The organism is Sphingomonas phyllosphaerae FA2 (genome assembly GCF_000427645.1).
GTDB lineage: Bacteria > Pseudomonadota > Alphaproteobacteria > Sphingomonadales > Sphingomonadaceae > Sphingomonas > Sphingomonas phyllosphaerae.
Map to the genome: position 1 here is coordinate 2,928,823 of NZ_KE386571.1, position 111,465 is coordinate 3,040,287.

A 111,465-nucleotide genomic window follows, 5' to 3' on the forward strand; every position below is an offset into this window, starting at 1 on the left:
GCGGCCGATCAACTTCGCGCGCAGCGAGACCTCGCAGCTTCGCTACGGCGTCAACCTGTCGTTCCGCATCAAGTCGGAGCTGCAAAAGAAGATCGAGGCGTTCCGCGCCGGCACCGGCCCCAATCCCTTCGAAGGGCTGCGCCCGCCCGGCGGTGAACGCCGCCCCGACCGCCCGCCGCAGGATCGCACCCGGCCAGATGGCAGCGCGATGAATGGCGGCCGCCCCGACGCGGGCGGCGGCGCTCCGGGCGGCCCGCCCGGCGGCGGTGGCGGTTTCCGCGGTCGTGGTGGCGGCGGTCAGGCCGGCGGGCGCGTCCAGTTCGCGCTCTATCACACCTGGCACCTTACCGAGCGCGTGACGATCGCCGACGGCGGGCGCGTGCTCGACCTGCTCAACGGCGACGCGATCGGCGCAGCCGGTGGACAGGCGCGGCATGAGCTGGAGGGGCAGGCCGGCTATACCAACAACGGGCTCGGCGCGCGGCTGTCGGTCAATTACCAGAGCGGCACGCGCGTCAACGGCGGCACCGCCGCCGTACCCGAGACGCTGGAATTCGGCGGGCTCGCCACCGCCAACCTCCGGTTGTTCGCGGATCTCGGCGGCAACATCGACTGGGTCCGCGCGCACCCGTGGATGCGTGGCGCGCGCGTCAGCGTCCAGTTCGACAACCTCTTCAACACCCGCCGCGATGTCCGCGACCAGAACGGCGCGGTGCCGATCGGCTTTCAGCCCGACTATCTTGACCCGGTCGGCCGCACGATCCGCGTCTCGTTCCGCAAGCTGTTCTTCTAAGACACCGTCGCCCCTGCGCAGGCGGGGGCCCATGTCTGTCGAGTATAACGGTCGGCCAACCCCAAACCTGACGCCGCTGTGTCGATCACAACCCGACGCGCGCCGCCAACCAGCGCGCCGCGGCCTCCGGGCTCTGCTTGTCGCGATCCCGATCGACCCGGTAATTGGCCTCGCGCATGGCAGCGACCGGGATACGCCCGATCAGCGGTCGTAACGCGTCGCGGAACCGCGCATCCTCACGACGTGACGGCGCGACCAGCACAATCGCATCATAACCGGGGATCGCATGGCGTGGGTCGCCGAGCACGGTCAGCCGGTCGGCGGCGATCCGCCCGTCCGAGGAAAAGGCGCTGATGACATCGGCGCGCCTGCTCTCCAGCGCGCGGTACATGAAGGTCGGCGCGTACGGTGTCGCATTGGCAAAGCGCAGCGGATAGCCGCGACGGATTGCCGCCCATTCGGGCCGGTCGAGGAATTCGAGATCGGCCCCGAACCGCAATTGCGGCGCGACGCGAACCAGATCGTCGAGCGTCGCAATGCCACGCCGCTGCGCATCGTCACCGCGCATCGCGAAGGCATAGGCATTCTCAAATCCAAGCGCGCCGAGCAAAGTGACGCCGCGCGACTTTTGCACCCAATCCGCGATCGCGCTTAGCTGGTCGGCGCGCGGCGGCGTATCGCTGCGGTGCATTTCGGCGGTCCAGAGCGTCCCCGCATAGTCGACATAGACGTCGACCTCGCCCCCCGCGACCGCGCCGAACGCCACCGCCGAGCCGAGCCCGTCGCGATAGGTGACCGCATAGCCGGCGCGCGACAGCCGGTCGCCGATCAGCCGCGCCAGGATATATTGCTCGGAAAAGTTCTTTGCGCCAACCACGATCCGCCGCTCGCCCCCGGAGCGCCACAGCGGCACGCTCGCCGCCGCCACCGCAAGGCCGAGCAATAGCAACGCGGCCCCCGCGCGTTTCCAACGCCGCTCCCCCGCCGCCCGCTCCGCGGCGCCGAGCAGCAGATCGACACCCAGCGCCAGCCCCGCCGCCCCGACGCAGCCCGCGATCACCAGCGTCCATGCCTGCGTCTGCAACCCGGCGAAGATCAGGTCGCCCAGACTCGGCTGTCCGACGGTGGTCGACAGCGTCGCCGCGCCGATCGTCCACACCGCCGCGGTGCGCACCCCCGCCATCGCGATCGGCAGCACCAGCGGCAACTCGACCAGCCGCAGCTTCTGCGCGCGCGTCATTCCGATTCCGTCCGCCGCCTCCAGCACCGCGGGATCGAGCCCGCGCAACCCCGTGACGATGTTCCGCACGATCGGCAGCAGCGCGTAGAGCGTCAGCGCCAGCAGCGCCGGCAGGAACCCGAGCGCAGGCACGCCATGCCCGATCCAGAGCAGCACCGGATAGAAGAGCGCGAGCAGCGCAAGGCTCGGGATCGTCTGGACGAGGCTCGCAAATCCCAGCACCGTTCCCGCCAGCCGCGGCGCGCGTGCCGCACGGATCGCGACCGGCACGCCAATCACCAGCGCCAGCGCGAGCGCTGCCATCGCGAGCAGCAGATGCTGCGCGGCGAGCGCCGGCACGCGGGCGAAGGCTTCGTTCATGTCGACAGCGCCGCCAGCCGCGCCGCCTGCCCGCGCGGCACCGCCACCAGCGCCTGCGCCGCCGAGCCACCCTCGCCGCGCAGCAAGGCGGCGGGCGGCTCGTCGGCGGCCACTTGTCCGCCCGCCATCACGATGGCGCGTTCGGCGAGCAGCAGCGCCTCGGTCATGTCGTGCGTCACCATGATCGTGGTCAGCGCCAGTTCGTCGTGGAGCCGCTTTACCGCCCCCGCGAGCGACTCGCGCGTCACCGGATCGAGCGCGCCGAACGGCTCGTCCATCAGCAAGAGCCCCGGCCGCGTCACCAGCGCACGCGCAACCCCGACACGCTGGCGCTGACCGCCCGACAGTTCGGCGGGCATCCGCGTCGCGACCGTTGGTGGCAGCCCGACGAGGTCAAGCATCGCGGCCGCGCGCGCGGCGTCGGGCGTTCCCGCCAGCCGCAGCGGCAGCGCGATATTCTCCGCGACGCTCAGATGCGGAAACAGGCCGACGTCCTGAAAGACATAGCCGATCCGCCGCCGCAGCGCGGGTGCGGGCTCCCCGGCCACATCGCACCCGTCCAGCAGCACGCGGCCATGATCGGGCGTCACCAAGCGGTTGACCGTCTTGAGCAAGGTCGACTTGCCCGATCCCGACGCCCCGACCAGCGCGACGAACGTGCCCCCGGCGATCGACAGCGACACGCCGTCGATCGCCGCGGCATCGCCGTAGCGCTTGCCGACCTGCTCGAAGACGACCGTCGGTCCGGACGAAAGTGCTGGCATCGCCGCCGGTGATGCGGGAAGCGTGCGTGGGTAACAAGCATTAACGCGGGAGAGCGGGATGAAAGCGATGCTGGTCACCGGCGGCGGCTCAGGCATCGGGCGCGCGGTGGCGCAAGTGTTCAGCGCGCGCGGTTGGCGTGTCGGGCTCGCGGATATCGACGCGCAGGGGCTGCGCGACACCGCCGCTTTGCTGCCCGGCGATCGCACCAGCACGCATGTCATGGACGTGCGCGACCCGTCGGAATGGGAGGAAGTGCTCGCCGACTTCGCGCGCGTCAGCGACGGGCGGCTCGACGTGCTGTTCAACAATGCCGGGATCGCGGCCGGCGGGCCGTTCGCCGAGATCGGGCTCGACGCGATCGATCGCGTGATCGACGTCAATTTCCGCGGGATGACGTATGGCGCGCGGATGGCCTATCCGTATCTGAAGGCGACGCCCGGCGCGTGCCTGCTCAACACCGCCTCGGCCTCGGCGATCTACGGCTCGGCGGGGCTGGCGATCTATTCGGCGACCAAGTTCGCGGTGCGCGGGTTGACCGAGGCGCTCGACGGCGAATGGGCGGCGGAGGGGATCCGCGTGCGGTCGCTGATGCCGAGCTTCATCGACACCAATCTGCTATCCGCGCCAATTCCGGGGACCAAATACACCGCACGCGACCTTGTCGTGCGGCGGAAGATGGAGTTCACGCCGGTCGAGATCGTCGCCGAGAAGGCGTGGGCCGCGGTGCATGGAGACCGCTTGCATACGGTGGTCGGCAAGACGGCGGAGCGGATGGCGTTCGCGGCGCGCTGGATGCCCGGTCGCCTGCGCGCGATGATGCGGGCGCGTTAACCCGGTTCGTCATTCCCGCGAAGGCGGGAATCCAGACGCGCAGGTTTTCGCTAGAGCCGCCGACGTCCCAGGTTCTGGATTCCCGCCTTCGCGGGAATGACGGGGGAGTTTTCAGGCTCCCCCGACAGATGCATCAAACCCGCATCGGCATCAGCACGTACAGCGCCGGGCTCTTGTCGTTCTCGCGGATCAGCGTCGGCGCAGCGGCATCGGCCAAATGAACTTCGACCAGATCGGTGCCGATCTGCCCGAGAATGTCCATCAGATAGCGGCTGTTGAAGCCAATCTCGAACGGCGTCGCCGCATATTCGCCGGGCACTTCCTCGGCGGCGGTGCCGTTCTCGGGGCTGGTGACCGACAGCGTGATCTTGTCGCGATCCAGCGCCATCTTCACCGCGCGCGTCTTCTCGGTGGCAATCGTCGAGACGCGGTCGACGCCCTGCATGAAGCTCTTCGGATCGAGCTTCAGGATCTTGTCGTTACCGGTCGGGATCACCCGGCTGTAATCGGGGAAGGTGCCGTCGATCAGCTTCGAGGTCAGGATCGCCTGCCCCAGATCGAAGCGGATCTTGGTGCCCGACAGCGACACGCCGACCGAACCATCGACCTCGTCGAGCAACTTGCGCAGCTCGGCGATGCACTTCCGCGGCACGATCACGTCGGGCATCCCCGCCGCGCCCTCGGGCTGGTCGACCGTCACGCGCGCGAGCCGGTGGCCGTCGGTCGCCGCGGCCTTCAGCACCCCCTCGGCGACGTGCAGGAAGATGCCGTTGAGGTAATAACGCGTCTCTTCGGTCGAGATCGCGAAACGCGTCTTGTCGATGATCTGCTTGAGCGTCTCGGCAGGCAGCTCGAACTGCGTCGGCAGCTCGCCCTCGGCGATCACCGGGAAATCGTCGCGCGGCAACGTCCCGAGCGAGAAACGCGCCCGCCCCGCCACGATCGTCATCCGCCCCTCGGCGGCGGTCAACGAGACCTGCGCGCCCTCGGGCAGCTTGCGTGCGATGTCGAACAAGGTGTGCGCGGAGACGGTGGTCGCGCCCGGCTGGTCGACCGCGGCGGCGACGCTTTCGTTGATCTGCAGGTCGAGGTCGGTCGCCATCAAGCGCAACTGCCCCTCGGCGGTCGCCTCCAGCAGCACGTTCGACAGGATCGGGATGGTGTTGCGCCGTTCCACCACCGACTGGACGTGGCTCAGCCCCTTCAGCAGAGTCGCGCGTTCGATCGTTGCCTTCATCGTCCACTTTCCCCCGGCCCACAGGTACGCACCAGGGGCAATTGGCCAAGTCTCCCTAGCCAAAAAGAAAGGGCCGGAGCAAGCGCTCCAGCCCTTTCCTGCTCCACAAGGGTGGAGAAATCAGAAGCGGATGCCGAGGCCCGCCATCAACTGGTGCCGATCGAGGTCGATGTCGTAGCCGTCGATGTCGCCATAATGCGAATAGCGATATTCGGCGGTGACGAACGACGTCGGGGTCAGCTTGTACTCGAGCCCGGCGCCAAGGCGGAAACCGCCGAGGTTGGTCTTGTCGATCAGCTCGTTCTCCGAGCTGGTGGTCGCCTGATAGCGATTCTCGACCCTCGCGTTGGTATAGCCGCCCTTGCCGTAGATCATCGCCTGCGGCGAAATCACATAGCCCAGCCGTCCGCCGACATAGAGGTCGCGTCCGGCCTCGACCGAAAATCGATCGCCCGCGGTCAGCGCATTGTAGCTGCGCGTCTTGGTCGTCGCGTCGGTATATTCGCCGTCGATACCATAAACGATGTTGCCGCGCTGGATGTCGTAGCCGATCCGGCCGCCGTAGCCGAAGCCCTGCTGCCCTTCCGAATCGCCGTCGCCGCCGTCCTGCACGTTGTCGTAGCCGGCCAGCACCTCGACGCGGCCGCCCGCGAACGGACCGTCCTGTGCGATCGCCGGGGTCGCCACCGCGATCGCCATCACCACTGCGGGGATCGCCATTGCAAGCTTACGCATGTCTCACTCCATCTCACTCACCCCCAAACGCGGGGCGTTCGGTGACAAATACGCTGGCGCGCCGATGTTGCATGAACCTGACATAAACAGCGTTTCGCGTTGCCTTTCGGCCACAGTGGCGCGAGAGCGATGACGATGTCGCTCGTGCTCGCCCTGCTGGCCTCCGCCGCGCTGCGCGAACCGCTGGGCGTATGGCAGCGCTGGGCGGCGCTGCGTGAGACGCCGGGGCCGCACTGCGTCGCCGTTGCGCAGCCGTTGCGTCGCGACGGCGCGACCGATCGCCGCGGCGGCTTCTCGCTTGTCGCAGCGCGCCAGGGGCCGGCGCGCGCACCGTCGATCCGCTTCCGCCTGACCCGCCCCCGCGGCGAGGGCGCGCCGCTGACGCTGATCATCGGCGAACGTCGCTTTGCGCTGATCGGCGATCGCGAAACCGCGCGCGCCGCGGATACCGAGACGGACCGCGCGATCATCGGTGCGATGCGCGGCGCGGGGGCGATGACGCTGACCACGCTCGACGCCAGCGGGCGGACGCTGAACGACACCTATCCGCTGGCGGGTGCGGCGACCGCGATCGACGCCGCGCAGCTGGGATGCACCGCCCGGTAACGCTGGAAAAATGCGGCGGCTTCGCCTATGTGCGCGCGATGCTCACAGCCTTGGCCGCCCCCATGCCCATCCCCGGGCACATCGACCCCGTGACCGTGCCGCGCGCCAGCGCGCCGCGCACCGATGGTCGCATCGACCTGATCGGGCTGCCGCGCGACGAGTTGCGCCGGGTGCTTGAGGAATCGGGACTGGAGCCACGTCAGGCCAAGCTGCGCGCCAAGCAGATCTGGCACTGGATCTACAATCGCGGCGCGACCGATTTCACGGTGATGACCGACATCGCCAAGGCGCAGCATCCGTGGCTGACCGAGCGGTTCGTGATCGGGCGTCCGCAGGTGGTCGAGGCGCAGGTCTCGACCGACGGTACGCGCAAGTGGCTGCTCCGCTCCGAGGACGGACAGGACTACGAAGCGGTATTCATCCCCGACGCGGATCGCGGGACGTTATGCGTGTCGAGTCAGGTCGGCTGCACGCTCAACTGCCGCTTCTGCCACACCGGCACGATGCGGCTGGTCCGCAACCTGACCGCGGGCGAGATCGTCGGTCAGGTGATGCTGGCGCGCGACGCGCTCGGCGAATGGCCCAGCCAGCCCGAGGGGCGGATGCTCACCAACATCGTGATGATGGGCATGGGCGAGCCGCTCTACAATTTCGACGCGGTGCGCGACGCACTAAAGCTGGTGATGGACGGCGACGGCCTCGCGCTCAGCAAGCGGCGGATCACGCTGTCGACCAGCGGCGTGGTGCCGATGATGGCGCGCGCGGGCGAGGAGATCGGGGTCAATCTCGCGGTGTCGCTCCACGCCGTGACGAAGGACGTCCGCGACGAACTGGTCCCGCTCAATCGCAAATATGGCATCGAGGAATTGCTGCAGGCGTGCGCGGATTATCCGGGCGCCAACAACGCGCGGCGCATCACGTTCGAATATGTGATGCTCAAGGACAAGAACGATTCGGACGCCGAGGCGCACGAGCTGGTCCGGCTGCTTCGCCATTACAATCTGCCCGCCAAGGTCAATCTGATCCCGTTCAACCCGTGGCCGGGCGCGGATTACGAAACCTCGACGCCGGAGCGCGTGCGGCGGTTCAGCGAGATCATCTTCGAAGGCGGCATCTCCGCCCCGGTTCGCACCCCGCGCGGGCGCGACATCGATGCGGCGTGCGGGCAGTTGAAGACCGCAGCCGAGAAGAAGAGCCGTGCCGAACTCGACCGGCTGGCGGCGGAGAAGCAGGCCGCGCTTGGTTGATGCCGCCGGCATGGCGCTCGCGGGCGGCGCGGGCGTCCTCGGCGGAATGATGAACGCACTGGCAGGCGGCGGCACCTTCGCGACGATGCCGGCGCTGCTTGGGCTGGGGACGCCCGCCAATATCGCCAATGCGACCTCCAATCTCGGGCTGATGCCGGGCGGTGCGACCAGCGCGTGGAGCTTCCGCCACGAATTGCAGCCGGTCGGCGGCGTGTCGGTGCGGGTGCTGGCGGCGATCACGTTCGTCGGCGGACTGATCGGCAGCGTCCTGCTGGTGGTGACGCCCGGCGCGGCGTTCGACCTGATCGCGCCGTGGCTGCTGCTCGTCGCGTTCATCGCGATCGTGTTCGGTGCGCGCGCGGCGGAATGGCTGGCGGCGCGCGTGACGATCAAGCCGCGTACGCTGATGGCGGTGCAGGCGGTGCTCGGCACCTATGGCGGCTATTTCGGCGGCGGGGTCGGGATCATGACCACCGCCACCTACGGCCTGCTGGCGGGCACTACACCGCGCGCGATGTTCGCGCCGCGCACATTGATGCTGGCGGTCGCCAATTTCGCCGCCGCGATCGTGTTCATCGCGTGCGGGATGATCCGCTGGGACGCGTGCCTGCCGATGCTGGCGGGCGGCGTGCTCGGCGGCTGGCTGGGCGCGATCGTCGGCAAGCGGCTGCCCGCGATCGTCGTCCGCTGGTGGACGATCCTCGTCACCGGCGCGACGACCGCGGTGTTCTTCCTGCACGCCTACGGGTGACGACTCAGCCGGGTCGCGTCATCGCGAACTTCTCGCCCAATTCGAAATAGTCGGCCGGACCGCCGCCGCGCAGGATCGGGTGCGCGCGGGCGGTCTGGTAGACGCCGTCCTCCAGCATCGCACAGTCGATGTGGATCGCCACCGCCTCGCCGAGCACCAGCCACCCCGGCACCTCCGCGCCGTTCCGATCCTGAAGCTGGACGATCTGCGTCACCTTGCACTCGAACTGCACCGGGCTCAACGCGACGCGCGGCGGTGCGACCAGCGTCGACGGAAGGGTCGCCAGCCCGGCGCGGGTGAATTCGTCCTCATCGGTCATGGCCGAGGTTTCGTTCATCGGCTCCGCCAGCTCGCGCGTGGCGAGGTTCCAGACGAACTCGCCCGTCGCGCGCGCATTCGCCAGCGAATCCTTCGCGCCGTTCGAGCAGAAGCCGAGGATCGGCGGGCGGTACGAGAACAGATTGAAGAAGCTGTACGGCGCGAGGTTGCGTCGCCCGTCAGGCGCCACCGTCGCGATCCACCCGATCGGGCGCGGCCCGACGATCGCGTTGAGGGGATCGTGCGGCAGGCCATGCCCCTGCGCCGGCTCGTAGAAATGCCATTCGGTCATGCCGCGGCTTCTGCTAGGAAGCGCGGATGGCTGCAACCGTGATCCACCGCCACCGGCTCGCTACCCGCGTGTGGCATTGGATCAACGCGCTGGCGATCTTCATCCTGATCGGATCGGGACTCGGCATCTCGAACGCGCATCCGCGGCTATACTGGGGGCGGTATGGCGCAAATTTCGACCATGCCTGGACGCAGCTCCCGCGCTTTCCTTCGTGGCTGACGATCCCGGCGAGCTACAATCTCGCGATCTCGCGGCGTTGGCATCTGTTCTTCGCGCTGGTGCTCGGTTTCTCGCTGCTCGCCTATATGATCGTCAGCCTGCTCAACCGGCACTTCCAGCGCGACCTGCGGGTGCGGCGACGCGATATCGGCGCGGCGCATCTGCTCGCCGACGTGCGCGCGCATCTCGCGCTGCGCTTCCACGACCCCGAAGCGCCCGGCGAGTATAACGCCCTGCAAAAGCTGAGCTATGTCGCGGTGATCTTCTTCGCGCTCCCGCTGGTGATCCTGACCGGGCTGGCGCTGTCGCCCGGCATGGACGCGGCCTGGCCGTGGCTGCTCGACCTGTTTGGCGGGCGGCAGTCGGCGCGCTCGCTGCATTTCATCGCGATGGCGGTGATCGCGGGCTTCACCGTCATCCACCTCGCGCTGGTGATCCTCGCCGGCTGGCGCAACGAGCTGCGGTCGATGCTAACCGGCCGCTGGCGGGTGCCGGAATGATCCGCCGGCGGACCCTGCTCAGCGGCGGCGCGGGGCTGATGCTCGCCGGCTGCGACCGCGTCATCCAGCAGCCGACGGTGCGCTCGATCGTCTTCAAGGGCGAGGACATGCACCGCGCCCTGCAACGCGCGCTGTCGAACCGCGACGCGCTCGCACCCGAGTTCACGCCGGCGCAGATGTCGCCGCGCTTCCGCACCAACGGTACACGCGATCCCGGTACGCCAGCGTACGCCGCGCTGCGCGCCGGGCGCTTCGCCGATTGGCGGCTGAGGGTGGACGGGCTGGTCGCGCGGCCATTGTCGCTATCGCTCGCCGATCTGGGCCGCTTCCCGCAGCGCGCGCAAATCACCCGCCACGATTGCGTCGAGGGCTGGAGCGCGATCGGGAAATGGCAGGGGCCGCGGCTCGGCGACGTGCTCAAGGCGGCGGGTTTGCGCGACACAGCGCGCTATATCGTGTTCCGCTGCGCCGATCTGTACGGCGGCGCGCCTTATTATGAATCGATCGACCTTGTCGACGCCTTCCACCCGCAGACGATCCTGGCCTGGGCGATGAACGACCGCTTCCTCGACGTCGGCCACGGCGCGCCGCTGCGGCTGCGCGTCGAACGCCAACTCGGCTACAAGCACGCCAAATATCTGATGCAGGTCACCGCGGTCGCCAGCCTCGCCGGGATCGGCAAGGGCCGCGGCGGCTATTGGGAAGACAATGTCGACTACGACTGGTGGGCAGGCATCTAAACGCTCACCGCCAACGCGGCGCAGCCGCCTTACCCGACCATCGCTCCCGGTTATCTCCCACGAGAGCGCCCCGATCGAACCCTCTCTGCGTCTCTGCGTCTCTGCGTCTCTGCGCGAAAACTTTTTGAGCCCCCTGCGTGGGAGGGGGCGCTCTCCGAATCATGCCGAGGCGCACGCGGCTCTCGCGATCTTGTTCGCGCAGAGACGCGGAGGCGCAGAGAGGTTCCGCCCGATCTCGCCGTACCAGCTCATCGCAACCGCCGCTTTGTCTCGCGCTACACCAGCGATTTTCCCGCGCCTTTGCATGACCCTCAAGACGTCGAACCGTCACCACGCGCGCCCACCTTGCCGCGTCGCCGCAACGCGATGACGTAGATCACCGCCGCCACGCCGGCGAACAGGAACCATTGCACCGCGTAGGCGAGGTGGTTGTTCGGGATCGACTCGATTGACGGCGGCGCGTTCGGCGACAGTCCCGCCGCCGGCGTCGACGCGACCAGCATCAGCTCGCGCGCTCCGTGCGGCTGCGTCACTTCGGCGATCAACGGGCGCGCATCCGGTGCGTGCGCGATCCAGCCGCTGACCTTGCCGCCGCCCCACGCCACCTTCCCGACCGGATCGCGCGTCGTCCCGATCTGCACCCGCAGTCCTGGCCCCTCCGCGCCCGTCCGGCACAAGGCGATCACGCGATACCCCGCCGCCCCGGCACCGGCGCGGGTGATCGACACCGGTTCCAGGCAGAAGGCGCTGCTGCGGCGGAAGAGCAACGTCTCATCGGCGATACGCGGGAAGGTAACCGCCGGAAGCGTCGGGTTGGCGGCAAGCTGCGCGAGGAACGCTTCCTTCTGCGGGCGGCGATCGAGCAATTGCCACAGCCCCAACGCGATCATCGCTGCGATCGCGACCCCGACGATGATCGTCGGGAGAACCGGAACGCGCTTCACGGTGCCACCCGCCCCTCACCCGCCGCATGGCGATATTCGGCCGCGAGCAGCCAGCCCTTGGCGACGCGCAACGACCAGACGATCGCCGCGGTGCTGAGCGGCACCCACAACAGGACGTGTAGCCACCACGGTGGCGCGAACGACAGTTCGACGACGATCGCCAGCGCCACGACGATCGCGCCCCACGCCAGCACCAGCAGCGCCGCCGGACCGTCGCCGACGTTGAACCCGGCGATCGACAACCCGCACGCCGGACAACGGTCAGCGAAACGAAGGACGCCCGCAAACAAGGTGCGGGCGCCACATTGGGGGCATAACCCCTTCAAGCCACAGTCGATCGGTCGCGGCCTCGCCCCAACCGCCGACCGCTCGTCGTCGCTCATCCGCCGTGAACCGGTGCGCCCCAGCCGCCCCATACGTAGACGGTGACGAACAGGAACAGCCACACGACGTCGACGAAGTGCCAATACCACGCCGCCGCTTCGAAGCCGAAATGCTGCTTCGGCGTGAAGTCGCCCTTATAGGCGCGGATCAGGCAGACGATCAGGAAGATCGTACCGATGATGACATGGAAGCCGTGGAAGCCGGTCGCCATGAAGAACGCCGCGCCATAGTTGATCCCCTTGAACGGGAACGGCGCGTGCATGTACTCATAGGCCTGGATGCTGCTGAACAGCAGGCCCAGCACGACGGTGATCCACAGCCCCTTGAGCACGCCGTCCCGGTCGCCGACGCCCAGCGCGCCCCAGAGGCCACGCTTCTCGCCGCCACGCTGGTTGTGGATCAGCGCATGGTGCGCCCACGTCACCGTGGTACCCGAGCAGAGCAGGATCAGCGTATTGAGCAGCGGCAGCTCGAAGGCGTTGATGACCTCCAGCCCCTTGGGCGGCCATTGCGCGGCAATCGCGGCCGCGCCTTCCGCGGCGCGCTCGACCTGCCCGTCGACGACCTGCATCGCGGTCGGGAACAGCGAAAAGTCGAAGAACGCCCAGAACCAGCCGACGAAGAACATCACCTCGGAGGCGATGAACAGGATCATCCCGTAGCGGAAATGGAGCTGCACCACCGGCGTATGATCGCCGGCATGCGCCTCACGAATCACCTGATGCCACCAGCCGTACATGCAGAACAGCACCGAGGCGAAGCCGATCAGGAAGACCCAGCCGCCGCCCGTGCCCTGATGCATGTACATGATGCCGCCTGCCGCCATGATGAGCGCGGCGAACGCGCTGAGCAACGGCCACGGGCTGGGAGGCAGGATGTGATATTCGTGGTTCTTGGCACCCGCCATGCGCGGCTCTCCCCAATTCGCTTATTGCGGTGGTCTTAGCTGTTCGTTTTCGCGGAATCCACCGGGTAAAAAGTGTAGCTGAGCGTGATCGTCTGCACGTCGCGCGTGTCGGGATCGCTCAGGATCTTGGGGTCGACGTAGAAGATCACCGGCATCCGTTGCGTCTCGCCGGGCTTCAGCGTCTGCTGCGTGAAGCAGAAGCACTGGATCTTCGTGAAATATTTGCCAGCGATCGCGGGGGTGACGTTATAGGTCGCGGTGCCCGTCACCGCCTGCGCGCCGCGGTTGGTGGCGGTGAAGAACGCCATGTCGCGCGCGCCGATCTCGACCGTTTCCTGCTCCTGCTCGGGCACGAAGCGCCACGGCAGCTTGGGGCTGGTGTTGGCGTCGAAGGCGATCTCGATCTTCCGGTGCACCCCGCCTGGCGCCGCGACGCCGCGCCCGGTGGTGCCGTTCAGCCCGGTCGCCTGACAGAACATCCGGTAGAGCGGCACGCTGGCGAAGGCGAGCCCGGTCATGAAGCAGATCCCCGCCACCGCGAGCAACGCGGTGCGCAGCGTCCGCGGGCGGGCAGGCGCGCTCAATGCGCCATGCCCTGCTTGATGCGCGCGATGGTGATGAAGAACACCAGCACCACGAACGCGCCCAGCAACAGCGCCACGACGATCGCGCGCGCCTTCTGCCGGCGGCGGATCAGATTTTGTTCGTCTTCGGTCATGCCACCCACCGGTCGACGACCAGCGCGCCGAACATCACGAAAAGATACAGGATCGAGTAAGCGAACAGTCGCTTCTCGTAGAACATCGGCGTCGCCGCTCGCTTCGCTCCGGCGGCGACCAGCGCCGCCAGCACCGCGAACGCCGCGGTCATCGCGACCGCCACCACGCCATAGATGCTGCCGGTAAGCCCGAGCGGCCACGGCGCGATCGCCACGGCTGCCATCGGGATCGTATACAAACCGATCTGCCGCCGCGTCGCCGCCTCCCCCGCCACGACGGGGAGCATCGGCACGCCGGCATTGGCGTAATCGGTCTTCACGAACAGCGCGAGCGCCCAGAAGTGCGGCGGCGTCCATAAGAAGACGAGCGCGAACAACAGGAACGGCAGCAGCGCGATCTGCCCGGTCGCCGCCGCCCAGCCGATCAGCGGCGGAAATGCGCCCGCCGCACCGCCGATCACGATGTTCTGTGACGTGCGGCGCTTCAGCCAGACGGTGTAGATGAGGACATAGAACAGGATCGACACGGTCAGGATCGCCGCGGCGGCGAGATTCACTGCCAGCCCCATCAGGATCACCGAAAACGCGCCGAGCCCGACGCCGAAATGCAACGCCGACTGGCGTTCCATCCGCCCCGCCGGCAACGGCCGCTGCGCGGTGCGCTTCATCGCCGCGTCCAGATCGGCCTCATACCATTGGTTCAGCGCCCCCGCCGCCCCCGCGCCAAGCGCGATGCACAGGATCGCAGTGAAACCGAGCACCGGATCGATCAGATGACCGTTCACCGGCGGCGCGGCCAGCATCCCGCACAGCCCGGTGAAGACGACGAGCGTCATCACGCGCGGCTTGGTGAGCGCAAGGAAGTCGCGCCAGTCGGCGGGGGGCAGAAGGGGTGTGGCGGAGGTCATGAAGGCAAGGACTCTAGCCCCGGAGCACGGTCGAGGGAAGCCGCACGTCGCCGGTAGTGATAGCCATAAAGGTCTGTCGCAAAGCCCATCCCCGCATACAGCGCGCGGGCTCCGACATTCGCCTCCTCAACCTGCAAGGCGGCGTAACGCGCGCCCTGCGCCGCCGCCCAGTCGAGCAGCGCCTCGACCACCGCGCGCGCGAACCCTCGCCGGCGAGCGACCGGATCGGTCGCGATCGCCTCCAGCACAGCGATGCGGTCATAGATCGCGACACAGCCGATCGCCGTGGCCATTCCTTTGTCGTCGCAGCGCGCATAAGCGGCGGGGATCGAAAGCCGCGCCGCCACCGCTGCCGGATCTTCGACATGGCCTCCGAATCGCCGCCGGGCCGCGAACCATTTGGCGTCTGGCGTGGTCGCCACGATGACCGGTGTGTCGGGCATGTCGCCCGGTTCGAGCCGCCGAAGCAACGTGCGCGTATGCCCCTCCGGCGCGGAGAAGCCGGCGTCGTCGAGCGCAGCCGAGACGGAGGGGATCAGGTCCGTGACGCGGACGATCGTCGGCTGGCCGTCGTGGTCGTACCGCGCCGCGATTGCCCCCAATGTCCCGGCGTCCAGCGAGGCCCTGGCGTGGACCGCACTCGCGGCGTTGCTCCGGCGACTGCCCCCGCCCGAGCGCGCCACCTGCCAGTCTCCAACGCGTTCCACCACGCGGGGCGGGTAAGCGGCGGCACAGGCGCGTTCGACACGCCACGCGTTCGCGTCGTCGGTCACGTCAACGGCCTCCCGAAAACGGCAGCGGCGGGGAAGCTTTCGCCGCCCCGCCGCCGGCCATTCGCTCACGATCGTCAGTCGATCTTGGGCAGCGTCTCGAACTGGTGGAACGGCGGCGGGCTGGACAGCGTCCATTCCAGCGTCGTCGCCCCCTCGCCCCACGGATTGTCGGGCGCCTTCTTGCCCGCGATCAAGGACCAGATCAGGTTGACGAAGAAGATCGCCATGCCCGCGGCCATGATCATGTAGCCGATCGTCGCGACGTTGTTCCAGTGCGCGAAGCCGTCCGGATAATCCGGGTAACGACGCGGCATACCCTGCAGCCCAAGGAAGTGCATCGGGAAGAACAGCAGGTTCACGCCGACGAAGAACACCCAGAAGTGCAGCTGGCCGAGTAGCTCCGAGTACATCCGCCCCGACATCTTCGGGAACCAGTAATAGAAGCCGGCGAACAGCGAGAACACCGCGCCGAGGCTGAGCACATAGTGGAAGTGCGCGACGACGTAATAGGTGTCCTGCATATAATCGTCGACGCCGCCGTTGGCGAGCACGACGCCCGTGACGCCACCGACCGTGAACATGAAGATGAAGCCGATCGCCCAGACCATCGGGGTCGGGAAGCGCAACGAACCGCCCCACATCGTCGCGATCCACGAGAAGATCTTGATGCCGGTCGGCACCGCGATCACCATCGTCGCCGCGGTGAAGTACATCTTCACGTTCACGCTCATCCCGGTCGTGAACATGTGGTGCGCCCAGACGACGAACCCGACCACGCCGATCGCGACCATGGCATAGGCCATGCCGAGATAGCCGAACACCGGCTTGCGGCTGAACGTCGCGACGATGTGGCTGATGATGCCGAAGCCCGGCAGGATCATGATGTACACTTCGGGGTGGCCGAAGAACCAGAACAGATGCTGGTACAGCACCGGATCGCCGCCGCCGGCAGGATCGTAGAAGGTCGTGCCGAAGTTACGATCGGTCAGCAGCATCGTGATCGCCGCCGCGAGCACCGGCAGCGCGAGCAGCAGCAGGAAGGCGGTGACCAGCACCGACCAGGCGAACAGCGGCATCTTGTGCAGCGTCATGCCCGGCGCGCGCATGTTGAAGATCGTGGTGATGAAGTTGATCGCACCCAGGATCGAGCTGGCGCCCGCGAGGTGGAGCGACAGGATCGCCATGTCGACCGACGGCCCCGGCTCGCCATAGGTGGAGAGCGGCGCGTACACGGTCCAGCCGGTGCCGGCGCCGCCGAAGAACGGCGAGGCGAGCAGCAGCAGGAAGGCGGGCACCAGCAGCCAGAAGCTGATGTTGTTCATGCGCGGGAACGCCATGTCGGGCGCACCGATCATCAGCGGCACGAACCAGTTGCCGAACCCGCCGACCATCGCCGGCATCACCATGAAGAACACCATGATCAGGCCGTGCGCGGTGACGAGCACGTTCCACAGGTGCAGCGCCTGGTCGAACGACTGTTCCTCACCGCCGTGCAGCATCGACGCCCAGTGCGGCAGATACTGGATGCCCGGATGCATCAGCTCGGCGCGCATCAGCCCGGAGATCGCGCCACCGATGATCCCCGCGACGATCGCGAAGATCAGGTAGAGCGTGCCGATGTCCTTGTGGTTGGTGGACATGAACCAGCGCGCGAAGAACGCCGGCTTGTGATCGGCGTCCGCGTGATGGTGGTGATCGTCGTGCGTGACGAAGGCGGACGGGTGGAGCGCGGTGTCGGTCATGATCTTAGCGTCCGGCTTCGCCGACGCCGCCCGGATTGCCGGTGGCGCCCTGCGGGGAGGTGGTGGGAGTGTCGGTCCCGTTCTCGGTCGGGCCGGTGATCGCATTGGCGACCGCCGCCTCGTCCGCCGCGGCGGCGGAATTGTCTGCGCCCGGCTGTGGGATCACGGCGTCGGACGCCTTGCCCGGCGCCGGCATCGAGCCGCCCTTGGCGCGCACCCAGGCGGCGAACTGCGCCGGAGTGACCGCCTCGACCGCGATCGGCATGAACGCGTGGCGCGCGCCGCACAATTCGCTGCACTGGCCGAAATAGAGGCCGGGCTTGTCGATCGTGAAGCTGGTCTCGTTCAGCCGACCCGGGATCGCGTCGAGCTTGATCCAGAACGCCGGCACCGCCCAGCTGTGGATGACGTCATTAGCGGTGGTGATCAGGCGGATCGGCACGCCGACCGGCAACACGACGCGATTGTCGGCCGCCAGCAGGCGCGGGCCGTCGGCGTCGGTGCGCGCGCGCTCGCCCGGGGCGACCTGATTGCCTTCCTTCAGCATGTTGGCGGTGATCTCGATCCCGCCGTGATCCGGATATTGGTAGCTCCAGAACCACTGATTGCCGATCGCCTTCAGCGTCACCGCGCCGGCCGGGGCGGGCTTGAACTGCGCCTGCAACAGCCCGATCGACGGCACCGCGATCGCGACGAGGATCAGCACCGGCACCAGCGTCCATACCACCTCGATAAAGGTGTTGTGGCTGGTGCGCGACGGCACCGGGTTCGCGCTGGCGCGGAACTTCACCATCACCACCACCAGCAGCACCAGCACCAGCAGCGAGATGATCGTGATCAGCGGGAAGAGGATGCGATCGTGAAACCAGTGCGCGCGCAGACCATTCTTGGTGACCTGCGGCTGGATGTGGATCACGCCGTCGAGCGGCTGCCCGACGCCGGGCGCCGACGTGGTGGCGTTGAAGGCCGGTGCGCCGTCCATCGCCAGCGCGGGCGATTGCGGCGCGGCATCGGCCTTTTGCACGGTGCCGCCGGCCTGACCCTGATTCGAATCGGCGGGGCGCAGCCCGCTCGGCGCCGCGGTGGCCGCAGTGGCGGGCGAGGTCGCGGCCGGAGCCGGCGTCTGCGCACCTGCGCTACCCGCGCCTGTCAGGGCGGTCAGCGCGAAGCCCGCTGCCAATACCCAACCCTTGATCCCGGTTCTCAGCATCTTTTTATCGTCACCCCTGTGGTGGTGCGCGCATTCGCGTACCGGGCGTATCGAAGCGCCCCTCCTGCACCTGCCTATAGCATGGCATCCCCTCGCCTCAAGGGGGCGTGCGTCCGCGCTTTTCTCCGCCGAGGCGCGTTGCGCGCGCGCGGGCGGGCTTCTATGGCGCGCGCAGGAGACCAAGCACACGATGACCGACGACGACGTGCTCGCCGAATTCCGCGCTGCCGATGCGCTGCTGGAAGGGCATTTCATCCTTTCCTCGGGGTTGCGCAGCCCGCGCTACCTGCAATGCGCGCGCGTGCTGATGAACCCGCGTCGCGCCGCGCGGCTGGCCGAGGCGCTGGCGACGCGCCTCCCCGCCGAACTGCGCGCACGGATCACCGCGGTCGTCGCCCCGGCGATGGGCGGGGTGATCGCCGGGCAGGAGATGGCGCGCGCGCTCGACGTCGACGCGATGTTCGTCGAACGCCCGACCGGCACCTTCGAGCTGCGCCGCGGCTTTCGGCTGGAGCCCGGGCAGGAAGTGCTGATGATGGAGGACGTCGTCACCACTGGCCTGTCGAGCCGCGAGGCGATCAAGGCGATCGAGGCGGCCGGCGGGCGGGTGATCGCCGGCGCGGCGCTGGTCGATCGCTCGAACGGCACCGCCGACATCGGCGTGCCGTTCTTCCGGCTGATCTGGCTGGAGGTCCCGACCTATCAGCCCGACGATCTACCCCCTGAACTGCAAGCGATCCCGGCGATCAAGCCGGGCAGCCGGGCGGCGGCGTGACGATGGCCGGCCCCTTGCGCCTCGGGGTCAATATCGACCATGTCGCGACGGTGCGGAACGCGCGCGGCGGCGGGTTGCCCGATCCGGTGCGCGCCGCACTGCTCGCGGCACAGGCCGGCGCGGACGGGATCACCGCGCATCTGCGCGAGGATCGCCGCCACATCACCGACGCGGACATCGCACGGCTCTCCGCCGAACTGGCGATCCCGCTCAATCTGGAGATGGCCGCGACCGACGAGATGCTCGCGATCGCGCTGCGCCATCGCCCGCACGCTGCCTGCATCGTCCCCGAGAAGCGCGAGGAGCGCACCACCGAGGGCGGGATCGACGCCGCCGGGCAGCATGACCGGCTTGCGCCGATGGTCCGCGAACTCGGCGCGGCGAACATCCGCGTTTCGCTGTTCATCGAGCCCGACCCGCGCCAAATCGCCGCGGCGGTCGCGCTCGGTGCGCCGGTCGTCGAGCTGCACACCGGCCGCTACGCCGAGCTGGACGGGGAGGCGCGCACCGCCGAGCTGCGCCGGCTCGCCGATGCCGCGGCGCTCGCGGCGAAGAACGGGATCGAGGTTCACGCCGGGCATGGCCTCACCTTCGACAATGTCATGCCCGTGGCGGCGATCCCGCAGGTGCGGGAGCTGAACATCGGCCATTTTCTGATCGGCGAGGCGATCTTCACCGGGCTGGAGGACAGCGTGCGCCGCATGAAGGCGTCGATGGACGAAGCCCGTTGATCGTCGGGCTCGGCTCCGACCTGTGCAATATCGAGCGGATCGCGCACTCGCTCGAGCGCTTCGGCAAACGCTTCGAGGCGCGTGTCTTCACCGATGTAGAGCGGGCAAAGGCCGATCGCCGCCCGTTCACCAAGGCCGGAACGCTCGCCAAGCGCTTCGCCGCGAAGGAAGCCTTCTCCAAGGCGGTCGGCACCGGGTTCAAGGCCGGGGTGTTCATGAAGGACATCGGCGTCGTCAACGCCCCCTCCGGCGCGCCGACGCTGGCGCTGACCGGCGGCGCGAAGGCGCGGCTCGAGGGGATGATCCCCGCCGGGCACAGCGTACGCATCCATCTGACATTGACCGACGACCATCCCTGGGCGCAGGCATTCGTCATCATCGAGGCCATCGCCGACCGACATGCAGGAGCCGAGTGACCGCGTGGCAGAGGATATCGCATTGACCGGCGACCACACGCCCCCGCCCGCCACGGCCGAGACGCCCGCGCCGCGCACCGGCTTTGACTGGTGGGGCGAGATCAAGGGACTGTTCTGGCTGTTGCTGGCGGTGCTCGGCTTCCACAGCTTCATCGCCAAGCCCTTCTATATCCCCAGCGAATCGATGCTGCCCGGATTGCTGGTCGGCGATCGGCTGGTGGTGTCCAAATTCGCTTATGGCTGGTCGTTCGTCTCGCCGACGATCCCCGATCCGGTCGCGATTGTTCGCGGCACCTTGCTCCACCAGCCGGTCGACAGCTGGTCGGTGCAAGTGCCCTTCATCCACGGCCGCATCTGGGGCAGCCTGCCCGAGCGCGGCGACGTGGTGATCGTCACCCCGCCCGGCCAGTCGAGCGATTATATCAAGCGCGTGATCGGCCTGCCGGGCGACACGCTGGCGGTGCGCGGCGGCGTCGTGATCCTCAACGGCAAGCCGGTGGCGCGCGGCCCGCTTCATTATCGCGACTTGCCGGTCGATGCGAACGCGACCTGCGATCCCGCGCAATATCCGGGCGCCCTACGGGAGCGTGCAGACGGCACTGCGGTCTGCCATTTGCCGATCATCACCGAAACGCTGCCCAACGGTCGCCGCTATGACACGGTCGATCTGGAACCCGACAGTGCCGGCGACAATTACGGCCCGGTGACGATTCCGGCCAACCACGTCTTCCTGATGGGCGACAATCGCGACCGCTCCGCCGACAGCCGCTTCGCGCTCGGCGGGTTCGAGCGCGGACTAGGCGGCCCGGTACCTTATGAAAATATCGGTGGCCGCGCCGAATTCATCACCTTCTCGGTCGACGGCAGCGCCGGCTGGAACCCCCTGAGCTGGCCGCGCGCGCTGCGCGGCGGCCGCGCTGGCACCTCGCTCCACCCGACGCGCGTCCCATGAGCGACACGCCCGAGGTGCGGATCGATGCCGGTGGCGAGCGGGTCCGCGTCCGCGCCGGCGCGAGCCCCACCGAAGTGCGCGACGAATCAACCCGCGACGAAATCCGCCGCGCTGCGGTCTGGCTGGGTATGGCCAGCGCGATCGCGCTGGTCGTGTTGCTCGTCCAGCCGTTGCTCATCATCTTCGCCGCGCTCGTCTTCGCGGCATTGCTCGATGGCGGGGTACGGCTGCTCGGGCGGGTGCTGCCGATCGGGCGCAGCTGGCGGTTGCTGATCGTCTGTTTGCTGACGATCGCTTTCCTGCTCGGCACCTTCTATCTCGCCGGCGTCCAGATCACCGCGCAGGCGCAACAGCTCCGCTCGACCGTCGAGGTGCAGGTGCTGCGCGTCAGCGGCTGGCTGAGCGCGCAGGGGCTGATGCCGGGCGCCAGCGACCTGAGCGGCGTCGCGAAACAGGCGATGTCGTCGTTGGGGCGTGTCACGAGCTGGCTGGGCACCGCTGCCGGCGCACTGACCAGCGGGTTCATGATCGTCGTGCTCGGGCTGTTCGTCGCGATCGATCCGCATGGCTATGAGCGCGGGCTGCAATGGATGGTGCCCGAACGCAACCGCGTCGAATTTGCAGTGACGCTGAAGCGCATGGCGCAGACGCTGCGCCGGCTGCTCGCCGGACGCCTGCTCGGCATGGCGTTCGAGGGCGTGCTGACCGCGATCGCCTTGTGGATCGTCGGGGTACCGATGGCGATGATCCTCGGCATCCTCACCGGTCTGCTGGCCTTCATCCCCAATATCGGCGCGTTCATTTCCGGGGCGCTGATGGTCGCGGTAGGCTTTTCGGCGGGTGTCCACACCGGCGTGCTGGCGATCGTCGTCTATATCGTCGTGCAGACCTTCGACGGCTATGTCGTGATCCCGATGGTCGCCAAGCGCACCGTCGATCTGCCCCCGGCGCTGACGCTCGGCGCGCAGATCCTCGCCAGCGCCCTGTTCGGGATCATGGGGCTGGCGCTCGCCGATCCGATGACCGCGATCCTGAAGACCGCGATGGAGCGCCGTTCCGAGAACGCCGAGGACAGCCGGGCGCGGGACTGAGGCCGCACGCGGCACGGCTGGCGCGCCCCGCCCGACGCTGCTACAGCGCGCCACCCGTCTGCAACGGGCGCAGGAACAACCGATTGCGCGTCGACGAGCACTCCTCAACCCCCTCGACCAAGCCCGTCGCCGACGCCGCTCCGTTGGTCGCGTTGAAGCCGGTCCTGACGCTCCGGCGTCGCTGGCCCGCGTTGCTGGCGACGATCCTCACCGTCGCGACGCTGATCGGCGTCGGTCACGAGCTGTTCGATCACGGATTGGCCGGGATCAAGCGGGCGGTGCCGGAATCCTGGGGCTTCTACCTCTTCTTCCTCGCCTCCTATTTCGCGCTGCCGATCTGCGACTTCGTGATCTTCCGCCGGTTGTGGGACGTGCCGCCCGCCGCCTTCCCGGCGCTCAACCGGAAGCGGATCGCGAACGACATCCTGATCGGCTATTCGGGCGATGCCTATTTCTACGCCTGGGCGCGCGCGCGGCTGGATATGGTGACCGCGCCGTTCGGGGCGGTGAAGGACGTCAGCATCGTCTCCGGCATCACCGGGAACGTCACCGCCTTGCTGCTCGGCACGGTCGCGTTGCCACTCGGCTACCAGCTGATCTCGCCCGAGGTGATCGAGGGCATGATCTGGTCGCTGGTGTTCGCCACCGCGATCTCGCTCGGGCTGATCCTGTTTTCCAAGCGCGTCTTCTCGCTGCCGCGTCGCGACCTGTGGTTCATCTTCTGGATCGATCTGCTGCGGATCGGCGCCACCTGCGTCTTCATCGCGCTGGCCTGGGCCTGGGCGATGCCCAGCGTGTCGATCGGCATGTGGCTGTTTCTGGTCGCCGGGCGGCAATTGGTGTCGCGTTTGCCGTTCCTGCCCAACAAAGACCTGCTTTTCGCCAACTTCGCGATCCTGGTCATCGGGCATGATCGTGCGTTGTCGGACCTGATGGCGTTCACCGCAGCGTCAACCCTGGTGATGCACGGGCTGCTGCTACTGCTGTTCGGTGCGGTATATGTGACGGAAAGGATGCGCGCATGGCGCGACGGACGCTGACGATTGCCCTGGCCGGGCTGCTCCCGCTTGTCGCGCCCGCGGCGGGCGCGCAGGTGCTGGGCAGCGATGCCGCGGCCTGCACCGCGCAGCAGGGGCCGGCGATCCTTGCCACCGTCACCGGGCTGAAGGACCGCACCGGCACGCTGAAGCTGGAACTCTACCCGCCCAACGAGAAGGACTTTCTGGCCGGCGACGACGATCTGGCGCGTGAGGGCAAGTTCTTCCGCCGCGTGACGATCGCGCCGCCCGCTACCGGCGACGCCGCGATTTGCATCCGCGTGCCGCGCCCGGGCCGCTATGCCTTGTTCCTGGGCCATGACCGCGACGGCAAGCGCAAGTTCAACTTCTGGAGCGACGGCGCCGGCTTCCCCAGCAACCACAAGATCGGGCGCGCGCGCCCCAAATTGGCCGATGCGCTGATCGACGTCGGCCCCGGCATCACCCGCACCACGATCCGCGCGCAATATCTGCGCGGGTTGGGCGGCTTCGGCTTCATGCGCTGATTGGGAGACGGGACCATGCGGATCGTCGACGTCAACGAATTCTACTCGCCAACCGGCGGCGGGGTACGTTCGTACCTCGATCGCAAGATGGCGCTGATGTCCGAGATGGGGCACCAGCAGATCGTGATCGCCCCCGGGCGCGAGGATCGCGTCGAGGAACGGCCCGGCGGCGCGCGCATTCATTATGTGAAATCGCCAGGCATTCCGTTCGACTCGAATTACGGGTTGTTCTGGGAGGCGGCGCCGATCCACGAACTACTCGACCATTACCGCCCCGATGTGGTCGAGAATTGTGCGCCGTGGCGCTCGGCGGCGATCGTCGCCGACTGGCAGGGCGATGCGGTGCGCTCGTGGTTCATGCACAACGACAATCTGGAAACCTACCCCAAGCGGTGGTTCTCGCGCGTCGCCTCCGAATCGACGATCGAGCGCGCGTTCAGCTGGTACGATCGCTACATGAACCGCTGGCTCGACCGGTTCGACACCGTCGTCACCAACGGCCCGGTGCTGACCGAGCGGCTGCGCGCGCGCGGCGTGCGGATCGACGCCACCATGCCGCTGGGGATCGAGCGCGAGCATTTTTCGCCGGCGCTGCGCAGCGCGTCGCTACGCGCCGCAATGCTCGAGCAATGCGGGCTTCCCGAGGATGCGTTCCTGCTGATCGGGGTCGGGCGGCATCATCCCGAAAAGCGCTGGCCGATGGTGATCGACGCGGTGCGGCGCGCAGGGGCGAAGCTGCCGGTCGGGCTGGTCTTGCTGGGACTGGGGCCGGACACGCGGACGCTGGAGCGCCATATCGCCGAAAGCCCGCATGTGCGGATGTTCCAGCCGATCTACCATCGCGGGCAGCTTGCCTCGATCATGGCGAGCGCCGACGCCTTCATCCACGGATGCGATACTGAGACGTTCGGGCTGGTCGCGTCGGAGGCGCTCGCCTCAGGCCTGCCGTTGATCGTTCCGGATCGCGGCGGCGCATCGGCGGTGGCGAAGCCCGAGTTCGGCGAATGGTATCGCAGCGGCAACGCCTATGACTGCGCGCGCGCGATCGTCGCGCTCGCTTCTCGCGACCAGCCGCTGCTCCGCCGCGCCGCCGCGATCGCCGCGCCGAAGGTGTGGAGCGACCGCGAGCATACGCAGGCGCTGATCGCGCACTATCAGTCGTTGATTGAGGCGCGCGGGCTGGTCAGCAAATCGGCATAGGCTGCGGGCCGACGTCCGCGGGAGGTGAAGGCCGCGAAGGTCCGGTCGATGCTGCGCAACAACGCCGGGCGGGTCACGTCGCCCGGATGAACCGCCACGCGGACCGTCGGGACGGGCCGTAGCGCGTGCCGCAGCACCGACGCAGCGGCGAGCGAGCTGAGCGCGCGAGCGTGGCTACGGCTCGCCCAGGTGACGACCGGCCCGCGCGCGACGACGGCCCCGCCCGGCACCCACACGCGGGCGTGATCCTCGGCCAACGCAAAGCCGGCGTCCGATAATGCCGCGCGCGCACCCTCAGAATAAAGCCACGCCGGCGCGATGAACCCCGCCGCCGGGCGCCCGATCGTCTGTTCCAGCAATGTCTTGCCGCGCCGCATCCGCGCCAGCGCCTCGGCATGGTCGAGCCCCAGAAACTCGCCCTCGCCGGCCGTCATCCGCCGCGCCTTCACCGCCGCCACGCCGCGGTGCGCGCTGTCGTCGCGGTGGAACCACCCGTGCACGAACATCTCGATCCCGGCGTCGGCCCAGTGCCGCAGCCGTGCGCCGAACGCAGGGGTCAGCGGCGCGCTGCCCCAGTGATCCGCGACGACCAGCATCGCCAGACGCTGTCCGACATACGGCGTCAGACGGTCGAGCAGCAGATCGACCTCGCGCTCGAACCGCGGCGAGACATCGTGAATGGAGGCGAGCAGACGCTTCATCGCGTCAGCACTTGCGCACCCGGCCGGGCCGGCGCAAGTCTCAGTCGTCGGCCAGTGCCTTGGCGAGCAGGTCGCGGATCGCCACCAGCGACGGCGTCGCGACGACGGGCGCCGGATCGGGCATCGCGACAGGCTCGCGCGCCAGCAATTGCTGGACGCCCTTGATCGTATAGCCCTCGCGATTGAGCAGCCGGTCGATCCGCGCGACCAGCGCCACATCCTCCGGCCGATAATAGCGGCGGTTGCCCGCGCGCGTCACCGGCCGGAGCTGCGGGAAGCGACTTTCCCAATAACGCAGGATATGCGGGGCGAGGCCGGTCGCCTGAGCGACCTCGCCGATAGTGCGAAACGCGGCGGCGGATTTGGCGTCCGACGCCAAGGCGCTCAGCCCGCGACGATGCGGTCGCGCATCATCTGACTGGCGCGGAACGTCAGCACGCGGCGCGGCGCGATCGGCACCTCGACGCCGGTCTTGGGGTTGCGGCCGATCCGCTCGCCCTTGTCGCGCAGCACGAACGTGCCGAACCCCGAAATCTTGACGTTCTCACCATTCTGGAGCGCGCCGCACATGCGGTCGAGAATCTGCTCCACGAGGCGCGACGAGTCCGCACGGGACAGTCCCACCTGCTTGTGCAGCGATTCGGCCAGATCAGCGCGCGTCAACGTACCAGCTTCAGTCATCGGCTCTACCTCTACCCCCCGGAAAGGTTATACAATTCGGGCGGCTTATAACGCCGCATGCGACTTGTCGATGCAGCCGGCGATTGCGGGTCACATGCGAATAATTGCCGCGCCCCACGTAAAACCGCCGCCCATTGCCTCCAGCACGACGAGGTGTCCGGGAAGGATGCGGCCATCGCGCACCGCTTGATCGAGCGCGAGCGGAACCGAGGCAGCAGAGGTGTTCGCATGCTGGTCGACGGTGACCACAACCTTTTCAGAAGGAAGGGAAAGTTTGCGCGCCGTTGCGTCGAGAATCCGCGCATTCGCCTGATGCGGAACCACCCAGTCGACCGCATCGGTGGGCAGCCCGGTGGCCTGCAATGCCTCTTCCATCACCGCCGCCAGATTGACCACCGCGTGGCGGAACACCTCGCGACCCTTCATCCGGAGCTTGCCGACTGTCCCGGTCGTGGACGGTCCGCCGTCGACATAAAGCAACCCATTATGGCGACCATCGGCATGCAGCCGCGTGGCGAGGATGCCGCGCGCGCCGGCATCGGCGACGTCGTCGACCGAATCACGCGCTTCCAGCACGATCGCCCCAGCGCCGTCGCCGAACAGCACGCAGGTGGTGCGATCCTCCCAGTCGAGGATACGGCTGAACGTCTCGGCCCCGATCACCAGCGCACGCCGGTGCGCCCCGGCGCGGATCATGCTGTCGGCGACCTGCACCGCATAAAGGAAGCCCGAGCACACCGCCGCGACGTCGAAGGCGACGCAGTCGTCGATCCCCAGCATCGCCTGCACCTTGGTGGCGGTTGCGGGAAAGGTGTTGTCGGGGGTGGCAGTCGCGAGCACGATCAAGTCGATGTCGCCCGCCGTCAGCCCCGCCGCGGCGATCGCGGCGGTTGCCGCGTCGCGCGCCAGCGTCGCGGTCGTCTCGTCCTCGCCCGCGATATGGCGGAAGCGGATGCCGGTGCGCTCGACGATCCATTCATCGGACGTATCGACCTGCTCGGCCAGCTCGGCATTGGAGACGCGGCGGGCGGGCAGCGCGCTGCCCGTGCCCGTCAGCACGGCACGGATCATGCCGCCGCCTTCGCTTCGAAGTGGCGCAGGTCTTCGATGATCCGGCGCGTCAGGTCGGCGCGCACCATCTTCGCCGCGTTGCCGATCGCGGTCGCCACCCCGCGCTCGTTCGCGCTGCCGTGGCTCTTCACCACCAGCCCGTTGAGCCCGAGGAAGACCGCACCATTGTGATTGTTGGGATCGAGGTGATCGCGCAGCAGCTCGGTCGCCGGACGCGAGATCAGGAAGCCGACCTTCGATCGAACCGAGCTGCGGAACGCGCGCTTGAGCAGATCGGCGACAAAGCGCGCGGTACCCTCGGCGGTCTTGAGCGCGATATTGCCCGAGAAACCGTCGCAGACGATCACGTCATGCTCGCCGCGCGACAACCGGTCGCCCTCGACGAAGCCGGTGAACTTCATCGGCAGGTGCGGAGCGGCGCGCAGCATCTGCGCAGCGTCGCGGATCTCGCCGGTGCCCTTCTGGTCCTCGCTGCCGATGTTGAGCAGCGCGACCCGCGGCGCGTCCAGCTCCAACGTGGTGCGCGCATAGGCCGCCCCCATCACCGCGAACTGCACGAGGTTGCGCGCATCGCATTCGGTATTCGCACCGAGGTCGAGCATCACGCAGTCATTGTCGCCGAGCGTCGGCAGCAGCGCCGCCAGCGCCGGGCGGTCGATGCCGCGCATCGTCCGCAACGACAGCTTCGCCATCGCCATCAACGCGCCGGTGTTGCCGGCAGACACCGCCGCGGCGGCGCGCCCCTGCTTCACGCAGTCGATCGCGACGCCCATCGACGTCGTCTTGGCGCGACGGATCGCCTGGCTCGGCTTCTCGTCGCCCGCAATCACGTCGGGAGCGTGCACGATTTCGGAATGCTGGGCGAGATTGGGATGCTGGGACAGCCCCTCGCGAATCGCCGCTTCGTCGCCGACCAACAGATAGTTGACGTCGTCGTAGCGGCGGCACGCACGCGCCACCCCGGCCAGCATCACCGCCAGCCCCTCGTCACCGCCCATCGCATCGACGGCGATCCGGGACCTGTCGGATATCACTGAACCTCGCTCCCGAAGCTGTGCCTGCACCCGGTCAGGCTCAGGCGTCGACCGCGATGACCTCGCGACCATTGTAGTGACCGCACGCGGTGCACAGGTTGTGCGGGCGCTTCAGCTCGCCGCAGTTCGGGCATTCCTGGAACGCCTCGACCGACAGAGCGTCGTGCGCGCGGCGCATGCCACGGCGGGAGGGAGAAGTCTTTCGCTTGGGGACGGCCATCGTGGCACCTTGATCTGTCTAGTATTTCATAAGAGCGACGAGCCGGTGCACGGCGCCGCGCGGACGGTGCGAGCACCGACCGCGGCAGACAGCCGGGCATCGGCTCGCATCGCGAAGCCCCGCGCCTATAGCGAATTCCCCGGCGGTTGCAAGTAAAGCCCGTCACATGACCTCCATCCCGCCAACGCCCGGAGCGGGCGGTCGTGTCCCTCTCAGGCGGAAAGCGCGCTGTCGCTGACGAACATGTTGTGTGCGCGCTCGTGCGCGAAGGTGCTCGGCTTGCCGTGACCGGGGATGAACGTCGTCGCGTCGCCGAGCGGCCACAGCTTGGTCACGATCGATTCGATCAATTGCTTGTGATTGCCTTGCGGCAGGTCGGTGCGCCCGACCGAGCCCTGGAACAGCACGTCGCCTACCTGCGCGAATCGCGACGGCGCGTGGTGGAAAATCACATGCCCCGCGGTGTGCCCCGGCGTGTGATAGACGTCCAGCGTCAGGTCGCCGACCGTCACCGTGTCGCCATCCACCAGCCAGCGATCCGGCTCGAACACCACGCCGCGGATCCCCCAGTTGCGCCCGTCCTCGTCCAGCCGTGCCAGCCAGAACCGGTCGTCCTCGTGCGGCCCCTCGATCGGCACGCCCAATTGCTCGGCCAGCGGCTTCGCCTCCCCGGCATGGTCGATATGGCCGTGGGTCAGCAGGATTTTCTCGACCGTCACTCCCGCCTGCTCGACCGCCGACAGGATGCGCGGCAGGTCGCCGCCGGGATCGACCACCGCCGCCTTCATCGTCGCGGTGCACCAGATCAGCGTGCAATTCTGCTCGATCGCGGTGACGGGAACGATCGCGGCGCGCAGCGGGGTGTCGGTCATCGGGAAACTCCTGCCGGGATGCGGGATCGCCGGTGCCGCGGGGCTTAACTTCGACCTTGGTCGGACGCAACGCGGCTTGCAGGCGTAACGACCTGCGGGCATCAAGGGAGGCGATGCGTCTCGCCGCTCCCTTCGTGCTGCTCCATGATGCCCGGTCGGGGCTTGACCGCGCGAGGCTGTATCAGGCGCCGCAGCGCGTGCTCACCGCCTGGACGCCAGCCGAGGTGCACGATCTGCTTGCGGCGGTCCGTGCGTGGCCGGGCGCCGCGGCGGGTTTCCTGTCTTATGGCGCAGGTGCGGCGTTCGAGCCGGCGGTGGGTAGCGAGCCCGCCTCCACGACCCCGCTGGCGTGGTTCGGGCTGTTCGACGGGCATCAGGAGATCGCGGATGTCGCCGCGCTGCTTCCCGATCCGGCCGGCGCATGGACCGGCGTGCCGGAGCCCGAGCCATCGCGCGTCGATTATCGCGCGATGTTCGACGCGGCGCAGGCGCTGATCCGCGCGGGCGATCTGTACCAACTCAACCTCACGTTCCGCGCACGCGTGCCGTTCATCGGCGATCCGCTCGCGCTCTACGCGGGGTTGCGGCAGGCGGCGGGCGCGGGATGGAGCGCGCTGGTTGCGACCGGCACGCAGACGATCCTGTCGCTGTCGCCCGAGCTATTCTTCACCCGTGACGGCGATGCGCTGGTCAGCCGCCCGATGAAGGGCACCGCGCGCCGCCACCCCGATCCCGCGATCGACCTCGCGGTCGCCCGCTCGCTCGCCGCCGATGCCAAGCAGCGCGCGGAAAATCTGATGATCGTCGACCTGATGCGCAACGACCTGTCGCGCGTCGCGGTGGCGGGCAGCGTGGCGGTGCCCGATCTGTTCGCGGTCGAACGCTACCCGACCGTGCATCAACTGACCTCGAAGGTCACCGCGGCGCTCGCCCCCGGGCACGATTCGGTCGACGTCCTCTCCGCGCTCTTCCCGTGCGGCTCGATCACTGGCGCGCCGAAGGTCCGGGCGATGCAGGCGATCGCGGCGGTCGAGCGTGGCACCCCGCGCGGGGCCTACACCGGCGCGATCGGCCGCATCGATGCGGACGGCAGCGCGGCATTCAACGTCGCGATCCGCACGCTGACGATCGACGACGGCGCGGATCATGCCGTGATCGGCATCGGTGGCGGGATCGTCGCCGATTCGCGCGTCGAGGACGAATGGGACGAGGCGATGGCGAAGGCGGCGTTCCTCGCCGGCGCGCGCCGCCGCGTCGACCTGCTGGAGACGATGGCCTTCGACCCCGACGAAGGCGTGCTGCGTATCGAGCGTCATCTCGAACGATTGCGCACCAGCGCGGCGGCGCTGGGGTTCACCTTCGACCGTCACGACGCCCGCAACGAGTTGCAGGCCGCGACCTTCCGGCTGCGCGCCGCCGCGCGCGTCCGGTTGATGGTGTCGCAGACCGGCGCGATCGCGATTGAGGTCGCTGCCGCCCCGCCCGCCCCCGATCGACCGCTGCGAGTCGCGCTCGCCCCCCTACCGGTCGGCGAGCGCGACTGGCGGCTGCGTCACAAGACCAGCGACCGGCGCTTCTACGACGCCGCGCGCGCCGCAAGCGGGGCGGACGAGGTGCTGTTCTTCACGCCCGACGGGCGGCTGACGGAGGGCAGCTTCACCAACCTGTTCGTGCCGCGCGGCGATACATTGGTCACGCCGCCCGCCGGTCCGCTGTTGCCGGGCGTCCTGCGCGGCGAGTTGCTCGACACCGCGCAGGCGGTCGAGGGCGATCTGACCGTTGACGACCTGCGTGACGGGCTGTTCGTCGGGAATGCGTTGCGCGGACTAATGCGAGCGACGCTCGCGGTTGCACAATGAGGCCGGCCGTCGCATAGGCGCAGCGCTTCCTAGTCAAAGGCGCCCATCATGCACACCTCCGCCGCGCTCGACCGCATCAATCCCTCCCCGACGCTGGCGATCACCAGCCGCGTGCTGGAGCTGAAGCGGGCCGGCGTCGACGTGATCGGATTGGGCGCGGGCGAACCCGATTTCGATACGCCCGACTTCGTGAAAGAGGCCGCGATCGAGGCGATTCGCGCCGGCAAGACGAAATACACCAATGTCGACGGCACTGCGGAGCTGAAGGACGCGATCGTCGCGAAGTTCAAGCGCGACAATGGCCTGGATTATACCCCGGCGCAGATCACCGTGAACGTCGGCGGCAAGCACACGCTGTTCAACGCGCTGGTCGCGACGCTCGATGCGGGCGACGAGGTGATCGTTCCCGCGCCTTACTGGGTCAGCTACCCGGACGTGGTGCAGTTCGCGGGCGCGACCCCGGTGATCGTCGCGGCGGGCGCGGACGTCGGCTACAAGCTGACCCCGGCGATGCTCGAGGCGGCGATCACGCCGAAGACCAAGTGGCTGATCCTCAACTCGCCGTCGAACCCGACCGGCGCGGCCTACACGGTCGACGAGCTGAAGGCGCTGGGCGCGGTTCTGGAGCGGCATCCGCACGTCTGGATCTTCGCCGACGATATGTACGAGCATATCGTCTATGACGACTTTCGCTTCGCCACGATCGCCGAGGTCTGCCCGTCGCTGTACGAGCGGACGCTGACCGTCAACGGCTGTTCCAAGGCCTATGCGATGACCGGATGGCGGATCGGCTTCGCGGCCGGCGCGACGTGGCTCATCAAGGCGATGGCCAAGCTCCAGTCGCAATCGACCAGCAACCCGTGCTCGATCGCGCAGGCCGCGGCAACCGCCGCGCTGACCGGCGACCAGTCGTTCCTGAAGGAGCGTGCGCAGGCGTTCCAGATCCGTCGCGATCTGGTTGTGAATATGCTCAACGCCGCCGAGGGCATAACCTGCCCGAAGCCCGAGGGCGCCTTCTACGTCTATCCCAGCGTCGCGGGCGTGATCGGCAAGTCGACCCCGGCGGGCAAGCGCATCGAGACCGACAGCGATTTCGTCGGCTATCTGCTCGACGACGCCAAGGTCGCGGCGGTGCAGGGCGTGGCGTTCGGCGTCTCGCCGGCGATGCGGATCAGTTACGCGACCTCCGAAGCGCTGCTGACCGAGGCGTGCCAGCGCATCCAGACGGCGTGCGCCGCGCTGAAATAAGCCCACTTTTCCGAAACGATCGCTTTCGCACTCTGCGATGGAGGGGCAGCGTCGCTGTCCCTATATCGACGCCAGATGAACGGCCGGCCAAGCCGCCGTTCAGGCGTCGGGCGTAATGTTGCGGTGGTCGTCACCCACCCCGTGTAGCGCGACGATGATCGAGCGACATGCCGCACATGCGGCCAAGGAAAAGAGAGCAACTGATGATCCGCTTCATCAAGTCCAGCTTCGCATGGCAGTTCGCGGGTGGCTTCCTGATCGGCGCCGCCGGGATGCTGGCGATCCACGCCACCCAGCCCGAGATGCCCGGCAACGCCTATGCGGCGACGGCGACCCACACCACGCGCTGAGCCGCTGCGAGCCTCTCTGGCGGAGCGACCCGCGCCGACCCATATCAGGCGGATGACGCGCTTTCTCGCCTTTGCTGCGGCCTTGCCGCTCCTGCTCGCCGGCTGCGGCACCGCCCAGGCCGAACGCGCCGTCCCGATTCCCGCCGCCGCGCGCGATGTGCCCGCAACCGCCGGCATGCAGACCGCCGTTCTGGCGGGTGGCTGCTTCTGGGGCATGGAGGCCGTGTTCCAGCAGGTGAAGGGCGTCCGCGACGTGATCGCGGGCTATGCCGGCGGCACCCCGCAAACCGCCAATTACGGCGCGGTCAGCAGCGAAACGACGCGCCATGCCGAGGCGATCCGCATCACCTACGATCCGCGCGTCGTCAGCTATGGGACGTTGCTGCGTGTCTATTTCTCGATCGCGCACGATCCGACGCAGCTGAACCGGCAGGGTCCGGACAGCGGCACCAGCTACCGCTCGGCGATCTTCCCGCAGACGCCGGAACAGCGCGCGGTCGCCGCCGCCTATATCGCACAGCTCGGTCAGGCCCATGCCTTCGCGCAGCCGATCGTCACGCGGCTGGAGGCGGGGCGCTTCTACCCGGCCGAATCCTATCATCAGGATTTCTTCCGCCGGAACCCGACGCACCCCTACATCGTCCGCTGGGACAAGCCGAAGGTCGCCGGCTTCCGCACCGCCTTCCCGCAACTGGCGATGCGGTAGCTTCGTCGCCCCGGATCAGGTCCGCGCTGGCAAAACGTCCAGCGGTCGCGCTTCCTCGACCAGCAGCACCGGCACCCCGTCCCGCACCGGATAGGCCACGCCGCCCGCCTCCGATACCAGCTCCTGCCGCTCCGCATCATAGCGCAGCGGCGTCCGCGTCGCCGGGCACACCAGCCGTTCGAGCAACCACGCGTCGATCGTCATTGCAGCGTCACCCGGTCCTCGCCGTCGTGACGGCCGAAGAATTGCATCAACTGCACCAGCATTTCGGCGCGCGTCGCCAGATCGGGCGCCTCGAGCAGCGCTTGCTTCGCCGCGACATCGAACGGCGCGATCTGCGCGACCCCGTTCACGAGGCTCACATCATCCAGCCGCCCCACCGACGTCCAGTCGACGCTATACCCATGCGCCTCCGCAAACCGACGCGATTCCATCTCCAGCGACGCGCGCGCGCCCAGTGACAGCGTGTCGTCCTCCGAGACCGGCAGCAGTTCGGCCTCGACCTGCCGGAACGGCGTCGTCACCACCAGTTCGCGCCGCACGCGGAACAGCGACAGCCCTTGCAGGATCAGATTGTAGCGCCCGTCGTCCAGCGCCTCGACCTCGGCGATCCGCCCGACGCAGCCGACGTCGAACAGATCGGGCGTGTCGGCATCCTCGCTGTCGGGACGCGGCTGGATCATCGCGATCCGCCGGTCCCGCGCCATCGCGTCCGACACCATCGCGCGGTAACGCGGCTCGAAGATGTGCAGCGGCAGATGCAGCTGGGGGAACAGCAGCGCGCCCGGCAACGGGAAGATCGAGAGCCGCGTCGTATCGGTCATCCGAACAGGATCGCCGACAGCTTGCGCCGCTGCGCCGACACCCACGGATCTTCCAGCCCGACGACCTCGAACAGCTTGAGCAACTGTTGCCGCGCCGCATCGTCGTTCCATGCGCGGTCCGCCGCAACGATCGACAGGAAGCCGTTCGCCGCCGCCTCGCGATCGCCCGCCGCCATCCGCGCATTGGCGAGATCGAAGCGCGCCTGAAGGTCGTCGGGGTTCGCCGCCACCGCCGCCTCGAGCGGGGCGAGATCGTCGACCGCAGGGGCCGATTTGGCGAGCGCCAGCGCCGCCGCCGCGCGCTGCACGTCGGGCAGCTTCGCGACATCCTCGGGCAATGCCGCGATCGCCGCCTCGGCGTCCTCGACCTGCCCCGCGGCGACCAGCGCACGGATGCGTCCCGACAGCACCGCATGATGTTCCGGCGCCATCTCGGCGAGCTGATCGAAGATCGACAGCGCGCGCTCGGCATCGCCCTCGGCCAGCACCTGCTCGCCCATCGCGATCAGCGGCTCCAGCTCGGCGTCCTGCGACTGCGCCTCACCGCTGATCGGCAATTGGCGCAGCAACTGGTCGAGCATCGCCTTCAACTGCGATTCGGTGCGGGCGCTGGTCAGGTCGGCGACCAGCTGCCCCTGGAACATCGCATAGACGGTCGGGATCGAGCGGATCTGGAACTGCGCCGCAATGAACTGGTCCTTGTCGGTATCGACCTTGGCCAGCACCACGCCCTTGTCGGCATATTCCGCCGCGACCTTTTCCAGCACCGGCGTCAGCGCCTTGCACGGCCCGCACCATTCCGCCCAGAAATCGACGATCACCAGCTGCGTCATCGACGGTTCGACGACGTCGGCGCGGAACCGCTGGACGGCTTCCTTCTCGGCGGGGGACATGCCTAACGTGGCCAAAGGGGCGCTCCTGAAATTGCTTGCCCCCTTATGTGGGATGGCGGCGGGGGATACAAACCCCCCGCCCCACCCGCTTTGGCCGGAACGTATTCAGACTGACAGCCACCCATCATCCGTCATCCCGGACTTGATCCGGGATCCCGCTTCTTCTTCCCCGGCCGGCAAGAAGAAGCGGGGCCCCGGATCAAGTCCGGGGCGACGAACGGGGGAGATGATCGACGCCGGCATGCGGGGCGTCGGAAAAAGGGTTGGATCGCGCGGAGGCGCAGAGGTGTACCGCGAGAAGCACCATCACTCTCCTTCCAGATCGTGACAGGAAGAGCGCCCAATGCGGCAAACGCATCAACTCTGCGCGCTCCGCGCCTCCGCGTGAAAATCCCTTTCTCCTTTGCTTGCCCACGAACCTGATCGTCGCCCCTAGAACGCTGCCGTGAGCGCGAACACCACCTTGGCCCCCGCGATCGAGCCGACCCCATCCTGCCCGCGGCTGAAGCTCGGCTGCAGATACGCAGCCTTACGGTCGGTGATGTTGGTGTCGACATAGGCGACGCCGACGGTCAGCGGCGTGCTGGGGATCACATAATCGACGCCCAGCAGCCAGTCGGCATAGGCGCCGGTCGGCGTCACACTGGTCGCAAACGGCCCCAGGCCCTTGTTGCCGCTCGACGCGCCGATATGCGCCTTGGCGGTCAGCCCGGTATTCGGGATCGCCGCGGCGGCATCCCCCCAGACGTACAGGTTGTCCCCCTTCGCACCCGGCCGGCTGTAGCCGGTCCCGTTGTCATAATCGACGTTCGCGGCGACCGTCCCGTTCGCCGACCACGCGCCCAGCGCTTCCTGCTTCGGCGCATAGGCGACGCCCGCGGTCAGGCTGACCGGGCCGGCGGTGCCGGAGAGCTTGGCGTAAGGCTCGATGAAGTCGGTGTTATCGAAGCCGCCCGGATACATGTACCAGGTCGCGCCGATATCGAGCGTGCCGCCGTTGCCGATCGGGGTCTTGAACCCGGCGATCAGGTCCAGCTCCATATTGGCGCCGCCGAACGTCCCCCAGCCGGAGAGGTTCGATCCCCAGGTGCCGATATAGACGCCGCTCTCATGCGCGATCGTGAAGCCGCCCTGCACGGCGAGGTTCTCGTCGGACTGCGACACGCCGCGGAAGCGATAGTCGCTGACCAGCCCGACCGACCCGGAAACGGTGACTGCTTTCGGCGGGGCCTCTTCCTGCGCAGCGGCGGGAACGGCGGCCAGCGCCAGCATGGCGGTGGGGATAAGGAATGCGTACTTCATGGAACCTCCTGATGGTAAGAGGCTCCTCCTGCTTGCGGTCCGCTACGCTCTCCCCCGCCTTGGCCAGCGGGAGGGCGATGGCTGGCCCACCATCAAAACCTATTTGCGCCGCATTGCAGCAATGTTTCTGATGTGCATCAAAAGATTGCTGCGCTGCTACGTCAGTGCTGATCGTCGTTCAGTGTGGCGATCCGGCCACGCGCGCCGGTGACCTGCACCGATTGACCCGAGGCGCGTCGACGCTGGAACCAGTCGCGCAGCATCTCCGCGCTGGTATGATCGACCGCGTTGAGCCGCGTCGCGTCGATCCGCACCGGCGTGTCGGTCGGCACCCGGTCGAGCGTCTCGGACAGCTTGGGCAGCGTCACGAAGGTCGCGGTGCCATCCAGCGTGATCGCATGGGTGTCCGCCTCCTGCCCCTCATAGACCCGCAGCCGCAGCCGGTGGAGATTCGGGATCAGTTCGAGCATCGTCAGCCCGATCCCGACCAGCACCCCGGTCAGCAGGTCGGTCGACACCACCGTCACCAGCGTCGCCGCCCAGATCAGCACCGGCAACACGCCATAATCGCGGAACAGGTGCGTGGCGTGCTTGACGCTGACCAGCCGGAAGCCGGTGACGACGAGGATCGCGCCCAGCGCCGCCATTGGGATCAGCTTGAGCACGAACGGCAGCGCCGCGACGAAGCCGAGGATCCAGACGCCGTGCAGCATCGCCGACAGTCGCGTCGCCGCGCCCGCCTGTACGTTCGCCGAACTGCGCACGATCACTCCGGTCATCGGCAGCGCGCCGGCAAAGCCGCACAGCAGGTTGCCGATGCCCTGCGCGCGCAGCTCCTTGTTGTAATCGGTGCGGACGCCATTGTGCATCTTGTCGACCGCCGCCGCCGACAGCAACGTCTCGGCCGAGGCGATGAACGCGATCGCGACCGCCGCGCCGATCACCGACAGGTCGAGCAATCGCGCAAAACCCTCGCCGCTCGGCGGGGTGATCGCGGCGACGATCGAATCGGGCACCTGCACCCGCGCGACCTCCAGCCCGAACAGCAAGGAGACGATCGTGCCGGCCAGCACCCCGACCAGCGCCCCCGGCAACAGCCGCAGCGACGCAGGGCGCACCTTTTCCCAGCCGATCATCGCCGCGATCGTCACCACGCCGATCGCGAACGCGAATTCGGTCGCCTGCAGATTGCTCGGCGACAGGCCGAACAGCCGCCCCGGCATCGCCGCGAGGTTCTGGAGCCCGCTCGGCAACGGCCGATGATCGAACAGGACGTGGAACTGCCCGACGACGATCAACACGCCGATCCCCGCCAGCATCCCGTGCACCACCGCCGGAGAGATCGCCTTGAACCAGCCGCCCAGCCGGAACACGCCGGCTACGACCTGCACCGCGCCGGCCACCACGAGGATCGGCCCGAGCGCGGCGAGCCCCTGGTCGCGCACCAGTTCGTAGACGATCACCGCCAGCCCGGCGGCGGGACCGCTCACCTGCAACGGCGAGCCGGCGAGCGCGCCGACGATGATCCCGCCGATGATCCCGGTGATCAGCCCCTTCTCGGCGGGCGCGCCCGAGGCGATCGCGATCCCCATGCACAGCGGCATCGCGACCAGGAAGACGACGATCGACGCGGTCAGATCGCGCCCTAGCAGCGAGAACGAGGGGACCGAGATGCCCGGCCGGGTCAGCGCCGGATCGGCCGCGGGAACCACGCTGGCCATTATGCGTCCAACCGGAACGATCGCGTGGCGATCACATGGGGGCGTTCGCCTGCGACGGTCACGTCGAGTCTCCTGATGCTAACCGATCAGGTCGTACGGCGCGCTCCTTGCTGCCGTACGGCGCATCCGTGTCATTTCGTTTCCTGCGGCGGAAGAACGATCTCAGCGCACAATCCGCCGCCGTCACGGTTGGCGAGGGTCAACCGCCCGCCTTCCTCCGCGACCGCAAGCTGCACGATCGACAACCCCAGCCCGAATCCGACCGTGTCGCGCGATCGCGCGGGGTCGAGCCGCACGAACGGTTCGAGCACATGCTCCAGCTCATCGTCCGGGATTCCCGGCCCGTCGTCTTCGATGCGAATTACGGCACCGGGGCGGTCGGTGATGAGCCTGATCGTGACCGTGTCGCCATAATGCAGGGCATTTTCGACCAGATTGACCAACGCACGCTTGAATCCAACGCGCCGGAGCCGCCACTCGCAATGATCCGGCCCGTCATAAGTGGCCACCCGCCCGCGGTCCTCGGCGTCGTCGGCCAGCGTCGCGCACAGCACCGCCAGATCGACGACGCTGGTCGGCTCCGGGTCCGCCGACCCGCCGAGAAAGGCGAGCAGCGACGTGATCATCGCCTCCATCTCACTGACATCGCGGACGATTGCATCGCGCGTCTCGACGTCGGGCAGCGCCTCGGTTCGAAGGTGCAGCCGCGCCAGCGGGGTGCGCAGGTCGTGCCCGACCGCCGCCAGCGCCTGCGTCCGCCCCGCGATCAGCGCCTGGATCCGGTCCTGCATCCGGTTGAACGCCGTGATGACGCGCCGCACCTCGCCCGGCCCATCCTCCTGAACATGCTCGACAATTCCATGCCCGACGCGATCCGCCGCTGTCGCAAGCCGCCGCAACGGCAGCAGCACGCGCCGCAGCAGCAGCGCCCCCAGCAACATCAACGCGATCGCCGGCACCATGGCCAGCGCGATCCGCTCGAACGACAGGTTGAGGTTCGCGATCGGCTGTCGTGTGCGGAAAAACAGCCAACTTCCGTCGTCTAGCCGCAACCCGCCGGTCACCACCGATCGCCGCCCCGGCGATTGCAGCCGCAGCCACAGGTCGGTCGAGGCGAGTGACGGCTCCCATTCGAGCACCTGCCGGTGCATCTCATCGAGCGCCGGCGCGATCGCCGGCACCGCGGGCAAGGTCGCGCTCCATTGCAGCGCATAGCGATCGGTCGTCAGCTCCGCCGCCATCGACGACCGTTCGACCTGCGGGCGCTCGGCGATCAGCCGGCGGCTGATGACCAGATGCTCGGCCAGCCTATTGGCCTCGTCGTCGCGCACCGCGAACCCGCTCGCACGCTCGTAAAGCAAGGTACTGGCACCGAATTCGATCACCAGCGTCAGGAGCAAAATGCCCAGCACCTGCCCCAGCAGGCCGACTGCCGGGCGGCGCAGGAAGGTCATGCGCTCAGCTGCGCTCGACGGGTGCGTTGAGCATATAGCCGACCCCGCGCACCGTCACGATCGGTGCCGGCGCGCCCGCGCTGCCCAGCTTGCGGCGCAACCGGCTGACCAGCACGTCGATCGACCGATCCGAACTGTCGCCCAGTCGCGTGCGGCTCAGCTCGATCAGCCGCTCGCGCGCGATCACACGTTGCGCATGGTCGGCGAGGACCACCAGCAGATCGAATTCCGCCCCGGTCAGGTCGACGATCGCACCGCTCGGCGAGGCGAGTTCGCGGCGCGGCAGGTTCACCGTCCAGCCGTCGAACGTCAGCATCCCCTGATCGCCCGCCCCTGCGCGCCGATCGAGCGCCGGGCGCCGCAGCACCGCGCGCACCCGCGCCACCAGCTCGCGCGTCCCGAACGGCTTGGCGATATAATCGTCCGCGCCCAGCTCCAGCCCGACCACGCGATCGGTCTCGCTGGCGCGCGCCGACATGAAGATGATCGGCACGTCGCTCTTCTGGCGCAGCGAGCGGCACAGATCGATCCCGCTCGTCCCCGGCAGCATGATGTCGAGCAGGACGAGGTCCACCGGGCCCGAATCGAGCGCCAGCCACATTTCCGGGGCGGCGGAGGCAGGACGGACGGCAAAGCCATTCTCCTGAAGCGCGCGAGCGGTGAGCATTCGGAGCGACGGATCGTCCTCGACAAGCAGGATCGTAGGGGCGGTCATGCCCGCAGGACGTAGGGGCCGGACCGGACCCGGTCAATTCGGCGCGGGAAAAACGCGTTGCTTCGCAAAAAAAGCTGTTGCGGGTCACGGAGACCGCCGCTAATGGCACCACCTCACCCGACGGGAGCATCCAAATGCTTCCGATCACGGCGCCAGAGCGGGCGTAGCTCAGGGGTAGAGCACAACCTTGCCAAGGTTGGGGTCGAGGGTTCGAATCCCTTCGCCCGCTCCAGTTTCTCGACAGACAGTTGCGCGTTCCCTTCGGGGACCTTCTGCATTTCTGTGCGCGCCTCCTTCTCCATCGACGATGACGAGGCGGCGGTGCTGCGCTACGAGCGCGCGCATGACGCCGTTCTTCTCGCTCCTGCTCGCCGGTGCGCATTGGCCGGCCCGGTTGCTCGCCTGTCTCGGCGCGGCGCTGTGCCTCGCGCTGACCTTCCTTGTCTGCGCACGGCTGCCGCTCAGTCATACCGATCTGCCGATCATCGTCGCGCCGCTGGGCGCTTCGGCGGTGCTGGTGTTCGCGGTGCCCGCCAGTCCGCTGGCGCAGCCGTGGTCGGTGATCGGGGGCAACGTCATCTCGGCGCTGGTCGGGGTCGCCGCCTATCACTTGATCCCGCAGACCGCGCTGGCGGCGGGCGTGGCGGTCGGCGGCGCGATCCTCGCGATGTCGCTGCTGCGCTGTCTGCATCCGCCCGGGGGCGCGGCGGCGCTGACCGCGGTGATCGGCAGCCCCGGCATCCATGCCGCAGGCTGGACCTTCGCGTTCGCGCCGGTCGGGATCAACTCGGTCGCGCTGGTTGCGCTCGGCATCCTCTATCATCGCATGACCCGACACAGCTATCCGCACCGCACCGCAGCACCGGTCGCGGCGCCTGCACCGGGGCTACACGCCGCCGACATCGACGCCGCGCTCGCCGACCTGCACGAGACGTTCGACATCGCCCCGGAGGATCTCGACGCGCTGCTGACCCGCGCCGAGGCGCATGCCGCCGCGCGCCGCGCCGGGTCGACAAAAACGCAGCAACCCGGCACGCCAGTGCGATGACGGCTTCTTCGATTCGCGTTGGCATCGGCGGCTGGACCTATGAGCCGTGGCGCGGGACCTTCTATCCCGAGAAATGGCCGCAGAAGCGCGAGCTGGAATACGCCAGCCGCCACGTCACCGCGATCGAGGTCAACGGCACCTTCTATTCCTCGTTCAAGCCCGCGACCTTCGCCGGCTGGCGCGCCACCGCGCCGGAGGGGTTCGTCTTCGCGCTCAAGGCGTCGCGCTATTGCGTGACGCGCAAGGTGCTCGCGGAGGCGGGCGAGTCGATTGCGCGCTTCGTCGGACAGGGGATCGTCGAGCTGGGCGACATGCTCGGTCCGATCCTGTGGCAGATGCCGGCGACGCGGAAGTTCGATGCCGACGACATCGCCGCCTTCCTGAAGCTGTTGCCCGCCAGCGAGGCCGGCGTGCCGCTGCGTCACGCCATCCAGGTGCGGCATGAAAGCTTCGCCACGCCTGAGTTCGTCGCCTTGTGCCGCGCCGCCGACGTCGCGATCGTCCACGCTGATTCGGCAGATTATCCGGCACTGGCCGATGTGTCGGGCGACTTCGTTTATGCGCGGCTCGAGGATGCACGCGAGGAGGAGCCGGCCGGCTATCCCGCCGAAGCGCTCGACCGCTGGCGTGACGTCGCACGGCTTTGGGCGGCGGGCGGAAGCCCCGACGGCCTGCCCTATGTCGCCGAACCGGCGCCGAAACAGCCGCGCAACACCTTCATCTTCATGATAAATGGCGCGAAGGTGCGAGCGCCGCATGCCGCCATGGCGTTGATGGAGCGGCTCGGCTGAAATCGCGAATGTTGCGAATGTTGAGACACTGGCGGCTTTTCTCAACATTGGTGGAGCGCCGATCATGCGCCTCCCATGCCGCGCGTTGGCGCATGTAGGACAGCGTCAATCCGCGTCGTCGAGCGTTGCCACGATCGCGGCGATCGCCGGGTCGGTATAGGTCGCGACCGGATCGTCGGAGCCATCGGCGCGCGCGTGATAGGCCCCAGCCTCGAACGCGTCATGAACCTGCTGGAACAGCGCGGGCCAGCGGTGCGCGACGCCGTCGAGCCACAAACCCTGTAACAGCGCCCACAGGTCGCCCGCGATGCTGTCGCATACCGCATAGGACAGCTCACCGTGGTGATAAGCGCGCGCGAGCCGCGCCGCGAAGCGGTCGAGGAACGCGGCGATGTCCTCGCCCTCCCCGATCGCACCGTCGCGGAAGAGCCGCTCCGCCGCGGCCAGCGCGGTCGTGGCCGGCGACGAATCATCCATTGGCGCATCCTCGCGACAGGCTGCCGCCGCAGCGGGGCAGACGCATCAGGTGGATGGTTCTAGGCTGTTTCCGGCGGCGAAGCGACCGCAGGAGGGCGAGATGAGAGACATGATCCGTACGGCCGGCGCCGTGACGCTGGCGCTGGCAGGTGCCGGGGTGGCGCAGGCCGGGCCGGGCGACACCGGCATGATGGTGCGGATCGCGGAAGTGTCGGTCGATCCGGCGCAGCTCGATGCGTACAAGACGATCCTCGCCACCGAGCAGGAAGCGTCGGTGCGCAGCGAGCCGGGCGTGTTGATGCTCCACTCGGTGCAGATCGCGGAGGACCCGACGCAGATCCGGCTGCTGGAGGTCTATGCCAGCCGCGCCGCCTATGAAGCGCACATCCGCGCGCCGCATTTCCTGACCTACAAGACCGCCACGGAGAAGATGGTGCGCGCCCTGCGGCTGGTCGACACGCATCCGATCCTGCTGTGCGCCAAGTCGCGAGGGACGAAGGGCGGCCCAGTGACGTGTATGTGACGCAGTCCGCATCGCCATTGCCGGTCGGCGCAGCACTGCCGCGCCGACCATTGAGGCCGTAAGGACGGCCAACGTCATGCCACGGTCGGAGCGACGATGACCGACAACGAAGCACGCTATCTGCGCGAGGTGCAGTATCGCTTTCCCGACCGGCTGGAAGCGCGCGCGGTGCTCCATCGCCGGTATGGCCGTGGCGACTGGTTCGCGTGGCTGGCCAGAGAGATCGCGTTCGTGCCGGGCAGCGTGGTGGCGGATGTCGGCTGTGGTGCGGGCGCCTTGTGGCGCGATGCACCGCACGATGTTCCCGACGACCTGACGCTGCGGCTGGTCGACAGTTCGCCGGGCATGGTGGCGGCGGCGGACGCGACGGTACGAGCCGACGGGCGGTGGCGCGACGTCGCCGTCATCGTCGGCGATGCGACTGCGTTGCCGTTCGCGGATGGCAGCATCGACACGGCGCTGGCGATCCACATGCTCTATCATCTCGCCGACCCCGCCGCGGGCCTCGCCGAACTGGCGCGCGTGACGCGACCGGGCGGAACGGTGGCGGTGGTGCTCAACCGCGCCGGGACGATGGCGGAGTTGAGCGGGCTCGTGGAGCAGGCGCTCGGCCAGACATCGTCCCGGCCCGCCCCGTTGTCATCCGAAGAGGGGCTGGCGCTGATGCAGGCGCACTTCGGCACGGTCGAGGTGCGGCGCTACGACGACACGCTGCGCGTCGCCGATCCGGTCGACCTGCTCGGCTACCTGACCAGCCTCCCCGAAGCGGACGCGCCCGGTGCCGCGACGAAGCTGGCGGAAGCGGTCGAGGCGGCGTTCCGGCGGTCCGAGGTGTTTACGATCGCGAAGATCTCGGAATTGTTGATCGCACGACGCTGAAGCGAAGCCGGGACAACCGCTTGTCAGCCGAGCCGTTCCTTGAGGTCGAGCATCGCCAGCGCTGCCTTGGCCGCCGCGCCGCCCTTGTCGAGTTGTGCGGGGTCGGCTCGGACGATCGCCTGCGCCTCGTTCTCGGTGGTGAGGATGCCGTTGCCGATCGGGATACCATCCATCGTCAGCGCCATGATCCCGCGTGCGCTTTCGTTGGCGACGATCTCGAAATGATAGGTCTCGCCGCGGATCACCACGCCCAGCGCGACGAAGGCGTCATAGCGCCCGCTCTCCGCCGCCAGCGCGATCGCGCCGGGGACTTCGAGCGCGCCCGGGACCGTCAGCACCTCGGCGCGATGCCCCGCCGCCTCGACTGCCGCGGTCGCGCCGGCGACCAGCATGTCGTTGAGATGATCGTAGAACCGCGCTTCGACGATAAGGACGTTGGCCATCAATCCACCTTCCGTTCGCCGACGATCGACAGCCCATAGCCGTCGAGCCCGACCAATGTGTGATGCGTGTTGGTGAGCAGCACCATGTCGTGCACGCCCAGCTCGGCGAGGATCATCGCGCCGACGCCATAGTCGCGCAATTCCTCCATATCGACCGTCGCCTGCTCGCCCGCCTTCAGCCGCACCGCGGTGGTGAAAGAATCGGCGCGCTGGCGGTTGATGACGACGATCACGCCTGCGCCTTCCGCGGCGATCAGCTCCATCGAGCGCGACAGCATCCGGCTGCGCTCGCCCTCCTCGCCGAACAGATCGGCGAACGGCGACAGCGCGTGCATCCGGACCAATGTCGGGCGCGACGGGTCGACGCGGCCCTTGACCAGCGCGATCTGCTCGGTGCCGGTCGCCTTGTTGCGATAGGCGCGGACGGTCCAGTCGCCGCCCCAGCGGCTGGTGAACGGCGCTTCGCTGACCAGCTCGACCAGATGATCGTGGCGGCGGCGATAGGCGATCAGGTCGCGGATCGTGCCGATCTTCAGATTGTGGAGCTGCGCGAACGACACGAGATCATCGAGGCGCGCCATCGTGCCGTCCTCGTTCATGATCTCGCAGATCACGCCCGAGGGATTGAGCCCCGCGAGGCGCGAGACGTCGACCGCCGCCTCGGTATGCCCGGCGCGCACCAGCACGCCGCCGTCGCGCGCGACCAGCGGGAAGACGTGCCCCGGGGTGACGATGTCGGTGCGATCCTTGGTCGAATCGATCGCCACCGCGATCGTGCAGGCGCGATCGGCGGCGGAGATGCCGGTGGTCACGCCCTCGCGCGCCTCGATCGAGACGGTGAAGGCGGTTTCGTGGCGGGTGCCGTTGTTGCGGCTCATCAGATCGAGCCCGAGTTCCTCGACGCGGGACTTGGTCATCGCCAAACAGATCAGCCCGCGGCCGTGGCGCGCCATGAAGTTGATCTTCTCGGGCGTCGCCATCTGCGCGGGGATGACGAGATCGCCCTCGTTCTCGCGATCCTCGTCGTCGACCAGGATGAACATCCGGCCGTTGCGCGCCTCGTCGATGATCTCTTCTGGGGAGGACAGATAGCCGTGGCGCAGGCGCGCGAGTTCGGCGGACTTAGCGGCCACGATAATGCTCCATGCGTTGCAGATAGCGGGCGAGGACGTCGATCTCGACGTTGACGGCCTGACCGACTTCCAATGCCCCAAGCGTCGTCACCGCCTGCGTGTGCGGGATCAGGTTGATCGCGAAATGCGTGCCGTCGGTTTCGTCGCGCACCTCGTTGACGGTCAGCGACACACCGTCGATCGTCACCGACCCCTTGGTGGCGAGGAACGGCGCGAGCGCGGGGTCGACGCGGAAGCCGATCCGTTTCGAATCGCCGTCCGCGCACACGCCGATCACTTCGGCGATGCCGTCGACATGCCCGGTAACGATATGCCCGCCGAGTTCGTCGCCCAGCTTCATCGCGCGTTCGAGATTGAGGCGGCGACCGGCGCGCCACTGGTCGCGGGCAGTGCGCGCGACCGTCTCGCCCGACACGTCGACGACGAACTGGCCCGGGCGGGTGTCGACCACCGTCAGGCACACGCCCGAACAGGCAATCGACGCGCCCAGGTCGATCGCGGCGGTGTCATAGGCGGTGGCGATCGTGACGCGCCGGTCGCCGCGTTCCTCCACGCTGTCGATGGTGCCGATGTCGGTGACGATGCCGGTGAACATGGGAATTGGCCTTTCAGGCGCGCTCGTAGACTTCGAGCCGGTCGCTGCCAAGCTGGCGCTGATCGGCAAGCGTCCAGCGGCCGTGCGCATCGGTGAGGTCGGCGAGGCCGAGGCCGGGCAGCGTGCGACCGCCGCCGATCAGGATCGGGGCGCGGTACAGGAGCAAGCGATCGACGAGGCCGGCGCGGAGAAACGCGGCGGCGGTCTGCGCGCCGCCCTCGACGAAGAGGTGGTCGGCGGGGAGCGTCGCGATCTCTTCTGGGGCGGTGATGTGGATCACGTCCGTCATCGCGAGCGTAGCGACGCGATCCAGAGCGTCCGGGGTGGGGCTCTGGATTGCTTCGCTACGCTCGCAATGACGCGCGCTTCGGGAGAGCACCACCTTCAACGGGCTTAGATCCTCCAGCCCCGGCAACCGCACGTCGAGCCGGGGCCGATCGGCTTCCCATGTCCCGCGCCCGACGAGGATCGCGTCGTGGCGGCTGCGTTCGAGCTGCGTATGCGCGCGCGCTTCGGGGCCGGTGATCCACTGGCTGCGCCCATCCGCCATCGCCGCTGCGCCGTCGAGCGACAGCGCGAGCTTGAGCGTGACATAGGGGCGGCCGAGCGCACGGCGGGTGAGAAAGCCCGCCATCGACTTACGCGCTGCGTCGGCGAGAAGATCGGTTTCGACCACGATCCCACGGGCACGGAGCCGCGCGAACCCGCCACCGCCGGTACGCGGATCGGGGTCGCCGATCCCGGCGACCACCCGCGCGACCGCCGCAGCCACGAGCAGATCGGCACAGGCGGGGCCTCGCGTGCTGACATGCGCGCAAGGTTCGAGCGTGACATAGGCGGTCGCGCCCTGTGCGGCGTCGCCGGCTTCGGCGAGCGCCATCGCCTCGGCGTGCGGACGTCCACCCGGCTGCGTCCAGCCACGTCCGACGACGCGGCCGTCACGGACGATCACGCACCCGACATTGGGATTGGGCGTCGTCCGCCCGCGCGTCCGCCCCGCCAGCGCGAGCGCGGCGGCCATCCAGCGCGCGTCGTCGTTCAACGAATCAGATACCCATGTCGTTCAGCTTGTCGTCGAGCCGCTTGAAGCCGGCGCGCAGCTTCTCCTCGCGCGCCTTCTGTGCGGCGATCTCCGCATCGCGGATCGGCTTGTCGATCTTCTGCTGCGCGACGATCTCGGCATCGGTGCGGTCGAGCTTCCACTGCTGGAAGTAGACGATATTGGGGCGATATTCCTTCTCGGCGTAGGAATCGTAGAAGAACGCCCAGATCACCACCGATGTCACCGCGATCGACAGCGCGAAGAAGCTCCACTCGTACCGCTCGCGCGTCTGGAGGAAGTAGCGCAGGTCGCGCGTGGCGCGCACCGGCGAAATACGGGCGAGGAACTGTCGCATGGGCAGGGATATAGGACGTCAGCCGCGGCTGTTCGAGTCCAGTCGCGCGATCGCGCGTTCGCGGCCGATCAGCGGGAGCAGCGCCGCCATGTCGGGGCCGTGATCGCGTCCGGTCAGCGCGCGGCGCAGCGGCAGGAACAACGGCTTGCCCTTCCGCCCGGTCTTCTCCTTCAACGCCGCAGTGAGCGCATGCCACGGGTCGCCGGTCCATTCGATCGTGCGCGCGACCTCGGCGGCCTGCGCGACATAAGTGGCATCCTCGCCCGCCGCGGGGGCGTCGACCGGCCCCTCGATCACCTGCCACCAGTCGGCGGCACCCGCGATTGTCTCGAGATTGGGGCGGATCGCCTCCCACACCGCCGCATCCATCCCGGCGGGCAGGCGGTCGGCGACCGCGTCGAACGGCAATTGGTGGATGATGCGGGCATTGACCTGCGCCAGCTCGCGCTCGTCGAACCGGGCGGGCGCGCGGCCGAAATGCGCGAAGTCGAACGCGTCGAGCAACGGGCCGGGATCGAGATGCGGCTCGACCGGCTGACTGGTGCCGAGCCGTGCCAGCAGCGAGACGATCGCGGCGGGCTCGATCCCCGCGTCGCGTAGCGCGTCGACGCCAAGGCTGCCGAGCCGCTTCGACAATTTGCCCTCCGCGCCGGTCAGCAACGCTTCGTGCACGAAGGCCGGCGGGGTCGCGCCCATCGCGGCGAACATCTGCAATTGCAGCGCGGTGTTGGTGACGTGATCCTCGCCGCGCACGACATGCGTCACGCCCATGTCGCGGTCGTCGATCGCGGAGGGCAGCATATAGAGCCACGAGCCGTCGGCGCGGCGGATCACCGGATCGCTCATCGTCGCCGCGTCGAACTGCTGCGGGCCGCGGATCAGGTCGGTCCATTCGATCGGCGTCGCATGGTCGAGCCGGAAGCGCCAGTGCGGGCGGACGCCCTGTGCCTCCAGCGCCGCGCGCTCGGCGTCGCTCAACGCCAGTGCGGCGCGATCATAGACCGGCGGCAGCCCGCGCCCGCGCAGGATCTTGCGCTTGAGGTCCAGCTCCTGCGCGGTCTCGTAAGCCGGGTAGATATGGCCGGCCGCGCGCAGTTCCTCGAACACCTCCTCGTAGCGGGCGGTGCGCGCCGACTGGCGCTCCTCGGCGTCGGGGTGAAGCCCCAGCCACGCGAGGTCGGCGCGGATCGCGTCGACGAACCGTTCCTCGCTGCGCTCGGCATCGGTATCGTCGATCCGCAGCAGGAACCGTCCGCCATGCGCGCGCGCCCACATCCAGTTGTGGAGCGCGGTGCGGATGTTGCCGACGTGCAGCGTGCCGGTCGGCGAGGGTGCGAAGCGGGTGATGACGTTCATGGGTCAGCCGCTTACGCGCGCCCCCTTCCCCTCGCCAGCCCCCGCGCCTAAACGAGCCCGCACGAAAGGGTGTTCGTCCATGAAATTGATGACCGGCAACTCAAACCTGCCGCTGGCGCGTGCGATCTCCGACTATCTGGAGGTGCCGCTGACCGAGGCGCTGGTGCGCCGCTTCGCCGACGAGGAAATCTTCGTCGAGATCATGGAGAACGTCCGCGGCGAGGACGTGTTCGTCGTTCAGTCGACCAGCTATCCCGTCAACGACAACCTGATGGAATTACTCATCATGATCGACGCGCTCAAGCGCGCGTCGGCCAAGCGCATCACTGCGGTCCTCCCCTATTTCGGCTATGCGCGGCAGGACCGGAAGCCAGGGCCGCGCACGCCGATCTCCGCCAAGCTGGTCGCCAATCTGGTGACGACCGCCGGTGCGGACCGCGTGCTGTCGGTCGACCTGCACGCCGGGCAGATCCAGGGCTTCTTCGACATTCCGACCGACAATCTGTTCGCCGCGCCGGTGATGTCGCAGGACATTCGCGCGCGCTTCGGCGAGAAGAATTTGATGGTCGTCTCACCCGACGTCGGCGGCGTGGTGCGCGCGCGCGCGCTGTCGAAGCGGCTCGACAACGCCCCGCTCGCGATCGTCGACAAGCGCCGTGAGCGCGCGGGCGAGTCGGAGGTGATGAACATCATCGGCGATGTCGAGGGGCGGTTCTGCATCCTGATCGACGATATCGTCGATTCGGCGGGGACGTTGTGCAACGCCGCCGCCGCGCTGAAGGAAGCGGGGGCGGAGGACGTCGTCGCTTATGTGACGCACGGCGTGCTGTCGGGCGGCGCGGTGGCGCGGGTCGAGGGCTCGGCGCTGCACGAACTGGTCATCACTGATTCGATCGGCAACCACGACACGATCAAGGATGCCGGCAAGATCCGCCACCTGACGATCGCGCCGCTGCTCGCCGAAGCGATGCGGCGGATTTCGGACGAGGCGAGCGTCTCGTCGCTGTTCGACTGAGGCGGGACGCAGGCGCGGCCACGCCCGCGCCGCTGCGTCAGCAGCGCCCCGCCCGGCCGGCGGGCCACGCCCGACCGACGACGCGGCTTTGCCGTGGCGCCCCCCCCCCCCCGCTTCCGTCATCCCGGACTTGATCCGGGATCCCGCTTCTTCTTCTGCGACGCGGGCTAAAAGCGGGATTCCGGGTCAAGCCCGGGATGACGAACGAGGTGAGGCTACACCTCTTCCTTCAACGGTCGCGACAGCAGGTCGTCTATCACCCCGCGCACCGCCTCGCCCGCGAGCAACCGGCACACCGCAGCGGTGATCGGCATCTCGACCCCCGCCGCCTGCGCCGCCTCCAGCAGCACCGGCGCGGTGTAGGCGCCCTCGGCGACCGTGCGGCGGTTTGTCAGCAGGTCCGCCGCCGCCTCGCCGCGCCCGATCCCAACCCCCAGCGAGAAATTGCGCGACGCGGTCGACGAACAGGTCAGCACCAGATCGCCTAGCCCCGACAGCCCCGCGAGCGTCTCAGCCCGCGCGCCCTTTGCGGCACCGAAGCGGGTCATTTCCGCAAAGCCGCGCGCGATCAGCGCCGCGCGCGCATTCTGGCCCAGTCCCGCGCCGTCGACGACCCCGCACGCGATCGCCAGCACGTTCTTCACCGCGCCACCGATCTCCGCACCGATCACGTCGCTCGACGCATAGGGCCGGAAATGCGGCGCGGCGATCGCGGTGGCGAGCAACGCGCGCGTCGCCGGATCGTGCCCGGCCAGCGTCACCGCGGTCGGCAATCCGCGCGCCACCTCATGCGCGAAGGTCGGCCCCGACAGCACCAGCACCGGCGAGGCGGAATGCTGTTCCTGCGCCACCTCGCTCATCAGCAGATGCGTCCCGGCCTCGATCCCCTTCGAGCAGACGACCAAAGCCTGCGCGTTGGCGGGAAGCTGCGCCAGCACGGTGCGCATCGCCTGCGCGGGCGTGACGATCAGATTGGCCGCGGCCTCCGCCACCCATGCCAGATCGCCGGTCGCACGGATCAGCGGCGAAAGCGGGATGCCGGGCAGATAGGCGGCGTTCTCGTGATCGGCGTTGATCGCATCGACCAGCGCCGGGTCGCGCGCCCACAGCCGCACCTCATGCCCGTTGGTGGCGGCGACCTGGGCGAGCGCGGTGCCCCACGCCCCCGCGCCGATGACGCCGATCGGCCCGCTCATGCCTTAACCCCCGCGCCGCGTACCTTCTCCGCATCGGGGTCGAGCGGCCAGCGCGCGCGCGCCGCGGTGTCGAGCGGGTCGGTCAGCCCGGCGGCGAAGCGCTCCGCGCCCGCCCAGGCGATCATCGCGGCATTGTCGGTGCACAGCCAGCCCGGCGGCGCGACGAAGCGCAGGCCATGCTCGGCCGCCAGCGCCTGCAACGCCGCGCGGACGGCGCCGTTCGCCGCCACGCCACCGGCGACGACCAGAGCGGTCGCGCCGTCCGCCTTGTGAAGCGCGCGGCGGGTGCGGTCGATCAGACAGTCGACCACCGCCTGCTGGAAGCTGGCCGCGACATCGGCGGCGGCATGGTCGGGCGCCATCCGGGCAACGGCCGCCTTGAGCCCGGCGAACGAGAAATGCGGCTCGGGCGAGCCCCTGAGCGGGCGTGGCAGCGGGACGGCGCGCGCATCACCCTCGGCGGCGGCACGCTCGACCGCCGGACCGCCGGGAAAGCCCAGCCCGAGGATCTTGGCGGTCTTGTCGAACGCTTCGCCCGCAGCGTCGTCGATCGTGGTCGCGAGCCGGCGATAGCGCGCGACGCCCTCGACCAGCAGCAACTGGCAATGCCCGCCCGAGACGAGCAGCAGCAGATAGGGAAAGTCGAGATCGGGGTCGGCGAGCCGCGGACTGAGGGCATGGCCTTCGAGATGGTTGACCGCGATCAACGGCTTGCCCGCGGCGTGCGCCAGCGCCTTGCCTGTCACCAGCCCGACCAGCACCCCGCCGATCAGCCCCGGCCCGGCGGTGGCGGCGATCGCGTCGACATCGGCGAGCGTCTTGCCGGCATCAGAGAGCGCCGCCTCGACGAGCGGTTGCAGCACCTCGACATGCGCGCGCGCGGCGATTTCGGGCACGACGCCGCCATAGGGCCGATGCGCCGCCTCCTGCCCGGCGAGCCGGTGCGCGAGCACCTGCCGGTCGCCGGTGACGAGAGCGGCGGCGGTTTCGTCGCAGGAGGATTCGAGCCCGAGGATCAGCATGCGGGTCATTTAGGGGAAGCGTCGCGGCATATCGACCCCGGCGTTCGCACCGTCGCCCCTGCGCAGGCAGGGGCCTATGACTGCATCGTCACGCGATCGGCCTGACACATGCCCGATCGTGTTTGTGTCAGACGACAAGCCAGAACGATACAGACATGGGCCCCTGCCTTCGCAGGGGCGACGGGGGACGCGATGCCGCAACGCTTGCAGCCCACGCGCCGAGCCGCCAAGAGGTGCGCCATGTTCCGGCTCGGTACCCGTGGTTCGCCGCTTGCGCTCACCCAGGCAGGCATGGTGCGCGACGCGCTGATGGCCGCGCACGGCTGGGGGGATGTCCAGATCGTGACGATCCGCACCACCGGCGACCGCGTGCAGGATCGCGCGCTGGCCGAGATCGGCGGCAAGGCGCTGTGGACCAAGGAGCTGGACCGCGCGCTGCTGGCCGGCGAGGTCGATGCCTGCGTCCATTCGATGAAGGATGTCGAAACGCTGCGCCCCGACGCGATTGCGATCGCCGCGACGCTGCCGCGTGCCGATGTCCGCGACCGGTTGATCGGCGCGGCGTCGATTGCGGCGTTGCCCGACAAAGCGGTGATCGGCACCAGCAGCCCGCGACGCGCCGCGCAGCTCCGGCGGCTGCGCCCCGACGTGTCGGCGGTGCTGTTCCGCGGCAATGTCGATACGCGGCTCGGCAAGCTCGCGGCAGGCGAGGTCGATGCGACCCTGCTCGCAGCGGCAGGGCTCGAGCGACTCGGGCGGCACGATACTGGTGTCGCGATCCCGCTCGACGTGATGCTCCCGGCACCGGCGCAAGGCGCGGTGGGCGTCGAGACGCTGGCGGAGGGGCCGGCGCGCGCGTTGGTCGCGGCGATCGACGACACCAAGACCCATCGCGCCGTCGCCGCCGAACGCGCGTTGCTCGCCGGGTTGCGCGCCGATTGCCATTCGCCGGTCGCGGCGCTGGCGGTGGTCGGGGGTGAGACGCTAGTGCTCCGCGCGCAATTGCTGACCCCCGATGGCGCGGAGGGGGTCGAGGGCACGGCCGAGGGCGCCGACCCGGTGCTGTTGGGTGCACGGCTCGCCGAAGAGCTGCTGGAGCGTGCACCGCCAGCGATCCGCGTGCTGTTCGGATGATGCGGGCGCTGGTGCTGCGGCCCGAACCGGGCAATGCACGCACCTGCGCAGCACTGGCCGCAGCGGGAATCGCGCCGGTCGCACTACCGCTCTTCGCCGCCGTGCCGCTCGCCTGGTCGCCACCCGATCCGGAAGCGTATGACGCGTTGCTGCTCACCAGCGCCCAGGCGGTGCGGCTGGCGGGCGTCGGGCTGGCGCGGGTCGCGGGGCTGCCGGTGGTCGCCGTCGGCGCGGCTACCGCCGCCGCGGCGCGCGCGGCCGGGCTGGAGGTCGCGGTCGTCGGGGACGGCGATGCGGCGGCGGCGGTTGCGCGCGCCGGTGCCTTTCCACGCCTTCTCCATCTTGCCGGACGCGATCATGTCGCGCAGCCGGGCGCTGACATCCTCACCGTTTATGCCAGCGAGCCGTTGCCGGTTGCAACGGACGTGCTGGCGGCGGCAATCGACGGCGTGGCGCTGCTGCACTCCGCGCGCGCCGCGGCACGATTCGCGCTGATCGCCGACGACCTTCCGCGCGGTCGCGTCCGGATCGCCGCGCTTAGCCCGGCGATCGCCGCTTCGGCGGGCGGAGGCTGGGCACGCGTGATCGTTGCGGGACAGCCGAACGATCGCGCGCTGATCGAAGCGCTTGTCGCGCCTGATTGACCGGCGCGCCGGGCGCGGGGATAAGCGGCGGATGAGCGATCCCCTTGGCACGACGCGCCCCCCCATGCGATCGCGGATCGGCCCGGCGCTGGCGATCGCGATCCTCGCCTTTCTGGTCGGGCTGGGCTTGATGGCCTATGCGGTGCGCAACACGCCCGGTTTCTTCGCGCGCGGCGGATCGAGTACCCCCGCCGCCAAGCCGACCGCGGCGCCCGCCGCTGCCGCGCCCGCTGCAGATACCGCGACATTGGCGTTGCGCGAGGCGACCCTGGCGGCGCAACTCGCCAATCTGGAGGCGCGCGCGGCGCGCACCGATTCCGACACTGCCGAGGCGGCGGTCAATGCCGGCAAGGCCGAGGCGATCTTCGTGACCTTCGCGGCGCGGCGCGCGCTCGATCGCGGCGCGGGGCTCGGCTATCTGGAGAATGAATTGCGCCGCCGGTTCGGCGCGACGCTGCCCGCGCAGGTCGGAACGGTGATCCGTGCCGCGCGTCAGCCGGTGACGCTGGAGGATCTGCGCGAAAGCCTGAACGTCGCCACGCCGATGCTGCTCGCACGGCCAAGCGACTGGTGGAGCGGGATCGGCAGCGAGTTGCGCAACCTGGTCGTCATCCACCGTGCCGACACGCCCTCGCCGCTACCGTCCGACCGGCTGGCACGCGCGCGGCGGCAACTCGACAACGGCAATGTCGAGACCGCGTTGGCAGAGGTCGAGCGGCTGCCGGGCGCGGCTGATGCAGCGAATTGGACCGCGGCGGCGCGTCGCTGGATCGACGCACGCGCGGCGCTCGATACGCTGGAGACGGCGGCGATCACCGGCGCCTTCGCGCCACCGCCCGCGCGGCCCGCAGAGCCGCAGCCGGCGCCATCGCCGTCCGCGTCGGCGGATGGGAGCTTGTTTTAGGCCAGCTTGGTCGCCCCGGACTTGATCCGGGGCCCCGCTTTTAGCTCGCAGGTTGGTAGAAGAAGAAGCGGGGCCCCGGATCAAGTCCGGGGCGACGGGCGGGCTTACTTCTTTCCCAACGCCTCGGCGATCAGCGTGCGCGTGTTCACGATGCCGTAGAGGCGGATGAAGCTGCCCATCCGCGGCCCCTGGCTCGAGCCCAGCAGCGTCTCGTAGAGCGCCTTGAACCAGTCGCGAAGCTCCGTGAAGCCGCCGGTCTTGCCGATCTCGTAGACGATGTTCTGGATGTCCTCGGCGCTCGCCTCCTCGGACAGCGCGGCGAGTTCGGCGTCGAGCCGCTCCAGCGCCGCCACCTCGACGCCCTCGGGCGCGCGGCGCTTCAGCGTCGGGGCGACATGGTCGCGGTGGTACGCCAATGCGTGGCCGATCAGCCGGTCGAGTTCGGGATAGGCCGCCGGCGTCGCATCGGCGACGTAATTGGCGAGATACGCCCACACCTGCTCGCGCGTCGCGCCCTCGCCCATCACCCCGACAAGGTTGAGCAACAACCCGAACGTCACCGGCAATGTGCCGTTGGGCAGCTTGCCGTCATGGACGTGGTGGACGGGGTTGCCGAGCCGCTCCTTGATCGCCTGCCCGGCATAATTGCTGCGGAACTGCCAGTAATCGTCCATCGCGCGCGGGATCACGCCCATGTGGAGCTGCTTGGCCTTCTTGGGCTCGCGATAGATGTAGAACGCGAGGCTTTCCTCGGGGCCGTAGGTCAGCCATTGCTCGATCGACAGGCCGTTGCCCTTCGACTTGGAGATCTTCTCGCCCTTGTCGTCGAGGAACATCTCGTAGTTGAAGCCCTCGGGCGGGCGACCGCCGAGCACGCGCGCGATCTTCGAGGATTGCACGACCGAGTCGATCAGGTCCTTGCCCGCCATCTCGTAATCGACCCCGAGCGCGACCCAGCGCATCGCCCAGTCGACCTTCCATTGCAGCTTCGACAGACCGCCCAGCGCGGATTGCTCGATACGCTCCCCCTCGTCCTCGAACGCGATCAGCCCGCGCTCGGCGTCGATCACCTCGACCGGAACCTGCAACACGATGCCGCTCTTCGGGCTGACCGGCAGCACCGGCGAATAGGTCGCGCGGCGCTCGGCGCGCAGCGTCGGCAGCATCACGTCCATCACGCCCTGCCAGTGGCGCAGCACACCCTTGATCGCGTCGTCGAAGCGGCCCGAGGTGTAATAATCGGTCGAGGACGCGAATTCGTAGTCGAAGCCGTAGCGATCGAGGAAGTCGCGCAGCGTCGCATTGTTATGTGCGGCGAAACTGTCGAACTTGCCGAACGGATCGGGGATGCGGGTCAGTGGCTTGCCGAGGTGCTCGCGCAGCATGTCGCCGTTGGGGACATTGTCGGGCACCTTGCGCAGCCCGTCCATGTCGTCGCTGAAGGCGATCAGCCGCGTCGGGGTGTCGCTGAGCGCGTGGAAGGCGTTGCGGACCATCGTGGTGCGCAGCACCTCGTTGAAGGTGCCGATGTGCGGCAGCCCCGACGGGCCGTAGCCGGTTTCGAACAGCACCGGCTTACCGTCCGGTTTTCCGTCCGGGTAGCGCTTGAGGAGCTTGCGCGCCTCCTCATACGGCCAGGCCTTGGAGTCGAGAGCGGCGGAGCGGAGATCGTCGGTCATGATGCGCGCCGACGTAGCGAGACGAGGGGCGAATGGCTATATGCACGCGCGATGTCGTTCTGGCCCGCTTTGCTGCTGTTCCTCGCCACCGTCGCGCTGATGGAGGGGTTCGCCTATGTCATGCACCGTTGGGTGATGCACGGCTGGGGCTGGTTTCTCCACGAAAGCCACCATCGCGCGCGGCACGGCAAGTGGGAGCTGAACGACCTGTATGCCGCGATCTTCGCGGTGCCGTCGTTCGTGATGATCCTCGGCGGGGTGCAGCTCGGCTGGTGGCCGGGGTTCACGTGGATCGGCGCGGGGATCGCCGCCTATGGCGCGATCTATTTCGGGTTCCACGACGTGATCGTCCACAAGCGGCTGCCGACGCGGTATCTGCCGAAGTCAGCGTATATGAAGCGGATCATTCAGGCCCATCGACTGCACCATGTGGTCGAGACACGCGAGGGCAACGTCAGCTTCGGCTTCCTGATCGCGCCCAAACCCGAAGAGCTGAAGGCGGAATTGAAGCGCCGCGGGCGCGCCGGTGTGCGTTCGGCTGTCGGGACGGAGCGCGAGCAGGCCTGATTATTCCGTCATCCCGGACTTGATCCGGGATCCCGCTTCTTCTTGCACGGTTGGAGAAAAAGAGCGGGGCCCCGGATCAAGTCCGGGGCGACGACTTGAGAGTCCCGCCGACTTCCGAGAGGACCGGCGTATCTTCAACCGTTCGCCCTGAGCTTGTCGAAGGGCGTGTTTCGGGCACGCGGTCGACAGGCTCAGCACGAACGGTGGAGACACACGCAAGCGCTCAAAAGTCGACCGCGATGCCCTTCAGTTCCCAGTCGCCGAAGCGCACCGGATCGCGCCCCAGCGGGTCTTCCTGCGGACGCTCCAGCGGCCCGGGCGCGGGGACCGGCGTGTTGGGGCTGAGATAGGCGGGCGGCTTCACATGGTCGGGGCGCTTGCCCATCGCTTCGGTCCTTCCGATTGATCCGGCGTGCGCCCCGGCACATATGCAGCGCCATGATCGCCTTCAAGCCGAGCCTCTTGCGGCAGACCGCCCGTGGCTGACGCCCGCCCGCCCCGCTCCCCCGCCCGCCCGCGTTCCGCGCGTCCCGATCGCACCCCCGGCGGCCCCGAACCGCTCGGCACAGCGCCGCGGCGCGCGGCGTTGCGGCTGCTCGATGCGGTGCTGCGGCGCGGCGAACCGCTCGAATCGGCGCTCGCCCATGCTACGCGCGCGCTGGCGGGCGGCCCCGACCGCGGGCTGGCGCACGCGATTGCCGCCGAGACGCTGCGCTGGCTCCCCGATCTCGATGCGCTGATCGACTCGGCGACGCGCCAGCGCCTGCCCGACGATGCCAAGGCGCGCAGCGCGTTGCGCATCGCGCTCGCGCAGGCGCTCGGGCTCGGCACCCCGCCGCACGCCGCGATCGCCACCGTCCTGCCGCTGGTCGACGGCGGTCCGCGCAAGCTGGTCCACGGCGTCTTCGGCACGTTGATGCGCGGCGACGCCAAACTCCCCGAGGTGCCGACGCTGCCTGCGGCCGTCGCGGAGCGCTGGCGCACGAATTGGGGCGATGACGTCGCCGCCGCCGCGGCGCGTGCGATCGCCGCGCCGCCGCCGATCGACCTCAGCTATGCCGATGCGGCCAGGGTGCTGCCCGACGCGACCTCGCTCGCCCCCGCCCACGCGCGCGTTGCGGCGGGCAGCGACGTCGCCGCGCTTCCCGGTTTCGATGCGGGCGAGTGGTGGGTGCAGGACCTTGCCGCCTCGATCCCCGCCCGCCTGATCGGGCGCGGCACCGGCTCCGCGCTCGACCTGTGCGCCGCGCCGGGCGGCAAGACGCTGCAACTCGCCGCCGCCGGATGGCAGGTGACCGCGGTGGAAATGTCCGAAAGTCGCGCCGCGCGACTTCGCGAGAACCGGGAGCGCATCGGGCTCTCCTTCGAGATCGCGATCGCCGACGTGCTCAAATGGTCGCCGGACGCTCCTGCGCAGGCGGTGCTGGTCGACGCGCCGTGCAGCGCCACCGGCATCTTCCGCCGCCACCCCGACGTGCTCCACCGCGCGCATGGCGGGATCGTCGCGGAGATGGCGCTGTTGCAGGCGCGCATCCTCGATCGCGCGGCGGGCTGGGTCGCGCCCGGCGGGACATTGGTCTACGCCACCTGCTCGCTCGAACCCGAGGAGGGCGAGGCGCAGATCGAGCGTTTCCTGCGCGACCATCCCGACTTCGCGATCCGCTCGCCGATCGACGGCGAGCTGCCCGCCGGGATCGCGCCGGAGCCCGAAGGCTGGGTGCGAACGCTGCCGGGCATGCTCGAAATGGCCGGTGGATGCGACGGGTTCTTCGTTGCGCGGGTTGAGCGCGCTTCCGCCTAGGCGCTGCGTCCGCTAACGGGGCGGGATCATGACCAAGCCCGTTCGCATCGCCCCTTCGATCCTGTCCGCCGATTTCGCCAGACTGGGAGAGGAGGTGCGCGCGATCGATGCCGCAGGCGCCGACTGGATCCACATCGACGTGATGGACGGGCATTTCGTTCCCAACATCACGATCGGCCCGGCGGTGGTGAAAGCGCTGCGCCCGCACACGACCAAGCCGTTCGACGTGCATCTGATGATTTCGCCGGTCGACATCTATCTCGACGCCTTTGCCGAGGCGGGCGCGGACACGATCACCGTCCATCCTGAGGCGGGGCCGCACATCCATCGCACGATCCAGCATATCAAGGGGCTGGGCAAGCGTGCCGGCGTGGTGCTCAACCCCGGCACCCCCGCCAAGATGCTCGACTATCTGATCGACATGGTCGATCTGGTGCTGGTGATGAGCGTCAACCCCGGCTTCGGCGGGCAGCATTTCATCGACAGCCAGCTGAAGAAGATCGCCGCGATTCGCAAAATGATCGAGCAGTCGGGCCGTGATATCGATCTGGAGGTCGATGGCGGAATCGACGCCGGGACCGCGCGCCGCGCGATCGAGGCCGGCGCCGACGCGCTGGTCGCCGGCACCGCTACCTTCCGCGGCGGGCCGGAGCGTTACGCCGAGAACATCCGTGGTCTGCGCGGCGGATGACCGACGACCGCACCGGCATCGATTCCGAAAAGCACGTTATCTCCGCCGGACAAGGCGAGTCGCTCGGTGACCGTATGGCGGCGTGGGTCGAGCGGCTGACGTGGCGTACCCCGCTCCACGATCGCCGACTCGACGGCCAGCATCCCGCCAAGCTGGTCGCGGTGCCGGTCGATCCGATCCCCGGCGAGAGCGATCTGGGCGAGGCGATGCTCGAAGGCTGGATGTTCGCGGGCGGCGAGCATCATGCGATTGAGACGATCGACGTCGCCGCGCCGGCTGCCGGGCCGGCGTTCGTCGAATATCTGCATTCCTTCGCGTGGCTGCGCGACGTCGCCGCGCTGGGCGATCGCACGCGCGCGGTACCGCTGGCCGAGGCGCTGGCGGGCGGGTGGCTGGCGGTGCATGGCGACCGCGTGTCGGACCCGGCGTGGCGTCCGTCGACGACCGCGCGGCGGCTGGCGATGTGGGCCTTTCATTCGCCGCTGCTGCTCGCCTCGTCCGATCTCGTCTTCCGCTCGCGCGTGCTCAACGGAATCGCGCGCGCTGCGCGGCATCTCGATCGCACCGCCGACAAGGCCCCGCCGGGCGCCGAGCGTATCGCGGCCTGGGCGGGCGTGGTGATCGCCGGGCTGCTACTGCCCGCGGGCGAGACACGACTGGCGATCGGCGAGACCGGGCTGGCGCGCGCTCTGGGCACGGGGCTGAGCGCGGATGGCGGGGTGGTCAGCCGCTCACCCGCCGCGCTACTCGATGTGCTCGCGACAATCGGGCTGCTGCGCGCGGCCTATGATGCGCGAGGCCTGCCGCTCCCGGAACCGGTGACGACCGCACTGTCGCTCGCGACCCCGGCCCTGCTGGGGACGACGATGGGCGACGGCGGGCTGTCAAGCTGGCAGGGCGGGCTGCCGGTCGACGCCGAGGCGGTGAACGACGTGCTGATCGCGAGCGGCGCGCACGGGCGTCCGCTGCGCCAGTCTCGCGACTGGGGGTATCAGCGGCTCGCCAATGGCGCGGCGGTGCTTATCGTCGACGCCGCCCCGCCGCCGATGGCGCGCGTCGCGGAGGGTGGCTGCGCCTCGACGCTGGCGTTCGAGTTCAGCGACGGCGCCGAGCGGCTGATCGTCAATTGCGGCGGCGCGGGCGTCACCGGCGCGCGGTTGTCGCCGGCAATGATGACCGGGCTGCGCAGCACCGCGGCGCATTCGACGCTGACGATCGGCGACACCAATTCGACCGCGATCCTCCCCGACGGCACGCTCGGCAAGGGCGTGCGCGAGGTCGAGCTGACGCGGCAGGAATCGGAACTGGGCAGCCGGATCGAGGCGCGCCACGACGGCTATGTCCGTCGCCACGGCTTCCACCACCAGCGCACCTTGCTGCTGCTCAGCGACGGGCGCGAGCTGCGCGGCGAGGATGCGTTGCTGGCGGCGTCGGCTGCTCGCCCGCGCCGCGCCGATGCGATGACGCCGTTCCTGTTGCGCTTCCACCTTGCGGCCGGGGTTGAGGCGGTGGCGACCGCGGACAATCAGGCGGCGATGCTGCGCACGTCTGCTGGCAATTTCTGGCACTTCCGCAGTCGTGGCGAGCGGCTGACGATCGAGGACAGCGTGTGGGTCGACGGCTGGGGCCGGCTGTTCACGACGCAGCAGATCGTGATCCACGGTCTCGCCCCGCCGACCGGGGTGAACGTCAACTGGGTATTGAAGCGCGCGCGGTAGGCGGCCGGCATCATACCTCCGTTTGCCTCGAGTAGGGATCGAGGCGAACGGACGAGTGCGACGTGACGAACCGGCTTGAGCCCCGCCCTTCCCCCGCGTAAGCGCGCGCGCATGACCAGCATCCCGATCCGCCGCGCGCTCCTCTCCGTCTCCGACAAGACCGGGATCGTCGACCTCGCCACCGCGCTTGGCAACAAGGGCGTCGAACTCGTCTCGACCGGCGGAACCGCCAAGGCGCTGCGCGACGCCGGGCTGACCGTGCGCGACATCAGCGAGCTGACCGGCTTCCCCGAGATGATGGACGGCCGCGTCAAGACGCTCCACCCCAAGGTCCACGGCGGGCTGCTCGCGGTGCGCGACGACGCCGCGCACGCCGCGTCGATGGAAGAGCATCAGATCGGGGCGATCGATCTGGTCGTCGTCAATCTCTATCCGTTCGAGGCGACCGTCGCCAAGGGCGCGGACCGCGACGAAGTGGTCGAGAATATCGATATCGGCGGACCGTCGATGGTCCGCTCGGCCGCCAAGAACCACGCGTATGTCGCGATCGTCACCGATCCCGCCGATTACGCGCTGGTCGCAGAGGGCACGACCACGCTGGAGGATCGCAAGCGGCTCGCCGCCAAGGCGTTCGCCACCACCGCCGCCTATGACGGCGCGATCGCGCGCTGGTTCGGCAATGTCGACCAGGGCGAGCGCTTCCCCGCAGTCCTGCCGCTGACACTGCGCCGCGCGGGCGAGGAGCTGCGGTACGGCGAGAACCCTCACCAGCACGCCGCCTTCTACGCCGCGACCGGCGACGCCACGCCCGGGATCGGGCAGGCGCGGCAGCTGCAGGGCAAGGCGCTGAGCTACAACAATTACAACGACGCCGATGCCGCGCTGGAACTGATCGCCGAATTTCGCGACGCCGCGCCGACCTGCGTGATCGTCAAGCACGCCAATCCGTGCGGGGTCGCGACCGCCGCGACGCTGGCCGAGGCGTATGAGGCGGCGTTCGCGTGCGACACGGTCAGCGCGTTCGGCGGGATCATCGCGGTCAACCGCCCGCTCGACGGCGTGACGGCCAAGGCGATCACCGGCATCTTCACCGAGGTCGTCGTCGCCCCCGACGCCGACGAGGAGGCGCTGGCGCTGTTCGCGGCGAAGAAGAACCTGCGGCTGCTGCTGACCGGCACGCTCCCCGATCCGGCGCGCGACGGGCTGTTCGCCAAGTCGATCGCGGGCGGCTGGCTGGTCCAGTCGCGCGACGCCGGGCGCGTGCTGCCCGCCGACCTGAAGGTCGTGACCAAGCGCCAGCCGACCGAGCAGGAACTGGCCGACTGCCTGTTTGCCTGGACGGTCGCCAAGCACGTCAAGTCGAACGCGATCGTCTATGCCAAGGGGGGCAGCACCGCGGGCGTCGGCGCGGGGCAGATGAACCGGCTGGAATCGGCGCGGATTGCCGCGTGGAAGGCAAAGGACGCTGCCGACAAGGCCGGCTGGGGCGAGGCGCGCACGATCGGCTCGGCGGTGGCATCGGATGCGTTCTTCCCGTTCGCCGACGGGTTGCTCGCGGCGGTCGAGGCGGGCGCGACCGCGGTGATCCAGCCGGGCGGCTCGATCCGCGACGACGAGGTGATCGCCGCCGCCGATGCGGCCGGGCTGGCGATGGTGTTCACCGGCATGCGCCACTTCCGGCATTGATCGGCGCCGTTTGATCGAAGCGCCGTCGCCCCTGCGAAGGCAGGGGCCTATTGCTGTATCGTGTGCCAGCACGCTGACACATAAGCCGACGTGGCCGAGGAAGCGACAGCCACAAACTTTACAGACATGGGCCCCTGCCTGCGCAGGGGCGACGGCGCTATTCGGCTATTACCGGATGAACCCGCCCTCGTTCGGCAGCGTCGCCTCTTCCGCGCTCGGCATCTTGCTGAACAGCGCGCGGTCTTCGGGGCCGAAGGCGTAGCGCCAGATCACGAACAGATACGCCGCCAGCGTCGCGGCGACGCCTATCGAGACCTGCGCCCAGCGCCACGCCGGCGGCAGCAGCGCGAACGCCCCGCCAACCGCCGCGCCCGCGCACGCCGCCCAAACAAGCGGCCAGCGCATCGGCGAGACGCTCGCCCCGAGCAACCGTCCCAGCACCCCCGCCTTGATGAACGAGGTGAGCAGCACCACCAGCATCAACGCGATCGGCGCACCCGCCGCCTGTGTCGTGACGCCATAGCCCGCCGCCCGCAACGCGAGGATCAGCGCGAACGACAGCGCGATCTGCAACGCGATCATCGTCATCGAGATCAGCAGGTTGCGATGCCGCGCCATGTAGACCAGCGCCGATTCGGAGACCGCGCCGGTCGAGGCGAACACCTCGGCGAACAGCAGGAACACCATCGGCGCCGCACCGCCGACGAACTGCGGCCCGATCGTCGCCATCACCCCCTCGCGCGGGATCGAGGCGGTGATCGCCAGCGCGAGCTGCGCGGCGATGATCCAGAACGCCACCTGCCGCACCTGCCGCGCGATCGCCGCCAGATCGCCGCGCGCGAGGCTCTGCGTCACCACGGGCCCCAGGATTGGGTCGAAGCTGGTCTTGAGCTTCTGCGGCAGGCTCGCGACCTGCTGCGCCATATAATAGATGCCGACCACGCTCGGCGCGAACAGCGTGCCCAGGATCAGCCGGTCGACGTTGCGACTGCCCCATTCGAGCGCGTCGGCCCCCGCGAGCGGGGTGTTGGCGCGGGTCATCTGCCACAATTGCCCGACATGCGGTGACCAGCCGTGCGGGACGCCATAACTGCGGATCAGCGGGACGATGCTCGCGGTCAGCGCCGCGACCATGCTCGCGACATAGGCGAGCACCAGCCCGTCCTTGTGCGTGAAGAACGAAAACAGGAACGCGAAGATCGACAGCGTCCACGGCTCGATCACCGCACGCGCAGTGACGCTGGCCTTGACGTTGTGGCGATAGGCGAGCGCGGCGAGGCTGACGTCGGACAGCGCGGGCGCGAGGATGATCAGCGGGAAGAGCCGGTCGAGCCCGCCGATCGCCGAGTTCGGGTACATCGCCTGCGGGAAGGTGAAGAGCAGGGCGCTGGCGATCAGGCTGGCGATCAGCGCGAGCGCGAGCGCGTCGAAGACGACGTGATTGTGCGGGCGCTCGGTCGAGGACAGTGCCTGCGCCAGCCCGCGCTTGAGCCCCAGCGTGGCGATCAGCGCGGCGAACTCGACAACTACGACCGCGATCGCGAAGCGGCCGACGAGCGCCGCACCGTACATATGGCCGGCGATGAACAGGAACGGGATGCGCGCGCCGAGCCGCAGGACGAAGCCGGCGACATTGGTGCGGCCGCCCTTGGCGAGAGCGGCGATGTCTTCGGGTTGGTCGGTGGCGGTCATGCGGAGGCCAGATCCACTACCGTTCGCTTCGAGCAGGGTTCGAGCGCAGCCGAGAACCCGCCTGTCGATAAGACACCGCGGGCGGCAACCTCTCGACACGCCGTCTCGGCTGCGCTCGACGGCTGCTCGAGGCGAACGGAAGGGTTGAAGAGGCGCGACATGGCAAAGCCATGTCGTCGGACGGGCTGTGCCCGCCGGCCGCGCTTGCTTGAGTCAGCCGGGCGTGGCCGGCTGCCAAGCGGCGCGGTCAATGCGCCTCCCCCCAGCTACGCCCCACACCGATCTCCACCCCCAGCGGCACGTCGAGCATCACCGACGGTTCCGCCGCCCCTGCCATCACGCGCTCGATCACGGGGCGTGCGCGCTCGACGTCACCCTCGGGCAGCTCGAACACCAGTTCGTCGTGGACCTGCAACAGCATCCTCACATCGGGCAGCCCCGCCTCGATCAGCGCCGGCTCCATCCGCGCCATCGCGCGCTTGATGATATCGGCGCTCGTCCCCTGGATCGGCGCGTTGATCGCGGCGCGCTCGGCCCCCTGCCGCTCGTGCTGCACCTTGCTGCGGATGCGCGGGAAGTGCGTCTTGCGGCCGAACAAGGTTTCGGTGAAGCCGTGCTCGCGCACCTGCGTCAGTGTCTCGGCGATATAGCGGTTGATGCCGGGGAAACGCTCGAAGTAGCGGTCGATCATCGACTGCGCCTCGTCGGCGGAGATGTCGAGCCGCCCCGCCAGCCCCCAGCGCGAGATGCCGTAGAGGATCGCGAAGTTGATCGTCTTCGCGCTGGCACGTGTGTCGCGCGTCACCTCGCCGAACAATTCCTGCGCGGTCAGGCTGTGGATGTCGTCGCCGCGCGCAAACGCCTCCTTGAGCTGCGGCACGTCCGCCATATGCGCCGCCAGCCGCAGTTCGATCTGCGAATAATCGGCGGCGAGGATGACGTTGCCCGGCTCCGCGACGAATGCGTCGCGGATCTGCCGCCCGGTCTCTGTGCGGATCGGGATGTTCTGGAGGTTGGGATCGGTCGACGACAGTCGCCCGGTCTGCGCGCCGGTCAGCGAATAGCTGGTGTGGACGCGCCCGGTCTGCGGGTGGATCTGCTCCTGAAGGCTATCGGTATAGGTGTTCTTCAGCTTGGTGAGCTGACGCCATTCCAGCACCTTCGTCGCGATCTCCGCCCCCGCCGATCCCTTGTCGGCCGCCAGCCGTTCCAGCTCGGTGACATCGGTCGAATAGACGCCGCTCTTGCCCTTGCGCCCGCCCTTGAGACCCAGCCGCTCGAACAGCACGTCGCCGAGCTGCTTGGGGCTGCCGATCGTGAACGGCCCGCCGGCCAGCTCGTGGACGACGCCTTCGAGGTGCGCGATCTGCGTCGAGAACTCGCCGGACAGCTGCGCCAGCTTCTCGCGATCGACCTTGATCCCGCGCCGCTCCATCCGCGCGATCACCGCCACCAGCGGGCGGTCGACCATCTGGTAGACGCGCGTCCCGCCCTCGCGCGGCAGCCGCGCGGTGAAGCGCCGCCACAGCCGCAGCGTCACGTCGGCATCCTCGGCGGCGTAGCGCGTCGCGGCCTTCAGATCGATTTCGTGGAAGCCGAGCGCCTTCTTGCCGGTCCCGACCACGTCCTTGTACGCGATGCAGGTGTGCGAGAGGTGCGTCGCGGCCAGCTCGTCCATGCCGTGCCCGTGCAGCCCGGCGTCGAGTGCGAAGCTCATGACGATCGTGTCGTCATAAGGCGCGACGTCGATCCCGAGCCGGGACAGCACGACCAAATCGTATTTGAGGTTGTGCCCGATCTTGAGGACGCCGGGGTCCTCCAACAGCGGCTTGAGCTTGGCCAGCGCGGCATCGCGGTCAAGCTGCGCCGGGCGCTCAGCGAACATGTCATTCCCGCCATGCGCCAGCGGCACGTAGCAGGCGAGATTCGGGTGCAGCGCCATCGACACGCCGACCAGCTCGGCGAGCATCGGGTCCTTGGCGGTCGTTTCGGTATCGATCGCCACCCAGCCCTGATGCCGCGCGACTGTGATCCAGCGGTCGAGCGCGTCGTCGTCGGTGACCGTCTCATAGCCGTCGTGGTTGCACGCCGGCTCCTCGTCGGCGTCGAACGCCGCGTCGGTGGGCGCCCCGGCGACGGGAGCATCGGCGACCTCGCAGAGCCGCGTCAGCAGCGAGCGGAAGCCGTGATGGTCGAGAAACGCGCGTAGCGGCGCGTCGGGGATGCCGTCCGCCAGCGACAATTCCTCGAGCGGCTGCGGCAACGGCACGTCGCACGCCAGCTCGACCAGCTTGCGGCTCATCCGCGCCGCTTCGGCATGCTCGATCAGATTGTCGCGCAGCTTGCCCTTCTTCATCGCGTCGGCCGCGGCGAGCACGCCCTCGACATCGCCATGTTCGAGGATCAACTTGGCGGCAGTCTTCGGCCCGACGCCCGGGACGCCGGGAACGTTGTCGACGCTGTCGCCCATCAAGGCGAGCACCTCGCCGAGCTTCTCCGGCCCGACCCCGAACTTCGCCTCGACATCGGCGGGACCGAGCGTGCGATTGTTCATCGTGTCGAGCATGTCGACCGACGGGTCGGTCATCAGCTGCATCAGGTCCTTGTCGGAACTGACGATCGTCACCTGCCACCCCTGCGCCAGCGCCGCCTTGGTATAACTGGCGATCAGGTCGTCCGCTTCCCAGCCCTGTTCCTCGATACACGGCAGCGAGAAGGCGCGCGTCGCGTCGCGAATCATCGGAAACTGCGGGACGAGATCCTCGGGCGGCGGCGGGCGATGCGCCTTATACTGGTCGTACAGCTCGTTGCGGAACGTCTGGCTCGACTTGTCGAGGACCACCGCCATATGCGTCGGCCCGTCGGCGGCGTGGAGCTGGTCGGCCAGTTTCCACAGCATCGTCGTATAGCCATAGACCGCGCCGACCGGCTCGCCATGCTTGTTGGTGAGCGGCGGGAGACGGTGATAGGCCCGGAAAATATAGCCCGATCCGTCGACGAGATAGAGGTGCGGCATGGCGGCTGCCCTATAACGGATTGGGGTCAGGGGGAACGGTGTTCGTCCGTTCGTCATTCCCGCGCAGGCGAAAATCCAGAACCTCTGACGTCTCGGCTCTCACGAAAACCTGCGCGTCTGGATTCCCGCCTTCGCGGGAATGACGACGTCACATCTACTCCGACTCGTCCGCCCCGCCCGCGCGCGGCTGTGCACCGGTCAGCGCGGCGGCGACCTGCTGGATCAGCACCTGGCGCACGCGCATCGGCGCGGTCGTGTCGCCGATCTGCACCGCGATCGCATAGCGCCGCCCGTCGGGCGCGGTCAGGATACCGATGTCGTTGAAGCCGGCGTTGCGGCTGCCCAGTTCCTGCCCGGTCCCGGTCTTATGCGCGAGCGTCCAGCCCGCCGGGGTCGCCGCCTTCAGCCGCGCGCGACCGGTGTGCGAATTCGCCATCGTGTCGAGCAGCACGCGCGTCGAGGTCTCGCTCAGCAACTCGCCACGCGCCAGCCGCGCCAGCGCCTCGACGATCGCCGCCGGCTGCGCGCCGTCGGGCGGATTGTCGATATAGCGTTGCAGCGCGGCGCGGCGCACCTCGGGATCGAGCCGCGCGCGCGCCGCCTCGAACCCGCGCCCCATCGCCATCGACTGGTTCCACGTCACCCCCGCCGTACCGCTCTGGAGCAGGCGTTCGCCCGGGCCGAAGCGGATGCCGGAGATATGCTTCTCCGCGAGAAAGCGCCGCACCGCCGCCGGGCCGCCGACATAGGTCAGCAGCCGGTCGTTGGCGGTATTGTCGCTCTGCGTCAGCGCACGGGTCAGCAATCCGGTGACGGTGGTGCGGTAACCCTCGCCCGTCACCAGCCCAGCGATCGGCTGATGGAACAGCGTCAGATCGTCGCGCGTGACCAGCACCGGATCGTCGAGCTTCAACCGCCCGGCGTCGCGTTGCCCCAGCACGGTCATCGCGACCCACAATTTGCTGACGCTCTGCTGCGGCAGATAGAGCGCACCGCCCTCCGACACGATCCAGTCCTCGTCGACCGCCTGGATCGCCGCGCCGGCCTTGCCGGGGAAGCTGCGGATCAGCTGCGTCACCCGTTGCTGCAACGCGCGCGGCGCCGACTTGGGCCGCGGCGGTGCAGGCGGCGGGACCGCGACCGAGACGATCGGCGGCGGTGGCGCGGCCGGGATCAGCGTCGACCCCGCCCCCGCGCCGCAGCCGGCGATCAGCAGCGACCAGCCGATCACCGTCGCCCGGTGCGCGAATGTCGTCTTTCCCATGTCCGCCGCCGTCACCCCTGCCTGATCCGCCGGTGTGCCGGTCGAGCCCTCGGGCGCAAACCCCTGCGACTCGCGCTTGCGACGACCGCCAGCCAGCGCACGACGAGTCGAGTCGGGGTTGCTCAACCGCCTGATTCCCGATGACCAATCAGTGCTCGACGATGACCTTGTTCCTCCGTCATGCCGGACTTGATCCGGGGCGACGTACAAGAGGGTGTTCGGGTTGATCAGACCTGAGGCTCACGGCACCAGCACTGTATCGACCGGGGGATCGCTCAGTTCGGGATAGTCGAGCGTGTAATGCAGCCCGCGGCTCTCATGCCGGTGCAGCGCCGAGCGGACGATCAGGTCGGCGGTCTGGAGCAGGTTGCGCAGCTCGATCAGATCGGGGGTGACGCGGAAATGCCCGTAATAATCCTCGATCTCGGAGCGGAGCAGGTCGATGCGGTGACGGGCGCGCTCCAGCCGCTTGGTGGTGCGGACGATCCCGACATAATTCCACATGAAGCGGCGGATCTCGGTCCAGTTCTGCTTGATGACCACTTCCTCGTCGGAATCGGTCACGCGGCTTTCGTCCCATGCACGGATGGCGGGGACCGCGGGCAAGTTGTCCCAGCGTTCCGCGATGTCGCGCGCCGCCGCCTCGCCGAAGACGAAACATTCGAGCAGCGAGTTCGACGCCAGCCGGTTCGCGCCGTGCAGCCCCGATTGCGTGCACTCCCCCGCCGCATAGAGGCCGGGCAAATCGGTGCGCCCGTCGCGATCGACCATGATCCCGCCGCAGGTATAATGCTGCGCCGGCACCACCGGGATCGGCGCGACGGTCATGTCGATCCCCAGCCCCTTCAGCTTCTCGTAGATGTTCGGGAAATGCCCGCGCACGAAGTCGGCGGGCATATGGCTGATGTCGAGATGGACGAAATCGAGCCCGTAGCGCTTGATCTCGGCGTCGATCGCGCGCGCCACCACGTCGCGCGGCGCCAGCTCCAGCCGCTCCGCATCATAATAGGGCATGAAGCGCTTGCCGGTGGTCGGGTTGATGAGCCGCCCGCCCTCGCCGCGCACCGCCTCGGTGATCAGGAAATTCTTGACCTCCAGATGATAGAGGCAGGTCGGGTGGAATTGCATGAATTCCATGTTCGCGACCCGCGCCCCGGCTCGCCACGCCATCGCGATGCCGTCGCCTGTCGCGCCGCGCGGGGCGGTGGAGAACAGATAGGTGCGCCCAGCCCCGCCGGTGGCGAGGATCGTCGCGCGCGCGGTGTGAAGCGCGACGCGCCCGCTGCGCCGGTCGATCGCATAGACGCCCCAGACGTTGCCCGCGCCCGAATAGCGCTCCTCATGCCGGCTGGTCGCGAGGTCGATCGCGACCTGATCGGGGACGAGCGTGATGTTGGGATGCGCCTCGGCGGCGCGTTGCAGCGCCTCCTGCACTGCCCAGCCGGTCGCGTCGGCGACATGGACGATCCGGCGGTGCGAATGCCCGCCCTCGCGCGTCAGGTGCAGCGCGCCCTTTTCCTCCGCGAACGGCACGCCGAGCGCGCGCAGCCGTTCGATCGCGGCGGGGGCGCGTTCGACGACGAATTCGACGATCGCGCGGTCGTTGAGCCCGGCGCCGGCGACCATCGTGTCCTCGACATGATGCTCGAACGTGTCGCCGGGTTCGAGCACCGCGGCGATCCCGCCCTGCGCCCAGGCGGTGGAGCCTTCGTTGAGGGCGCCCTTGGCGAGCACGGTGACCTTGAAGCGATCGGCGAGGTTGAGCGCGGCGGTGAGCCCGGCCGCGCCGGAGCCAACGATCAGCACGTCGCTGTTCGTCATGCCGCGCGCCCGCGAATGTTGCGAATGTTGAGACGCTGGCGGGTTGTTGCGGCGGGCACGGGGTACATGCCGATCATGTGGCATAGATCGGGGCGTGAGGAACAGGATTTTGCGTGTTCGACTATGCCGATCGCCTGCCTCCCCCGTCGCCCCGGACTTGATCCGGGGCCCCCCTGCCTTTCTGCGAGCGAGGCAGAAGCGGGATCCCGGATCAAGTCCGGGATGACAGGATGGGGTAGGAGAGCCGAAAACGTCGATCGGCTTCAGGAGGTCTACCGCGCCACCACCGTCGGCAGCCGGTCGATCGGCTCGACCGTCACGCTGCGGAACCACGTCTCCGCGCCTTCGGACTGCAACTGGATGTGCCCGTGCGTCAGCGGGCTGCGCACACCGCCGGCTCCGACCGTCGCCAGCCCCTCGACCACCATCACCGGCACGCCGTTGACGACATGCACCGCACGGTCGCCGAGCACGTACAGGTCGAGCACGTTCCACTGCCCTTCCGGCCGTTCGGCATCGCGCGCGTTCTCGACGTTCCAGATCAGCGAGCCGTTGACGATCTCGACCGGCGTGCCGCCCATCCGGTAGCGGACCGGCGGCGAGATCAGCGACGGGTCGAGCGCGGCGGCGGTGCGGATGCGCACGTCGCGCCCGACCGCGACCGCCATGCCGGTCGAGCCCTTCATAATCTCGAACTCGACCGAGGGCTGCCACGTCCCAAACACCGTCCCGGGCGTGCCATGCGTATGATAGAGCAGGCCGTTGTTGGGCGGCTGGTCGGCGCGCGGCGCCCAGCGCTTCTCGCCCCAGCGATATTCGAGCCGCAGGTGATAGTCGCGCAGGTCGGCATCATGGACCAGCGCGCCCCATGTCTCGCCCTTGACCCACATCGCCGGCTTGCCGTCGATCGCCATGACCGCGAAATCGCCCTTGGTCGAGCGCGATCGGCCGATCGGGGTCGCGCCGGGCTTGTCGCGGTAGGTGACCGACGGGTCGGGGTACCCGAGCCACGGCTGCCAACCGGACAGGTCGCGGCCGTTGAACAAGGCGCGTGACGGGCCGGTCGGCTTGGGGACGTCCGTGAGCACGAGGGTCTGCGTGGTCGTGGGCGCGTCGCCGACGATCGCGCGCGCCTGCTCGACCGGCGACGGGGCGGGCGCCGCGGCCTGCGCGATCGCTGCCGCCAACAGGATGATGTTCACCGGTGCCCTCCGCTACTTTTGCCGAGGGCTATCGCAGGATCGCGAAGCCGCAACAACGGCTTACGACCAAGGTCGGGCTCTGGATTGCTTCGCTACGCTCGCAATGACGTGGCGAGAGTGGCGGTCGGCTGCGAAGAAGAAAGAAGCGAGGTCCCGGATCAAGTCCGGGGCGACGGAAGATCAGCCGGCGTTCGCCGCGCGAGTCAGGTTGAGGAACACGTCCTCCAGATCGGCTTCCTTGGTGCTGACGTCGACGATTCCGTAGCCGTCGCGCTGGATCGCGCCCAGCACCTCGCCCGCGTTGACGCGGTCCTTGGCGTAGGTGATCTCCAGCGTCCGCGCGCCCTTCAGCGCGACCTTCCCGAAACAATCGTTGTCGGGCAGCGCCGCGACGTCGCGGTCGACCGTCACCGCGACGATCTTCTCCTGCGCCTTCCCCAGCAATTCGGCGGTCGGCGAGTTGGCGATCACGCGGCCGTGGTTGATGATCGCGATCCGGTCGCACAATTCCTCGGCCTCTTCGAGGTAGTGCGTGGTCAGCACCACCGTCACCCCGGCGTCGTTGAGGCTGCGGACATAGGTCCACAATTGCTGGCGCAGCTCGATGTCCACCCCGGCGGTCGGCTCGTCGAGCACCAGCACCGGCGGCGTGTGGACCATCGCCTTGGCGACCATCAGCCGCCGCTTCATGCCCCCCGACAGCGTGCGCGCATAGGCGTTGGCCTTATCCTCCAGATGCACCGCGCGGAGCAGCTCCATGCTGCGGCGCTCCTTCTTCGGCACACCGTACAGCCCGGCCTGGATCTCCAGCGTCTCGACCGGCGTGAAGAACGGATCGAACAGGATCTCCTGATTGACGATCCCGATCGACGCCTTGGCGTTGCGCGGGTGTTCGTCAATGTCGAAGCCCCAGATCGACGCCGCACCGCTGGTCTTGTTGACCAGCCCGGCGAGGATGTTGATCAGCGTCGACTTGCCTGCGCCGTTCGGGCCGAGCAGCCCGAAGATGCTGCCGCGCGGCACGTCGAACGACACGCCGTCCAGCGCGCGCTTCGGCGCACCGCCCTTCACCCCGGCGTAGGTCTTGCACAGGTCGCGGATCGTGATCGCTGCTTCGGTCATATCCGGCGCGATAGGCGCGTGGACGGCGGAAGCCAATAACGGAGGATTGTTTCGCCGCCCCCGCCTTGCTAATCGCCTGCCCATGCGCCCGCCGTCCGAACTCGTCCGCACCTCTTCCGCCCGCGTCGCCTGCGATGGCGCGACCGACATTCCGGGCGGCGCGGCGCTCGGTCATCCGCGCGTCTGGTTGCAGATCGACGAGCATGGCTATGTCGATTGCGGCTATTGCGACCGCCGCTTCGTGCTGATCGGCGGGCCGGCGGATGGTGTCGACCACAGCAAGCTGCCGGATATTTCCGAGGGTGCCAGCCCGCAGTAACGTCGCTCTCCGTTTTGGAGAGCAGAGTGATGGCACGCGGATGCGTGGAGCGGTCGCGCCCCTGCGTCATCTTTCAGCGCCCAACGAAGAGTTCGCTAGACCCGGGATCCCGCTTCTTTCTTCTGCCGGTGAGAAGAAGCGGGGCCCCGGATCAAGGCTCTCCTGAGCTTGTCGAAGGGTCCGGGGCGACGAAGAAAGGATGACACGGAGCTTCCGCAACGTCCTCCGCGCGCTCCGCGCCTCCGCATGAACCTCAACCGCTGGCATCCACACCCGCCCGCGCCTATCTTGGCGCGATGACCGATCCCCGCTCCTTCCTGTACCGCGACACGCTCGACCCCGCGACCGCGCAGCGTGTCACCGCCGATGTGCTGGCGCGCGCCGATGACGGCGAGCTGTTCCTGCAATATCGCAAGGCGGAGGCCTTCGGGTTCGACGACGGGCGGCTGAAGACCGCCAGCTACGACACCACCGCCGGCTTCGGACTGCGCGCGATGTCGGGCGAGATGACCGCCTTCGCGCACGCCAACGAGCTGAGCGAAGCCGCAATCCGCCGCGCCGGCGAGACGATGGCGCTGATCGATCCCTCGGCCGCGACGAAGGCCGCCGCGCCGACCCGCACCAACAGCCGGCTCTACACCGACGCCGATCCGCTCGATCTGGTGCCGTTCGCCGACAAGGTGAACCTGTGCCAGACGATCGACGCCGCCGCCCGCGCGCGCGATCCGCGCGTGGCGCAGGTGTCGGTCGGGCTGTCGGGGACGTGGAGCGTGGTCGAGATCGTCCGCGCCGACGGCTTTGTCGCCACCGACGTCCGCCCGCTGGTGCGGCTCAACGTCTCGATCGTCGCGGAGTCGAACGGGCGGCGCGAGACCGGGTCGTTCGGAGTCGGCGGGCGCTATCTCTACGACCGCGTGATGACGCCCGACATGTGGAACCGCGCGATCGACGAGGCGCTGGCGCAGGCGTTGGTCAATCTCGAGGCGGTCGATGCACCGGCCGGCGAGATGACGGTGCTGCTCGGCAACGGCTGGCCCGGCGTCCTGCTCCACGAGGCGATCGGGCACGGGCTGGAGGGTGATTTCAACCGCAAGGGCACCTCGGCCTTTTCGGGGCGGATCGGCGAGCGCGTTGCGGCGCCCGGCGTGACGATCGTCGACGACGGCAGCATTGCCGACCGACGCGGCTCGCTGACGATCGACGACGAGGGCACGCCGACCTCCGAGACGATCCTGATCGAGGACGGCATCCTCAAGGGCTATATGCAGGACCGGCTCAACGCGCGGCTGATGGGGGTCGCGCCGACCGGCAACGGGCGGCGCGAGAGTTTCGCGCACGCGCCGATGCCGCGCATGACCAACACCTTCATGAAGGCCGGTCGCGACGATCCCGCGGAGCTGCTGAGCCGCGTGAAGAAGGGCATCTTCGCCAAGTCGTTCGGCGGCGGGCAGGTCGACATCGTCTCGGGCAAGTTCACCTTTTCTTGCACCGAGGCGTACCGGATCGAGGACGGCAAGCTCGGTGCCCCGATCAAGGGCGCGACGCTGATCGGCGACGGGCCGAGCGTGCTGACCAAGGTGCTGGGCGTCGGCCACGATTTCGCGCTCGACGAGGGGATCGGCGTGTGCGGCAAGGGCGGGCAGAGCGTGCCGGCCGGGGTCGGGCAGCCGTCGCTGCTGATCGACGGGCTGACGGTGGGCGGTACGGCCTGAGCGTGTTGCCGTCGCCCCGGATCGCATCCGGGGCGACGGACAAACGTTATTCCGCGGGCACCGAGGCGTCCGTTCGCGCCCTGCCCCGCCCGTAGCGCTGCGCCAGCCGGTGCGTCGGTGCTTCGACCACCAGCCAGAACACGATCGCGCCGCCGGTGCACAGGACGAGATACGCCAGCACCTTACCGCTGTCCGCGATCACGCCGTCGCCGAACACGCGCCGCACGATGCTGCCGCTCAGCACCAGAAGCGGGAAGTGGACGAGGTACAGCGAGTAGGAGATCGCGCCCAGCCCGATCAGCCACCGCTGCCGACCGCCCGCCCCGAGCCAGCCGGCGCGTGACGCCCCGAACAGGCCGATCGCGGTCAGCATAGCGGGGGTGTTGAACACCTCGTCGGTCCCTGGCGCCCGCCACAGCGCGATGACGGCGATCACCGCCAGCGCGATTGTCGGCACCGCCCCCGCCCGTCGCCACCCCGCGGCATAGGCCAGCGCCCCGGCAGCGAAGGCGAACCAGAAGTTCAGGAAGACGCCGCGCGGCACCCAATGCTGATCGCCGAGGCTGGAGGCGACCGCGGCGAAAATGAAGGCAGCGGGCAGCAGCCAGGCCGCACGTCGGACGGTCGGCGCGCCCGCCCGCGCGCGGCACCACGCCCAAGCGCCCAGCAGCGTGACGATGTAGAATTGCACCTCATAGGTCAGCGTCCAGTAGACGATCTGGATGTCGGGCAGGCCGAGCAGTTCCTGCAGGTAGAACAGGTGCCCGATGACCGTGGCCGGGGTTGGCCACGGAAGCGGCTCGCCGTGCGCCATCGCCACCGCCGCGGCCGCAGCCAGCCCGATCGGGATCGACGCCCAATAGGCCGGATCGAGGCGCAGGCTGCGCCGGATCGCGAACGTGCCGGCGTAGCGGCCATCGACCTGCTTTCCCCACAGGCTGTGCGCGATCACGAACCCGCTGAGAACGAAGAACACCGCCACGCCGCCGCGCCCGTCATCGAACACGATCTCGCGGAGCGGCGACGGCATCGCCTCATAAAGGGTGCGAATGCTTTGCAGCGTCCAGACATGGAACAGCACAACCCACAGGGCGGCGAGCCCGCGCAGGACTTGCAGCAACTCGAAGCGCGTCGCCGGACCGGCGGCAGCGGTCCCGGCACCCTCCGGCGCGTGCGGAGCAGAGGGCGGCACTGTTCCTGCTTTCTTGCCCAAGGACCGTCCACGTTGCAGCTTGATTCTTAACCCGCCCGCTATACCGACGATTCCTTGACGCGGTAATAAATCGACGGCGGCCAGGGCGGTGACGTGCACCCTCCTGCCCGGGTCGCGGAGACACACGCCTTGAAATGGGTTTTGCTCGCCCTTCTGCTGGGTCTTTGTCCGCTGTTCATCCAATATGCGCGACAGCCACGCTACCGGCCGATCTTCGGCTTCGCCTTTGGGGCGTTGCCGTTTCTGCTGTCGTTCCTGCACCTTTATATCGCGCCGATATCCTTCGCCTATTGGCCGGGGCACACCAAGGGCATCGAGGTATCGCTGATCGATTCGCTGGCGGTAGCGGTGCTGATTGCAACGCCGCGGCGGCGCAAGAGCGCCCCGTTCCTCTGGGCGTTCCTCATCTACATCTTTCTGACGACGATCACCGTCACCTGGGCGATCGATAAGCTCGCCGCGCTAGGCTATGCGGTGCAGTTGATGCGGATGCTGCTGGTGTATCTGGCGGCGCTGCGGCTCTCGACGACGCCGCGCATCGTGCCGGCGGTCGTCGCCGGCGGCGTATTCGCGCTGCTCTTCCAGCTCTTCTTTGCGGTGCAGCAGCATTTCCAGGGGGTGCTGCAGGCGGTGGGCACGTTCGGTGCGCAGAACCTGCTGGGTCTGATGACCAACCTGGTGGCCTTGCCGGCGCTGGCGATCCTGCTGTCAGGCGGGCGGAGCTGGTACGCCAAGGCCGGGCCGTTGGTGGCGTTATTGATCGACCTGTTCACCGCCTCGCGCGCCACGATCGGTTTCGGGGCGATCGGCATGGGCGGGTTGCTGGTGGTGGCGAGCGTGTGGCGGTGGACCCCGCGCAAGCGGACGATGACCGCGCTGGCGGCGGTTGCGATCCTGTGCGTCACGCCGTTCGCCATCCGGATGATCGGGGAACGATCGAACCACAACAATGTCGAGAGCAGCGACTCCGAACGACAGGCGTTCAAGCGCGCCGCCTGGGCGATGATCCACGATCATCCGACCGGCGTTGGCGCGAACAGCTATGTCATCGTCAGCAACGTCGACGGCTATTCGGCGCGCGCGGGCGTGGTCGCGTCACAGGGTAGCCGATCGACCAATGTCCACAACAGCTATCTGCTGGTCATGGCCGAAACCGGGATCGCCAGCCTCTTCTTCGTCGTCGTGATGATCGGCGGCGGGCTGCTGATGATGCTGCGCACCGCCTTCCGCCACCGGAGCGATCGGCGCGGCGACGTCCTGATCGGCTTCGGCATGACCTTGCTCACCGCGGGATTGCACCTGAACTACGAATGGGCCTTCGTGATCTTCCCGGTGCAATATGTGATGTTCTTCTATCTGGGGCTTGGCATCGGCATTGCCGAGCAGGTCAAGGCCGATGCCGCGCGTACGCGACGCGAAGCGCGGGCGGCGCGTCGCCAGCCCAACGACGATGGCAGCGACGATCCCGCCGCCGGGCCGCTGCCCGCCAACGCCTGACGACCAGCTCCTACTGCCGCCGGGTGGGCTACGCCTCCCTGCGCGACGGGTTGCCGGGGCAATGCTTGTCGGACTCGGCCGGATCGTGCTTCATGGCGCCCACGGCGATGTGCAACGTCCCTGCGCCTCTATGCGGAGTCGATCGATGGCCAAGTTCTTCCCTGCCCTGACACCCGAACATCGCGCGTTCGTCGCGAAGCAGCCGGTGTTCTTCGTCGCCACCGCCGCGGCCGATGCGCGCGTCAATCTCAGCCCCAAGGGGATGGACAGCTTTCGCATCCTCGACGACACGACGGTAGCCTATCTCGACGTCGCGGGATCGGGGAACGAGACCAACGCGCATCTGCTTGCCGACGGACGGATCACGATCATGTTCTGCGCCTTCGACAATCCCGCGCTGATCTTCCGCATCTATGGCCGCGGCCGCCCGGTGCTGCCGCAGGATGACGAGTGGGCGGACCTCGCTGCCCACTTCACGCTGTTGCCCGGTACGCGGCAGATCTTCGTGATCGCGGTCGACGAGGCGCAGACGTCCTGCGGCTGGGGCGTGCCGTATATGGCGTTTGAGCGCGAGCGCGACACGCTCAACAAATATCACGCGAGCACCGACGACGCGACGCGCTTCGGCAAATATGCGGTCCGCACCCATAGCATCGACGGGCTGCCGGTCCGCAGCCCGACGCGCGTGCCCGCCTGATGGCGCTCGTCGAACTCGGCCGCTACGACCGCAACCTCGCCAACATCCTCGTCGCGCGGCTGGAGTCCGACGGCATCCCCGCGCTCGCCTTCGACGGGGGCGCCAGCATCGCCGATGGCAGCTGGCTGCTGATCCCCGTACGCGTCATGGTCGACGAGGATGATCTGTCCGCCGCACAGGCGATCGCGGGCGCTGCCTGAAAAATAGGCACGCCTGACGCGCTGCACAATTATTAACGCAGCTTAACGCCTCCGCGCTGCCCGCCTCCCTCTGCGTGCAACTGGCACGCTGCTTGCGAAGCTCTGTCACGGGACAAACGCAAAGGGGGCGTGATGAAGCTGGTCATAGCCATCATCAAACCGTTCAAGCTCGACGAGGTGCGCGAAGCGCTCACCACCGTCGGGGTGGCCGGGATGACGGTGTCGGAGGTGAAGGGGTTCGGTCGCCAGAAAGGCCAGACCGAAATCTACCGCGGCGCCGAATACAGCACCAACATGGTGCCCAAGATCAAGATCGAGGTCGTGTGCGCCAGCGACATCGCCGACCGCGTGGTCGAGGCGATCCAGGCCGCCGCCAACACCGGCGCGATCGGCGACGGCAAGATCTTCGTGCTCGATGTCGGACAGGCGGTGCGGATCCGTACCGGCGAAACCGACGACACGGCATTGTGATGGGGGGACCGATGACGCTTTCCAGAAAGATTGCGGGCGGCGCGGGGGCGCTGGCCGCCACGTTGCTCACCGCCGCGCCGGCGCTGGCGCAGGGCGCCGCCGGCCCGGTGCGCGCACCCGGCCCCGAAGCCGCCGTGGCGATGATCAACAAGGGCGATACCTCGTGGCTGCTGATCTCGGCGGCGCTGGTGCTGATGATGTCGATTCCCGGCCTCGCGCTGTTCTATGGCGGGCTGGTGCGCACCAAGAACATGCTCAGCGTGCTGATGCAGGTGTTCATGATCGTCTCGGTCGCCAGCCTCGTCTGGGTGTGCTGGGGCTACAGCATGGCCTTCACCAGCGGTAACGCGTTCGTCGGCGGGCTGTCGAAGGCGTTCCTCGCAGGCGTCGGGCCGACCTCGGTCGCGGCGACCTTCTCGAACAACGTCTACGTGCCCGAATATGCATTCATCGCCTTCCAGATGACCTTCGCGTGCATCACGCCCGCGCTGATCGTCGGCGCGTTCGCCGAGCGGGTGAAGTTCACCCCGCTGCTGGTGTTCGTCGTGCTGTGGCTGACGATCGTCTATTTCCCGATGGCGCACATGGTCTGGTATTGGGCCGGCCCGGACTTCCTCGCCGACGCGCCGACCGACGCCGGGCTGCTGTACGGCTGGGGCGCGCTCGACTTCGCGGGCGGCACGGTGGTGCACATCAACGCGGGCATCGCAGGGCTGGTCGGCTGCCTCATCATCGGCAAGCGCCACGGCTACAAGTCGGAGCCGATGCCGCCGCATTCGCTGACGATGACGATGATCGGCGCCTCCTTGCTGTGGGTCGGCTGGTTCGGGTTCAACGCCGGCTCCAACCTCGAAGCCAATGGCGGCGCGGCGCTCGCCTTCGTCAACACCTTCGTCGCCACCGCCGCCGCGGCGGTCGCCTGGGCGGTGATCGAGCAGATCGTCCACAAGAAGCCGTCGCTGCTGGGCGGCGTGTCGGGGGCGGTCGCCGGCCTCGTCGCGATCACCCCGGCCGCGGGCTTCGCCGCGCCGATGACCTCGATCATCCTCGGCTTCGTCGCCAGCGCGGTGTGCTTCTTCTTCGTCACCACCGTGAAGAACAAGCTCGGCTATGACGACACGCTCGACGTGTTCGGCGTCCACTGCGTCGGCGGGATCATCGGCGCAATCGCGACCGGGATCGTCGCCGACCCGTCGCTCGGCGGTCAGGGCTTCATCGACTACACCAGCTTCCCGTCGATCGCCGGCAAGTATGACATGGCCGCGCAGGTCATCACGCAGATGAAGGCAGTGGTGCTGACGCTGGTGCTCTCGGGCGGCGTGTCGGCGGTGCTGTTCTACGGCATCAAGGCGACCATGGGGCTGCGTCCCTCGCTCGAGGTCGAGGTCGAGGGCCTCGACATCAACGAGCATGGCGAACGCGCCTACAATTACTGACGATTTCGCGGGGCGGCGACGGTCGCCGCCCCGCCACCGATGTTCCTCCTGCGGACGACACCTGAAGGCCCGGCGCGGAAACGCGACCGGGCCTTTTTTTTGCGTGCTGCGCTGCAAGATGACGCGGGCCTCGCGATGCACTATATAAGTAGCCGGCGCCGGGTGATCCCGTACGAACGAGACCCCGACTCCGAGAAGGAGAGGATGGGTCATGTTGAGGATCAGGAATGCCGGCCATCACGGCATGGTCGCCGCCGGGCTTGCAGCGATGTTCACCGCGGCGGTACTTGGCGCACAGCTTGCCGCTGATGCGGTCGTCTATGTCGGCGAGCTGCTGATACGGTGAAGATCGATATGTCGTCGTCCCGGACTTGATCCCGGACCCCGCTTCTTCCTCGACCGTTCCCAAAAAAAGCGGGGCCCCGGATCAGGTCCGGGGCGACGAAGGGACCGCTACTTCGGCAGCCGAATCTCGAACATCGTCGGCCAGCGCTTGCCCGTGACGAACAGCCGCCGCGTCTTCGCGTCCCACGCGATACCGTTCGCCACCGCCTCGGGATCGCGCGCCCCGACCTCGGCAACGATCGCGCGCAGGTCAATCACGCGCGTCACCACGCCGCTGCGCGGATCGATCGCGACGATGAACGGCTGGTGCCAGACGTTGGCGAGAACTTGCCCGTCGACCATCTCCAGCTCGTTGAGCTGGTCGAGCGCGCGCCCCGCGAACGTGACCGTGACGGTGCGCCGCACCTTCATCGTCGCCGGATCGTGGAAGGTCAGCGTCGCGCTACCGTCCGAGCGGATCAGCGACGTCGCATCCGACGTCAGCCCCCAGCCCTCACCGGTGTACCGCATCGTCCCCAGTGGCTTGAGCGTCGCGGCGGTCCAGCGATGCGCAACGCCGTCGTGCCAGGTCAGGCTGATCGCCTCGCCCTTCCACAGCGCCAGCCCCTCGCCGAACTGCGCCGCCGGGATCGTGCGTCGCAGCGTCACCTTGCCGCTGACCGGGTCGACACGCCGCACATCGGATCGCCCCTCCAACCCGACGCTCTCGATCAACGCTCCGCCATGCCACACCAACCCCTCGGTGAAGGCGGCACGATCGTGCGGCAACCGCCGAACGACAATCGGCACGACCAGCGCAGGCTGGCGCGCCATGACGGCCGATGCGGCCTGAGGCGGGGTCGCCCCGGCCGAACCGGCGAGGGCGAGAAGCGGAAGAAACAGCCAGCGCGACATGCGCTTTCGGTACGATGCCGCGCGCCGCGGAGCAATCACGTTGCGGCGCTGGACGCGCTCATCCGGTCTTTGCCGGGGTGCCCGCGACCGCGTTGACGGTCGCGATGCCCTTGTCGTTGATCGACACCACCCACGGCGTGCCGTCGTCACATGTGGCGACCCAGCTCGGATTGCCCTGGATCGCCGGCCCGGCGATCGAGCGCGTTACGCCCTGGCACGCGCGGCCCGCGTCGCTGATGGCGCGGAACAGCACGCCGTTGCGCTCCTTCTCGTTCAGCTGCCCGATCTGGGCCAGATAATTGCCGCTGCTGTTGTTCGTGGCCGCGGCGGCATTCTCCGCCTCCGGCGAGGAACCGCAGGCGGCGAGCGAGAGCGGCAGGATGGCAGCGATCATGGCGTGGCGAATCATGGATGGCCCCTCGACGGCGAACGATGCGCCGGTTTAACATTCTTCACAGCTTCGGGTTGCACCTTCCTTGCGATGGTCGTGGGGAGCGAATCGTGGGGGTCTTTGTGATGCGTGGACGGCGGTCGATCGGACTGGTGGCGGGATTGGCGATGCTCGCATCGTGCGGCGGCGGAGACGGCGGCGGCACCAGCGCGGGATCCAGCAGCGGCAGTGCCGGCGGCGGCTCGACAGGGGGCGTCACCACCGCGACCGGCTGTGCGCTGCGTGCGCGGCAGAACTGGGTGCAGGCCGAGATGAACGAATGGTATCTCTTTCCGGAGACGCTGCCGACCAGCATCGATCCGGGCAATTATACCGATGTCGACAGCTTCCTCGACGCGCTCACCGCCAATGCGCGGGCGCAGCGCAAGGATCGCTATTTCACCTATCTGACCTCGCTGACGCAGGAAAACGCCTATTATTCGTCGGGCGCGACCGCCGGCCTCGGCGTGCGGCTGGCGTTCGATGCGACCAACCGGCTGTTCGTGACCGAAGCCTATGAGAATGCGCCGGCCCTGAACGCCGGGATCGATCGCGGCGCGCAGATCGTCGGCATCGGCAACACCGCGACGACGATCCGCTCGGTCGCCGAGATCCTCGCGAGCGGCAACGACGCGCTCGACAGCGCGCTCGACACGTCCAAACCCGGCACTGTCCGCTTCCTGCGCATTACCGACGCCAACGGCACGCGCGACATCTCGGTGGCGAGCGCCGATTACGCGATCTCGCCGGTATCGACGCGTTATGGCAGCAAGGTGCTCGACGATAACGGGCGCAAGGTCGGCTACGTCAACCTGCGCACCTTCATCGACACCGCCGACGACCAGTTGCGCAGCGCCTTCGGCACCTTCCGCCGGCAAGGCGTGACGCAGGTGATCGTCGACCTGCGCTACAACGGCGGCGGGTTGCTCGATACTGCGGAGACGTTCACCGACCTGCTCGGCGGCGCGCGCTCGACCAGCGACGTGCAGGCGTACACCACCTTCCGCTCGTCGAAGTCGAGCCAGAACCAGATCCGCCGCTTCGCCAGCGAGATGAACGCGATCGCCCCGACGCGGATCGCGTTTATCGGCACCGGGCAGACCGCGTCGGCCAGCGAATATGTCATCAACGCGCTGATCCCGTATCTGCACGGCGATCTCGCGCTGGTCGGCAGCAACACCTACGGCAAGCCGGTCGGGCAGATCGCGCGCGACAATCCGTCGTGCAGTGACGATCGGTTGCGTGTGATCGCGTTCGCGCTCCAGAATTCGGCGCGGCAGGGCGATTATTACGACGGCCTCGCCACCAAGGTGGAATCGAGCTGCCAGGCCAGCGACGATTACACGCGCCAGTTGGGCGATGCGAACGAGACCTCGGTGCGCACCGCGCTCGACTGGATCGCGGGCCGCGGTTGCACCCGGATCGGCGCGAGTGCGTCGGCGGCGCGGACGACAGGGCTGTTCGCGGGCTCGCAGCGCCCGGTGCTGGCGACCACCCCGACCGCCGCGCAACGCGAGACGCCGGGACTGTATTGAGCGGCATCCTTCCGTCGCCCCGGATCACGTCCGGGGCGATCGTGGATCGCTAGTCCTTCCAGCCCCAATAGAGCTGCGCCGGGGGCACGTTCCACCATTCCATATCGTGATCGATGCGGTGGAAGTGCGGTGCGATGAAGTCGCGGACCTTGGGGCTGAACTGATAGACGAGGAAAGCGCCGCCGACGCGCAGCACGCGCTGCGTCGCGGCGGCAATCGCCGGGCCGACGCCGTCGGGCAGCGTTGAGAAGGGCAGTCCCGACAGCACGTAATCGGCACCCTCATGCCCGTGTTCGGCGACGATCCGCTCGACGTCGGCGGCCGACCCGTGGACCGCGACGAAGCGTGAATCGGTAATCGTGTGGTCGAGATAGCGGATGAAGTCCGCATTGGTGTCGATCGCGATCAGCATCGCGTCCGGCGCCATCCGCTCGAGGATCGGACGGCAGAAAGTGCCGACACCCGGACCATATTCGACGAACAGCTTGCAATTGGCCCAGTCGACCGGGCCCAGCATCTTCGCGATCAGCCGGTCCGACGACGGGATGATCGAACCGACCATCACCGGATGCTTCAGGAAGCCGGTGAAGAACATCTGCCACGGTCCGGGCACGCCGGCGGCTTTGCTGCGGTCGCGCCGCACGGCGTCGGTGGAACTGGTCATGTGGAAAAAACGGCTCCCGAACCTGGTGAGATGACGATTTCACGTCATCCGCATGACGAACGCCTTGCAGGCGAAGCGGTTGCCATAGCCGGGTTGCGCGCGGCCCCCAAGGCCCTAATCGACATTGGCCCGGGCGGGGGCACGGGACGGGTCGGGAGCGGTGGCAGTGAAGCAGGCGCGGGACACGACATTCGCCTTGATGTTCATGGTGATGCTGACGATCGCCGCCGGCAATACCGCGCTGCAATCGGTGCTGCCCGCGCTCGGCCGCTCGCTTGGCGTGCGCGATGCCGAGGTGGCGCTCGCCTTCTCGATCTCGGCGCTGTTCTGGGTGCTGGCCGCCCCGTTCTGGGCGCATCGCTCGCACCGTCACGGCCGGCGCGCGATGATCCTGCTCGGGCTCGGTGGCTATGCGACCAGCCTCGTGCTGTGCGGCGTGTTCCTGCTCGCGGGGATCAACGGCTGGATCGGCGGCACCGCGGCGTTCGTGCTCTTCATCCTCGGGCGCGTGATCTACGGCGCGACCGGCGCGGCCGCGCCGCCGGCGGTGCAGGCACTGGTCGCGGGCAGCACGACGCGCGAGGAGCGGACGCGCGCCCTCACCTTGCTCGCCTCCGCGTTCGGGCTGGGGACGATCCTCGGTCCCGCGCTCGCGCCGTATCTGATCCTCGGCCATATCGGCCCGGTCGCGATCGGGCTCGCGGCGCCGGCGTTCGTCTTTGCGCTGTTCGGCGTGGCGATGCTGGTCGCGGTGTGGCGACGGCTGCCCGACGACCGATCGGACGATTCGAGTCATGGCGCTGCCACCGCCTATCCATCGATCGGCGGACAATCGTCTGGCGCGAGCGTCACCGCGGCGACCGCGCCGGAGGGCGGAGGGCGGATCGCTGCGCTGGACCCACGTATCCGCTGGTGGCTGTTCGTCGGGCTGGTGATGGGTCACGCGCAGGCGATGACCGGCCAGGTGATCGGCTTCCTCGTCATCGACCGGCTCGGCGTGTCGCCGGTCGACGCGCTGGGCGCGACCGGGCTGGTGCTGATGACCGGGGCGGGCGCGTCGCTGCTCGCGCAATGGGGGATGATCCCCCTGCTCGACCTGCGCCCACGCGCGCTGGTGCTGGTCGGGCTCGCGCTCGCCGCCGCAGGCTGCTGGGCGACGGGCCATGCCACGACCCTGCCCGCGATCGCGAGCGGCTATGCGCTCGCCAGCCTCGGGTTCGGGTTCGTCCGGCCGGGGTTCACCGCCGGGTCGAGCCTGGCGGTCGACGCATCACTGCAGGCGTCGGTCGCGGGCAAGGTGACGAGCATCAGCGGCGCCAGCTTCGTGCTGGGACCGTCGATCGGGGTCGCGCTGTACGGCATCGGCCACGCGCTGCCCTATGATGCCGCGGCGATCGCCTGCGCGCTGATGCTGCCGCTCGGGTGGCGCGTGTTGCGGGAATAGATCGACGCGCTCGTCTCCCACGGCGTCATCCCGGACTTGATCCGGGATCCCGCTTCATACTTCTGTCGCGAAGAAGCGGCGCCCCGGATCAAGTCCGGGGCGACGATGTACGGGGCCTAAACCTCCTTGCCGCCCGGCCGCGCGGTCAACTGCCCCGGCGAGATGAAGCCGATCGGCTGGATCGCATTCGCCTCCTGCTTCAGCCGCGCCGCCATCTGCTCATACTCGCGCTCCACCTCGGGGGTGACGCTCGCGCGGCTTTCCTCCAGCGCGCGCTCGAAATGCGCACGGCGCACCTCGCGCGTGTCGAGCGACTCACGCAACGCGATCAGGCCGGCGCGCCGCACCACGTCCTCCAGATCGGCACCGGTGAAGCGCTCGGTCCGCGCCGCCACCGCGTCGAGATCGACATCGGGCGCCAGCGGCATCTTCTGCGTCTGGATGTCGAGGATCCGCCGCCGACCCGCGGCATTCGGCACCCCGACATAGACCAGCTCGTCAAACCGCCCCGGTCGCAACAGCGCCGGGTCGATCAGGTTCGGCCGGTTGGTCGCCCCGATCACCACCACCGACTGAAGTTCCTCCAGCCCGTCCATCTCGGCAAGGATCGTGTTGACCACGCGCTCGGTCACCTGCGGCTCGCCCAGTCCGCCGCCGCGCGCCGGCACCAGCGAGTCGAGTTCGTCGATGAAGATCACCGTCGGCGCGACCTGGCGCGCGCGCTGGAACAACCGCGCGATCTGCTGCTCGCTCTCGCCATACCATTTGCTGAGCAGGTCGCTCGATTTGGTGGCGATGAAATTCGCCTGCGCCTCGCGCGCCACTGCCTTGGCGAGCAAGGTCTTGCCCGTCCCCGGCGGCCCATAGAGCAGGAAGCCCTTGGCCGGACGAATACCCAGCCGGCGAAACGCATCCGGGTCCTTCAGCGGCAGCTCGACGCCTTCCTTCAGCCGCATCTGCGCATCGTCGAGCCCGCCGACGTCCGACCATTTTACGGTCGGCGCCTGCACCATCACCTCGCGCATCGCGCTCGGTTGGACGCGCTTGAGCGCCTCGGTGAAATCCTCGCGCGTCACCGCGAGCATATCGAGCACCTCGGCGGGGATCGTGCGGTCCTCGAGGTTGAGCCGCGGCATGATCCGCCGCACCGCTTCGATCGCCGCCTCGCGGGTCAACGCCGCCAGATCGGCGCCGACGAAGCCGAAGGTTTGGCGCGCCAGATCGTTCAGCTCGACGCCTTCGCCCAGCGGCATGCCGCGGGTGTGGATACCGAGGATCTCGCGCCGCCCGCGCTCGTCGGGGACGCCGACGATGATCTCGCGGTCGAAGCGGCCCGGCCGGCGCAGCGCCTCGTCGATCGCCTCGGGGCGGTTGGTCGCCGCGATCACGACCAGATTGGCGCGCGCCTCCAGCCCGTCCATCAGCGTCAGCAATTGCGCGACGACGCGCTTTTCCGCCTCGCCCGACACCTGGCCGCGTTTTGGCGCAATCGAATCGATCTCGTCGATGAACACGATCGACGGCGCGGCCTTGCTGGCCTCCTCGAACACCTGCCGCAGCCGCTGCTCGGACTCGCCATAGGCCGAGCCCATGATCTCGGGCCCATTGATGAGGAAGAATTGCGCGTCCGACTCGTTCGCCACCGCGCGCGCCAACCGCGTCTTGCCGGTGCCGGGCGGCCCATGCAGCAGCACGCCCTTGGGCGGATCGACGCCGAGCCGCTGGAACAGTTCGGGGTAACGCAACGGCAGCTCGACCATCTCGCGGAGCTGGTCGATCGTCTGCCCCATGCCGCCGATATCGTCATAGGTGACGTCGGCGCGCCGCGCGGCCTGCGGCTCCTCATATTCGGGGCGCAGCTCGATCTCGGTGCTCTCGTCGATATGGACGACACCTTTCGGGCTCGCCGAGACCACGAGCAGCCGGATCTCCTGCAAGGCGTAGGCCGGCGCGTTGACGTAGCGCTCCATTCCCGGCGGCATGTTCTGGACGCGCTGGTGCCCGGCGGTCGCGACGATGTCGCCCGCGCACAGCGGCCGGCCGAAGAAGGTCCGCTTCAGCGCGTTGGTCGAGCCTTGCAAGCGCAGGTTCTGTTGCGCCGGGGCGAACACGACGCGCGTCGCGGCCTTCGACTCAGCGCGGCGCACCTCGACGAAATCGCCCGAGCCGACCCCGGCATTGGCGCGCTGCAACCCGTCGATACGGACAAGCTCCAGTCCTTCGTCCTCGGCATAGGGGCCGATCGCGCGCGCCGGGGTGGTCTTCTTGCCGACGATCTCCACGACGTCGCCGTCGGTGATCCCCAGCGCCGCGAACACCGCGCGCGGCAGATGCGCGACGCCGCGCCCGCTATCCTCCGGCCGCGCGTTCGCGACCTGCAACTTCACCACTGTCTCGTCGGCATCCGCCATGTCGTTCCTTTCGCGCGGCCAGTGGCCGAGCGCAGAAGATAGGGCGGTGGTTCCGCATTGCGAGACGGCACCCCGCCGCGCGAAGACGAAAAAAAGGCCAGCCCCAAAGGGCCGGCCGTTTGAAGTTTTTAGGAGAGGATGCCTGAAAGGCCCGTCCTATGTGCGCCGCGGCATGCGCCTTCGCAAGTGCGAAATGGTAGCGGTATGCTTGCATTTTGTGCAACTGTTGCGGCGATTGTTGTTGCGTGCGTGGCCGGATGTTGCATGATGCACCGCAACAGCCATTCTGGACCATCCTGCGATCCTGCCATGCGCCGGCTTCCGCCCCTCACTGCGATCGAGGCCTTCGTGGCCGTCGCGCGACTCGGCTCGATCAAGGCCGCGGCGCAGGAGCTTGCGCTGTCGCCTCCGGCACTTAGCCGACGTATCCAGACGCTGGAACGCTTCATCTCGCGCCCGCTGTTCGATCGCCGCCATCAGGCAATGGTCCCCAATGCCGATGGCGAGCGACTGCTCGCGGCGATCGCCCCTGCGCTCGACGGCATGTCCGACGCGATCGAGGGGATGACCAGCGGCAACGAGGTGCTGCGGCTGCGGCTCGGCGTGTTGCCCTTGTACGCGTCGCAACGGCTGTTCCCGCGGCTGGGCGAGTTGCGCGCCGCGCATCCCGAACTGCACCTCGACATCGACACCGGCGGCAATGCGCTGGCGCGACTCGGCGAGGGGCTCGATGCGGTGATCGTCGTCGCACGCGATATTGACCCGATGCTGTATTCGGAGCGGCTCGACCGCAACATGGTGTATCCGATCGGTGCGCGCGGCTTGCTCGACGGGCCGAAGCCGCTGCGTTCGCCCGAACAGATGCGCCAACATAGCGTGCTGCTACATCGCGACATGCCCGATACGTTTGCGGCATGGAGCCAGGCGGCGGGCTATCCGGGGATGGAGCCGGTCGCGATCGACTATTTCGATACCGGCGTGCTGATTCTGGAGGCGGCGGCGCAGGGGCTCGGCGTCGCCTTCATGCACGAGAACCACTTTCAGGACGCGAACGACCCGCGACTGGTGCGGTTGTTCGATATCGATGTCACCAGCCCGTACAGCTACTGGTTCGCGTGCCGCCCGCGCGCGCTCCAGACCAAGCCGGTCAAAATCTTCCGCGACTGGCTGATTCGGACTTTGCGGGAAGGGTGACCTCGATCGTCATTCCCGCGAAGGCGGGAATCCAGACGCGCAGGTTCTCGCAAGAGTCGCTTACGTCAGAGGTTCTGGATTCCCGCCTTCGCGGGAATGACGGAGAGAGGCCGCGACTCGTCCCGGCCCGCGGGACGAGTCGCAACAGGATCAGGCCGCCTTCATCGATACGATCTTGCCCGGGTTCGCGGGCGGCTCGCCCTTGGGCAGCGCGTCGATCAGCTCCATGCCGTCGGTCACCTGACCCCAGACGGTATATTGGCCGTCGAGGAAGCGCGCGTCATCGAAGCAGATGAAGAACTGCGAATTTGCCGAATTTGGGTCCATCGTCCGCGCCATCGAGCAGGTCCCGCGCACGTGAGGCTCCTTCGAGAATTCCTGCTTGAGGTTCGGCTTGTCCGATCCGTGCATCCCGGTGCCGGTCGGATCGCCGCCCTGCGCCATGAAGCCCGGAATCACGCGGTGGAACACCACGCCGTCGTAAAAGCCTTCATTGGCCAGTTCGGCGATGCGTGCGACATGCTCGGGCGCCAGATCGGGGCGCAGCTTGATCGTCACGTCACCACTGTCCAGCGTCAGGGTCAGCGTGGAATAGGTCTCGGTCACAGGCAGTTCCTTTCTTGCCGTATGTGCGCGCCCCTATCGGTCCCGCGCCCGGCTGGCAAATACATGACGCCCGCGCTAGGTGCCGGGGCGTCGACGCGCAATCAGGGAGCCGGCACATGAGCGAGACCGAGCTGCGCGATGCGTACGAGGACCAGGACGACCGCGAAGAGCGTCTCGACGAGGACGATCGGCTGAAGCCCGAGTTCGTCCGCGCGGTGCTCGACGCGGTCGAGGCCGGCGACGTCGCCGAGGCGCATGCGCTGGTCGAGCCGCTCCACCCCGCCGACATCGCCGACCTGTTCGAGCTGACCCCCGAGGATTGCCGTCGCGATCTCGCCGCGGCGGTCAGCGACCTGCTCGACGCAGACGTGTTCGCGGAAATGAACGACTATGTCCGCGAGGCGCTGATCGACGCGCTCGACGCGCGGCAAGTCGCGGACATCGCCAGCGAACTCGATACTGACGACGCGGTCGCGATCATCGAGGACATGGAGCCGGAGGACCAGCGCGAGGTCCTGCGCGCCATGGAGCCAGACGATCGCGCCGCGATCGAGGAGGCGCTGTCCTATCCCGAGGAATCGGCCGGGCGCCTCATGCAGCGCGATCTGGTCGCGGTGCCCGAGCATTGGACGGTCGGCGACGTGCTCGACTATCTGCGCGCCGACGAGACGCTGACCACCGACTTCTGGGAAATCTTCGTCGTCGACCCGACGCACGAGCCGGTCGGCACCTGTTCGCTGAGCTGGATCCTGCGCACCCCGCGCAGCATCGCGATCGCCGACGTCATGCAGCGCGAGCAGACACTGATTCCGGTCGATATGGACCAGGAAGAGGTCGCGCTACGCTTCCAGAAATATGCGCTGATCTCCGCTGCGGTCGTCGACGGTTCCGGCCGGCTGGTCGGGATGATCACGGTCGACGACGTAGTCCACATCATCCAGCAGGAAGCGGGCGAGGACGCGCTGCGGCTGTCGGGCGCGGGCGAAGGCGACATCAACGAGCCGATCCGGTTTACGGTGCGCACCCGGCTGACGTGGTTGCTGATCAACCTGCCGACCGCGATGCTGGCCGCCACCGTTGTCGGCCTGTTCGACGAGCGGATCGCGCGCTTCGCGGTGCTCGCGCAATTGATGGGGATCGTCAGCGGGATGGGCGGCAATGCCGGGACGCAGACGCTCGCGGTCGTCGTGCGCGCGCTCGCAACGAATCAGCTGACTGGGTCGAACACGATGCGGATGATCGTCCGCGAACTGCGGATCGCGGGGAGCAACGGCGTCGGGCTCGGGCTGCTGGTCGGTGCAGGCTCGTATCTGTGGTTCGGCAATCCGGCGCTGGCGATGGTGTTCGGGCTGGCGTTGTTCATCAACAACATCGTCGCCGGGCTGGCGGGTGTGCTGGTGCCCGTGACGCTCGACCGCTTCGACGTCGATCCGGCGGTCGCGTCGTCGGTGTTCGTCACGACCTGCACCGATTCGCTGGGGTTCTTCACCTTCCTCGGTCTGGCGGCGCTGTGGGGGCTGGGCGGTTAGCGCCCTCCCCCGTCATTCCCGCGTAGGCGGGAATCCAGAACCTCTGACTCGTCGGCTCTATCGACAAACCTGCGCGTCTGGATCCCCGCCTCCGCGGGGATGACGGTCAAAGGCTGGCTTACCGCTCCCGCGTGGCGGCGAACTTCACCTTCGAATAGCGGTCCTGCACATAGCCGACCTCCCACGCGCTCTTGGCGAGGAACACCGGGTTACCGTCGCGATCCTTCGCCATGGCGGCGCGATTCAGGTCGGTGAAGTTCTTCAACTCCGCCGGATCGTCCGCCGAAATCCAGCGCGCGGTGTCGAACGGCGCCGGTTCCAGGCCGGCGGCGACCTTATATTCCGCATCGAGCCGGCTGAGCAGCACGTCGAGCTGCAGTTGTCCGACGACACCGATGATCCAGTTGCTGCCGATCTCGGGATAGAAGACCTGCGTCACCCCCTCCTCGGCCATGTCGTCGAGCGCCTTGCGCAACTGCTTGGTCTTGGTCGGGTCCTTCAGCGCGACGCGGCGCAGGATTTCGGGTGCGAAATTGGGCAGCCCGGTGAAGCGCACATCGGCCTTCTCGCTCAGCGTATCGCCGACGCGCAGCGTACCGTGGTTGGGGATGCCGATGATATCGCCAGGATAGGCCTCGTCGGCCACCTCGCGGTTCTGTGCGAAGAACAGGATCGGCGAGTGGACCGCGATCGGCTTGCCGTGCCCGGTCGGGGTCAGCTTCATGCCGCGCTTGAAGGTGCCCGAACACAGCCGCATGAACGCGATGCGGTCGCGGTGCTGCGGGTCCATATTGGCCTGCACTTTGAAGACGAAACCGGTGACTTCCTTCTCTTCCGGCGCGACCGGCGCGGGCTCGGCGGGTTGCGGACGCGGAGGCGGCGCGTAGGCGCTCAGCGCCGCGATCAGGTCGGCGGGGCCGAAATCCTTGAGGGCGGAGCCGAAATAGACCGGGGTCAGATCGCCGTTGCGATATGCTTCGGCATCGAACGACGCGTAGCCGGCCTGCGCCAGTTCGACCTCCTCCGCCACTGCCTCGGGCAGGATCGGCGCGTCTTCGGTCTTGCCCTGGAACAGCCGGCTGTCGCCCTCGGGACGCGCGATGCGGTTGGTGGACAGGTCGAGGATACCCTCGAACGTGCCGCCCATCCCGACCGGCCACGTCATCGGGCAGACGTCGAGCGCCAGCATGTCGGCGATCTCGTCGAGCAGTTCGAACGTCGGCCGCCCCTCGCGGTCGACCTTGTTGACGAAGGTGATGATCGGCACCGAGCGCAAGCGGCAGACCTCGAACAGCTTGCGGGTCTGCGCCTCGATACCGCGCGCGGCATCGATGACCATGATCGCCGAGTCGACCGCGGTCAGCGTGCGGTAGGTATCCTCGCTGAAATCCTCGTGCCCCGGCGTGTCGAGCAGGTTGAAGGTGATGCCGCCGCTTTCGAAGGTCATCACGCTGGACGTCACCGAAATGCCGCGCTGCTGCTCGATCTTCATCCAGTCGGAGCGGGCGCGCCGGTTCTGCCCGCGCGCCTTGACCTCGCCGGCGAGATGGATCGCGCCGCCGAAATAGAGCAGCTTTTCGGTCAGCGTCGTCTTGCCCGCGTCGGGGTGGGAGATGATCGCAAAGGTACGGCGGGGTGACGTCATTCGGATTCCAGCGATTCAGGCAAGCGCCGCGATCTCGCGGCGATGTGGAGCGCGCGAATAGCAGGATGGCGCGCGCAGGGACAGTGGAAGTCCTCACCGTCGTCCCGGGTGTGACCCGGGGGGGCGCGTCTTCCCAAAACGAAAGCGGCGGGCCCTATCGGATTGAGGTCGGGGCCACGAAGTCGCGCCGGCGGACTAGGGACGATCGACATTCAATGGTCGCCTGCCTCCCCTCGTCATCCCGGACTTGATCCGGGATCCCGCTTCTTCTGACCTCGGTTGAGCAAGAAGCTGGGCCCCGGATCAAGTCCGGGGCGACGCAAAGGGAGCGGGTCAAAAACGACAACGGCCCACCCGACGTGTGTCGAGCGGGCCGCCGGTCGTTCACGAGGAACCGGGCTGCTTAGCTGCCCGACTCCAGGTTGACGGCTGCATACTTGCCGCGACGGTCGACCTCGATCTCGAAGCTGAGGCGGTCGCCTTCGTTGAGCGTCGGCATGCCCGCGCGCTCGACGGCCGAGATGTGCACGAACGCATCCGGCTGTCCGTCGTCGCGCTGAATGAAGCCGAAGCCCTTCATCGCGTTGAAGAACTTGACGGTGCCCGTCGCCTTCTCGCCCGTCAGCTGACGCTGCGCGCCACCCGCTGCACCACCGGCGCGCGGACCGCGATCGCCACGGTCGCCGAAGCCACCTTCACGCGGCGGCGCACGATCGGTGACGGCCATCGGCTCGCCGTCGATCTTCAGATCGGTCGCCGACACGCGGCCACCGCGATCGACCAGGGTGAAGCCGAGCGGCTGACCCTCGGCCAGACCCGACAGCCCCGCCTGCTCAACCGCCGAGATGTGCACGAACACGTCCTCGCCGCCGTCATCACGGACGATGAAGCCGAAGCCCTTCTGTCCGTTGAAGAACTTGACCACGCCGGTGCCTTCGCCAACGACCTGCGGGGGCATGCCGCCACCGCCGCCGAAGCCGCGGCCACCGCCGCCACCACCGAAGCCGCCGCCACCGCCGCCGCGGAAACCACCGCCGCCGCCGCCGCCGAAGCCACCGCCGCCACCACCGAAGCCACGACCGCCGCCAAAGCCGCCGCCGCCACGATCTTCAAAGCCGCCGCCGAAGCCGCCGCCACCAAAACCGCCGCCGCCGCCGAAATCGTCACCGCCGCCGAAGCCGTCGCGCTTGTCGCGCCCACGCCCGCCGCGCTGCCCGCGGCCGCCCTTGTCGTAACCCATAACCCTGTTCGTCTTCCCGGTCCGCCCGATAACTCTCATCAGGGCCACGCGCAGGACGGCGAACGCGGCTCCCCTCGACGCAGGACCTACTGCGCCTCATCACCTCCATAGACCATCTTGCGCCGCCCTGCGAATCGTTTTCCGCATCTTTTCAAGCAATGACTGCCAAGTGCCGCGGATCGGTCGTATTGTTGCCACGTTCCGTCGTCCCGGGGCACGCGAGTCACGAAGCGATTGAGCCCGGCGACCCGCGCCGTTACAGGCCACATATGGCTGTATATCTGCATGAAGAAGACCTGCCCGGCGACGTGTTCGCCGCCGGCGCCGCAATCGCCGTCGATACCGAGACGATGGGGCTCATCACCCCACGCGATCGTCTGTGCTTGGTGCAATTGTCGGATGGCGGCGGGGACGAGCATCTCGTGCGCTTCTCGCCGGGCAGCGATTATGCCGCGCCGGTGCTGCGGCAGGTGCTGGCCGATCCGGCCCGGCTGAAGCTCTATCATTTCGGGCGCTTCGACATTGCGGCGATCCGTCACTATCTCGGCGTCGTGGCCGCGCCGGTCTATTGCACGAAGACCGCGTCGCGGCTGGTGCGGACCTATACCGACCGGCACGGATTGAAGGAGCTGGTGCGCGAATTGCTGGGGCAGGACATCTCGAAGCAGCAGCAATCGTCGGACTGGGGCGGCCCGGTGCTGAGCGATGCGCAGCGCGACTACGCGGCGTCGGACGTGCGCTATCTGCACCGTCTGAAGGAAGAGCTCGACCGTCGGCTGGCGCGTGAGGGCCGCACCGAACTGGCGCAGGCGTGTTTCGACTTCCTGCCGGCGCGTGCCGAGCTGGATCTGGCGGGCTGGCCGGAGGTGGACATCTTCGCGCATGTCTGACGTCGCGCTTCGCGTCCGATCGGAACGGCAACGCTGGGCGCAGCCCGGCGGACGGCACGATCGCGTCATCGCGATTGCCAACCGTGCGTTGCCGGTGTCGATCGGCGTGTTGTTCGCGTTTCTGGTCATGGCGCCGCTGACGATGGGCGGCGACGCGTCGTTCGTTCTCGACAAGAACCGCGTCGAGGTCGCCAAGGAACGCATGAAGCTGCGCGAGGCGCGCTATCGCGGCACCGATGCCAAGGGGCAGCCGTTCGAACTCGACGCCGGCTCGGCGGTACAGAAAAGCTCCGCGGAGCCGATCGTGCGCATCGCCGAAATGGCCGCCGCGATCCAGCTGTCGGACGGCCCCGCGACGCTCACCGCGCCGACCGGCCGCTACGACATGGACAGCGAGCAGGTGAACGTCGACGGCCCGATCAAGGTGCGCGGGCCCAACAACTACACGCTCGACACCGACAATGCGGTCGTCGACCTGAAATCGCGACGTCTCCGCTCGACCGGCGCGGCGACCGGCACCGTGCGCCAGGGCACATTCCGCGGCGACACGATGCGCGCCGACCTGGAGGCGCGCACCGTCACGCTCGACGGCAATGCCCGCTTGCGGTTCACCCCCAAAAAATAGAGAAGCCCCCGCATGTTGCGCCTTGCCGTCGCCCCTGCCCTGCTGACGATGCTCGCCGTTCCCGCGGCGTCGCAGACTCGGCACGACACCGCCGCACCGATCGATTTCGGCGCGGATCACATCGAATTGCAGGATCGCGCCAATCGTGCGGTGCTGTCGGGCAACGTCAAGGTGCGCCAGTCCGAGATGACGCTGACCGCGCAGCGGATGACCGTCGCCTATACCGGTCAGGTGATCGACGGCAGCCCGCAGGTGTCACGCCTCGACGCCAGCGGCGGGGTGACGGTGGTGCGCCCCGACCAGACCGCGCGCAGCCAGTTCGGCGTCTACGATCTCAACCGCCGCGTCATCACGATGCTGGGCGGGGTGAAGCTGACGCAGGGCGGCAATACCGTCAACGGCGGGCGGCTGACGATCAACCTCGATAACGGTCGCGCGGTGATTGACGGGTCGTCGGTCGCCGGCGGTGCGGCCGCGGGTACCGGCGCAGTCACGCAGGCGCCGGGCGGGCGCGTCACCGGCACCTTCTCGGTGCCGAAGCGCAACTGATCGCGCTGCGGCACGTCGGGGGTTCCCGTCGGCTTCGGCTTCCTGCATGAATCCTGCCAGGCGCGGCGTTGACGAAGCGGTAACCCTGTTCTGAGAGAGCGACAGACGATGGACGGCACCACGACGACGCTGAACCGCGAAGGGCTCGACCGGGTGGAGCCGATCCACGAGGCCGAGCTTGGCAGCGGCCTGCAGGTCGTCTCGATCGCGAAGAGCTATGACAAGCGGGTCGTGCTGACCGACGTGTCGGTAACGGTCGGTCGTGGCGAGGTGATCGGGCTGCTCGGGCCGAACGGCGCGGGCAAGACGACCTGCTTCTATTCGGTGATGGGGCTGGTGAAGCCCGATTCGGGCCGCATCATGCTCGACGGCGACGATATCACCGGGCTGCCGATGTACCGCCGCGCGATCCTCGGGCTCGGCTATCTGCCGCAGGAAACGTCGATCTTCCGCGGGCTGACGATCGAGAAGAACATTTCGACCGTGCTCGAGCTTTCCGAGCCGGATGCCGCGGCGCGCGCCGACAAGCTGGAGCAATTGCTCGGCGAATTCGGGCTGACGCGGCTGCGCGATGCCCCCGCGATGGCGCTGTCGGGCGGCGAGCGCCGGCGGGCGGAGATCGCACGCGCGCTGGCGGCCGATCCGTCGATCATGCTGCTCGACGAGCCGTTCGCGGGGATCGACCCGATCTCGATCGCCGACATCCGCAATCTGGTCTGCCAGTTGAAGGATCGCGGCATCGGGGTGCTGATCACCGACCACAATGTGCGCGAGACGCTCGACATCGTCGATCGTGCCTACATCATCTACGACGGCAAGGTGCTCTTCACCGGCAGCCCGGACGAACTGGTGCGCGACGAAAACGTCCGCCGGCTCTATCTGGGCGAGGATTTCGCGCTGTAGGCGATGCGGGTCGGGATGCATGCCCTCTCCGACCCGTCGCCCCTGCGCAGGCAGGGGCCCATGCCTGCCGATTGCGAGTACAACCTCGACACACAGTTGGTGGCCTATGTGTCCCGCCGCCCGTCGAAACTCGACGGTCATAGGCCCCTGCCTGCGCAGGGGCGACGGGTCGTAGCGAAATGAGTCTCGCCCCGCGCCTCGACCTGCGCCAATCGCAATCGCTGGTGATGACGCCGCAGCTTCAGCAGGCGATCAAGCTGCTGGCGCTGAGCAATCTTGAGATCGAGGGCGTGATCGCCGAGGAACTCGAACGCAATCCGTTGCTGGAGGCGACGCCCGGTGGCGACGACGCACCGGAAGCGGTTCCGGTCGAGACGCCGACCCGAGACGAACCGGCCGGAGCCGACGAACTCGTCGTGTCGGGCGAGGCGACCGGCGAGACACTCGACGTCGATATCGCCGCCGAACGCTTCGACGACTCGCAGGCCGACCATGCCGGGCTGTCGTCGAGCGCGGCGCCCGCAAGCGGCTCGGGCGAGGCGCCCGACCTCGACGCATTCGCCGATACCAGCGAAAGCCTCGCCGATGTGCTACTCGCGCAGGCGGGGGCGGCGTTCGACGAGGCGGAGCTGTTCATCGCGCGCGCGCTGATCGACCAGATCGACGAGGCCGGCTATCTACGCGCCGATATCGCGGAGCTGGCGCAGCGGCTGGGCGTCCCCGTCGCCCGGGTCGAGCGGGTGCTGACTATCATCCAGCGGTTCGAGCCGACGGGGGTCGGCGCGCGCGACCTTGCCGAATGTCTCGCGATCCAGGCGCGCGAGGTTGACCGCTACGATCCGTGCATGGCGCGGCTGCTCGATCATCTCGACCTGCTCGCACGCGGCGATCTGACGCGGCTGAAGCGGCTGTGTCAGGTCGATGACGAGGACATGGCGGACATGATCCGCGAGCTGCGCGCGTACGATCCCAAGCCGGGCTGCCGCTATGGCGGCGAACCGCCCGCGCCGGTGATCCCCGATCTGTCGGTGACGCGCACCAAGGCTGGCTGGGCGATCGAGCTGAACGCCGCGACGCTGCCGCGCGTGCTGGTCAACAAGGGCTATTATACCGAGCTGGCGGGCGGCAAGCAGGACAAGGCGGGCAAGGCGTGGCTCGCCGACAAGCTTGCGAGCGCCAACTGGCTGGTCAACGCGCTCGACCAGCGGCAGCGGACGATCATCCGCGTCGCGACCGAGATCGTGAAGCAGCAGGAGGCGTTCTTCCTGCGCGGCGTCGCGCATCTCCGCCCGCTGACGCTGCGGCAGATTGCCGAGGCGATCGACCTGCACGAATCGACCGTCAGCCGTGTGACCAGCAACAAATATCTCAGCTGCGCGCGCGGCGTGTTCGAGCTGAAATATTTCTTCACCTCGGCGATCGCTGCGGCCGATGGCGGCGATGCGGTGTCGGCGGAGGCGGTGAAAAGCGCGATCCGCGCGCTGATCGCGGGCGAAGGCGACACGATCCTGTCCGACGATACGTTGGTCGAACAGCTCAACGCCAAAGGCTTCGACATCGCGCGCCGCACCGTCGCCAAATATCGCGAGGCGATGGGGATCGGCAGCTCGGTCCAGCGCCGCCGCGCCCGCGCGCTGCAACGCGCCTGAGATTCAGCCGACCGGCCCCAGCGTCAGCCGACCGGCATCGTCTTCGCGGCCGGCTGACAGTCGGCCATCGCCTGTTCCTCGCCCTCATGCGGCGCGGCAGGCAGCTTGCTGCGCCGCCAGCCGCCGTGGCGATAGAAAGCGATCATCATCAGCATCGAGCCGACCGATCCGGCCGGAAAGCTCCACCAGATCGCATCCGCCCCCCAGGACTGCTCCAGCCCGGCGGCCATCCCGAGCCGCAGCGGGAACATCGCCAGCGCCAGGATCACCAGCGGCCCGACCACCGCACCGTTCGCGCGCACCGTCGCCGACAGCACCATCGACACGCCGAAAAGCACGAAGCTCCACGCCGCGATCAGGTTGATCCGCACCGCGATATCCACAGCGCCGCTGTCCTGCCCAAGAAACAGCCACAGCACATGGCGGTCGAGCAGCGCCAGCACCAACACCAGTCCGCCGGTCAGTGCCAGGTTGGTGACGATCCCGACGCGCGTGATCCGGTCGACCCGCGACCACGCCCCCGCGCCGATATTCTGCGCCGCCATCGCGCTGACCGCCGCGCCAACCGCCATCGCGGGCATCTGGATATAGGTCCAAAGCTGGTTCGCCGCGCCATAGGCTGCGGTGGTGGCAGTGCCGTGGCGGTTGACGAGCCCGATCATCGCCAGCGCCGAGGTCGAGACGACCAGCATCTGCAACCCCATCGGCACGCCCTTCGCGACGATCGTCCGCAGCAGCGTGGGATCGGGGAGGACATAGCGCCACTCCGCACCCCGCAGCCGGATCGGCAGGTCGCGACGGTAGATGTAGACGAGCAGCGCAAGCAGAGAGACCGCATTGGCGATCAGCGTCGCGGTCGCCGATCCCTCGATCCCCAGCGCCGGGATCGGCCCCAAGCCGCGGATCAGCAGCGGGTTGAGCGCGACGTCGATCGCCGACCCCAGCGCCATAAATTTTAGCGGCGTGATCGAGTCCCCGGTACCGCGCAGCGCCATCGTCAGCAGCACGGCGACAAAGCCCGGCACCATCGCGACGAAGATGACGCGCAGATAGGCGAGCGCGAGCGGGTAGACCTCCGCCGGGGTCGCCAGCACGCGCAGGATCGCGGGCGCGGCGAGCAGCCCGACGACTACCGTAACGATCGACAACAACGTGAACAGCCCGACCGACGTGCCGAGCACGCGGCGCACCGCGTCGAGATCGCGGCGGCCCATATTCTGGCCGATCAGGATCGTCGCGGCCATGCCGAAGCCGAACACCGCCGCGATCAGCAGGAACATGATGATATTGGCGTTGGTGGTCGCCGCCAGCGCCCGCTCGCCGAGGAATTGCCCGATCCAGATCGCGTTGATCGAGCCGTTGAGCGATTGCAGGATGCTGGAGCCGAGCGTCGGCAGCGCGAACACCAGCAACGTCCGCCCGATCGGACCGGTCGTCAAATCCTGTTGCGGTCCGCGCGCCATGTTTTTCCCCTCGAACCGCCGCTGTAGCGCGCGCGCCACCGCGGCGACAGGGGGACCGGATCAGTTGCGGTCGGTGTCGGCGGCGTTGCGGTCGCGCAGCTCGGCACCCGCGTTTTCGAGCGCTGCGCCCGCCCGGTCGCGCGTCCGGTCGCCGTGGCGGCGGACTTCGTCTTCCAGCCGGTCGGACGCTTCCGAGATGCGATCCGCGGCGCGATCGATCTGGTCGGCGGCAAGGCCATCGACGCGGTTGGTGACGTGATCGGCCAGACGATCGGTCAGCGAGTCGACGCTCTGCACGACATTGTCGGAGGCGCGCTCGATATCCGAGGCCATCGCATTGCCGGTCCGTTCGGCGTGATCCTCGGCGCGTTCCGAACAGGCTCCCAGCGCCAGTGCGGCGAGCGGAACGAGCAGGGCAAGCGGCTTCATCGTCTTTCTCCGTGACATGGCACGGTCAATCGCCGGAGCCGCGGCTTTGTTGCGTCACGCCGCGCGCAGCGACCGGCCGATCTGCTCGAAAAAGGCGTGGCTGCTCGCGCTGCTCTCAACGTCCCACTCTGGATGCCATTGCACCGCCAGCACATCCGCGCCGTTCGGGCGCGCGGCGATCGCCTCGATCACGCCATCGTCGCTCGACCACGCCTCGACCGTCAGCCCGTCGCCGAGCCGCTCGACCGCCTGTTCGTGGACCGAATGGACCGACAGCCGCTGCTCCCCGGTCAGTGCCGCCAACGCGCCATCGGCGGCGAGCTGCACCTCATGCCGATGGTCGAAAAGCGTCGCATAATCCGCGTGATCCCAGCCGCCGCGCAAATGCCGACCGCAGCAACGCTCGGTGGAGAGGGTGCCGCCGAACAGCACGTTGATCTCCTGCATTCCCCGACAGATCCCGAACACCGGCTTGCCCGCCGAAATCATCGCATCGGCCATCGTCAGCGCCACGTCGTCGCGCTCTCGATCGAGCACGCCGCCCTCTTCGTCGCTGGCCGCGCCATAGCGGGTCGGCGCGACGTTCGAGCGCGATCCCGTCAACAATATGCCGTCGAGATAATGGGTTAGCGAGGCGACGTCGCATAGCTCCGCGATCGCGGGCACCAACACGACGCACGCCTGCGACACGCGCGCGAGCGGCGCGACGAAGCGGCTCGCCACCACCTGCACCGGGCGCTGCACCGTTTCGTTGCAGCACAGCACCCCGATGACCGGCTTACGGGTCTCACCCATCGTTGGCGCGCCAATCGGTCGCATTGTCATGCGCTTGCGCCTCGGGCTGCACCACGAGCTGCCCGGCGGGCACGTCCTCCAGCAACCACACGTTGCCGCCGATCATCGCGCCTGCGCCGATCGTCACGCGGCCCAGGATCGTCGTTCCGGCATAGATCACCACATCGTCCTCCACGATCGGGTGCCGTGCGTAACGCGTACGGGGCCGATCGGGATCATCACCACGCGGCGTTCGTGCCCCTAACGTGACGTGCTGGTACAGCCTGACACGCGAACCGATGATCGCCGTCTCGCCAATCACGACGCCGGTGCCGTGATCGATGAAGAACGACGGGCCGATCGTCGCGCCGGGATGGATGTCGATCCCGGTCCGCTCATTGGCCAATTCGGAGATCAGTCGCGCGACGATCGGCGCGCCGAGTTCGTAGAGCAAATGCGCCAGCCGGTGATGCAGGCTGGCGATCGCGCCGGGATAGCAGACGAGGATCTCGTCGGCGCTGCGCGCGGCGGGGTCGCCGAGGAACGCCGCCTCGACATCGCTGTCGATCAGCCGCCGGATGTCGCCCAACCCGGCGACGAACAGCCGCACGATCGTCGCCGGCTGATCGCGGTCGAACGTGCCGCTGCTCGCCTCCGCCTGCCAATAGCCCAGCTCGGCGGCGATCTCGCGTTCCAGTTCGGTCGCGGCGGCGAGCAGCTTGGCGGCGACGAACCGGTCTTCCTCGGCCGGCGCACCGCGAAACTGCCCGAGCCGACGTGGATAGAGCGCGGCGGACAACAGCTCGATCACCCGCTCCAGTGCACCGCGCGACGGAAAGCTGGTGGTGTCGCGCCCGTCGTCATGCCGGGCGCGCCACGCCCCGCGCGCAGCACGCAACTCGGCCACCGCCTCCGCCACCGGGACTGAATTGCGTTGATCGGTCATGCGCGCTCCTCGTTGGACGCGCATCATATCCCATCATCATCATGGGTGTTGAAAGAAGCAGCGCGGGTGCCCCCAAGCTGGACTGCTCAGGGTTCGTCGAATGGGCCGATCACCGTCCCGACGAACCCGCCCGCGCGAGCGGTGCTGAGGAAGCGCGCGTCGACGCCGTCGCGCAACGTCCGGCGCTGTCCGCCGACCGCATAGTCGAACCCCATCGTCCCACCATCGGCGCGCAGCGTCAGCGTCACCGGCTTCGCGGCGTCGATCGGCGCGCTGGCGACCAGTGTGTCGGTGTCCGCATCGGCGCGGGTCCACAGCGCGACCATCGGCTTGCCCTGCACCCGCGTCACGCCGAACAGCAACAGCGAGCGGTCGTTCTGCACCGCCGCCAGCCCCGCGCGCGCGCCGTCCTTGCCCGGCCGGTAGCGCATCGTCACCGAGACGGTCGCGACATGATGCTGCTGCCGCCGCCCGACGAACGACGGCACGCCGTTCAGGTCCCCGAAGCGCGCACCGGGTTGCAGCGCGAGCGTACCGTTCATGACCCGGTGGAAGGGCTGCCTCGGCGTGCGGATACCGATCCACTGCATCGACAGCCGGCTGCCACGGAAATCGTCCGCATAGCCGAAGTCGCCGCTGGTCGGCAGCATCGGCTTCGCGCCCGCGGGCAGCTTCGGGCGCGGCGCGGTAAACGGGATTGGCACGCCGCGCTCAAGGATGTGTGGCCAACCGTCCTTCCACATCACCGGCAGCAGGAACGTCTCGCGCCCGACATTGTAGAGCCCGTCGGCATAGGGGCGGGTCGCGAGAAAGGTCGCCCACCAGTCGCCGTTCTGCGTCTGGACGAATTTGGCGTGGCCCGCCGAGGTGACCGGATGCGGACGACCGGGCGGCAGATCGCGCTGCGTCAGGATCGGATTGCCGGCATAGGGCACGAACGGCCCGCGCAGGCTGCGCGACCGCAACACGACCTGTGAATGGTTGTCGCTCGTCCCGCCCTCGGCCGCGCTGAGATAATACCAGCCGTCCTTCCTGAGCAGGTGCGGCCCCTCGATCCACACCGGCTTCTTCGACAGATCGACCCCGCCGTTGACGAGCATCGTGCTCTCGCCGACCATCCTGCCGGCGCGCCAGTCATATTCCTGCACCCAGATCGCGCGGTGCCCGTCGTAGCGGGGCGGCTCGGCGGGGGCGCGATTGTTGACGATATAGGCGCGATCGCCCTCCCAATAGATCGAGGGATCGATCCCCTCGAACGGCAGCCAGATCGGCTGCGACCATGGCCCCGCGGGGTTCTTGGCGGTAATGACGAAATTGCCGCCGCATTCGACACAGGTATTGGCGATGTAGAAGGTGCCGTCGTGGAAGGAGATGTCGGGCGCGAACACCGCCTGCGACAGGCGCCGCCCGGTGAAGTCGAGCTGCTCGGCGCGATCGATCGCATTGCCGATCTGCGTCCAGTTCACCAGATCCTTCGACCGGAACACCGGTAGCCCGGGAAAATGCGCGAACGACGAATTCACGAGATAATAATCGTCACCGACCCGCGTCACCGACGGATCGGGATAATAGCCGGCGAGAATCGGGTTCTGATAATCGTCAGCCTTGGCGGCCACCCGCTCCTGCGCCTTGCCGTCGTACCGAAAGCGCTCGAATCGCGCGACCTGCCCCGCCGCAGTGCCGGCCCATGCCGCAAGACCGATCGCGACGCCGCCCAGCAGCGCGCCATTCCGAAGCTTCTGACCCACGATCCTCTCCCGATCCTTTCGGGACAGAGTAACCGTTAGCGCTATCATCGCAAGCGCGATCAGCGGCTTGTGCGTTCAGGACCAGTGATTTGAAGAGGAAGCTGGATGCCCGACAAGGACTCGAACCTTGATTGACGGAGTCAGAGTCCGCTCTCTTACCATTAGAGGATCGGGCAACAGCGGGGGTGCGTTTATAAGCGCGAGATCGCGGTGTCAACGCCTGCCTTGCCCCACGTAGCGCGACTGTGTAGCCTTGAGATCAAGCACCGGGGGATCGCAGGGGCGGTCCCGGTCCGGCAGATGTAAGAAAGTTGACGGCAATGGTGGATTTTCCCGCCCAATTGCCGCGCCGGCAGGCCCCGAGCCCTGCCCGTTCGGCACGACCCCAGCCGCGCCATACGCGCGGCGCGCCGCGGCATTATGCCGCGCTCGACCTTGGCACCAACAATTGCCGCCTGCTGATCGCGCGGCCGCAGGGTGATGGCTTTGCGGTGGTCGACGCCTTTTCGCGGATCGTCCGGCTCGGCGAGGGGCTCGCGCATAGCGGCGCGCTGTCCGATGCCGCGATCGAGCGCACGATCGCGGCGCTGCGCGTCTGCGCCGACAAGTTGAAGCGGCGCAACGTCACGCTGGCGCGCTCGGTCGCGACCGAGGCGTGCCGCCGCGCGAGCAACGGCGCGGCGTTCATCGCGCGCGTGCTGGAGGAAACCGGCATCCACCTCGACATCATCTCCGCCGAGGAAGAGGCGCGGCTGGCGGTGCTCGGCTGCCATGCACTGCTCGAACCCGGCACCGGGCCGGCGCTGGTGTTCGATATCGGCGGTGGCTCGACCGAGCTGGTGCTGGTCGATGCCGACACCACCGTGCCGCGCGTCCGCGACTGGCATAGCGCGCCGTGGGGCGTGGTTTCGCTGACCGAGAGCGCCGGCGGCGGCAACACCGCCGAGGAACGCGCGCGCGCCTATAAGCGGATGCGGACGCTGGTGGCGGAGAGCTTCGCACCGTTCGCGGCACGATTGCCGCGGCCCGGCGGTGTGCCGCGGCTGCTTGGAACGTCGGGGACCGTGACGACGCTCGCCAGCGTCCACCTCGGGCTCGAACGCTATGACCGTTCGCAGGTCGACGGGCTGATCGCCCCCGCCGTGGCGATGCGCACGATCAGTCAGGAGTTGGCCGGCATGTCGCTCGCCGAGCGGGCCAAGCTGCCGTGCATCGGCCGCGAGCGCGCCGATCTGGTTGTTGCGGGTTGTGCGATCCTTGAAGGCATATTGGACCTCTGGCCCGCCGAGCGGTTGGGGGTCGCGGATCGCGGGATTCGCGAAGGCATCCTACGCCGGCTGATGGAGACGGGTGCATGAGGGGTGCTGGAGTCGGGCGGCAGCGGGTCAAGACCGCCAAGCGCCGCACCGCGCAATCGACGCGCTGGCTGGAGCGACAGCTCAACGATCCCTATGTCCGCCGCGCCAAGGCCGAGGGCTATCGCAGCCGCGCGGCGTACAAACTGATCGAACTCGACGAGCGGTTCGGGTTGCTCAAGGGCGTGAAGCGCGTCGTCGATCTCGGCATCGCGCCGGGCGGGTGGAGTCAGGTGGTGCGGCGCGTCTCGCCGGGCGCGGCGATCGTCGGGATCGACCTGTTGCCGGTCGACCCGATCGACGGCGTGACGATCTTCGAAATGGACTTCATGGACGATGCCGCGCCGGGCAAGCTGATGGAAGCACTCGGCGGCGCGCCGGATCTGGTGATGTCGGACATGGCGGCGAACACCGTCGGGCATCCGCAGACCGACGCGTTGCGAACGATGGCGCTGGTCGAAACCGCGCTGGCGTTCGCGATCGACGTGCTGCGGCCGGGGGGGACGTTCGTGTCGAAGGTGTTTGCGGGCGGAGCGGATTCGTCGCTGGTCGCTGAGATGAAGCGCAATTTCACAACCGTGAAGCACGCCAAGCCGCCGTCGAGCCGCAAGGGCTCGGTCGAGTGGTTCGTGGTGGCGCAGGGGTTCAAGGGGCGCGCGGCGGTTTCCGAGGAATAGCGCCGGTCGCCTCCTTGTACCGTCACCCCCCCTTCTTTCCGTCACCCCGGCGGAAGCCGGGGTCCAGTGACGGGCGCTGCGTTGGAATGCGGTGGCGTCTCCCAACTGGACCCCGGCCTCCGCCGGGGTGACGGCTGTGGTTGGCGAAACCTGCTGTCCTAAGTCGTCATTGCGAGCGAAGCGAAGCAATCCAGGGCGTCACGCGTCGGACTCTGGATTGCTTCGCTTCGCTCGCAATGACGGGACATCAGGCCTTCTTCGCCGCAATATACGCGTCGACCTGCTCCTCGAGCACGTCGAGCGGCAGCGCTCCCTGTCCCAGCACCGCTTCGTGGAAGCCGCGGATGTCGAACTTTGGCCCCAGCTCGCGTTCGGCCTTCGCGCGCAGCTCGGCGATCTTCAGCTGGCCGACCATGTAGCTGGTCGCCTGACCCGGCCAGTTGAAGTAGCGGTCGACCTCGCGCGCGATGTCGGTGTCGCTGACCGAGCTGTTGGCGCGAAAATACGCCACCGCCTGTTCGCGGGTCCAGCGCTTCGCATGCACGCCGGTGTCGACCACCAGCCGGATCGCGCGCCACACTTGGTTCGAGAGCATCCCGAACTCGGCATAGGGATCCTTGTATGCCCCCATCTCCTTGGCGAGCCGCTCGCTGTAGAGCCCCCAGCCCTCGACATAGGCGCCATAGCCGCCGAACGCGCGGAACTTGGGCAGACCTTCCAGCTCCATCGCGCGCGCGATCTGGAAATGGTGCCCCGGCGCGGCCTCGTGTGCGGCGATCGCGTCGAGCTGGATCTTCTGCGTCTGGTTCATGTCGACCAGGTTGACGTAGAAGATCCCCGGCCGCGATCCGTCGGGCGCAGGCCGGTTGTAGAAGGCGGTCGAGGCGGTGCCCTCGCGCCATTTCTCGACCGCGCGCACCTCCAGCTTCGCTTTGGGCAGCCGCTCGAACCATTGCGGCGCGGCCGCCATCATCTGCGCGACGAAGCTGCGCGCATCGCCCAGATACGCCTCGCGCCCCGCCTCGGTGTTGGGATATTTGAAGCGTGGATCGGTGCGGACCACCTCGAAGAATTGCTCGAGCGTGCCGTTGAAGCCGACGCGCGTCTTCACCGCCTCCATCTCCTTGCGGATCGCGGCGACCTGCCGCAGCCCGAGGTCGTGGATCTGGTCGGCGGTCAGATTGGTGGTCGTCGAATCGCGCAGCCGGACGGCGTAATAGGCCGCGCCCTGCGGCAGCTTCCACGCGCCCCAATTGCCGGTCGATTGCGGCTCGATCGCATCGAGCGTCGTGAACATCAGATCGTAGCCGCGCTTCATCGGCCCGGTCATCGCCGCCGCCGCCGTCGTCAACAGCCGCTGCTTCTCCGCATCCGACACCTTGAGCGCGGTCACCTTCTTGCGGAAATCGGCCATCAGCGCCGAGTCCGCGCCGGGGGTGAACGGCGCGCCGGTCAGCACCTTGCGCGCATCGGCCCGCACCGGGGCATAGGTCATCTTCAGGGGCACGATCCCCATCTTCGCCTGCTCGCGCATCAGCGCGGCGGTCTCCCGCATCACCCGCTCCGAATCGCGGATCCGCGCGACATAGGCGTCGGCATCGGCGACGCTGTCGATGCGATGGTTGTTGATGAGGAACGCCGGCACCTCGCCCATCGGGCTGCCGTTGGTCGACACCGGATAGCGCCACTTGCGGAAGCGGAAGCTGTCGCGCGCGCGCTCGACCTGATCCTCGAACAAGCGGTAGCTCAGCCTGCCGCTCGGCCCCAGCTTGGCGGGCGAGAAGCTGGCGCGCATCTCGCGCAATTGGCGTTCGGACAGGTCGCGTTCGCGGATCGCGGCGGCGTCGGTGTTGTCGTCGAGCTTGTCGTAATTGGTCTTGAGCCCGAGGCTGGTCTGCGCCTCCGGGCTGAGCGCGACGCGCGCGTCGAACGCGCGGTCGAGGAACGCGGTCAGCCGCGCATCCTCCGCCGCGGTCGAGGCGGCGGGGGCTTGAGCGGCGATCGCGGCGGGGGCGGCGAGCGCGAGGAGCAGCACGCGCATCAGTTCGGCCCCTGCCCGGTCGCGGCGGCGGTCGTGGGCGGGACCGGCGGCGCATCGGAACGCGCCACCGCCAGCGCGCGGTCGTACCACGCCGACAGGTCGCGCTTCATCGCCACGAGGGCGTCGGGATTGAGATAGGTCATGTGCCCCGCCGGATAGTAAGTGAAGGAAAGATTCCGCTGCTGCGCGGGTTCGAGCATCATATGCCCGAGGTCGTTTTCGGTCCCGAAGAACGGCGTCGCCATGTCATACCAGCCGTTCATCGACAGCACCTGCAGATACGGATTGCCGCGCATCGCCGCCGCCAGATCGACCGCGGTGTTGGGGTTGTTCTGCTGCCCGCCCCCGCGCAGCGGCGAGTCGTGCTTCCAGTTCCACGTCCAGCCCTTCGCATCGCGCGCCGACAGCCGGTACGGCATGTCGGTCTTGTAGCCGAGCGTGTGGGTCGCATAATCGTTGAAGGTCGCGATGAACGCGCCCGAGATCGCGTCCGAGGACACGTCGCTCTCGGGTCGCTCGCCCGCCGCGTCGCTGTCGACCCCGACATAGCGCGAGTCGAACCGGCCGACGGTCTGGCGGGTGCCGCGCATCAATTCCTTCTGGAAGCGTGGCAGGTCGACGCGCAAATTGCTGCGGATCAGGAAGTCCGGCGACAGGCCGGTCAGCTCGCTCATCCGCCGTGCGACGCTGTCGCGCTCTTCCGGCGTGATGTTCTGCCCCTTGGCGAGCGCCGACATATACGGCCCGACCGCAAACTCGCGCGCCTGCTGCACCACCGTTGCGACGTCCGCAGGACGGTTGGCGAGTCGGGTGTGGTACCAGGCGGTCGCGGCATAGCTCGGCAGGTAGTTGAGATAGACCTGATCGAGCCCCGGCTGGCGATAACCGTAGTTCATGATCGAACTGAGCAGCACCACGCCGTTCAGCGCCATGCCACGGTCCTGAAGCTGGTAGGCGAGTGCGCCCGAGCGCAGCGTCCCGTAGCTTTCACCGAAGATGAACTTGGGCGAATTCCACCGCCCGAACTTGGTCGAATAACGCAGGATCGCCTTGGCGAAGGCATCGGCATCCTCGTCGGTGCCGTAGAAGTCGGATGGTTTGGCGTCGCCGAGCGGGCGCGAATAGCCGGCGCCGATCGCGTCGAGGAAGACCATGTCGGTCTTGTCGAGCAAGGTATAGGGATTGGGGCCGAAATCGTAGGGCGCGGGGCGGATGAACTCGGGGCTGCCGGTCTGGAGCCGCACCGGCGCGAACGAGCCCATATGCAGCCAGAAGGTCGGGCTGCCCGGCCCGCCGTTGTAGAAATAGGTGATCGGCCGCTTCGTGCCCGGCTTGGTGCCGTCGAGCGTATAGGCGGTGTAGAACATCGATGCGGTCGGCTTGCCCTCGATGTCGCGGATCGTCAGCGTGCCGGCGGTGGCGGTATAGCCGAGCCGCTTGCCGGCGACCGTCACCGCGCCCTTCGAGCGTTCCTCGCGTTCCTCGACCGGGGCGTTGGCGGTGGCGGCGTCCGCCTCCTCCTTCTGCATCTCGGCGTTGCTCTTGGCCGGCCGCTTGTCCTTGTCCTGCGCCAGCGCCGGCATCGTCGCGGCGGCGAGCAGGAGGGCGGCATATCCGAAGCGCATCAGGCGATCCCCTTATAGGTCAGGGATGCTGGTGTAATCGTCGCAATGGAAACGATGCAAGCCGTTGTCGAGGCTTGCCTACCCGTCATTCCCGCGGAGGCGGGAATCCAGACGCGCAGGTCTTCGCAAGAGTCGCGACGTCAGAGGTTCTGGATTCCCGCCTGCGCGGGAATGACGTGAGCCTCAATCATCCTCATCCTCGAACCCGACCAGCGCCAGCGCGCGCGCCTTGATCTGGCGGGTCATGCACCAATGCACCAGCGCCTCCTCGCGCCCATGCGTCACCCACACCTCGCGCGGCGAGATTTCGCTCAACGTCTCCGTGAGTTCGTCCCAATCGGCATGGTCGGACAGGATCAGCGGCAGCTCGACGTTCTTCTGCCGCGCGCGCTGCCGCACGCGCATCCAGCCGCTCGCCATCGCGGTGATCGGATCGGGGAGCCGCCGCGACCAGCGGTCGTTGAGCGCCGAGGGCGGACACATCACGATATGCCCCGCCATCTCCGCCTTCGGCACCCCGGTCGCGGGGCGCAGCTCGCCGAGCGGGACGCCATGCGCCGCATACAGGTCGCACAGCCGCTGGAGCGCGCCGTGAATATAGATCGGCGCGGTGTGTCCGCGGACGCGCAGCTCGGCGATCACGCGCTGCGCCTTGCCGAGCGCATAGGCGCCGACGACGATGCAGCGCTCGGGATTGGCGTGGAGCCGCGCGATCAGTTTGTCGATCTCGTCGCCGGTGTCGGGGTGGCGGAACACCGGCAGCCCGAACGTCGCCTCGGTGATGAAAACGTCGCATTTGACCGGCTCGAACGGCGCGCAGGTCGGGTCGGCGCGGCGCTTGTAGTCGCCCGAGGCGACCACCCGCTCGCCGCGATGATCGAGCACGATCTGCGCCGAGCCGAGCACATGCCCGG

At 68.2% G+C, this 111,465-nt stretch carries 112 protein-coding genes and 2 tRNA genes (2 of these 114 cut by a window edge); 52 read left to right on the forward strand and 62 right to left on the reverse strand.

The features are described from left to right. Positions 1-793, forward strand: partial view of a TonB-dependent receptor gene (locus tag SPHPH_RS0114185; RefSeq protein WP_028967283.1) — the final stretch only. The gene continues 1,955 nt to the left of window position 1, outside the view; 793 of the gene's 2,748 nt are visible here — the last part of the coding sequence; its start codon lies beyond the left edge, outside the window; the stop codon is at positions 791-793. 85 nt (positions 794-878) lie between these two features. Here the strand turns inward: SPHPH_RS0114185 and SPHPH_RS0114190 are convergent, their stop codons facing one another. Continuing rightward, the gene (locus SPHPH_RS0114190; protein ID WP_028967284.1) at positions 879-2,393 is read right to left on the reverse strand and encodes an ABC transporter permease/substrate-binding protein; all 1,515 of its coding nucleotides are present in this window, start codon (positions 2,391-2,393) and stop codon (positions 879-881) included. Then, positions 2,390-3,157 carry an ATP-binding cassette domain-containing protein gene (locus tag SPHPH_RS0114195; protein ID WP_028967285.1) on the reverse strand — a complete coding sequence of 256 codons (768 nt, stop codon included), beginning with the start codon at positions 3,155-3,157 and terminating at the stop codon, positions 2,390-2,392. The genes SPHPH_RS0114190 and SPHPH_RS0114195 overlap by 4 nt, the downstream gene beginning before the upstream one ends. A gap of 58 nt (positions 3,158-3,215) precedes the next feature. On the opposite strand from SPHPH_RS0114195, the gene SPHPH_RS0114200 reads away from it, so the two are divergent. After that, positions 3,216-3,989: an SDR family oxidoreductase gene (locus SPHPH_RS0114200; protein WP_028967286.1), complete on the forward strand. Its 774-nt coding sequence runs from the start codon at positions 3,216-3,218 to the stop codon at positions 3,987-3,989. 133 nt (positions 3,990-4,122) lie between these two features. On the opposite strand, the gene dnaN is transcribed toward SPHPH_RS0114200, so the two are convergent. Both dnaN and SPHPH_RS0114210 read right to left on the reverse strand, forming a co-directional pair. Further along, positions 4,123-5,226: a DNA polymerase III subunit beta gene (gene dnaN, locus SPHPH_RS0114205; RefSeq protein ID WP_028967287.1), complete on the reverse strand. Its 1,104-nt coding sequence runs from the start codon at positions 5,224-5,226 to the stop codon at positions 4,123-4,125. A gap of 120 nt (positions 5,227-5,346) precedes the next feature. Further along, a complete protein-coding gene (locus SPHPH_RS0114210) occupies positions 5,347-5,961 on the reverse strand; it encodes an outer membrane protein (RefSeq protein ID WP_028967288.1) in 615 nt (204 codons plus the stop codon). Between the two features lie 129 nt (positions 5,962-6,090). Here SPHPH_RS0114210 and SPHPH_RS0114215 point away from each other — a divergent pair, with 129 nt between their 5' ends. The 3 genes from SPHPH_RS0114215 to SPHPH_RS0114225 all read left to right on the forward strand — a co-directional run bounded on the left by SPHPH_RS0114215 (position 6,091) and on the right by SPHPH_RS0114225 (position 8,565). Then, positions 6,091-6,567 carry a hypothetical protein gene (locus SPHPH_RS0114215; protein WP_037488629.1) on the forward strand — a complete coding sequence of 159 codons (477 nt, stop codon included), beginning with the start codon at positions 6,091-6,093 and terminating at the stop codon, positions 6,565-6,567. Positions 6,568-6,629: 62 nt separating this feature from the next. Then, positions 6,630-7,814 carry a dual-specificity RNA methyltransferase RlmN gene (gene rlmN, locus SPHPH_RS0114220; protein WP_238303354.1) on the forward strand — a complete coding sequence of 395 codons (1,185 nt, stop codon included), beginning with the start codon at positions 6,630-6,632 and terminating at the stop codon, positions 7,812-7,814. Beyond that, on the forward strand, positions 7,807-8,565 hold the full coding sequence (locus tag SPHPH_RS0114225) for a sulfite exporter TauE/SafE family protein (protein WP_028967291.1): 759 nt from the start codon (positions 7,807-7,809) through the stop codon (positions 8,563-8,565). The genes rlmN and SPHPH_RS0114225 overlap by 8 nt, the downstream gene beginning before the upstream one ends. 4 nt (positions 8,566-8,569) lie before the next feature. On the opposite strand, the gene SPHPH_RS0114230 is transcribed toward SPHPH_RS0114225, so the two are convergent. Further along, positions 8,570-9,175, reverse strand: a complete 606-nt coding sequence (locus SPHPH_RS0114230) for a flavin reductase family protein (protein WP_028967292.1) — start codon at positions 9,173-9,175, stop codon at positions 8,570-8,572. Between the two features lie 26 nt (positions 9,176-9,201). On the opposite strand from SPHPH_RS0114230, the gene SPHPH_RS0114235 reads away from it, so the two are divergent. Further along, a complete protein-coding gene (locus SPHPH_RS0114235) occupies positions 9,202-9,894 on the forward strand; it encodes a cytochrome b/b6 domain-containing protein (RefSeq protein WP_028967293.1) in 693 nt (230 codons plus the stop codon). Continuing rightward, on the forward strand, positions 9,891-10,634 hold the full coding sequence (locus SPHPH_RS0114240) for a molybdopterin-dependent oxidoreductase (protein WP_028967294.1): 744 nt from the start codon (positions 9,891-9,893) through the stop codon (positions 10,632-10,634). Before SPHPH_RS0114235 ends, SPHPH_RS0114240 begins: the two co-directional genes overlap by 4 nt. Before the next feature lie 311 nt (positions 10,635-10,945). On the opposite strand, the gene SPHPH_RS0114245 is transcribed toward SPHPH_RS0114240, so the two are convergent. From SPHPH_RS0114245 to coxB, 9 genes are all read right to left on the reverse strand, one after another. Further along, positions 10,946-11,578 carry an SURF1 family protein gene (locus SPHPH_RS0114245; protein ID WP_028967295.1) on the reverse strand — a complete coding sequence of 211 codons (633 nt, stop codon included), beginning with the start codon at positions 11,576-11,578 and terminating at the stop codon, positions 10,946-10,948. Next, complete coding sequence (locus SPHPH_RS0114250; protein WP_420329293.1) at positions 11,575-11,994, reverse strand: DUF983 domain-containing protein; 420 nt, start codon at positions 11,992-11,994, stop codon at positions 11,575-11,577. The genes SPHPH_RS0114245 and SPHPH_RS0114250 overlap by 4 nt, the downstream gene beginning before the upstream one ends. After that, positions 11,958-12,869 (reverse strand): cytochrome c oxidase subunit 3, encoded by a 912-nt coding sequence (locus tag SPHPH_RS0114255; RefSeq protein ID WP_028967297.1) that lies wholly within the window; start codon positions 12,867-12,869, stop codon positions 11,958-11,960. The genes SPHPH_RS0114250 and SPHPH_RS0114255 overlap by 37 nt, the downstream gene beginning before the upstream one ends. Before the next feature lie 35 nt (positions 12,870-12,904). Beyond that, positions 12,905-13,453 carry a cytochrome c oxidase assembly protein gene (locus tag SPHPH_RS0114260; protein ID WP_028967298.1) on the reverse strand — a complete coding sequence of 183 codons (549 nt, stop codon included), beginning with the start codon at positions 13,451-13,453 and terminating at the stop codon, positions 12,905-12,907. Continuing rightward, entirely contained in the window at positions 13,450-13,587 is a 138-nt protein-coding gene (locus SPHPH_RS21440) for a hypothetical protein (RefSeq protein WP_184036396.1), read from the reverse strand. The genes SPHPH_RS0114260 and SPHPH_RS21440 overlap by 4 nt, the downstream gene beginning before the upstream one ends. Further along, positions 13,584-14,495 (reverse strand): heme o synthase, encoded by a 912-nt coding sequence (locus SPHPH_RS0114270; RefSeq protein ID WP_028967299.1) that lies wholly within the window; start codon positions 14,493-14,495, stop codon positions 13,584-13,586. Before SPHPH_RS0114270 ends, SPHPH_RS21440 begins: the two co-directional genes overlap by 4 nt. Beyond that, positions 14,492-15,268, reverse strand: coding sequence for a GNAT family N-acetyltransferase (locus tag SPHPH_RS0114275; protein WP_028967300.1), 777 nt, complete (start codon positions 15,266-15,268; stop codon positions 14,492-14,494). Before SPHPH_RS0114275 ends, SPHPH_RS0114270 begins: the two co-directional genes overlap by 4 nt. A gap of 74 nt (positions 15,269-15,342) precedes the next feature. Further along, on the reverse strand, positions 15,343-17,010 hold the full coding sequence (gene ctaD / locus SPHPH_RS0114280; RefSeq protein WP_028967301.1) for a cytochrome c oxidase subunit I: 1,668 nt from the start codon (positions 17,008-17,010) through the stop codon (positions 15,343-15,345). A gap of 4 nt (positions 17,011-17,014) precedes the next feature. Further along, positions 17,015-18,220: a cytochrome c oxidase subunit II gene (gene coxB / locus SPHPH_RS0114285; protein ID WP_037488634.1), complete on the reverse strand. Its 1,206-nt coding sequence runs from the start codon at positions 18,218-18,220 to the stop codon at positions 17,015-17,017. A gap of 190 nt (positions 18,221-18,410) precedes the next feature. Between coxB and pyrE the strand changes: the two genes are divergently transcribed. The 8 genes from pyrE (at position 18,411) to SPHPH_RS0114325 (ending at position 24,928) form a co-directional block, all read left to right on the forward strand. After that, a complete protein-coding gene (pyrE, locus tag SPHPH_RS0114290; RefSeq protein WP_028967303.1) occupies positions 18,411-18,995 on the forward strand; it encodes an orotate phosphoribosyltransferase in 585 nt (194 codons plus the stop codon). Between the two features lie 2 nt (positions 18,996-18,997). Continuing rightward, a complete protein-coding gene (locus SPHPH_RS0114295; RefSeq protein WP_028967304.1) occupies positions 18,998-19,726 on the forward strand; it encodes a pyridoxine 5'-phosphate synthase in 729 nt (242 codons plus the stop codon). Further along, positions 19,723-20,142, forward strand: a complete 420-nt coding sequence (acpS, locus tag SPHPH_RS0114300) for a holo-ACP synthase (RefSeq protein ID WP_028967305.1) — start codon at positions 19,723-19,725, stop codon at positions 20,140-20,142. The genes SPHPH_RS0114295 and acpS overlap by 4 nt, the downstream gene beginning before the upstream one ends. A 4-nt stretch (positions 20,143-20,146) precedes the next feature. Next, positions 20,147-21,094, forward strand: a complete 948-nt coding sequence (gene lepB, locus SPHPH_RS0114305) for a signal peptidase I (protein ID WP_028967306.1) — start codon at positions 20,147-20,149, stop codon at positions 21,092-21,094. Then, a complete protein-coding gene (locus tag SPHPH_RS0114310) occupies positions 21,091-22,185 on the forward strand; it encodes an AI-2E family transporter (protein WP_051273034.1) in 1,095 nt (364 codons plus the stop codon). The genes lepB and SPHPH_RS0114310 overlap by 4 nt, the downstream gene beginning before the upstream one ends. An 83-nt stretch (positions 22,186-22,268) precedes the next feature. Then, positions 22,269-23,225, forward strand: coding sequence for a hypothetical protein (locus SPHPH_RS0114315; protein WP_028967308.1), 957 nt, complete (start codon positions 22,269-22,271; stop codon positions 23,223-23,225). Continuing rightward, positions 23,207-23,728, forward strand: a complete 522-nt coding sequence (locus SPHPH_RS0114320; RefSeq protein WP_028967309.1) for a DUF2141 domain-containing protein — start codon at positions 23,207-23,209, stop codon at positions 23,726-23,728. The genes SPHPH_RS0114315 and SPHPH_RS0114320 overlap by 19 nt, the downstream gene beginning before the upstream one ends. A gap of 15 nt (positions 23,729-23,743) precedes the next feature. After that, positions 23,744-24,928, forward strand: a complete 1,185-nt coding sequence (locus tag SPHPH_RS0114325) for a glycosyltransferase (protein ID WP_028967310.1) — start codon at positions 23,744-23,746, stop codon at positions 24,926-24,928. On the opposite strand, the gene SPHPH_RS0114330 is transcribed toward SPHPH_RS0114325, so the two are convergent. From SPHPH_RS0114330 to SPHPH_RS0114360, 7 genes are all read right to left on the reverse strand, one after another. Further along, the gene (locus SPHPH_RS0114330; protein WP_028967311.1) at positions 24,883-25,629 is read right to left on the reverse strand and encodes a polysaccharide deacetylase family protein; all 747 of its coding nucleotides are present in this window, start codon (positions 25,627-25,629) and stop codon (positions 24,883-24,885) included. The two genes, SPHPH_RS0114325 and SPHPH_RS0114330, sit on opposite strands and share 46 nt — an antisense overlap. 40 nt (positions 25,630-25,669) lie before the next feature. Continuing rightward, the gene (locus tag SPHPH_RS0114335; RefSeq protein ID WP_156026037.1) at positions 25,670-26,008 is read right to left on the reverse strand and encodes a MerR family transcriptional regulator; all 339 of its coding nucleotides are present in this window, start codon (positions 26,006-26,008) and stop codon (positions 25,670-25,672) included. 5 nt (positions 26,009-26,013) lie between these two features. Continuing rightward, entirely contained in the window at positions 26,014-26,310 is a 297-nt protein-coding gene (locus tag SPHPH_RS0114340; RefSeq protein WP_028967313.1) for an integration host factor subunit alpha, read from the reverse strand. A 90-nt stretch (positions 26,311-26,400) separates the two neighbouring features. Continuing rightward, positions 26,401-27,381: a beta-ketoacyl-ACP synthase III gene (locus SPHPH_RS0114345; RefSeq protein WP_028967314.1), complete on the reverse strand. Its 981-nt coding sequence runs from the start codon at positions 27,379-27,381 to the stop codon at positions 26,401-26,403. After that, on the reverse strand, positions 27,378-28,412 hold the full coding sequence (gene plsX / locus SPHPH_RS0114350) for a phosphate acyltransferase PlsX (RefSeq protein ID WP_028967315.1): 1,035 nt from the start codon (positions 28,410-28,412) through the stop codon (positions 27,378-27,380). The genes SPHPH_RS0114345 and plsX overlap by 4 nt, the downstream gene beginning before the upstream one ends. A gap of 43 nt (positions 28,413-28,455) precedes the next feature. Further along, positions 28,456-28,635, reverse strand: coding sequence for a 50S ribosomal protein L32 (gene rpmF, locus SPHPH_RS0114355; protein ID WP_028967316.1), 180 nt, complete (start codon positions 28,633-28,635; stop codon positions 28,456-28,458). 212 nt (positions 28,636-28,847) lie between these two features. Next, positions 28,848-29,507: an MBL fold metallo-hydrolase gene (locus SPHPH_RS0114360; protein WP_028967317.1), complete on the reverse strand. Its 660-nt coding sequence runs from the start codon at positions 29,505-29,507 to the stop codon at positions 28,848-28,850. A gap of 113 nt (positions 29,508-29,620) precedes the next feature. On the opposite strand from SPHPH_RS0114360, the gene pabB reads away from it, so the two are divergent. From pabB to msrA, 4 genes are all read left to right on the forward strand, one after another. Next, positions 29,621-31,366 carry an aminodeoxychorismate synthase component I gene (gene pabB / locus SPHPH_RS0114365; protein WP_028967318.1) on the forward strand — a complete coding sequence of 582 codons (1,746 nt, stop codon included), beginning with the start codon at positions 29,621-29,623 and terminating at the stop codon, positions 31,364-31,366. A 48-nt stretch (positions 31,367-31,414) separates the two neighbouring features. After that, complete coding sequence (locus SPHPH_RS0114370; protein WP_028967319.1) at positions 31,415-32,614, forward strand: pyridoxal phosphate-dependent aminotransferase; 1,200 nt, start codon at positions 31,415-31,417, stop codon at positions 32,612-32,614. Between the two features lie 203 nt (positions 32,615-32,817). Continuing rightward, complete coding sequence (locus tag SPHPH_RS21235) at positions 32,818-32,964, forward strand: hypothetical protein (protein WP_156026039.1); 147 nt, start codon at positions 32,818-32,820, stop codon at positions 32,962-32,964. Positions 32,965-33,016: 52 nt separating this feature from the next. Beyond that, entirely contained in the window at positions 33,017-33,670 is a 654-nt protein-coding gene (gene msrA, locus SPHPH_RS0114380; protein ID WP_028967320.1) for a peptide-methionine (S)-S-oxide reductase MsrA, read from the forward strand. Between the two features lie 15 nt (positions 33,671-33,685). Here the strand turns inward: msrA and SPHPH_RS0114385 are convergent, their stop codons facing one another. The 7 genes from SPHPH_RS0114385 to SPHPH_RS0114415 all read right to left on the reverse strand — a co-directional run bounded on the left by SPHPH_RS0114385 (position 33,686) and on the right by SPHPH_RS0114415 (position 40,579). Continuing rightward, positions 33,686-33,874 (reverse strand): Trm112 family protein, encoded by a 189-nt coding sequence (locus SPHPH_RS0114385; RefSeq protein WP_028967321.1) that lies wholly within the window; start codon positions 33,872-33,874, stop codon positions 33,686-33,688. Continuing rightward, positions 33,871-34,494: an LON peptidase substrate-binding domain-containing protein gene (locus SPHPH_RS0114390; RefSeq protein ID WP_028967322.1), complete on the reverse strand. Its 624-nt coding sequence runs from the start codon at positions 34,492-34,494 to the stop codon at positions 33,871-33,873. Before SPHPH_RS0114390 ends, SPHPH_RS0114385 begins: the two co-directional genes overlap by 4 nt. Continuing rightward, positions 34,491-35,387 (reverse strand): tetratricopeptide repeat protein, encoded by an 897-nt coding sequence (locus SPHPH_RS0114395; RefSeq protein WP_028967323.1) that lies wholly within the window; start codon positions 35,385-35,387, stop codon positions 34,491-34,493. The genes SPHPH_RS0114390 and SPHPH_RS0114395 overlap by 4 nt, the downstream gene beginning before the upstream one ends. Before the next feature lie 432 nt (positions 35,388-35,819). Beyond that, positions 35,820-36,689 (reverse strand): TorF family putative porin, encoded by an 870-nt coding sequence (locus tag SPHPH_RS0114400; RefSeq protein ID WP_028967324.1) that lies wholly within the window; start codon positions 36,687-36,689, stop codon positions 35,820-35,822. A gap of 161 nt (positions 36,690-36,850) precedes the next feature. Further along, on the reverse strand, positions 36,851-38,410 hold the full coding sequence (locus SPHPH_RS0114405) for a SulP family inorganic anion transporter (protein ID WP_081668639.1): 1,560 nt from the start codon (positions 38,408-38,410) through the stop codon (positions 36,851-36,853). Between the two features lie 131 nt (positions 38,411-38,541). Beyond that, entirely contained in the window at positions 38,542-39,864 is a 1,323-nt protein-coding gene (locus SPHPH_RS0114410; protein WP_028967326.1) for an ATP-binding protein, read from the reverse strand. 4 nt (positions 39,865-39,868) lie between these two features. Then, the gene (locus SPHPH_RS0114415) at positions 39,869-40,579 is read right to left on the reverse strand and encodes a response regulator transcription factor (protein WP_028967327.1); all 711 of its coding nucleotides are present in this window, start codon (positions 40,577-40,579) and stop codon (positions 39,869-39,871) included. Between the two features lie 157 nt (positions 40,580-40,736). On the opposite strand from SPHPH_RS0114415, the gene SPHPH_RS0114420 reads away from it, so the two are divergent. The 3 genes from SPHPH_RS0114420 to SPHPH_RS0114430 all read left to right on the forward strand — a co-directional run bounded on the left by SPHPH_RS0114420 (position 40,737) and on the right by SPHPH_RS0114430 (position 42,418). Then, positions 40,737-40,811 (forward strand) — tRNA-Gly (locus tag SPHPH_RS0114420). A gap of 111 nt (positions 40,812-40,922) precedes the next feature. After that, on the forward strand, positions 40,923-41,627 hold the full coding sequence (locus SPHPH_RS19880; protein WP_037488641.1) for an HPP family protein: 705 nt from the start codon (positions 40,923-40,925) through the stop codon (positions 41,625-41,627). Further along, entirely contained in the window at positions 41,624-42,418 is a 795-nt protein-coding gene (locus SPHPH_RS0114430) for a DUF72 domain-containing protein (RefSeq protein WP_028967328.1), read from the forward strand. The genes SPHPH_RS19880 and SPHPH_RS0114430 overlap by 4 nt, the downstream gene beginning before the upstream one ends. 105 nt (positions 42,419-42,523) lie before the next feature. Here SPHPH_RS0114430 and SPHPH_RS0114435 read toward each other — a convergent pair whose 3' ends face one another. Further along, the gene (locus SPHPH_RS0114435; protein ID WP_028967329.1) at positions 42,524-42,895 is read right to left on the reverse strand and encodes a hypothetical protein; all 372 of its coding nucleotides are present in this window, start codon (positions 42,893-42,895) and stop codon (positions 42,524-42,526) included. 109 nt (positions 42,896-43,004) lie between these two features. Between SPHPH_RS0114435 and SPHPH_RS19885 the strand changes: the two genes are divergently transcribed. Next, positions 43,005-43,418 carry a putative quinol monooxygenase gene (locus tag SPHPH_RS19885; protein ID WP_051273035.1) on the forward strand — a complete coding sequence of 138 codons (414 nt, stop codon included), beginning with the start codon at positions 43,005-43,007 and terminating at the stop codon, positions 43,416-43,418. Positions 43,419-43,514: 96 nt separating this feature from the next. Beyond that, positions 43,515-44,297, forward strand: coding sequence for a class I SAM-dependent methyltransferase (locus SPHPH_RS19890; protein ID WP_051273036.1), 783 nt, complete (start codon positions 43,515-43,517; stop codon positions 44,295-44,297). A gap of 23 nt (positions 44,298-44,320) precedes the next feature. Here the strand turns inward: SPHPH_RS19890 and ribH are convergent, their stop codons facing one another. The 6 genes from ribH to SPHPH_RS0114475 are packed head-to-tail and all read right to left on the reverse strand — an operon-like array spanning position 44,321 to position 49,221. Then, on the reverse strand, positions 44,321-44,740 hold the full coding sequence (gene ribH, locus SPHPH_RS0114450; RefSeq protein ID WP_028967330.1) for a 6,7-dimethyl-8-ribityllumazine synthase: 420 nt from the start codon (positions 44,738-44,740) through the stop codon (positions 44,321-44,323). Further along, on the reverse strand, positions 44,740-45,873 hold the full coding sequence (gene ribB / locus SPHPH_RS0114455; protein ID WP_028967331.1) for a 3,4-dihydroxy-2-butanone-4-phosphate synthase: 1,134 nt from the start codon (positions 45,871-45,873) through the stop codon (positions 44,740-44,742). The genes ribH and ribB overlap by 1 nt, the downstream gene beginning before the upstream one ends. Continuing rightward, complete coding sequence (locus tag SPHPH_RS0114460) at positions 45,863-46,468, reverse strand: riboflavin synthase (protein ID WP_028967332.1); 606 nt, start codon at positions 46,466-46,468, stop codon at positions 45,863-45,865. Before SPHPH_RS0114460 ends, ribB begins: the two co-directional genes overlap by 11 nt. Positions 46,469-46,481: 13 nt before the next feature. After that, positions 46,482-47,489: a bifunctional diaminohydroxyphosphoribosylaminopyrimidine deaminase/5-amino-6-(5-phosphoribosylamino)uracil reductase RibD gene (gene ribD / locus SPHPH_RS0114465; RefSeq protein WP_028967333.1), complete on the reverse strand. Its 1,008-nt coding sequence runs from the start codon at positions 47,487-47,489 to the stop codon at positions 46,482-46,484. Positions 47,490-47,514: 25 nt separating this feature from the next. Continuing rightward, positions 47,515-47,865: a hypothetical protein gene (locus SPHPH_RS0114470; RefSeq protein WP_037488645.1), complete on the reverse strand. Its 351-nt coding sequence runs from the start codon at positions 47,863-47,865 to the stop codon at positions 47,515-47,517. 18 nt (positions 47,866-47,883) lie between these two features. Further along, the gene (locus tag SPHPH_RS0114475; RefSeq protein WP_028967335.1) at positions 47,884-49,221 is read right to left on the reverse strand and encodes a glutamate--tRNA ligase; all 1,338 of its coding nucleotides are present in this window, start codon (positions 49,219-49,221) and stop codon (positions 47,884-47,886) included. 79 nt (positions 49,222-49,300) lie between these two features. Between SPHPH_RS0114475 and SPHPH_RS0114480 the strand changes: the two genes are divergently transcribed. Beyond that, positions 49,301-50,236, forward strand: a complete 936-nt coding sequence (locus tag SPHPH_RS0114480) for a ribose-phosphate pyrophosphokinase (RefSeq protein WP_028967336.1) — start codon at positions 49,301-49,303, stop codon at positions 50,234-50,236. Between the two features lie 215 nt (positions 50,237-50,451). On the opposite strand, the gene SPHPH_RS0114485 is transcribed toward SPHPH_RS0114480, so the two are convergent. Both SPHPH_RS0114485 and tsaD read right to left on the reverse strand, forming a co-directional pair. Beyond that, positions 50,452-51,432: an NAD(P)H-dependent glycerol-3-phosphate dehydrogenase gene (locus tag SPHPH_RS0114485; RefSeq protein ID WP_028967337.1), complete on the reverse strand. Its 981-nt coding sequence runs from the start codon at positions 51,430-51,432 to the stop codon at positions 50,452-50,454. Continuing rightward, a complete protein-coding gene (gene tsaD, locus SPHPH_RS0114490; protein WP_028967338.1) occupies positions 51,429-52,454 on the reverse strand; it encodes a tRNA (adenosine(37)-N6)-threonylcarbamoyltransferase complex transferase subunit TsaD in 1,026 nt (341 codons plus the stop codon). Before tsaD ends, SPHPH_RS0114485 begins: the two co-directional genes overlap by 4 nt. Before the next feature lie 240 nt (positions 52,455-52,694). Here tsaD and hemC point away from each other — a divergent pair, with 240 nt between their 5' ends. From hemC to SPHPH_RS0114505, 3 genes are read left to right on the forward strand one after another with little or no spacing between them, the layout of a single operon-like run. Continuing rightward, positions 52,695-53,588, forward strand: coding sequence for a hydroxymethylbilane synthase (gene hemC / locus SPHPH_RS0114495; RefSeq protein WP_028967339.1), 894 nt, complete (start codon positions 52,695-52,697; stop codon positions 53,586-53,588). Beyond that, positions 53,585-54,232, forward strand: coding sequence for a uroporphyrinogen-III synthase (locus tag SPHPH_RS0114500; protein ID WP_028967340.1), 648 nt, complete (start codon positions 53,585-53,587; stop codon positions 54,230-54,232). The genes hemC and SPHPH_RS0114500 overlap by 4 nt, the downstream gene beginning before the upstream one ends. A gap of 31 nt (positions 54,233-54,263) precedes the next feature. After that, complete coding sequence (locus SPHPH_RS0114505; protein WP_028967341.1) at positions 54,264-55,136, forward strand: hypothetical protein; 873 nt, start codon at positions 54,264-54,266, stop codon at positions 55,134-55,136. Positions 55,137-55,240: 104 nt separating this feature from the next. On the opposite strand, the gene SPHPH_RS0114510 is transcribed toward SPHPH_RS0114505, so the two are convergent. Beyond that, positions 55,241-56,815: a lysine--tRNA ligase gene (locus tag SPHPH_RS0114510; RefSeq protein ID WP_028967342.1), complete on the reverse strand. Its 1,575-nt coding sequence runs from the start codon at positions 56,813-56,815 to the stop codon at positions 55,241-55,243. A 51-nt stretch (positions 56,816-56,866) separates the two neighbouring features. On the opposite strand from SPHPH_RS0114510, the gene SPHPH_RS0114515 reads away from it, so the two are divergent. Continuing rightward, positions 56,867-57,382, forward strand: coding sequence for a sterol desaturase family protein (locus SPHPH_RS0114515; protein ID WP_028967343.1), 516 nt, complete (start codon positions 56,867-56,869; stop codon positions 57,380-57,382). Positions 57,383-57,605: 223 nt separating this feature from the next. Here the strand turns inward: SPHPH_RS0114515 and SPHPH_RS20870 are convergent, their stop codons facing one another. After that, on the reverse strand, positions 57,606-57,767 hold the full coding sequence (locus SPHPH_RS20870; RefSeq protein ID WP_081668641.1) for a DUF1674 domain-containing protein: 162 nt from the start codon (positions 57,765-57,767) through the stop codon (positions 57,606-57,608). Between the two features lie 93 nt (positions 57,768-57,860). Between SPHPH_RS20870 and SPHPH_RS0114525 the strand changes: the two genes are divergently transcribed. From SPHPH_RS0114525 to purH, 4 genes are all read left to right on the forward strand, one after another. Continuing rightward, positions 57,861-59,183 carry an RsmB/NOP family class I SAM-dependent RNA methyltransferase gene (locus tag SPHPH_RS0114525; RefSeq protein ID WP_028967344.1) on the forward strand — a complete coding sequence of 441 codons (1,323 nt, stop codon included), beginning with the start codon at positions 57,861-57,863 and terminating at the stop codon, positions 59,181-59,183. 28 nt (positions 59,184-59,211) lie between these two features. After that, positions 59,212-59,874 carry a ribulose-phosphate 3-epimerase gene (gene rpe, locus SPHPH_RS0114530; RefSeq protein ID WP_028967345.1) on the forward strand — a complete coding sequence of 221 codons (663 nt, stop codon included), beginning with the start codon at positions 59,212-59,214 and terminating at the stop codon, positions 59,872-59,874. Then, positions 59,871-61,592 (forward strand): heparinase II/III family protein, encoded by a 1,722-nt coding sequence (locus SPHPH_RS0114535; RefSeq protein ID WP_028967346.1) that lies wholly within the window; start codon positions 59,871-59,873, stop codon positions 61,590-61,592. The genes rpe and SPHPH_RS0114535 overlap by 4 nt, the downstream gene beginning before the upstream one ends. Before the next feature lie 111 nt (positions 61,593-61,703). After that, on the forward strand, positions 61,704-63,278 hold the full coding sequence (gene purH, locus SPHPH_RS0114540; protein ID WP_028967347.1) for a bifunctional phosphoribosylaminoimidazolecarboxamide formyltransferase/IMP cyclohydrolase: 1,575 nt from the start codon (positions 61,704-61,706) through the stop codon (positions 63,276-63,278). A 168-nt stretch (positions 63,279-63,446) separates the two neighbouring features. Here purH and SPHPH_RS0114545 read toward each other — a convergent pair whose 3' ends face one another. The 6 genes from SPHPH_RS0114545 to SPHPH_RS0114570 form a co-directional block, all read right to left on the reverse strand. Next, positions 63,447-64,970 carry a lipopolysaccharide biosynthesis protein gene (locus SPHPH_RS0114545; protein WP_028967348.1) on the reverse strand — a complete coding sequence of 508 codons (1,524 nt, stop codon included), beginning with the start codon at positions 64,968-64,970 and terminating at the stop codon, positions 63,447-63,449. A 247-nt stretch (positions 64,971-65,217) separates the two neighbouring features. Next, positions 65,218-67,986, reverse strand: coding sequence for a DNA polymerase I (gene polA / locus SPHPH_RS0114550; protein ID WP_028967349.1), 2,769 nt, complete (start codon positions 67,984-67,986; stop codon positions 65,218-65,220). Positions 67,987-68,140: 154 nt separating this feature from the next. Further along, a complete protein-coding gene (locus SPHPH_RS19895; RefSeq protein ID WP_051273307.1) occupies positions 68,141-69,250 on the reverse strand; it encodes a serine hydrolase in 1,110 nt (369 codons plus the stop codon). Between the two features lie 240 nt (positions 69,251-69,490). Then, positions 69,491-71,071, reverse strand: coding sequence for an L-aspartate oxidase (nadB, locus tag SPHPH_RS0114560; RefSeq protein WP_028967350.1), 1,581 nt, complete (start codon positions 71,069-71,071; stop codon positions 69,491-69,493). A gap of 272 nt (positions 71,072-71,343) precedes the next feature. Continuing rightward, positions 71,344-72,273 carry a 3-keto-disaccharide hydrolase gene (locus SPHPH_RS0114565; RefSeq protein WP_238303116.1) on the reverse strand — a complete coding sequence of 310 codons (930 nt, stop codon included), beginning with the start codon at positions 72,271-72,273 and terminating at the stop codon, positions 71,344-71,346. A 180-nt stretch (positions 72,274-72,453) separates the two neighbouring features. Next, a complete protein-coding gene (locus SPHPH_RS0114570; protein ID WP_028967352.1) occupies positions 72,454-73,395 on the reverse strand; it encodes an ABC transporter ATP-binding protein in 942 nt (313 codons plus the stop codon). Positions 73,396-73,477: 82 nt separating this feature from the next. On the opposite strand from SPHPH_RS0114570, the gene SPHPH_RS0114575 reads away from it, so the two are divergent. Beyond that, on the forward strand, positions 73,478-73,714 hold the full coding sequence (locus tag SPHPH_RS0114575; RefSeq protein WP_028967353.1) for a zinc-finger domain-containing protein: 237 nt from the start codon (positions 73,478-73,480) through the stop codon (positions 73,712-73,714). A gap of 296 nt (positions 73,715-74,010) precedes the next feature. Next, a complete protein-coding gene (tldD, locus tag SPHPH_RS0114580) occupies positions 74,011-75,426 on the forward strand; it encodes a metalloprotease TldD (RefSeq protein ID WP_028967354.1) in 1,416 nt (471 codons plus the stop codon). Positions 75,427-75,472: 46 nt separating this feature from the next. On the opposite strand, the gene SPHPH_RS0114585 is transcribed toward tldD, so the two are convergent. Next, positions 75,473-76,618, reverse strand: coding sequence for an acyltransferase family protein (locus SPHPH_RS0114585; RefSeq protein ID WP_028967355.1), 1,146 nt, complete (start codon positions 76,616-76,618; stop codon positions 75,473-75,475). Positions 76,619-76,780: 162 nt separating this feature from the next. On the opposite strand from SPHPH_RS0114585, the gene SPHPH_RS0114590 reads away from it, so the two are divergent. The 6 genes from SPHPH_RS0114590 (at position 76,781) to SPHPH_RS21690 (ending at position 81,286) form a co-directional block, all read left to right on the forward strand. Further along, positions 76,781-78,136, forward strand: a complete 1,356-nt coding sequence (locus SPHPH_RS0114590; protein ID WP_028967356.1) for an O-antigen ligase family protein — start codon at positions 76,781-76,783, stop codon at positions 78,134-78,136. Between the two features lie 145 nt (positions 78,137-78,281). Continuing rightward, positions 78,282-78,833: a pyridoxamine 5'-phosphate oxidase family protein gene (locus SPHPH_RS0114595; protein ID WP_037488649.1), complete on the forward strand. Its 552-nt coding sequence runs from the start codon at positions 78,282-78,284 to the stop codon at positions 78,831-78,833. Then, positions 78,833-79,033, forward strand: coding sequence for a putative signal transducing protein (locus tag SPHPH_RS0114600; RefSeq protein WP_028967358.1), 201 nt, complete (start codon positions 78,833-78,835; stop codon positions 79,031-79,033). The genes SPHPH_RS0114595 and SPHPH_RS0114600 overlap by 1 nt, the downstream gene beginning before the upstream one ends. Positions 79,034-79,165: 132 nt before the next feature. Further along, positions 79,166-79,504, forward strand: a complete 339-nt coding sequence (locus SPHPH_RS0114605) for a P-II family nitrogen regulator (protein ID WP_028967359.1) — start codon at positions 79,166-79,168, stop codon at positions 79,502-79,504. An 11-nt stretch (positions 79,505-79,515) separates the two neighbouring features. Next, positions 79,516-80,940, forward strand: coding sequence for an ammonium transporter (locus SPHPH_RS0114610; protein ID WP_028967360.1), 1,425 nt, complete (start codon positions 79,516-79,518; stop codon positions 80,938-80,940). Between the two features lie 211 nt (positions 80,941-81,151). Continuing rightward, complete coding sequence (locus tag SPHPH_RS21690; RefSeq protein ID WP_260396546.1) at positions 81,152-81,286, forward strand: hypothetical protein; 135 nt, start codon at positions 81,152-81,154, stop codon at positions 81,284-81,286. A gap of 107 nt (positions 81,287-81,393) precedes the next feature. Here the strand turns inward: SPHPH_RS21690 and SPHPH_RS0114620 are convergent, their stop codons facing one another. Continuing rightward, on the reverse strand, positions 81,394-82,179 hold the full coding sequence (locus tag SPHPH_RS0114620) for a glutaminyl-peptide cyclotransferase (RefSeq protein ID WP_028967361.1): 786 nt from the start codon (positions 82,177-82,179) through the stop codon (positions 81,394-81,396). 58 nt (positions 82,180-82,237) lie between these two features. Next, positions 82,238-82,588, reverse strand: coding sequence for a hypothetical protein (locus SPHPH_RS0114625; protein WP_028967362.1), 351 nt, complete (start codon positions 82,586-82,588; stop codon positions 82,238-82,240). Positions 82,589-82,695: 107 nt separating this feature from the next. Between SPHPH_RS0114625 and SPHPH_RS19900 the strand changes: the two genes are divergently transcribed. Then, positions 82,696-84,144 carry a S41 family peptidase gene (locus SPHPH_RS19900; RefSeq protein ID WP_051273038.1) on the forward strand — a complete coding sequence of 483 codons (1,449 nt, stop codon included), beginning with the start codon at positions 82,696-82,698 and terminating at the stop codon, positions 84,142-84,144. A gap of 49 nt (positions 84,145-84,193) precedes the next feature. Here the strand turns inward: SPHPH_RS19900 and SPHPH_RS0114635 are convergent, their stop codons facing one another. Continuing rightward, positions 84,194-84,808 carry a class I SAM-dependent methyltransferase gene (locus tag SPHPH_RS0114635; protein ID WP_028967364.1) on the reverse strand — a complete coding sequence of 205 codons (615 nt, stop codon included), beginning with the start codon at positions 84,806-84,808 and terminating at the stop codon, positions 84,194-84,196. 166 nt (positions 84,809-84,974) lie between these two features. Between SPHPH_RS0114635 and SPHPH_RS19905 the strand changes: the two genes are divergently transcribed. After that, positions 84,975-86,252 carry an MFS transporter gene (locus SPHPH_RS19905; RefSeq protein WP_037489725.1) on the forward strand — a complete coding sequence of 426 codons (1,278 nt, stop codon included), beginning with the start codon at positions 84,975-84,977 and terminating at the stop codon, positions 86,250-86,252. Positions 86,253-86,368: 116 nt separating this feature from the next. Here SPHPH_RS19905 and SPHPH_RS0114645 read toward each other — a convergent pair whose 3' ends face one another. Next, positions 86,369-88,663, reverse strand: coding sequence for a CDC48 family AAA ATPase (locus tag SPHPH_RS0114645; protein WP_028967365.1), 2,295 nt, complete (start codon positions 88,661-88,663; stop codon positions 86,369-86,371). Between the two features lie 309 nt (positions 88,664-88,972). Between SPHPH_RS0114645 and SPHPH_RS0114650 the strand changes: the two genes are divergently transcribed. Further along, positions 88,973-89,857, forward strand: a complete 885-nt coding sequence (locus tag SPHPH_RS0114650; RefSeq protein ID WP_028967366.1) for a LysR substrate-binding domain-containing protein — start codon at positions 88,973-88,975, stop codon at positions 89,855-89,857. A gap of 150 nt (positions 89,858-90,007) precedes the next feature. Here the strand turns inward: SPHPH_RS0114650 and SPHPH_RS0114655 are convergent, their stop codons facing one another. Further along, positions 90,008-90,463: a peptidylprolyl isomerase gene (locus SPHPH_RS0114655; RefSeq protein ID WP_028967367.1), complete on the reverse strand. Its 456-nt coding sequence runs from the start codon at positions 90,461-90,463 to the stop codon at positions 90,008-90,010. A gap of 116 nt (positions 90,464-90,579) precedes the next feature. Here SPHPH_RS0114655 and mgtE point away from each other — a divergent pair, with 116 nt between their 5' ends. Beyond that, complete coding sequence (gene mgtE, locus SPHPH_RS0114660) at positions 90,580-91,992, forward strand: magnesium transporter (RefSeq protein ID WP_028967368.1); 1,413 nt, start codon at positions 90,580-90,582, stop codon at positions 91,990-91,992. A gap of 118 nt (positions 91,993-92,110) precedes the next feature. Here the strand turns inward: mgtE and SPHPH_RS0114665 are convergent, their stop codons facing one another. Together SPHPH_RS0114665 and SPHPH_RS21695 are read right to left on the reverse strand one after the other, a co-directional pair. Next, positions 92,111-93,637 carry a peptide chain release factor 3 gene (locus SPHPH_RS0114665; protein ID WP_028967369.1) on the reverse strand — a complete coding sequence of 509 codons (1,527 nt, stop codon included), beginning with the start codon at positions 93,635-93,637 and terminating at the stop codon, positions 92,111-92,113. 403 nt (positions 93,638-94,040) lie between these two features. Then, positions 94,041-94,877 carry a cold-shock protein gene (locus SPHPH_RS21695; protein ID WP_028967370.1) on the reverse strand — a complete coding sequence of 279 codons (837 nt, stop codon included), beginning with the start codon at positions 94,875-94,877 and terminating at the stop codon, positions 94,041-94,043. Between the two features lie 269 nt (positions 94,878-95,146). On the opposite strand from SPHPH_RS21695, the gene SPHPH_RS0114675 reads away from it, so the two are divergent. The 5 genes from SPHPH_RS0114675 to rpoN all read left to right on the forward strand — a co-directional run bounded on the left by SPHPH_RS0114675 (position 95,147) and on the right by rpoN (position 99,493). Then, positions 95,147-95,767 (forward strand): ribonuclease D, encoded by a 621-nt coding sequence (locus SPHPH_RS0114675; RefSeq protein ID WP_028967371.1) that lies wholly within the window; start codon positions 95,147-95,149, stop codon positions 95,765-95,767. After that, positions 95,760-96,392, forward strand: coding sequence for an LPS export ABC transporter periplasmic protein LptC (gene lptC / locus SPHPH_RS0114680; protein ID WP_028967372.1), 633 nt, complete (start codon positions 95,760-95,762; stop codon positions 96,390-96,392). Before SPHPH_RS0114675 ends, lptC begins: the two co-directional genes overlap by 8 nt. Before the next feature lie 12 nt (positions 96,393-96,404). Beyond that, a complete protein-coding gene (locus SPHPH_RS0114685) occupies positions 96,405-96,941 on the forward strand; it encodes an LptA/OstA family protein (RefSeq protein WP_028967373.1) in 537 nt (178 codons plus the stop codon). Positions 96,942-97,049: 108 nt separating this feature from the next. Beyond that, positions 97,050-97,844, forward strand: coding sequence for an LPS export ABC transporter ATP-binding protein (gene lptB, locus SPHPH_RS0114690; protein WP_081668644.1), 795 nt, complete (start codon positions 97,050-97,052; stop codon positions 97,842-97,844). 179 nt (positions 97,845-98,023) lie between these two features. After that, a complete protein-coding gene (gene rpoN / locus SPHPH_RS0114695) occupies positions 98,024-99,493 on the forward strand; it encodes an RNA polymerase factor sigma-54 (RefSeq protein ID WP_028967375.1) in 1,470 nt (489 codons plus the stop codon). Positions 99,494-99,516: 23 nt separating this feature from the next. On the opposite strand, the gene SPHPH_RS0114700 is transcribed toward rpoN, so the two are convergent. The 6 genes from SPHPH_RS0114700 to SPHPH_RS0114725 all read right to left on the reverse strand — a co-directional run bounded on the left by SPHPH_RS0114700 (position 99,517) and on the right by SPHPH_RS0114725 (position 105,029). Continuing rightward, positions 99,517-100,956, reverse strand: coding sequence for an MATE family efflux transporter (locus SPHPH_RS0114700; protein WP_028967376.1), 1,440 nt, complete (start codon positions 100,954-100,956; stop codon positions 99,517-99,519). Between the two features lie 60 nt (positions 100,957-101,016). Further along, positions 101,017-101,385, reverse strand: coding sequence for a hypothetical protein (locus SPHPH_RS0114705; protein ID WP_028967377.1), 369 nt, complete (start codon positions 101,383-101,385; stop codon positions 101,017-101,019). 54 nt (positions 101,386-101,439) lie between these two features. After that, on the reverse strand, positions 101,440-102,180 hold the full coding sequence (locus SPHPH_RS0114710) for a gamma-glutamyl-gamma-aminobutyrate hydrolase family protein (protein ID WP_028967378.1): 741 nt from the start codon (positions 102,178-102,180) through the stop codon (positions 101,440-101,442). After that, positions 102,173-103,105 carry a serine O-acetyltransferase EpsC gene (gene epsC, locus SPHPH_RS0114715; RefSeq protein ID WP_028967379.1) on the reverse strand — a complete coding sequence of 311 codons (933 nt, stop codon included), beginning with the start codon at positions 103,103-103,105 and terminating at the stop codon, positions 102,173-102,175. Before epsC ends, SPHPH_RS0114710 begins: the two co-directional genes overlap by 8 nt. An 86-nt stretch (positions 103,106-103,191) precedes the next feature. Next, positions 103,192-104,901: a glycoside hydrolase family 43 protein gene (locus SPHPH_RS0114720; RefSeq protein WP_051273039.1), complete on the reverse strand. Its 1,710-nt coding sequence runs from the start codon at positions 104,899-104,901 to the stop codon at positions 103,192-103,194. A 54-nt stretch (positions 104,902-104,955) separates the two neighbouring features. Continuing rightward, positions 104,956-105,029: transfer RNA gene (locus tag SPHPH_RS0114725), tRNA-Gln, on the reverse strand. Between the two features lie 144 nt (positions 105,030-105,173). On the opposite strand from SPHPH_RS0114725, the gene SPHPH_RS0114730 reads away from it, so the two are divergent. Together SPHPH_RS0114730 and SPHPH_RS0114735 are read left to right on the forward strand one after the other, a co-directional pair. Next, positions 105,174-106,211, forward strand: a complete 1,038-nt coding sequence (locus SPHPH_RS0114730; protein ID WP_028967381.1) for a Ppx/GppA phosphatase family protein — start codon at positions 105,174-105,176, stop codon at positions 106,209-106,211. Continuing rightward, positions 106,208-106,885, forward strand: coding sequence for an RlmE family RNA methyltransferase (locus SPHPH_RS0114735; protein WP_028967382.1), 678 nt, complete (start codon positions 106,208-106,210; stop codon positions 106,883-106,885). The genes SPHPH_RS0114730 and SPHPH_RS0114735 overlap by 4 nt, the downstream gene beginning before the upstream one ends. Positions 106,886-107,132: 247 nt before the next feature. Here SPHPH_RS0114735 and SPHPH_RS0114740 read toward each other — a convergent pair whose 3' ends face one another. From SPHPH_RS0114740 to SPHPH_RS0114750, 3 genes are all read right to left on the reverse strand, one after another. Continuing rightward, positions 107,133-108,926 carry a DUF885 domain-containing protein gene (locus tag SPHPH_RS0114740; protein WP_028967383.1) on the reverse strand — a complete coding sequence of 598 codons (1,794 nt, stop codon included), beginning with the start codon at positions 108,924-108,926 and terminating at the stop codon, positions 107,133-107,135. After that, complete coding sequence (locus tag SPHPH_RS0114745) at positions 108,926-110,551, reverse strand: S10 family peptidase (RefSeq protein ID WP_028967384.1); 1,626 nt, start codon at positions 110,549-110,551, stop codon at positions 108,926-108,928. Before SPHPH_RS0114745 ends, SPHPH_RS0114740 begins: the two co-directional genes overlap by 1 nt. Before the next feature lie 183 nt (positions 110,552-110,734). Then, positions 110,735-111,465, reverse strand: the 3' portion of a protein-coding gene (locus SPHPH_RS0114750) for a ligase-associated DNA damage response exonuclease (RefSeq protein WP_028967385.1). The gene runs 268 nt beyond the window's last position; the window shows 731 of its 999 coding nt (coding positions 269-999); its start codon lies beyond the right edge, outside the window — the gene reads right to left on this strand; the stop codon is at positions 110,735-110,737.

Coding starts and splice junctions, on each gene's coding strand:
- SPHPH_RS0114190 (WP_028967284.1), bottom strand. CDS start 2,393: ATGAACGAAGCCTTCGCCCGCGTGCCGGCGCTCGCCGCGCAGCATCTG.
- SPHPH_RS0114195 (WP_028967285.1), bottom strand. CDS start 3,157: ATGCCAGCACTTTCGTCCGGACCGACGGTCGTCTTCGAGCAGGTCGGC.
- SPHPH_RS0114200 (WP_028967286.1), top strand. CDS start 3,216: ATGAAAGCGATGCTGGTCACCGGCGGCGGCTCAGGCATCGGGCGCGCG.
- dnaN (WP_028967287.1), bottom strand. CDS start 5,226: ATGAAGGCAACGATCGAACGCGCGACTCTGCTGAAGGGGCTGAGCCAC.
- SPHPH_RS0114210 (WP_028967288.1), bottom strand. CDS start 5,961: ATGCGTAAGCTTGCAATGGCGATCCCCGCAGTGGTGATGGCGATCGCG.
- SPHPH_RS0114215 (WP_037488629.1), top strand. CDS start 6,091: ATGACGATGTCGCTCGTGCTCGCCCTGCTGGCCTCCGCCGCGCTGCGC.
- rlmN (WP_238303354.1), top strand. CDS start 6,630: ATGCCCATCCCCGGGCACATCGACCCCGTGACCGTGCCGCGCGCCAGC.
- SPHPH_RS0114230 (WP_028967292.1), bottom strand. CDS start 9,175: ATGACCGAATGGCATTTCTACGAGCCGGCGCAGGGGCATGGCCTGCCG.
- SPHPH_RS0114235 (WP_028967293.1), top strand. CDS start 9,202: ATGGCTGCAACCGTGATCCACCGCCACCGGCTCGCTACCCGCGTGTGG.
- SPHPH_RS0114240 (WP_028967294.1), top strand. CDS start 9,891: ATGATCCGCCGGCGGACCCTGCTCAGCGGCGGCGCGGGGCTGATGCTC.
- SPHPH_RS0114250 (WP_420329293.1), bottom strand. CDS start 11,994: ATGGGGCGGCTGGGGCGCACCGGTTCACGGCGGATGAGCGACGACGAG.
- SPHPH_RS0114255 (WP_028967297.1), bottom strand. CDS start 12,869: ATGGCGGGTGCCAAGAACCACGAATATCACATCCTGCCTCCCAGCCCG.
- SPHPH_RS21440 (WP_184036396.1), bottom strand. CDS start 13,587: ATGACCGAAGACGAACAAAATCTGATCCGCCGCCGGCAGAAGGCGCGC.
- SPHPH_RS0114270 (WP_028967299.1), bottom strand. CDS start 14,495: ATGACCTCCGCCACACCCCTTCTGCCCCCCGCCGACTGGCGCGACTTC.
- ctaD (WP_028967301.1), bottom strand. CDS start 17,010: ATGACCGACACCGCGCTCCACCCGTCCGCCTTCGTCACGCACGACGAT.
- coxB (WP_037488634.1), bottom strand. CDS start 18,220: ATGCTGAGAACCGGGATCAAGGGTTGGGTATTGGCAGCGGGCTTCGCG.
- pyrE (WP_028967303.1), top strand. CDS start 18,411: ATGACCGACGACGACGTGCTCGCCGAATTCCGCGCTGCCGATGCGCTG.
- SPHPH_RS0114295 (WP_028967304.1), top strand. CDS start 18,998: ATGGCCGGCCCCTTGCGCCTCGGGGTCAATATCGACCATGTCGCGACG.
- SPHPH_RS0114310 (WP_051273034.1), top strand. CDS start 21,091: ATGAGCGACACGCCCGAGGTGCGGATCGATGCCGGTGGCGAGCGGGTC.
- SPHPH_RS0114320 (WP_028967309.1), top strand. CDS start 23,207: ATGGCGCGACGGACGCTGACGATTGCCCTGGCCGGGCTGCTCCCGCTT.
- SPHPH_RS0114325 (WP_028967310.1), top strand. CDS start 23,744: ATGCGGATCGTCGACGTCAACGAATTCTACTCGCCAACCGGCGGCGGG.
- SPHPH_RS0114330 (WP_028967311.1), bottom strand. CDS start 25,629: ATGAAGCGTCTGCTCGCCTCCATTCACGATGTCTCGCCGCGGTTCGAG.
- SPHPH_RS0114340 (WP_028967313.1), bottom strand. CDS start 26,310: ATGACTGAAGCTGGTACGTTGACGCGCGCTGATCTGGCCGAATCGCTG.
- SPHPH_RS0114345 (WP_028967314.1), bottom strand. CDS start 27,381: ATGATCCGTGCCGTGCTGACGGGCACGGGCAGCGCGCTGCCCGCCCGC.
- rpmF (WP_028967316.1), bottom strand. CDS start 28,635: ATGGCCGTCCCCAAGCGAAAGACTTCTCCCTCCCGCCGTGGCATGCGC.
- SPHPH_RS0114360 (WP_028967317.1), bottom strand. CDS start 29,507: ATGACCGACACCCCGCTGCGCGCCGCGATCGTTCCCGTCACCGCGATC.
- pabB (WP_028967318.1), top strand. CDS start 29,621: ATGCGTCTCGCCGCTCCCTTCGTGCTGCTCCATGATGCCCGGTCGGGG.
- SPHPH_RS0114370 (WP_028967319.1), top strand. CDS start 31,415: ATGCACACCTCCGCCGCGCTCGACCGCATCAATCCCTCCCCGACGCTG.
- SPHPH_RS21235 (WP_156026039.1), top strand. CDS start 32,818: ATGATCCGCTTCATCAAGTCCAGCTTCGCATGGCAGTTCGCGGGTGGC.
- msrA (WP_028967320.1), top strand. CDS start 33,017: ATGACGCGCTTTCTCGCCTTTGCTGCGGCCTTGCCGCTCCTGCTCGCC.
- SPHPH_RS0114385 (WP_028967321.1), bottom strand. CDS start 33,874: ATGACGATCGACGCGTGGTTGCTCGAACGGCTGGTGTGCCCGGCGACG.
- SPHPH_RS0114390 (WP_028967322.1), bottom strand. CDS start 34,494: ATGACCGATACGACGCGGCTCTCGATCTTCCCGTTGCCGGGCGCGCTG.
- SPHPH_RS0114395 (WP_028967323.1), bottom strand. CDS start 35,387: ATGTCCCCCGCCGAGAAGGAAGCCGTCCAGCGGTTCCGCGCCGACGTC.
- SPHPH_RS0114400 (WP_028967324.1), bottom strand. CDS start 36,689: ATGAAGTACGCATTCCTTATCCCCACCGCCATGCTGGCGCTGGCCGCC.
- SPHPH_RS0114405 (WP_081668639.1), bottom strand. CDS start 38,410: ATGGCCAGCGTGGTTCCCGCGGCCGATCCGGCGCTGACCCGGCCGGGC.
- SPHPH_RS0114410 (WP_028967326.1), bottom strand. CDS start 39,864: ATGACCTTCCTGCGCCGCCCGGCAGTCGGCCTGCTGGGGCAGGTGCTG.
- SPHPH_RS0114415 (WP_028967327.1), bottom strand. CDS start 40,579: ATGACCGCCCCTACGATCCTGCTTGTCGAGGACGATCCGTCGCTCCGA.
- SPHPH_RS19880 (WP_037488641.1), top strand. CDS start 40,923: ATGACGCCGTTCTTCTCGCTCCTGCTCGCCGGTGCGCATTGGCCGGCC.
- SPHPH_RS0114430 (WP_028967328.1), top strand. CDS start 41,624: ATGACGGCTTCTTCGATTCGCGTTGGCATCGGCGGCTGGACCTATGAG.
- SPHPH_RS0114435 (WP_028967329.1), bottom strand. CDS start 42,895: ATGGATGATTCGTCGCCGGCCACGACCGCGCTGGCCGCGGCGGAGCGG.
- SPHPH_RS19885 (WP_051273035.1), top strand. CDS start 43,005: ATGATCCGTACGGCCGGCGCCGTGACGCTGGCGCTGGCAGGTGCCGGG.
- SPHPH_RS19890 (WP_051273036.1), top strand. CDS start 43,515: ATGACCGACAACGAAGCACGCTATCTGCGCGAGGTGCAGTATCGCTTT.
- ribH (WP_028967330.1), bottom strand. CDS start 44,740: ATGGCCAACGTCCTTATCGTCGAAGCGCGGTTCTACGATCATCTCAAC.
- SPHPH_RS0114460 (WP_028967332.1), bottom strand. CDS start 46,468: ATGTTCACCGGCATCGTCACCGACATCGGCACCATCGACAGCGTGGAG.
- ribD (WP_028967333.1), bottom strand. CDS start 47,489: ATGGCCGCCGCGCTCGCGCTGGCGGGGCGGACGCGCGGGCGGACGACG.
- SPHPH_RS0114470 (WP_037488645.1), bottom strand. CDS start 47,865: ATGCGACAGTTCCTCGCCCGTATTTCGCCGGTGCGCGCCACGCGCGAC.
- SPHPH_RS0114475 (WP_028967335.1), bottom strand. CDS start 49,221: ATGAACGTCATCACCCGCTTCGCACCCTCGCCGACCGGCACGCTGCAC.
- SPHPH_RS0114480 (WP_028967336.1), top strand. CDS start 49,301: ATGAAATTGATGACCGGCAACTCAAACCTGCCGCTGGCGCGTGCGATC.
- SPHPH_RS0114485 (WP_028967337.1), bottom strand. CDS start 51,432: ATGAGCGGGCCGATCGGCGTCATCGGCGCGGGGGCGTGGGGCACCGCG.
- tsaD (WP_028967338.1), bottom strand. CDS start 52,454: ATGCTGATCCTCGGGCTCGAATCCTCCTGCGACGAAACCGCCGCCGCT.
- hemC (WP_028967339.1), top strand. CDS start 52,695: ATGTTCCGGCTCGGTACCCGTGGTTCGCCGCTTGCGCTCACCCAGGCA.
- SPHPH_RS0114500 (WP_028967340.1), top strand. CDS start 53,585: ATGATGCGGGCGCTGGTGCTGCGGCCCGAACCGGGCAATGCACGCACC.
- SPHPH_RS0114505 (WP_028967341.1), top strand. CDS start 54,264: ATGAGCGATCCCCTTGGCACGACGCGCCCCCCCATGCGATCGCGGATC.
- SPHPH_RS0114510 (WP_028967342.1), bottom strand. CDS start 56,815: ATGACCGACGATCTCCGCTCCGCCGCTCTCGACTCCAAGGCCTGGCCG.
- SPHPH_RS0114515 (WP_028967343.1), top strand. CDS start 56,867: ATGTCGTTCTGGCCCGCTTTGCTGCTGTTCCTCGCCACCGTCGCGCTG.
- SPHPH_RS20870 (WP_081668641.1), bottom strand. CDS start 57,767: ATGGGCAAGCGCCCCGACCATGTGAAGCCGCCCGCCTATCTCAGCCCC.
- rpe (WP_028967345.1), top strand. CDS start 59,212: ATGACCAAGCCCGTTCGCATCGCCCCTTCGATCCTGTCCGCCGATTTC.
- SPHPH_RS0114535 (WP_028967346.1), top strand. CDS start 59,871: ATGACCGACGACCGCACCGGCATCGATTCCGAAAAGCACGTTATCTCC.
- purH (WP_028967347.1), top strand. CDS start 61,704: ATGACCAGCATCCCGATCCGCCGCGCGCTCCTCTCCGTCTCCGACAAG.
- SPHPH_RS0114545 (WP_028967348.1), bottom strand. CDS start 64,970: ATGACCGCCACCGACCAACCCGAAGACATCGCCGCTCTCGCCAAGGGC.
- polA (WP_028967349.1), bottom strand. CDS start 67,986: ATGCCGCACCTCTATCTCGTCGACGGATCGGGCTATATTTTCCGGGCC.
- SPHPH_RS19895 (WP_051273307.1), bottom strand. CDS start 69,250: ATGGGAAAGACGACATTCGCGCACCGGGCGACGGTGATCGGCTGGTCG.
- nadB (WP_028967350.1), bottom strand. CDS start 71,071: ATGACGAACAGCGACGTGCTGATCGTTGGCTCCGGCGCGGCCGGGCTC.
- SPHPH_RS0114570 (WP_028967352.1), bottom strand. CDS start 73,395: ATGACCGAAGCAGCGATCACGATCCGCGACCTGTGCAAGACCTACGCC.
- SPHPH_RS0114575 (WP_028967353.1), top strand. CDS start 73,478: ATGCGCCCGCCGTCCGAACTCGTCCGCACCTCTTCCGCCCGCGTCGCC.
- tldD (WP_028967354.1), top strand. CDS start 74,011: ATGACCGATCCCCGCTCCTTCCTGTACCGCGACACGCTCGACCCCGCG.
- SPHPH_RS0114595 (WP_037488649.1), top strand. CDS start 78,282: ATGGCCAAGTTCTTCCCTGCCCTGACACCCGAACATCGCGCGTTCGTC.
- SPHPH_RS0114600 (WP_028967358.1), top strand. CDS start 78,833: ATGGCGCTCGTCGAACTCGGCCGCTACGACCGCAACCTCGCCAACATC.
- SPHPH_RS0114605 (WP_028967359.1), top strand. CDS start 79,166: ATGAAGCTGGTCATAGCCATCATCAAACCGTTCAAGCTCGACGAGGTG.
- SPHPH_RS0114610 (WP_028967360.1), top strand. CDS start 79,516: ATGACGCTTTCCAGAAAGATTGCGGGCGGCGCGGGGGCGCTGGCCGCC.
- SPHPH_RS21690 (WP_260396546.1), top strand. CDS start 81,152: ATGTTGAGGATCAGGAATGCCGGCCATCACGGCATGGTCGCCGCCGGG.
- SPHPH_RS0114620 (WP_028967361.1), bottom strand. CDS start 82,179: ATGTCGCGCTGGCTGTTTCTTCCGCTTCTCGCCCTCGCCGGTTCGGCC.
- SPHPH_RS0114625 (WP_028967362.1), bottom strand. CDS start 82,588: ATGATTCGCCACGCCATGATCGCTGCCATCCTGCCGCTCTCGCTCGCC.
- SPHPH_RS19900 (WP_051273038.1), top strand. CDS start 82,696: ATGCGTGGACGGCGGTCGATCGGACTGGTGGCGGGATTGGCGATGCTC.
- SPHPH_RS0114635 (WP_028967364.1), bottom strand. CDS start 84,808: ATGACCAGTTCCACCGACGCCGTGCGGCGCGACCGCAGCAAAGCCGCC.
- SPHPH_RS0114645 (WP_028967365.1), bottom strand. CDS start 88,663: ATGGCGGATGCCGACGAGACAGTGGTGAAGTTGCAGGTCGCGAACGCG.
- SPHPH_RS0114650 (WP_028967366.1), top strand. CDS start 88,973: ATGCGCCGGCTTCCGCCCCTCACTGCGATCGAGGCCTTCGTGGCCGTC.
- mgtE (WP_028967368.1), top strand. CDS start 90,580: ATGAGCGAGACCGAGCTGCGCGATGCGTACGAGGACCAGGACGACCGC.
- SPHPH_RS0114665 (WP_028967369.1), bottom strand. CDS start 93,637: ATGACGTCACCCCGCCGTACCTTTGCGATCATCTCCCACCCCGACGCG.
- SPHPH_RS21695 (WP_028967370.1), bottom strand. CDS start 94,877: ATGGGTTACGACAAGGGCGGCCGCGGGCAGCGCGGCGGGCGTGGGCGC.
- SPHPH_RS0114675 (WP_028967371.1), top strand. CDS start 95,147: ATGGCTGTATATCTGCATGAAGAAGACCTGCCCGGCGACGTGTTCGCC.
- lptC (WP_028967372.1), top strand. CDS start 95,760: ATGTCTGACGTCGCGCTTCGCGTCCGATCGGAACGGCAACGCTGGGCG.
- SPHPH_RS0114685 (WP_028967373.1), top strand. CDS start 96,405: ATGTTGCGCCTTGCCGTCGCCCCTGCCCTGCTGACGATGCTCGCCGTT.
- lptB (WP_081668644.1), top strand. CDS start 97,050: ATGGACGGCACCACGACGACGCTGAACCGCGAAGGGCTCGACCGGGTG.
- rpoN (WP_028967375.1), top strand. CDS start 98,024: ATGAGTCTCGCCCCGCGCCTCGACCTGCGCCAATCGCAATCGCTGGTG.
- SPHPH_RS0114700 (WP_028967376.1), bottom strand. CDS start 100,956: ATGGCGCGCGGACCGCAACAGGATTTGACGACCGGTCCGATCGGGCGG.
- SPHPH_RS0114705 (WP_028967377.1), bottom strand. CDS start 101,385: ATGAAGCCGCTTGCCCTGCTCGTTCCGCTCGCCGCACTGGCGCTGGGA.
- SPHPH_RS0114710 (WP_028967378.1), bottom strand. CDS start 102,180: ATGGGTGAGACCCGTAAGCCGGTCATCGGGGTGCTGTGCTGCAACGAA.
- epsC (WP_028967379.1), bottom strand. CDS start 103,105: ATGACCGATCAACGCAATTCAGTCCCGGTGGCGGAGGCGGTGGCCGAG.
- SPHPH_RS0114720 (WP_051273039.1), bottom strand. CDS start 104,901: ATGATAGCGCTAACGGTTACTCTGTCCCGAAAGGATCGGGAGAGGATC.
- SPHPH_RS0114730 (WP_028967381.1), top strand. CDS start 105,174: ATGGTGGATTTTCCCGCCCAATTGCCGCGCCGGCAGGCCCCGAGCCCT.
- SPHPH_RS0114735 (WP_028967382.1), top strand. CDS start 106,208: ATGAGGGGTGCTGGAGTCGGGCGGCAGCGGGTCAAGACCGCCAAGCGC.
- SPHPH_RS0114740 (WP_028967383.1), bottom strand. CDS start 108,926: ATGCGCGTGCTGCTCCTCGCGCTCGCCGCCCCCGCCGCGATCGCCGCT.
- SPHPH_RS0114745 (WP_028967384.1), bottom strand. CDS start 110,551: ATGCGCTTCGGATATGCCGCCCTCCTGCTCGCCGCCGCGACGATGCCG.